The sequence below is a fragment of the Luteibacter sp. SG786 genome (genome assembly GCF_011759605.1).
In the GTDB taxonomy this organism is placed as follows: Bacteria; Pseudomonadota; Gammaproteobacteria; order Xanthomonadales; family Rhodanobacteraceae; genus Luteibacter.
Window position 1 is genome coordinate 401008 of record NZ_JAAOYX010000001.1, and the last position, 115343, is coordinate 516350.

The 115343-nt window shown below is 66.4% G+C and carries 87 protein-coding genes (2 of these 87 only partly in view); 52 read left to right on the forward strand and 35 right to left on the reverse strand.

Features of this window, described 5'->3' with window-relative positions; genetic code table 11:
• From FHS47_RS01775 to FHS47_RS01800, 6 genes are all read left to right on the forward strand, one after another.
• Nucleotides 1-375, forward strand: the end of a protein-coding gene (locus FHS47_RS01775) for a hypothetical protein (RefSeq protein WP_167022184.1). Its footprint begins 534 nt before the window's first position; 375 of the gene's 909 nt are visible here — the last part of the coding sequence; its start codon lies off the left edge, out of view; it ends in the stop codon at nucleotides 373-375.
• 96 nt (nucleotides 376-471) lie between these two features.
• Entirely contained in the window at nucleotides 472-831 is a 360-nt protein-coding gene (locus FHS47_RS01780) for a hypothetical protein (protein WP_167022186.1), read from the forward strand.
• Entirely contained in the window at nucleotides 828-1517 is a 690-nt protein-coding gene (locus FHS47_RS01785) for a C39 family peptidase (protein WP_208381730.1), read from the forward strand. The genes FHS47_RS01780 and FHS47_RS01785 overlap by 4 nt, the downstream gene beginning before the upstream one ends.
• A complete protein-coding gene (locus FHS47_RS01790; RefSeq protein WP_167022188.1) occupies nucleotides 1514-2140 on the forward strand; it encodes a hypothetical protein in 627 nt (208 codons plus the stop codon). The genes FHS47_RS01785 and FHS47_RS01790 overlap by 4 nt, the downstream gene beginning before the upstream one ends.
• 3 nt (nucleotides 2141-2143) lie before the next feature.
• On the forward strand, nucleotides 2144-3535 hold the full coding sequence (locus tag FHS47_RS01795) for a hypothetical protein (protein ID WP_208381731.1): 1392 nt from the start codon (nucleotides 2144-2146) through the stop codon (nucleotides 3533-3535).
• A 142-nt stretch (nucleotides 3536-3677) separates the two neighbouring features.
• Nucleotides 3678-4532, forward strand: a complete 855-nt coding sequence (locus tag FHS47_RS01800; protein ID WP_167022190.1) for a porin family protein — start codon at nucleotides 3678-3680, stop codon at nucleotides 4530-4532.
• An 86-nt stretch (nucleotides 4533-4618) separates the two neighbouring features.
• On the opposite strand, the gene FHS47_RS01805 is transcribed toward FHS47_RS01800, so the two are convergent.
• Nucleotides 4619-5317: a TerC family protein gene (locus FHS47_RS01805; RefSeq protein WP_167022192.1), complete on the reverse strand. Its 699-nt coding sequence runs from the start codon at nucleotides 5315-5317 to the stop codon at nucleotides 4619-4621.
• A 284-nt stretch (nucleotides 5318-5601) separates the two neighbouring features.
• Between FHS47_RS01805 and FHS47_RS01810 the strand changes: the two genes are divergently transcribed.
• The 6 genes from FHS47_RS01810 to FHS47_RS01835 all read left to right on the forward strand — a co-directional run bounded on the left by FHS47_RS01810 (nucleotide 5602) and on the right by FHS47_RS01835 (nucleotide 16516).
• The gene (locus FHS47_RS01810; RefSeq protein ID WP_167022193.1) at nucleotides 5602-7053 is read left to right on the forward strand and encodes a bifunctional 2-methylcitrate dehydratase/aconitate hydratase; all 1452 of its coding nucleotides are present in this window, start codon (nucleotides 5602-5604) and stop codon (nucleotides 7051-7053) included.
• 196 nt (nucleotides 7054-7249) lie between these two features.
• Nucleotides 7250-8347, forward strand: coding sequence for an OmpA family protein (locus FHS47_RS01815; RefSeq protein WP_167022194.1), 1098 nt, complete (start codon nucleotides 7250-7252; stop codon nucleotides 8345-8347).
• An 877-nt stretch (nucleotides 8348-9224) separates the two neighbouring features.
• Nucleotides 9225-9668 (forward strand): DUF3574 domain-containing protein, encoded by a 444-nt coding sequence (locus FHS47_RS01820; RefSeq protein WP_167022195.1) that lies wholly within the window; start codon nucleotides 9225-9227, stop codon nucleotides 9666-9668.
• Complete coding sequence (locus tag FHS47_RS01825; protein ID WP_167022196.1) at nucleotides 9668-11272, forward strand: hypothetical protein; 1605 nt, start codon at nucleotides 9668-9670, stop codon at nucleotides 11270-11272. The genes FHS47_RS01820 and FHS47_RS01825 overlap by 1 nt, the downstream gene beginning before the upstream one ends.
• A 55-nt stretch (nucleotides 11273-11327) precedes the next feature.
• Nucleotides 11328-11978, forward strand: a complete 651-nt coding sequence (locus FHS47_RS01830) for a rhomboid family intramembrane serine protease (RefSeq protein ID WP_167022197.1) — start codon at nucleotides 11328-11330, stop codon at nucleotides 11976-11978.
• Nucleotides 11979-12169: 191 nt separating this feature from the next.
• A complete protein-coding gene (locus tag FHS47_RS01835) occupies nucleotides 12170-16516 on the forward strand; it encodes a DUF6543 domain-containing protein (protein ID WP_167022198.1) in 4347 nt (1448 codons plus the stop codon).
• Nucleotides 16517-16530: 14 nt separating this feature from the next.
• Here FHS47_RS01835 and rapA read toward each other — a convergent pair whose 3' ends face one another.
• From rapA to FHS47_RS01855, 4 genes are all read right to left on the reverse strand, one after another.
• Nucleotides 16531-19362, reverse strand: a complete 2832-nt coding sequence (gene rapA / locus FHS47_RS01840) for an RNA polymerase-associated protein RapA (protein WP_167022199.1) — start codon at nucleotides 19360-19362, stop codon at nucleotides 16531-16533.
• A 64-nt stretch (nucleotides 19363-19426) separates the two neighbouring features.
• A complete protein-coding gene (locus FHS47_RS01845) occupies nucleotides 19427-20107 on the reverse strand; it encodes a Fe2+-dependent dioxygenase (RefSeq protein WP_167022200.1) in 681 nt (226 codons plus the stop codon).
• A gap of 19 nt (nucleotides 20108-20126) precedes the next feature.
• Entirely contained in the window at nucleotides 20127-22445 is a 2319-nt protein-coding gene (locus FHS47_RS01850; protein ID WP_167022201.1) for a catecholate siderophore receptor Fiu, read from the reverse strand.
• A 550-nt stretch (nucleotides 22446-22995) separates the two neighbouring features.
• Nucleotides 22996-25137: a M13 family metallopeptidase gene (locus tag FHS47_RS01855; RefSeq protein ID WP_167022202.1), complete on the reverse strand. Its 2142-nt coding sequence runs from the start codon at nucleotides 25135-25137 to the stop codon at nucleotides 22996-22998.
• A 235-nt stretch (nucleotides 25138-25372) separates the two neighbouring features.
• On the opposite strand from FHS47_RS01855, the gene FHS47_RS01860 reads away from it, so the two are divergent.
• Both FHS47_RS01860 and FHS47_RS01865 read left to right on the forward strand, forming a co-directional pair.
• A complete protein-coding gene (locus tag FHS47_RS01860; protein ID WP_167022203.1) occupies nucleotides 25373-27073 on the forward strand; it encodes an alkaline phosphatase family protein in 1701 nt (566 codons plus the stop codon).
• Nucleotides 27066-28685, forward strand: coding sequence for a multicopper oxidase domain-containing protein (locus FHS47_RS01865; RefSeq protein WP_208381732.1), 1620 nt, complete (start codon nucleotides 27066-27068; stop codon nucleotides 28683-28685). Before FHS47_RS01860 ends, FHS47_RS01865 begins: the two co-directional genes overlap by 8 nt.
• On the opposite strand, the gene FHS47_RS01870 is transcribed toward FHS47_RS01865, so the two are convergent.
• Nucleotides 28682-30493 (reverse strand): M14 family metallopeptidase, encoded by a 1812-nt coding sequence (locus FHS47_RS01870; protein ID WP_167022204.1) that lies wholly within the window; start codon nucleotides 30491-30493, stop codon nucleotides 28682-28684. The genes FHS47_RS01865 and FHS47_RS01870 overlap by 4 nt on opposite strands.
• Before the next feature lie 165 nt (nucleotides 30494-30658).
• Between FHS47_RS01870 and FHS47_RS01875 the strand changes: the two genes are divergently transcribed.
• The 4 genes from FHS47_RS01875 to FHS47_RS01890 all read left to right on the forward strand — a co-directional run bounded on the left by FHS47_RS01875 (nucleotide 30659) and on the right by FHS47_RS01890 (nucleotide 37717).
• Nucleotides 30659-34975, forward strand: a complete 4317-nt coding sequence (locus FHS47_RS01875) for a DUF6543 domain-containing protein (RefSeq protein ID WP_167022205.1) — start codon at nucleotides 30659-30661, stop codon at nucleotides 34973-34975.
• Between the two features lie 88 nt (nucleotides 34976-35063).
• Nucleotides 35064-35729, forward strand: coding sequence for a response regulator (locus tag FHS47_RS01880; RefSeq protein WP_167022206.1), 666 nt, complete (start codon nucleotides 35064-35066; stop codon nucleotides 35727-35729).
• Nucleotides 35726-37114 (forward strand): ATP-binding protein, encoded by a 1389-nt coding sequence (locus FHS47_RS01885; protein ID WP_167022208.1) that lies wholly within the window; start codon nucleotides 35726-35728, stop codon nucleotides 37112-37114. The genes FHS47_RS01880 and FHS47_RS01885 overlap by 4 nt, the downstream gene beginning before the upstream one ends.
• A gap of 81 nt (nucleotides 37115-37195) precedes the next feature.
• Nucleotides 37196-37717 carry a DNA starvation/stationary phase protection protein gene (locus FHS47_RS01890; RefSeq protein WP_167022210.1) on the forward strand — a complete coding sequence of 174 codons (522 nt, stop codon included), beginning with the start codon at nucleotides 37196-37198 and terminating at the stop codon, nucleotides 37715-37717.
• A gap of 1 nt (nucleotide 37718) precedes the next feature.
• Here the strand turns inward: FHS47_RS01890 and FHS47_RS01895 are convergent, their stop codons facing one another.
• Nucleotides 37719-39599, reverse strand: a complete 1881-nt coding sequence (locus FHS47_RS01895; protein ID WP_167022212.1) for a M61 family metallopeptidase — start codon at nucleotides 39597-39599, stop codon at nucleotides 37719-37721.
• Nucleotides 39600-39742: 143 nt separating this feature from the next.
• Between FHS47_RS01895 and FHS47_RS01900 the strand changes: the two genes are divergently transcribed.
• Entirely contained in the window at nucleotides 39743-40192 is a 450-nt protein-coding gene (locus FHS47_RS01900) for a DUF4442 domain-containing protein (RefSeq protein WP_167022214.1), read from the forward strand.
• Between the two features lie 19 nt (nucleotides 40193-40211).
• Here the strand turns inward: FHS47_RS01900 and trxA are convergent, their stop codons facing one another.
• Nucleotides 40212-41087, reverse strand: coding sequence for a thioredoxin (gene trxA / locus FHS47_RS01905; protein WP_167022216.1), 876 nt, complete (start codon nucleotides 41085-41087; stop codon nucleotides 40212-40214).
• A 169-nt stretch (nucleotides 41088-41256) separates the two neighbouring features.
• Between trxA and FHS47_RS01910 the strand changes: the two genes are divergently transcribed.
• The 15 genes from FHS47_RS01910 to FHS47_RS01980 all read left to right on the forward strand — a co-directional run bounded on the left by FHS47_RS01910 (nucleotide 41257) and on the right by FHS47_RS01980 (nucleotide 66791).
• A complete protein-coding gene (locus FHS47_RS01910) occupies nucleotides 41257-41868 on the forward strand; it encodes a paraquat-inducible protein A (protein WP_167022218.1) in 612 nt (203 codons plus the stop codon).
• On the forward strand, nucleotides 41865-42485 hold the full coding sequence (locus tag FHS47_RS01915) for a paraquat-inducible protein A (RefSeq protein ID WP_167022220.1): 621 nt from the start codon (nucleotides 41865-41867) through the stop codon (nucleotides 42483-42485). Before FHS47_RS01910 ends, FHS47_RS01915 begins: the two co-directional genes overlap by 4 nt.
• Nucleotides 42482-44158 (forward strand): MlaD family protein, encoded by a 1677-nt coding sequence (locus FHS47_RS01920; RefSeq protein WP_167022222.1) that lies wholly within the window; start codon nucleotides 42482-42484, stop codon nucleotides 44156-44158. Before FHS47_RS01915 ends, FHS47_RS01920 begins: the two co-directional genes overlap by 4 nt.
• Nucleotides 44155-44754 (forward strand): PqiC family protein, encoded by a 600-nt coding sequence (locus FHS47_RS01925; protein WP_167022224.1) that lies wholly within the window; start codon nucleotides 44155-44157, stop codon nucleotides 44752-44754. The genes FHS47_RS01920 and FHS47_RS01925 overlap by 4 nt, the downstream gene beginning before the upstream one ends.
• A 220-nt stretch (nucleotides 44755-44974) precedes the next feature.
• Nucleotides 44975-47716 (forward strand): leucine--tRNA ligase, encoded by a 2742-nt coding sequence (gene leuS / locus FHS47_RS01930; protein WP_167022226.1) that lies wholly within the window; start codon nucleotides 44975-44977, stop codon nucleotides 47714-47716.
• A gap of 2 nt (nucleotides 47717-47718) precedes the next feature.
• Nucleotides 47719-48270, forward strand: a complete 552-nt coding sequence (lptE, locus tag FHS47_RS01935) for an LPS assembly lipoprotein LptE (RefSeq protein WP_167022228.1) — start codon at nucleotides 47719-47721, stop codon at nucleotides 48268-48270.
• A 28-nt stretch (nucleotides 48271-48298) separates the two neighbouring features.
• Entirely contained in the window at nucleotides 48299-49294 is a 996-nt protein-coding gene (gene holA, locus FHS47_RS01940) for a DNA polymerase III subunit delta (RefSeq protein ID WP_208381734.1), read from the forward strand.
• 5 nt (nucleotides 49295-49299) lie between these two features.
• A complete protein-coding gene (gene nadD / locus FHS47_RS01945) occupies nucleotides 49300-49941 on the forward strand; it encodes a nicotinate-nucleotide adenylyltransferase (RefSeq protein WP_167027528.1) in 642 nt (213 codons plus the stop codon).
• A gap of 123 nt (nucleotides 49942-50064) precedes the next feature.
• Nucleotides 50065-50451, forward strand: coding sequence for a ribosome silencing factor (gene rsfS, locus FHS47_RS01950; RefSeq protein WP_167022232.1), 387 nt, complete (start codon nucleotides 50065-50067; stop codon nucleotides 50449-50451).
• Nucleotides 50452-50458: 7 nt separating this feature from the next.
• Entirely contained in the window at nucleotides 50459-50929 is a 471-nt protein-coding gene (rlmH, locus tag FHS47_RS01955; RefSeq protein ID WP_167022233.1) for a 23S rRNA (pseudouridine(1915)-N(3))-methyltransferase RlmH, read from the forward strand.
• Nucleotides 50930-50950: 21 nt separating this feature from the next.
• Nucleotides 50951-51508 (forward strand): Maf family protein, encoded by a 558-nt coding sequence (locus FHS47_RS01960; RefSeq protein WP_167022234.1) that lies wholly within the window; start codon nucleotides 50951-50953, stop codon nucleotides 51506-51508.
• A 55-nt stretch (nucleotides 51509-51563) separates the two neighbouring features.
• Nucleotides 51564-53051 (forward strand): ribonuclease G, encoded by a 1488-nt coding sequence (rng, locus tag FHS47_RS01965; RefSeq protein ID WP_167027531.1) that lies wholly within the window; start codon nucleotides 51564-51566, stop codon nucleotides 53049-53051.
• 12 nt (nucleotides 53052-53063) lie between these two features.
• Nucleotides 53064-56945, forward strand: a complete 3882-nt coding sequence (locus FHS47_RS01970; protein ID WP_167022235.1) for a YhdP family protein — start codon at nucleotides 53064-53066, stop codon at nucleotides 56943-56945.
• 85 nt (nucleotides 56946-57030) lie between these two features.
• On the forward strand, nucleotides 57031-58470 hold the full coding sequence (tldD, locus tag FHS47_RS01975; RefSeq protein WP_167022236.1) for a metalloprotease TldD: 1440 nt from the start codon (nucleotides 57031-57033) through the stop codon (nucleotides 58468-58470).
• Nucleotides 58471-59858: 1388 nt separating this feature from the next.
• On the forward strand, nucleotides 59859-66791 hold the full coding sequence (locus FHS47_RS01980; RefSeq protein ID WP_167022237.1) for a beta-1,3-glucanase family protein: 6933 nt from the start codon (nucleotides 59859-59861) through the stop codon (nucleotides 66789-66791).
• A gap of 177 nt (nucleotides 66792-66968) precedes the next feature.
• Here the strand turns inward: FHS47_RS01980 and yjgA are convergent, their stop codons facing one another.
• Together yjgA and FHS47_RS01990 are read right to left on the reverse strand one after the other, a co-directional pair.
• Complete coding sequence (gene yjgA / locus FHS47_RS01985) at nucleotides 66969-67508, reverse strand: ribosome biogenesis factor YjgA (RefSeq protein ID WP_167022238.1); 540 nt, start codon at nucleotides 67506-67508, stop codon at nucleotides 66969-66971.
• Nucleotides 67505-67753 (reverse strand): DUF1653 domain-containing protein, encoded by a 249-nt coding sequence (locus tag FHS47_RS01990; RefSeq protein WP_167022240.1) that lies wholly within the window; start codon nucleotides 67751-67753, stop codon nucleotides 67505-67507. The genes yjgA and FHS47_RS01990 overlap by 4 nt, the downstream gene beginning before the upstream one ends.
• Nucleotides 67754-67875: 122 nt before the next feature.
• Between FHS47_RS01990 and pmbA the strand changes: the two genes are divergently transcribed.
• Together pmbA and FHS47_RS02000 are read left to right on the forward strand one after the other, a co-directional pair.
• Nucleotides 67876-69225 carry a metalloprotease PmbA gene (gene pmbA / locus FHS47_RS01995; RefSeq protein ID WP_167022242.1) on the forward strand — a complete coding sequence of 450 codons (1350 nt, stop codon included), beginning with the start codon at nucleotides 67876-67878 and terminating at the stop codon, nucleotides 69223-69225.
• Nucleotides 69226-69343: 118 nt separating this feature from the next.
• Nucleotides 69344-69736, forward strand: coding sequence for a DUF4870 domain-containing protein (locus tag FHS47_RS02000; RefSeq protein ID WP_167022244.1), 393 nt, complete (start codon nucleotides 69344-69346; stop codon nucleotides 69734-69736).
• 78 nt (nucleotides 69737-69814) lie between these two features.
• On the opposite strand, the gene FHS47_RS02005 is transcribed toward FHS47_RS02000, so the two are convergent.
• The 9 genes from FHS47_RS02005 to FHS47_RS02045 all read right to left on the reverse strand — a co-directional run bounded on the left by FHS47_RS02005 (nucleotide 69815) and on the right by FHS47_RS02045 (nucleotide 79352).
• On the reverse strand, nucleotides 69815-71809 hold the full coding sequence (locus FHS47_RS02005) for a DUF2235 domain-containing protein (protein ID WP_167022246.1): 1995 nt from the start codon (nucleotides 71807-71809) through the stop codon (nucleotides 69815-69817).
• A gap of 20 nt (nucleotides 71810-71829) precedes the next feature.
• Nucleotides 71830-72651 carry a hypothetical protein gene (locus tag FHS47_RS02010; RefSeq protein ID WP_167022248.1) on the reverse strand — a complete coding sequence of 274 codons (822 nt, stop codon included), beginning with the start codon at nucleotides 72649-72651 and terminating at the stop codon, nucleotides 71830-71832.
• A gap of 24 nt (nucleotides 72652-72675) precedes the next feature.
• Complete coding sequence (locus FHS47_RS02015) at nucleotides 72676-74502, reverse strand: type IV secretory system conjugative DNA transfer family protein (RefSeq protein WP_167022250.1); 1827 nt, start codon at nucleotides 74500-74502, stop codon at nucleotides 72676-72678.
• A gap of 170 nt (nucleotides 74503-74672) precedes the next feature.
• Nucleotides 74673-75575, reverse strand: coding sequence for a (2E,6E)-farnesyl diphosphate synthase (gene ispA / locus FHS47_RS02020; protein WP_167022252.1), 903 nt, complete (start codon nucleotides 75573-75575; stop codon nucleotides 74673-74675).
• Entirely contained in the window at nucleotides 75556-75816 is a 261-nt protein-coding gene (locus tag FHS47_RS02025) for an exodeoxyribonuclease VII small subunit (protein WP_167022254.1), read from the reverse strand. Before FHS47_RS02025 ends, ispA begins: the two co-directional genes overlap by 20 nt.
• 32 nt (nucleotides 75817-75848) lie before the next feature.
• Nucleotides 75849-77138: a tRNA lysidine(34) synthetase TilS gene (gene tilS / locus FHS47_RS02030; protein ID WP_167022256.1), complete on the reverse strand. Its 1290-nt coding sequence runs from the start codon at nucleotides 77136-77138 to the stop codon at nucleotides 75849-75851.
• Nucleotides 77135-77878, reverse strand: coding sequence for an NYN domain-containing protein (locus FHS47_RS02035; protein WP_167022258.1), 744 nt, complete (start codon nucleotides 77876-77878; stop codon nucleotides 77135-77137). Before FHS47_RS02035 ends, tilS begins: the two co-directional genes overlap by 4 nt.
• A gap of 127 nt (nucleotides 77879-78005) precedes the next feature.
• Complete coding sequence (locus FHS47_RS02040; protein ID WP_167022261.1) at nucleotides 78006-78389, reverse strand: VOC family protein; 384 nt, start codon at nucleotides 78387-78389, stop codon at nucleotides 78006-78008.
• A gap of 3 nt (nucleotides 78390-78392) precedes the next feature.
• Entirely contained in the window at nucleotides 78393-79352 is a 960-nt protein-coding gene (locus FHS47_RS02045) for an acetyl-CoA carboxylase carboxyltransferase subunit alpha (protein WP_167022264.1), read from the reverse strand.
• 206 nt (nucleotides 79353-79558) lie between these two features.
• Here FHS47_RS02045 and FHS47_RS02050 point away from each other — a divergent pair, with 206 nt between their 5' ends.
• From FHS47_RS02050 to FHS47_RS02090, 9 genes are all read left to right on the forward strand, one after another.
• Complete coding sequence (locus FHS47_RS02050; RefSeq protein ID WP_167022267.1) at nucleotides 79559-80560, forward strand: glucokinase; 1002 nt, start codon at nucleotides 79559-79561, stop codon at nucleotides 80558-80560.
• A gap of 8 nt (nucleotides 80561-80568) precedes the next feature.
• On the forward strand, nucleotides 80569-82902 hold the full coding sequence (locus tag FHS47_RS02055) for a family 20 glycosylhydrolase (protein WP_167022269.1): 2334 nt from the start codon (nucleotides 80569-80571) through the stop codon (nucleotides 82900-82902).
• Between the two features lie 69 nt (nucleotides 82903-82971).
• Nucleotides 82972-86148, forward strand: a complete 3177-nt coding sequence (locus FHS47_RS02060) for a TonB-dependent receptor (protein ID WP_167022272.1) — start codon at nucleotides 82972-82974, stop codon at nucleotides 86146-86148.
• An 8-nt stretch (nucleotides 86149-86156) separates the two neighbouring features.
• Nucleotides 86157-87518, forward strand: a complete 1362-nt coding sequence (locus tag FHS47_RS02065; RefSeq protein ID WP_167022275.1) for an APC family permease — start codon at nucleotides 86157-86159, stop codon at nucleotides 87516-87518.
• Nucleotides 87519-87522: 4 nt separating this feature from the next.
• Complete coding sequence (locus FHS47_RS02070; protein ID WP_167022278.1) at nucleotides 87523-90222, forward strand: sugar-binding domain-containing protein; 2700 nt, start codon at nucleotides 87523-87525, stop codon at nucleotides 90220-90222.
• A 10-nt stretch (nucleotides 90223-90232) separates the two neighbouring features.
• A complete protein-coding gene (locus tag FHS47_RS02075; RefSeq protein ID WP_167022281.1) occupies nucleotides 90233-91243 on the forward strand; it encodes a LacI family DNA-binding transcriptional regulator in 1011 nt (336 codons plus the stop codon).
• 14 nt (nucleotides 91244-91257) lie between these two features.
• Entirely contained in the window at nucleotides 91258-92079 is an 822-nt protein-coding gene (locus FHS47_RS02080; RefSeq protein WP_167022284.1) for a sulfotransferase, read from the forward strand.
• 2 nt (nucleotides 92080-92081) lie between these two features.
• Complete coding sequence (locus tag FHS47_RS02085; protein ID WP_167022286.1) at nucleotides 92082-93782, forward strand: bifunctional sulfate adenylyltransferase/adenylylsulfate kinase; 1701 nt, start codon at nucleotides 92082-92084, stop codon at nucleotides 93780-93782.
• A 232-nt stretch (nucleotides 93783-94014) separates the two neighbouring features.
• On the forward strand, nucleotides 94015-94614 hold the full coding sequence (locus tag FHS47_RS02090; protein WP_167022289.1) for a hypothetical protein: 600 nt from the start codon (nucleotides 94015-94017) through the stop codon (nucleotides 94612-94614).
• Between the two features lie 35 nt (nucleotides 94615-94649).
• Here the strand turns inward: FHS47_RS02090 and dnaE are convergent, their stop codons facing one another.
• The 8 genes from dnaE to FHS47_RS02130 form a co-directional block, all read right to left on the reverse strand.
• A complete protein-coding gene (dnaE, locus tag FHS47_RS02095; protein WP_167022292.1) occupies nucleotides 94650-98195 on the reverse strand; it encodes a DNA polymerase III subunit alpha in 3546 nt (1181 codons plus the stop codon).
• Nucleotides 98196-98272: 77 nt separating this feature from the next.
• Nucleotides 98273-98857 carry an NUDIX hydrolase gene (locus FHS47_RS02100; protein ID WP_208381737.1) on the reverse strand — a complete coding sequence of 195 codons (585 nt, stop codon included), beginning with the start codon at nucleotides 98855-98857 and terminating at the stop codon, nucleotides 98273-98275.
• A gap of 88 nt (nucleotides 98858-98945) precedes the next feature.
• Nucleotides 98946-99836 carry a 5'-3' exonuclease H3TH domain-containing protein gene (locus FHS47_RS02105; RefSeq protein WP_208381738.1) on the reverse strand — a complete coding sequence of 297 codons (891 nt, stop codon included), beginning with the start codon at nucleotides 99834-99836 and terminating at the stop codon, nucleotides 98946-98948.
• Nucleotides 99833-100399, reverse strand: coding sequence for a nitroreductase (locus FHS47_RS02110; RefSeq protein ID WP_167022298.1), 567 nt, complete (start codon nucleotides 100397-100399; stop codon nucleotides 99833-99835). Before FHS47_RS02110 ends, FHS47_RS02105 begins: the two co-directional genes overlap by 4 nt.
• Nucleotides 100400-100438: 39 nt before the next feature.
• Entirely contained in the window at nucleotides 100439-100990 is a 552-nt protein-coding gene (locus FHS47_RS02115; RefSeq protein WP_167022301.1) for a DUF3106 domain-containing protein, read from the reverse strand.
• A gap of 5 nt (nucleotides 100991-100995) precedes the next feature.
• A complete protein-coding gene (locus tag FHS47_RS02120; protein ID WP_167022304.1) occupies nucleotides 100996-101367 on the reverse strand; it encodes a DUF3619 family protein in 372 nt (123 codons plus the stop codon).
• On the reverse strand, nucleotides 101364-101987 hold the full coding sequence (locus tag FHS47_RS02125) for an RNA polymerase sigma factor (RefSeq protein ID WP_208381739.1): 624 nt from the start codon (nucleotides 101985-101987) through the stop codon (nucleotides 101364-101366). Before FHS47_RS02125 ends, FHS47_RS02120 begins: the two co-directional genes overlap by 4 nt.
• 46 nt (nucleotides 101988-102033) lie before the next feature.
• Nucleotides 102034-102522, reverse strand: a complete 489-nt coding sequence (locus FHS47_RS02130) for a hypothetical protein (protein ID WP_167022307.1) — start codon at nucleotides 102520-102522, stop codon at nucleotides 102034-102036.
• A 168-nt stretch (nucleotides 102523-102690) separates the two neighbouring features.
• Here FHS47_RS02130 and sufT point away from each other — a divergent pair, with 168 nt between their 5' ends.
• Complete coding sequence (sufT, locus tag FHS47_RS02135; RefSeq protein ID WP_167022310.1) at nucleotides 102691-103248, forward strand: putative Fe-S cluster assembly protein SufT; 558 nt, start codon at nucleotides 102691-102693, stop codon at nucleotides 103246-103248.
• An 11-nt stretch (nucleotides 103249-103259) separates the two neighbouring features.
• On the opposite strand, the gene FHS47_RS02140 is transcribed toward sufT, so the two are convergent.
• Complete coding sequence (locus FHS47_RS02140; protein ID WP_167022313.1) at nucleotides 103260-103712, reverse strand: DUF4279 domain-containing protein; 453 nt, start codon at nucleotides 103710-103712, stop codon at nucleotides 103260-103262.
• A 339-nt stretch (nucleotides 103713-104051) separates the two neighbouring features.
• Here FHS47_RS02140 and FHS47_RS02145 point away from each other — a divergent pair, with 339 nt between their 5' ends.
• Nucleotides 104052-105857, forward strand: a complete 1806-nt coding sequence (locus FHS47_RS02145; protein ID WP_167022316.1) for a M4 family metallopeptidase — start codon at nucleotides 104052-104054, stop codon at nucleotides 105855-105857.
• Nucleotides 105858-106763: 906 nt separating this feature from the next.
• A complete protein-coding gene (locus FHS47_RS02150; RefSeq protein ID WP_167022319.1) occupies nucleotides 106764-108086 on the forward strand; it encodes a S8 family peptidase in 1323 nt (440 codons plus the stop codon).
• A 63-nt stretch (nucleotides 108087-108149) separates the two neighbouring features.
• On the opposite strand, the gene FHS47_RS02155 is transcribed toward FHS47_RS02150, so the two are convergent.
• The 4 genes from FHS47_RS02155 to wrbA form a co-directional block, all read right to left on the reverse strand.
• Entirely contained in the window at nucleotides 108150-108635 is a 486-nt protein-coding gene (locus tag FHS47_RS02155; RefSeq protein ID WP_167022322.1) for an asparaginase domain-containing protein, read from the reverse strand.
• Nucleotides 108636-108672: 37 nt separating this feature from the next.
• Nucleotides 108673-110340 (reverse strand): acyl-CoA dehydrogenase family protein, encoded by a 1668-nt coding sequence (locus tag FHS47_RS02160; protein WP_167022326.1) that lies wholly within the window; start codon nucleotides 110338-110340, stop codon nucleotides 108673-108675.
• Nucleotides 110341-110465: 125 nt separating this feature from the next.
• Nucleotides 110466-110783, reverse strand: coding sequence for a DUF2069 domain-containing protein (locus tag FHS47_RS02165; protein WP_167027540.1), 318 nt, complete (start codon nucleotides 110781-110783; stop codon nucleotides 110466-110468).
• Nucleotides 110784-110788: 5 nt separating this feature from the next.
• Nucleotides 110789-111391: an NAD(P)H:quinone oxidoreductase gene (wrbA, locus tag FHS47_RS02170; protein ID WP_167022329.1), complete on the reverse strand. Its 603-nt coding sequence runs from the start codon at nucleotides 111389-111391 to the stop codon at nucleotides 110789-110791.
• An 83-nt stretch (nucleotides 111392-111474) separates the two neighbouring features.
• Between wrbA and FHS47_RS02175 the strand changes: the two genes are divergently transcribed.
• From FHS47_RS02175 to FHS47_RS02185, 3 genes are read left to right on the forward strand one after another with little or no spacing between them, the layout of a single operon-like run.
• Entirely contained in the window at nucleotides 111475-112746 is a 1272-nt protein-coding gene (locus FHS47_RS02175; RefSeq protein WP_167022332.1) for a YihY family inner membrane protein, read from the forward strand.
• Entirely contained in the window at nucleotides 112743-113210 is a 468-nt protein-coding gene (locus FHS47_RS02180; RefSeq protein ID WP_167022334.1) for a TlpA disulfide reductase family protein, read from the forward strand. The genes FHS47_RS02175 and FHS47_RS02180 overlap by 4 nt, the downstream gene beginning before the upstream one ends.
• Nucleotide 113211: 1 nt before the next feature.
• Nucleotides 113212-113484: an acylphosphatase gene (locus FHS47_RS02185; RefSeq protein ID WP_167022337.1), complete on the forward strand. Its 273-nt coding sequence runs from the start codon at nucleotides 113212-113214 to the stop codon at nucleotides 113482-113484.
• Nucleotides 113485-113590: 106 nt separating this feature from the next.
• Here the strand turns inward: FHS47_RS02185 and FHS47_RS02190 are convergent, their stop codons facing one another.
• Both FHS47_RS02190 and FHS47_RS02195 read right to left on the reverse strand, forming a co-directional pair.
• Nucleotides 113591-114040 (reverse strand): copper chaperone PCu(A)C, encoded by a 450-nt coding sequence (locus tag FHS47_RS02190; protein WP_167022340.1) that lies wholly within the window; start codon nucleotides 114038-114040, stop codon nucleotides 113591-113593.
• Complete coding sequence (locus FHS47_RS02195) at nucleotides 114037-114654, reverse strand: SCO family protein (protein ID WP_167022343.1); 618 nt, start codon at nucleotides 114652-114654, stop codon at nucleotides 114037-114039. The genes FHS47_RS02190 and FHS47_RS02195 overlap by 4 nt, the downstream gene beginning before the upstream one ends.
• Before the next feature lie 79 nt (nucleotides 114655-114733).
• On the opposite strand from FHS47_RS02195, the gene FHS47_RS02200 reads away from it, so the two are divergent.
• Complete coding sequence (locus tag FHS47_RS02200; protein WP_167022346.1) at nucleotides 114734-115114, forward strand: DUF423 domain-containing protein; 381 nt, start codon at nucleotides 114734-114736, stop codon at nucleotides 115112-115114.
• A gap of 114 nt (nucleotides 115115-115228) precedes the next feature.
• Here FHS47_RS02200 and FHS47_RS02205 read toward each other — a convergent pair whose 3' ends face one another.
• Nucleotides 115229-115343, reverse strand: partial view of an Arc family DNA binding domain-containing protein gene (locus tag FHS47_RS02205; RefSeq protein ID WP_167022349.1) — the 3' portion only. Its footprint extends 74 nt past the window's final position; 115 of the gene's 189 nt are visible here — the last part of the coding sequence; its start codon lies off the right edge, out of view — the gene reads right to left on this strand; the stop codon is at nucleotides 115229-115231.

Consider the following 115343-nt stretch of genomic DNA (forward strand, 5'->3'; position numbering starts at 1 on the left):
ACGGCCGGCACGGGCGGCGCATCGGCGAGCACGGGCGCGACCTCAACGTCAGGCGATTCCTCGCCCACCTCCACGGGCGGAAGCTCGACGGGTGGTGCGGGCGGCACCGCGACGGCGATGTCGGGCGACGGCGGTGCCGGCGCGGCCGGCGGTTCGGGCTCCGGCGGCTCCGGTACCGGCGGCAGCGGCGGTTCCGGCGGCAACGGCGGTTCCAACTCTGTGGGAACCGGCAGCTACAGCATGGCCAACAACATGGGTAGCGCGGGTTCCACGCTGGCGGGTATCGGCAGCTTCGCGGCCAACTCGGGTGCGTCGTCGCTGATCCAGCAGAGCGTCAACGTCCAGGCCAACCTGAGCGTCGGCGGCGCCCCGTAACACGCGGCAACGGTAGCGAGAAAGGGAGCCACGGGGCGCGTCCGCGCCCCGTGGCATCCGAAGGGGATCCCCAGCTCCAGGAGAACACTCATGCCGATGTTCCGACCCCACACCGCGTTAGTGGCGCTTGCCTTGCTGGCCGCCCCGTGCGTGGCCGGCGCGCAGTCGACGCCAACCGGCGAAGCACCTCCGCCATCGTTCGGTGCGCCCGCGTCGGCCGCCCGGCTGCAGGGCATGACCGGCGGTACCGACACCCATGTCACCAACAACCTCAACACGCAGGAATCGAACGGCACGGTGAGCGAGAACACCGCCAAGGGTACCTACAGCGGTGCGAACTTCGTCGGCGATTCCGCCTTCGGCAATTCGGCGGGCCTGCCCACCGTCATCCAGAACTCGGGCAACAACGTGCTCATCCAGAACAGCACCATCGTCAACCTGCGGATGAACCCGTGAAAGCACGCCTCGTCCTCGCCATCGGACTGCTTGCAACGCTTGCGAGCCCGTTCGCTGTCGCGGGCAGGGCAGAGATACAGACGAGCCCGGGTACGTCGTACCCGATGAAGATGACGAGCCTGAAAGAGGCGCGTTTCCGTAATACGGTGCGGCAGCGGTACGACTTCAGCTGCGGCTCCGCGGCCGTGGCGACATTGCTCACCTACCAGTACGGCTATCCCGTGGACGAGCAGTCGGCGTTCGACGTCATGTACACCCACGGCGATCGCGAGAAGATCGGGAAAGAAGGATTCTCGCTGCTCGACATCAAGCGTTTCCTCGCTTCGCGCGGTTTCCAGGCCGACGGCTTCGAGGTGCCGCTTGAGCGGCTGGACGCGGAAGGCATTCCGGCCATCGTGCTCATCAACGAACGGGGCTACCACCACTTCGTGGTGGTGAAAGGCTACAAGAACGGCCGCGTGCTGGTCGGCGATCCGGCCCGCGGCACGCGCGCGATGTCGAAGCGGCGCTTTGACGCCATGTGGACCAATCGCGTCGTGTTCGTCATTCACAACCGGCGCGACAGCGCCATCTTCAACAGTCCGCGGGACTGGGCGGTCGCTCCGGCGGCCCCCATCGGCGAAGGTATCGAGCGCAACGGTCTCGGTCCCCTCGTCATGCCGAAACGCGGACCGGGGGACATATGAAAACCCGAATCCTCTTCGCCGCCGCGCTGCTTGGGAGTGGACTTTGCGCCACCGCCGCCGCAGCGGAACTGCCGGCGGATCGCGCGATTTCCGACGCGCGCCTGGACCGCATCCGCGGCGGCTTCGACTTCGGCGACGACCTGCGCGCATCCTTCGCGCTGCAACGCACCGTGCTGATCAACGGCATGGAAGCGATGCGCACCACCATCAGCGTCCCGGACATCGCCAAGATAACCACGGAACAGGCGGCGGCTCTGCGCGACGCGCTGCGCACCACGGTGATCACGAACGGTGCCGGCGGCGTGGCCGATGCGGTGCCTTCGATGCCGACGGTAACGCAGGCGCCTTCGACGGGCGCGGCGCTTCTGCCGGTCGCCTCCGCCACACCGCCACCCTCCACGGCGGCGGTGACGCCTGCCCCGATGCAGGCGTTGCCGGCGGCCGTCACGGCCACGCTTCCCTCGTCGGGGTTGCCGGGCCTCGTCGTGCAGAACTCGCTCGACAACCAGGCCATCTCGGCCACCACCACGATCGACGCCTCGGTGAACACCGCGAATACGCTGCAAGGCATGCGGCTTGCCGAATCGCTCCATGACGCGGTGATCCAATTCCGGGGGAACTGAGGCATGTATCGCAATGGCAGGGTGATGCAGGCAAGGACATGCGCGGGCGCACTGGCGCTCGCCACGCTTCCGCTGTGGGTGGGCGCATGCCTCGCGCAGGAATCGCAGGTCGATCCGGCGCTGCGGGAGAAGATCGAGGCGCAGGGAAAACGCATCGACGCCATGCGCAGCCGCATGGCGGAGCAGCTCGCGGAACTGGAACAGATGAAACGCGAGTTGGCCGCGCAGGAGGTGCAGTACAACGACCTTCGCCGCGCCATCGGACTCAACGCGCTTGAAGAGGCGCGGGGCGGGTCCGCCGCGCTTGCCGACCCGCGCGCCCAGGCGAGCCCGGGGCAGGAACCGCCACCCGCACCGCCGCCGGGAGCGCCATCCGCACCGGGCTCGGCACCCGTGGTGGCCACCCAGCCCGTGGGACGCCGTCCGGAGCAGGACGAACGCCCGCCGGAAGTGGCGCCCATCTTCGACCAACCCGGCGTGCTTACGCCGCGCGGGAAGCTGATACTCGAACCGTCGTACCAGTACGGCTATTCGTCCAGCGATCGCGTGGCGCTCGTCGGCTATACCGTGATCCCCGCGATCCTCATCGGCCTCGTGGACGTGCGCCAGGTGAAGACCACGACGCAGACTGGCGCGGTGGCGTTCCGTTACGGCCTGACCAACCGCATGGAACTCGAAGTGCGCGTTCCCTACGTGGACACGCACACCGACACCATCAGCCGCGAGATATTCACGGGCACCGCCCAGGATCGCCTGTTCACCACAAGCGGCAAGGGCATTGGCGACGTCGAGGCGACGTTGCGCTACCAGCTCAACGACGGCGGCGCGGACAAGCCGTATTACATCGGTTGGTTCCGCGCCAAGTCGCGCACGGGTCGCGACCCCTTCGAAGTCACCAGCGATTGCGTCACGCGTTGCGTGGAGAATTTCACCGGCACCGGCCTGCCGTTGCGAAGCCCTACGGGGACGGGGTTCTATTCCGCGCAACTCGGCGTGACCTGGCTGTTTCCGTCCGATCCCGTGGTGTTCTTCGGCAACTTGAGTTACCTGCACAATTTCGAGCGAAAGAACGTCAGCCGCAATGTGCTCGGCGCGGGCAAGCAGTTCCTCGGCGACGTGAAGGCCGGCGACATCGCGGACATCAGCATCGGCATGGGCCTGTCACTTAACGAGAAGGCGTCCATCAGCATCGGTTACGACCAGGCCTTCGTGGGGCGCACCACGCAGAACGACCATCCGCTGCCCGGTTCCGCGCGAGCGACGCTTGGCTCGCTGCTGATCGGCGGCTCGTATCGCTTCAACGACAAGGAGACGCTGAACGTGACGCTGGGAGTCGGCATCACTCGCGACACGCCGGACACGACGATCACGGTGCGTGTTCCGATCACTCTCTAAACGACTTCACAAGTGCTTCACAGTGTGTTGCCTGAACGCGTTCAAAACACGCGAAGGTTCCCGTGCACGGAATGCACACGCAGGGATTCGTTAACCTTTCGTCCGGGGGTTACGAACAAAAAACTTGCAGGGAGTTTTCAGAATGCACACACGTCCACCTCGTCACGCCAAGGTCGCCGCGGGCCTTGCCATCGCTTCGCTCGCCGCCTTCGGCGCGGCCGCGCACGCGCAGGACAGCAACAAGAAGTCGCAGTCGCGCGCGCTGGACAACATCAGCCTCTGGGTTGGTGGCTATTACACCAATAACGACACGACGATCGGTGCGAAGACGGGCGTCCTCAACACCAGTGGTGACGTGAACCTCGAAGACGACCTCGACTTCAAGAAGAAAAAGGTCGAACCGCGTGTTCGTCTCGACTTCCTGATCGGCGAGCACCAGGGCTTCACCTTCGATTACTACCAGGTGGACCGCTCGCATTCGAAGAACCTTTCCGAACAGATCAACTTTCTCGGCCAGCCCATCGATGCCACGGCTCGCGTGAAGGGCGACCTGAAGTTCACCTTTGGCAGCGCCGCCTACAAGTGGTGGTTCGGCACCGGCGACGACGTGTTCGGCCTGGGGCTCGGTGCGGCTTACTACAAGGTCGACGCCAGCATCTTCGGTACCGCCAACGTCAATGGCGAGACCTTCAGCGAAGGCTCCAGCACCGACGCCAACGCGTGGGCCCCGAACCTGCAGCTGGGCTGGCGCCACGCCTTCAACGACGAATGGCGCATGTACGTGAACGCCAACGGCGTGAAGAAGAACGGCGGCAAGCTCAACGGCCACATCTGGGATGCTGCCGTCGGCGTGGAATGGTTCCCGTGGCAGAACGTGGGCTTCGGTGCCGAGTACGCCTACACCCGCATCAAGCTGAACCAGGACAAGCGCAACTACGACCTGAACCTCGACATGAAGGTGCACGGTCCGACGGCCTACGTCCGCTTCCGTTTCTGATCCACCCCGTTCCGGGGGATCCAGGGGCCGCCGCAAGGCGGCCTTTTTTTATCGGGCGTGGGCTGCCGTAGGAGCGCGCCGCCCTTTCAGGCCGCGGGGCGACGGGTTGCCAGCGCCTTGCGCCGCATCCGGCGCGCCCACAGCCAGCCGCCGCCGCATACGCCGATGACCAGCAGCGCGTCGAGCAGCCAGGGGGCCCACGGCCGCGCGTCGAACCAGGGGGCCACCAGTTGGTCGTGCGCGATCATCCGGGCAGCGGTCCACGCGATGGCGGCGGCGCCGATGTAGATGATGACGGGGAAGCGGTGGATCAGCTTCAGGATCAGCGTCGAGCCCCAGACCACCAGCGGCACGCTGATGGCGAGGCCGAGCACGACCAGGCCCATGTGCCCCTTGGCGGCGCCGGCGATCGCCAGAACGTTGTCCAGGCCCATGAGCGCGTCGGCTACCACAATGGTGCGGATGGCGGACCAGAAGCCGGAAGCGGCGGCCACCTCGGGATCGTGCTCGCCAGGCTTCAGCAGCTTCCACGCGATCGGCAGGAGCAGGATGCCGCCCGCCAGCATCAGTCCCGGTAGCTTGAGCAGCCAGATCACCGCGAAGGTGAGGGCGATGCGCACGGCCACGGCGCCGAAGGTTCCCCAGAACACGGCTTTCTTCTGGAGGTGTGGGGGCAGGTTGCGTGCCGCCAGCGCGATGACGATGGCGTTGTCGCCCGCGAGGACCAGGTCGAGCAGGATGATGGCGGCGAGGCCGGAGAAGAACTCGGGAGTGAGGAAATCCATGGATGGGAGACCTTGCGCGCGGGTGGACCCATGCGGCGGCGACGGGTACGCGCGCCCGTCGTCGCCACAAAAGTCTCGTTCCCGGCGCGAGCCGCCGCCACGACCGGGACGCTGTGGCGTCCGTATTGACGATCGTGGCGCGCGGGCCGGGACGGCCCGCGGAACTACTCCCCTTCGGGCGGTAGTGGCGCCATTGTCGCTGCTGGGGTGCAGCGCGGCAAGACATCCCCCCGCGGTCACCGGTTAAAATCGCCGGCTTTCCCAACCCCTCGCGAGTGAAGTCCATGAGCGCACACGACATCCGTTCCGCCACGCGTCCCGAACCGGACCAGCCGCTGGTGGACATCGCCAACTACGTGGCCGATTACACCATCGACTCGCAGGAGGCCTATGACACCGCGCGCTACATGCTGCTGGACTCGCTGGCCTGCTCGGCGCTGGCCATGAAGTTCCCGGACTGCGTGAAGCACCTCGGCCCCGTGGTTCCGGGGGCCACGCTCGCCGGCGGCTCCCGCGTGCCGTTCACCTCGCACGAGCTCGATCCGGTGCAGGCCGCCTTCGCCATTGGCACGCAGATCCGCTACCTCGACTTCAACGACACCTGGCTTGCGGCCGAGTGGGGCCATCCTTCCGACAACCTCGGCGCCATCCTCTCGGTGGCCGACTACCTTTCCCGCAAGGCGGTGAAAGAGGGCGGCAAGCCGCTGACGGTGCGCGACGTGCTCGGTTATGCCATCAAGGCCCACGAGATCCAGGGTTGCTACGCCCTCAAGAACAGCTTCAACCGCGTGGGCCAGGACCACGTGATCCTCGTCCGTCTCGCTTCCACGGCTGTCACCACGGCCATGCTGGGCGGCGACAAGGAGCAGATCACCACGGCCGTCTCGCACAGCTGGATCGACAACGGTGCGCTGCGCACCTACCGCCATGCCCCGAACACGGGCCCGCGCAAGAGCTGGGCCGCCGGTGACGCCTGCCGCCGCGCCGTCACCCACGCGATCAACGCCGTCTACCGCAACGTGGTGGGTTATCCGTCGGCCCTGTCGGCGAAGACCTGGGGCTATTACGACGTGGCCTTCAAGGGCAACGCGTTCGAGTTCGAGCGCCCCTTCGGCAGCTACGTCATGGAAAACGTGCTGTTCAAGATCAGCTTCCCGGCCGAATTCCACGCCCAGACGGCCGTGGAATGCGCCATGGCGCTGCACGCCCAGGTGGGCAACCGCCTCGACGACGTGGAAAAGGTGGTGATCGAGACCCAGGAAGCGGGTTGCCGCATCATCGACAAGACGGGCCCGCTGGCCAACTATGCCGATCGCGACCACTGCATCCAGTACATGGTTGCCGTGCCGCTGATTTTCGGGCGTCTTACCGCCGACGATTACAACGACTCGGTGGCTGCCGATCCGCGTATCGACGCGCTGCGCGACAAAATGACGGTGGTGGAGAATCCGCAATTCACCAAGGACTATTTCGATCCCGAAAAGCGCTATATCGGCAATTCGGTCCAGGTGTTTTTCAAGGACGGCTCGTCCACGGAGAAGGTGTCCATCGACTTCCCCATCGGCCACCGCAAGCGCCGCGCCGAAGGCATCCCCGTGCTGCTCAGGAAGTTCGAATCGGCGCTGCGTGCCGAGTGGTCCGCGGACCGCGTCGAGAAGGTGCTGGCCGTCACCTCGTCGCCCGAGAAACTGGATGCCATGCCCATTCACGAGTTCATGACGCTCTTCACGGCTTGATAATGGCCGTGACTCAAGTATGAACGGCGGTTTTTGGCATGTGCCCAATTGTTTGATTTTTGCTAAACTGCCGCCGCCCGTTGAAGGGGTATCAAAGCGAGGGACGGCTGAAGTCCCCGGATTCGACAAGAGTTCTACGCGCGATTTCCGTCTGGGGTGGAGCGCGGACGCGAATACCAATAATGAGGAGACACCGATGAAACGTAAGGGCTTGTTTTTGCTGATCGGCTTGGCCCTGGGCGGCGTGGGTGCCGTTCACGCGCAGGAATCCGCCGACACCGCGGGTAACGGCTATGACGGCCGCTGGTACATCGCCCCGACGGTTGGCGGTTACTACAACGACACCGACCGCAACACGAACAGCCGCCAGGTTTACTACGGCCTGGGCTTCGGCAAGTTCATCTCCAACAACGCGTCGATCGACATCTTTGCCGACCGCACCAAGCGCGACAACGATGGCGTTGGCCACTGGTCGAACAACAGCTACGGCGTTGCCGCCCGCTTCTACGCTGGTGCGTGGGACAGCTGGCGTCCGTACCTGCTCGCCGGTGTGATGGGCTCGTACCACCACAACCCGTCGGACAACGGTTGGTCCCCGGCCGCCGAGCTCGGCGTCGGCGTGTCCAAGACCATCACCGACAGCTCCGACTTCCGCGTGGAAGCCGGCTACCGCTACGACTGGGACGACAAGACCAACGATAGCGAGAACGGCTACGGCGACTGGTTCCTCGGCTTCTCGATCGTGTCGCGCTTCGGCGAGCCGCCGGCTGCTCCGGCTCCGGCCGCTGCTCCGGCCCCGGCTGCTCCGGACTGCTCCACGCTCGACACCGACGGCGACGGCGTGAACGATTGCGACGACAAGTGCCCGGCCACCCCGGCTGGCACCATCGTCGGCCCGGATGGTTGCCCGCAGAAGGTCGTCATCGACCTGCGCGGCGTCAACTTCAAGTTCGACCGCCCGAAGAAGGGCGAGACGAACATCGGCCCGACCCTGCAGGAGCCGACCAGCGAGTCGCTGGGCGTCCTCGACCAGGCTGTCGACACCCTGCAGCGTTACCCGCAGGTCAAGGTCACGGTTGCCGGTTACACGGATAGCGTCGGTAAGGACGCTTACAACCAGGGTCTGTCCGAGCGTCGCGCGAAGATCGTGTACGACTACCTGACCTCGCACGGCATCGGTGCGGATCGTCTGGAAGGCCCGATCGGCCACGGCGAGAACAACCCGATCGACACGAACGACACGGCCGAAGGCCGCGCTCGCAACCGTCGTACCGAGCTCCAGGTTCAGCAGTAATCTGCCACGAACCGCTCGCAAGATCGGTAGCAACACGAAGGAGCCCGGCGAAAGCCGGGCTCTTTTTTTGTTCTTCGCGCATTACAGGGCGAGTACAGGCTTCGAGTCGACGCCACTGGCTTCGACAGGCTCGTCGTGGGGTTCGCTTGCCCGATCTTGCCAAAGCGCTGTACAGCCGAGCGTTTCGCAGGAGACCTTGGTGCCCACCCTCGCTGCTCAGACAGGTCCTCCGCGTTCGAAAAGGAAGGCCGCGGCCGCGGCCCATGTGCTCAATCGGCCTTCGGCCGCTCACTTGTGCGGAACTCGCCTCGAGGGTGGACACCAAGTTCTCTTCCGGACGGTGAGGTAGCGTGGGGGGAGAGCCGCAGGCGTTCGATGCGGTGGCCTGCGCGAGCGATCCTTGAGATGTGACACGGTGCCCCGACAGGGGGCTGTCCGGAGTCACCCAAAGGCCTGACCAGCGCTCGCGAGGTGATGCTGCCCCGCTCGCAGCGGCTGCTGTTCGTGCCGGGCCAGCTCTCCGAACACGCCGCCTCAGTCATGGGGAGAGTCTTCGGTGTCCACCCTCGAGGCGAGTTCCGCACAAGAGAGCGGCCGAAGGCCAGATTGGTACACGGGCCGCGTAAGCGGCCCCACCTTTCCGAACGCGGAGGACCTGTCTGAGCAGCGAGGGTGGACACCGAAGGCTCTGGCCCTACCGTCCGAGCAACGGCGGCGCCAGCCGCTGGCCACATGCATTCGCCTGGCGAATGAACCGTGGCATCCGGCAGCGTCCAAGGACTTCGGTGAAGCACCGAAGTTTCTTGCTCTGCGCGGAAGTCGGGGAAGTACTGCTACCCTTCGGACGCATAGCCGTACGGACGTCCACAGGGGACCCATGAAACTTGCGCCAGCCCTTCTGCTATTGACCTCGCTCGCCTGCGCGGGCTGTGCAACGCGTCCGCCGGTGCCCGCGCTGGTGCTTGCCGGCGATGCCGCGCATCCTGCTACGGCGGCAGGATGGGTGCGCACGGAACTGTATTTCGGACTGGGCACCGCCGATGGAAAGGGCGGGGTGGACGAGGCCGGATGGCGGGCCTTCCTCGACCAGGAGGTGACGCCTCGCTTTCCGAGCGGGCTGACGGTGGTCGATGCCTATGGGCAGTGGCAGGGCAAGGGGCAATCCGCGCCGGAGCGGTTGCGCTCCAAGGTAGTGGTGCTGCTGCATCCGGATACGCCGGCCCAGCGGATGGCGATCGATGCGATTCGCGCGGCATGGAAGGCCAGGACCGGCGACCAGTCGGTGCTGCGCGTGAGCCAGCCGGCGGAGGTGTCCTTCTGATGGCCGTCGATTCCGTTCCGCGCCGCCGTTTCGGAGGCGGCGATCTCAACGGCGTGCTCGGACTCGTCGTGGACAATCTTTCGCTGCTGGCTTTCATGGCGAGCGCACTGGTGGGCATCTTCGGCATGCCCGCCGATCTGGTCTTTCGCAGGATGTTCCCCGGCACCGCGCTTGGCGTCCTGCTGGGGAACCTCGCATACACCTGGATGGCCCGCCGGCTCGCCGCGCGCACGGGACGGTCGGACGTTACCGCGATGCCGCTGGGGATCGACGCGCCGACGAGCATCGGCATGGCCTTGCTGGTGCTCGGGCCGGCCTTCGCAGCGTATCGCCACGCGGGAATGGACGACATCGCCGCCGGCGAAGCCACGTGGCACCTCGGCATGGCCTCACTGGTGGTCATGGGCTTGCTGAAGTTCGTGCTTTCCTTCTTCGGTGCCTGGGTGCAGCGGTCGGTGCCGCGCGCGGGCCTGCTCGGGTCGATTGCGGGCATCGCGCTGGTGCTGATGGGTTTCCTGCCGCTGGTGGAGATCATGCGCGTGCCTGTCGTGGGCTTTGCGGGGCTCGGCATCGTGCTGTATGGCCTGGTGGCGAAGCGGCGATTGCCCTTCGGGATTCCGGGCGTGCTCGGTGCCTTCCTCGTGGGCGTGCTGCTTTACTACGGCCTGGGCCCGATGGGCCTGTTGGGCACGGGCTACCATCCGCCCGGCACATGGCAATGGCGGCTCGGCTTTCCCTGGCCCAATCTCGGGTTCCTGCAGGGCCTGCCCGCCACGGTGCCCTACCTTCCCCTCATTCTGCCGTTCGGCCTGCTCATGGTAGTGGGCGGCATCAACGTGACCGAAAGCGCCCGCGCGGCGGGCGACGACTATTCCACGCGCGACATCCTGTTGGTGGAGGCGCTTGCGACCCTGGTAGCCGGTTTCTGCGGCGGTGTGGCCCAGACCACGCCTTACATTGGGCAGCCGGCCTACAAGGCGATGGGTGCGCGCACGGGCTACACGTTCGTGACCGGCCTCGTGATCGGCCTGGGCGGAGTGCTGGGTTATCTGTCGAATCTGGTGGAACTGCTGCCGGTGGCCGTGCTGGCGCCTATCCTCGTTTTCGTCTCAATAGGTATCACCACGCAGGCGTTCGAAGCCACGCCGCTGCGTTACGCGGGAGCGGTGGTCTTCAGCTTCTTCCCGGCGATCGCGCGGATGCTGGCAATCAAGCTGGGCGACCCGACCATCGTGGATCCGACTCGCTTCGCCGCGTTGTACGCCGACACCAGCCACGGTGTTCCGGCCATGGCCGTGATCGTGATCCTCGGTAACGGCTTCATCATCACCTCCATGGTGTGGGCCAGCTTCGTGGTCGCCATGATCGACGGGCACGTGCGCAAAGCTGCGGGCATCGTGGCGCTGGGTGCTGTGCTGACGGCGTTCGGCCTGATCCATTCGGTGGAGCCGATAGGCGCGGTGTACCTGCCGTGGACCCTGGACGCCGCCGCGCAGGCGATGGTCTTGCCGTTCGTGGCGGCGTATGGCGCGTTGGCCGTCGTCTTGCTGCTTCTGTCGCTGGGCGGCGGGGGAGCCCAGGAACGGGCGGTGGCCAAGGGTTGATTTGCACGGACCGCGCGATCACCCTTGAGAATTGCCCAGCCGGATAACCAAGACGATGCCGACGAACCTGCCGCCGGTCACCCGGAACCTGCTGATCGCCAATATTCTGGTGTTCGCGCTGCAGTACCTCTTGCGCGACCAGGACACGCTGGCGCTGACGCGCTGGTTCGCCCTTTGGCCATACGGCCACGATATCGCCGTGGACCTCGGTGGCGGCGACGTGGCGGGCATCGGATTCCGTGTCTGGCAGCTGGTGACCTACGGCTTCATGCATGGCAGCGTCATGCACATCGTGTTGAACATGTACGCCCTGTACATGTTCGGCGGCCTCATCGAACGCGTGATGGGCGCGCGTCGTTTCACCATCTACTACTTCACCTGCCTGGTCGCGGCGGCCGTGGCGCAGCTGGCTGTCGTTTATCTGTTCGAATCGGGACGCATGTATCCGACGGTGGGCGCCTCCGGCGCGGTGTTCGGTCTGCTGGGTGCGTTCGCCATGCTGTTCCCGCGCGAAAAGCTGATGCTGATCCCCATTCCGATCGGCATTCCCGCGTGGTTGTTTGTCATTCTGTACGGCACGGCCGAGCTCATCTTCGGCGTCACCGGTACGCTCGCGGGCATTGCACATTTCGCCCACCTCGGTGGCCTGGTGGCCGGGCTGTGCCTGCTATGGGCGTGGGGTGTCAGGCCGGGGCGGACCATGTAACGCCCGTGGATCCGCCCCCTCCGTTGCCGACAGGCCTTCGGGCGTATGCCTGCCGCTTCGTGGCGAATATCCGTCGGTGTCCGACGTCTCGCGAAGGCCTGCGCTGACCCGCATTTCGCCCCGCAGTGGCAGTTACATGCAGATGCGGGTCCTACAGTCGTCGACCCCTGATTCCACACAAGAGGTCGACGATGACAATGCCCCCCGCACCCGCACGCTTGCGGGTGCTGAGTACCCTGCTGGCCTCCGCGACGATGTCGTACCTGGCCGGCATGCCCGTCGCCGCGGCGCAACCGATGGGCTCATTCGGCGGCGAACGCCAACCGGTCGGCGCCGCCGGTTCTTTCGTCGCTGTTGGTAACGGCGTCGAACAGGCCGGGCCATCCGTTGCGTCGCCGGCGCGCAACGGCTGGCACGCATCCCTCACGTTCGCCACCGTGGCCGATGCCAAGGCTTTCGAGGACATGTGCGCCAGGGTTGCCGCGGTGTCGCCGCCGGATCCGCGCGAGGTGGCCCGCGCCTTCATCCGTGAACACCTGAAGATCGACGGCGACGACTACGTGGTTGCGCATTTCCGCGGCCCTGGTGGGCGCCGCCGCGGCAAGCCAGACCACACCGTTCCGCTGGTGGATGCGGTCATGGAGGCGTTCCCCGAGCAGGCCGGCTACAGCACGTTCGCCGCAGCCGCGGATACCGTTGGTGGATTGGGCGGCGGCGGACACAGCCCGAGCATCGTCGAAACCGGCGAGCACCTGATCCACGCGAGCAGCGTAAAGGGTGTGTTCGGCGACCTGTGGCATTTCCTCTGGAGCCGTACGGCCCCCGGGTACCTGTACAACACCTTTTTCGCCAAGGGCAACGTGATCGAGACGGCGAAGGAGGAATCGCGCGATGTGGACGAGGCGTTCGGCATCTTCAGGGAAGGGGGCTTCACCGCGGAGTATGAGAGCCCGCATCGCCTGTCGGATGTACTCAATCATGCCAAGGCGCCAAGCGCATTCTCCGAACTGCCGTACATCCTCCGCCTGAAAGGCGAGCTGGACACGTATTGGCGCGAGCACAGGGCGAACTGGGCCGTCGTCGCCCGTTACCAGTTCGTGCTCCGGGCACGCGCCGCGCATGCGTCCGGCTTGCTGGACGACAAGCAGTTCAAACTCGTGATGCACGGCGGCGCCCCGCATGTTCCGCTTTCCGGCCCCGTCACCCTCAACCACCTGCGCACGTCGTCGCGGGACGCGTCGGTGCAGATCCGTCGCTTTGACATCAACGGCTACACGGCGAGCAACCTTGTCCGCTTCATCGCCGACGACGGGAGCGAGGTGATGTACGTGCCCGGCTTCGATCCGTCGTTCGTGGTGGCTGGTAGCGAGCAGGCACTTCGACAGTGGGTGTATGGGCAGGCACAAGACCCGCATGCGCTGGACGCACTGCTTTCGCATTTTTCCATCCAGGACAGCCAGGACGGCGTGTTCTGGACAGGCGTCAGGCACGGTCTGGAAAAGATCGGCAAGGGTCAGTGGCAGCACGACGGGCGCGCGATCGATCACACCAATGCCGCCATCGCGGGCGATGTCTTCGACGACATGCGGGACGCGACGGAACGCCGGACCCGCACCGACGCCCTCGTGCAAACTCGCAACGCATGGGAAACATGGCGTGTCACCGTCAACCGCACGGCGGCGTTGCTGTCTCCCCTGGGGTTCGTCCGCCCCCTCGTCATTCCTGTGCAGGTGGCGCTCGCCGTCGTCGACACGGGTACGGGTATCGAACAGGGAGTGGACGGCAAAACCCTGGAAGAAAGGAAACGGGGATTCGAGCAGGCCGGCATGACACTGGTGTCGACGACGCTCACCGGGGTGGGACTTGGCGGCAAGCGCCCCGCCGAGTCCGGTGCCGATGTAGAGCCGGTGGCCGGACGCCAGCCAACGTTCAAGCCGCCGCAGCGGATCAATGGCCGGGTCGGCTATCTGGCCAGCCCCGTGCGCGCACCGAGATTTCCCGGCCTGGGCAGCCGCATCTACCTCAGCCCGGAAGGCCGTCTCGTGCGCTGGTCCGCCGCGGACTACGTCGAGCAGACATGGAAGCACTTACCTCACGGCGCCACGGAACTGTCGCCCGGTGTCTTCCGTGCCGGAGATAGGCGAATGGTGAAACTGGAAAACGGAAGGGCGGTGCAGATCGTCCCTGACGGTACCGGTTACCGCGCTCTGCTGCGCAATCGCACGTTAGGCCCGCGAGTCGCGCAGAAACGCGGTGCCGTGTGGGAGTTCGACTTCACCGACGGCAACCACATGCCCGGCAGTTACCTCTCGAACGTCGTGGCGAACGAATATTCCGCGGACCCGCGCGCACTCAACCGGGCAGCGCAGGCGCTGGACCAGTTCGGATCGTCGGAAGCGAGTGTGCGCGATGCGGATGAGCACGTGCCCGGTCCGCTGGCGCGGCTCGCGCTCGCGCATGGCATCCTCGAAACGCTTGCCGCGAGGTTGCGCGATCGCCATGCGGTCGGCTGGACACCCAGGGAAGTGGAATTGCTGCTTCCGTCCATCACGGAGCAGGTGAATCACCCCATCGCTCTCTTTGAAGGAGACGACTTCCAGTTTGGCAGGCGGCCGGACGGCACGGAATTCGATGCGCAGAGCATTCCGGACGGCACCATTCGCCTTCGCCATGCCAACGGACATTACGTCCTCTTCGGCGACCCCATGGCGGCGCCGTCGGCGTGGAATTCCATCTTCAAGCTGGTGGGCAGGGCGCTCGGCGATCTCGCTCATAGCGGCTGGGAAGAGCATTTCCGCCAGACGCTCGCCGAGAACATCGAGGCGCGGTCGACCCTGCCGGAACTCCAGATCATCCACCGCCGGTGGATCGATCCGCTGGACCTTCCCAAAGGGAGAAAACAGGCACTGAAGGCGCTGTCCAGCCTGCGCCAGGCACTCGTCGATCCGCACACCTGGGTATCTGCGGACAAGGTGGCGAAGCTTCGTGCGGCGGACCAGTCGCGGCGTTCGGAACTGTTCCTGGGTGAACGCGATCCATGGCCCGCGCTCGACGATGTGCTGGCGAGGAAGCACGACCCGCGAGTGCCGCACGAAGGGGCGGGTTCGCCATTCCTTATGCAGCTCCTCACGAGGATCGCCGAGGAACAGGATGGGCTGCTTCCGCGAGGCCTCGATCACCTGGTCGTGAAGACACCTTCGGTCCTTTCCGCGGCGGGCGCCGCAACGGCCGACCAGTGGAGCGTCGCCGGGCGCCACTACGTGCGGCTGCGTCACTTGGATGGCCGTACGCAAGTGGTCGAGACGGAAACGCCCGAGGCGGGCGACTACCTTCAGATACTGGCTCCGGGCGACGGTCCAAGCCGTGGCACGGGCCGCTATGTCGTCGATCTCAACGGCGAATGGTTTCCGGAGGAAGGCGTGCGCAACGGCCTCAATCTTATGCCCCCCGTGACCGACCTGCAGGCATTCGTGAATGTCGATGTGCGGCCGCCACCGGCGGTGGATACCGATTTCACCGTTATCGAACGCATGGTCAACAGCATTCCGCAACCGATCCTTCGTCTCGTGGGAACATCGTTGCCGGAGGCAAGCTCCACGCCACAAGGTGCAGTGGAGTTCACCATCCGCAATCCGATTACCGGTGTGCCTGTGCGTTTCCCCACGCACCTCGACCTGGCAGGCAATCCGACCCCCCGTCCGTGGCGTGCCCCGTTGCCGCCGGACGCACTGGCGATCTCGCCGCCGGATCGTCAGCTCGTGATGCCCGTGCCGGAAAGCGGCGCGCCCAGCGCCGGCGCACCCGATGCGACCGCGTACCTGGCGATGCTCAGGGACGAACGGCCGATCAGTGCCTTCGTCGAAGCCGGTTTCGGCGATCGCCACATCAAGGTGCTGGTCCAGACGAGGCGTTTGCGAGGCCTTCTGCGGGAAGACGGACATGTCGCCGTCGTCGGCGCGACGCCGGAGCACGCCTTCACCCTGGTAATGCCGGCCGACGCGGATTCGCTTGGCTTCGTATCGGCGGGCGTAGCGGGTAGCCGTGCCTTCGCGAACTTGCCGCCCGACACCTATATCGTGGACCCGATGTATGGCGTCAGCACGACGGCGCGGGACTATCCCTCCGCCATACGGGCAGTGGCCCGCGGCTGGGAGGCCGATGGCGTGTCGATGAAGCGGATCGAACGGAACGGCAGCGAGACCCGGGAATCGCCCGTGGCGTTTACCGAACGGCTCCTGGCGTCACCGATGAAGGCCAACCTCTGGAATCCAGAGGGCGATCCCATCTCGGAAACCGGATACGTCCGCTATATGCGCCGCCTTTATGAAAGGTACGGCACGCTGCGCCATGCCGGTCTCGACTGGCTGGGTAGCCGCGCCGCGAGACGCGACTACATGAGCTATTTCGCCAAGCCCTTCGACGTGATGCCGACATGGAACGCACCGCCGGCCACCGAGGCGGCTGCCAAGACCCTGCATGAACTCGCGCGCACGGCGGTGCAGGTTCTGGCGCCGCCCGGCTCGCCACCCGTGATGTAAGTTCTCGGCCCGGTTCAGCGCAAGGCGAGGAAGTCCGGGCTCACCACGAAGCGCACTGCGTCCAGGCGCAGTCGCGCTTCGGGGATGGCGGCAAGGAGCGCGTCCCTCTCGGCGGCGATCGCATCCACTTCTTCGTCGGTGATCGACGGATTGACCGAATGCAGCGCGACCAGTCGCGCGTGCTCGGCGTCCAGCTCCGTGCGTGCCGCCGCCATGGCCTCGGCCTTCAACGCGTCGCCACGCGCGGCCGCGATGTCCTGCGCACGCTCCAGCATCGGCGGCACGAGCTTGGAAAGGAACTTGCGGTAGCGAGGTACCTCGATATTGCGATCCGCCGCACGGCGGATCGCCACGTCGCTGGGCCGGAACTGTGGACGCTCGCTCAGCTTCGTGTCCACCGTGAGCATGAGCGGCGTGGCCGGCAGGAAGCGGCCGGCATCGAGCGCGCGGTCGGCGATCACTTCCAGCACAAACACGGCCTGCAACAGCGCCGTGCGCACGGGCAGGGCATCGTCCACGAGGAAAGCGGCATTGCCATCCTCGCCGGAAACGAGCAGGTCGACCGCCGCGGCGACCATCGGATGGTCGAGGCGAAGCAGGGGCAGGTCTTCGCGCGACAGTGCGACATCGCGCGAGAACGTGATCGAAACAGGGCCGTCGGCGAAACCCGGCAGGCCATCGGTGGACAGGTATTGCGGATCGAGCAACACGATGCCGGGCGCCAGTTCTTCCGCGTGCACACCGTAGGTTTCGAACAACCGCTGTACGAAGAGGTCGCGCAGCGCGTCGTCGTCTTCCGCGGCGAAGCTGCCTGCCAAGTCGCCGGCATGCGGATCGCGGCTGGCCGCCAGTTCGAGCAGGTGGTCGCGCCCGGCATGGATCAGCGCCGACAGCTCCTCGTGCGCGCCACGCGTTTCGGCAATGAGCGCGTCGAGTTCCTGGTCGCGGTCGTCGTCTTCGCGCGCGTGTGCGTCGGCAAGCGTGGAAAGCAGGCTGCCGAAACGGCGCAGCAGTTCGCGCCCGTCTGCGGGGCTGGTGCGGAACGCATCCAGGCCTTCGTCGTACCAGCGTGCCAGCACATGCTGCGCGCTCTGTCGCAGTACCGGCACGTGGACGACGATGTCGTGCTTCTGGCCGATGCGGTCGAGGCGCCCGATACGCTGTTCGAGCAGGTCGGGGTCCAGCGGCAGGTCCCACATCACCAGGCGATGGGCGAACTGGAAATTGCGCCCCTCGGAACCGATCTCCGAGCACAGCAACAGGCGTGCGCCATCGGGCTGCGCGAAGAAGGCCGCATTGCGGTCGCGCTGCACGATGCCCAGGCCCTCATGGAAGCGGGCCACGCCGACGCCGCTGCGAGTGCGCAGGGCGTCTTCGATCGCCGTCACCTTGGCTTGGCTGCGGCAGATGAGGAGGAACTTGTCGTCGGGATGCGCGTCCAGGAGGCCGATCAACGCGGTGAGACGCGGATCGTTCGCGTAGTCGAACTCGAGTGCGACGGGCGGTTGCTGGATGTCCGAACGGAATTCGGCAAGCAGCGCCTCGCGGCGTCCGGCGTCGAGGGTGGACGGATCGAGCGCCAGGATGTCCGGCGTGCGCCGCGGAAAGCCGCCGATGCCGGCGCGGCGATTGCGGAACATGGCACGTCCCGTGCCGTGCCGGTCGATGAGCGCCGCCAGCAGTTCGTCGTTGGCGTCGTCGCGCGAGAGCAGCGCGGCCAGCTCACGGTCGCCCTTGAAGCGGTCGGCCAGCATGCCGCGTTGCGCAGTGTCCAGCGGCTTGCCTGCCGCCAGTATGCTGGCGATGTCGGAGAGCGCGGTGAAACCCGCCGACTCGGCAAGATAGGTGTCCAGATCGGCGTATCGCTGCGGATCGAGCAGGCGCAGGCGTGCGAAGTGGCCCGCGCGGCCCAGCTGTTCCGGCGTGGCGGTGAGCAGGATCACGCCCGGGGTGACCGACGCCAGTTCCTCCACGAGCCGGTAGCGGGGGCTGGCGCCTTCCGGCGTCCATTCGAGGTGATGCGCCTCGTCGACCACGATCAGGTCCCAGCCGGCTTCGACGAGCTGTGCGGCGCGCTTCGGCGAGCTTTCCAGGAACGCGAAATCGGCAATGACGAGCTGCTCGTCCTCGAAGGGATTGCGGCCGTCGTTCGCCTGCTCGATGGCCTCGCAGCGTTCCTCGTCGAAGATGGAGAAGGAGAGGTTGAACCGGCGCAGCAGTTCCACGAACCACTGGTAGACCAGGGTTTCCGGCAGCAGCACGAGCACGCGGCCGGCGCGTCCTGTGGCCAGCTGCCGGGCGAGGATCATGCCGGCCTCGATGGTCTTGCCCAGGCCCACCTCGTCGGCGAGCAGCACGCGGGGCGGACGGCGCGCGGCGGCGATACCCGCCACTCGCAACTGGTGCGGCACGAGGCCGATGCGGGCGGACTCGAGCCCCCAGGCAGCGGAGCGGCGCGCGGCGGCGCGGCGGCGCAGTGCCTCGAAGCGCAGGTCGAAGCGGTCGTTAGGATCGGTGCGGCCGCCGATCAGGCGATCGTCGGCCTGCGAAAGTGCCTGTTCGTCGTCGAGCTGGCCTTCTTCCAGCTCCCGGCCTTCGCCCCGGTAGACGTACAGGCCGTCGCGTTCCTCGATGCGTTCGACAAGGAAGGCGATGCCCTTGCCCGACACGCGCTGGCCGGCGCGGAACTCCGCACGGATCAGCGGGGCGCTGTCGGCGGCATAGGGGCGAAGGACGCCGGATTTGGCAAACAGCACCTGTACGCTGCGTCCTTCCACGCGAAGAATGGTGCCGAGGCCGAGCTCGGGCTCGGCGGTGGAAATCCAGCGTTGACCGGGTTGAAACATGCTTGGGGAGCCGGGACATCAAGGGGGCGCCAATTATCCGCTCCCGGGGCCCGGTCCCGCTACCTCAGGTTTCCGCCCAGCGCCGCAGCAGGTTGTGGTAGACACCCGTCAATTGCAGGATCGAAGCCTGGTCGGCACCGCTGGCGGAGAGCGTGCGTATCGCGGTGTCCAGTTCCAGCAGCAGGCGACGGGCGCCATCGTCGCGCACCATGCTCTGTATCCAGAAGAACGAAGCGATGCGGGCGCCCCGCGTGACCGGGGTAACCCGGTGCAGGCTGGACGATGGATAGACGATGGCATCGCCCGCGGGCAGCTTCACTTCGTGTTCGCCATACGTGTCGCTGACGATGAGTTCGCCGCCGTCGTAGTCCTCCGGTTCGCTGAGAAAGAGCGTGCAGGAAATATCGCTGCGAACGTGCGTGTCGGCGTCGCCGGTGGCCATCACCGCGCCGTCGATGTGGAAGCCGTACTCGCCCCCGCCTTCGTAGCGATTGAAGCGGGGCGACAGCGTGCGCAGCGGCAGTACCGCCGCGTGGTAGAGCGGATGGCGGGCGAGGGCCGCCACGACCATCGCGCCCAACTCGCGGCGCAGCGTGGACGCCTCGGGCAGCTGCAGGTTGCGCTTCACCCGTGCGCCTTGCGGACCGACGGTCTGGCGGCCGTCGGTCCACTCGGCGCCCTCCATGGCGACACGCAACCCGGCCACCTGTTCCTTGCTCAGGACTTCCGGGATGTGCATCAGCATGGCGGTTTCCTCGGATCGATCAGAAACGGACGTTTGCGGTAAGCATGGCCGAACGCGGCGTGCCCGGAGTGTAGCGGTAGCCGCTCTTGTTGATGGCCGCGACGTAGCGCTTGTCGAACAGGTTGTACACGTTCAGCTGGATGTCCACATGCCGGTTGACCGGGTAGCTGGCCATGGCGTCGAACACCCAGTAGGCCTTCGTGTAGGCCGGCGTGCCCACGGCGCCATCGGTGCCGCGCTGCAGTTCGCCCGAGTAGCGCGCGCCGCCGCCGACGGTGAGATCGAAGGGCAGGTGATACGTGGTCCACGCCGTGAAGGCCCGCTTCGGCGTGTAGGCGAGGTCGTCGGAACCGTTGGCCGTGACGCCCGCGCCCTTTTCCACCGTGGCGTCCATCGTCGTGAAGCCGGCGCTCACGGCCCAGTTGTCGGTGAGCTTGCCGAGGGCCGAGATTTCCACACCCTGCACGCGCTTCTTGCCGATCTGGTAGTACAGCAGGTCGGTCGGATCCTGCACGAGCTCGTTGGTAACCGTGGTGCGATAGAGCGCCGCGGTGAGCAGGAGCTTTTCACCGAGGAGATCCCACTTCGTGCCGATCTCGGCGGTGCGCGCCTTCTGCGGGTCGAAGTTGGGGTTGTCGGCGCTGTTCGCCGAGGCCGACAGGGTGAGGGTGTTGCCGCCCGGCGGCTCCTGCGACTGCGCGAAGTTCACGTAGATGCTGCCGTTCGATACCGGCTTGTAGAGCACGCCCACCTTGTAATTGACGAGGTTGTCGCTCTTCTTCGCATCCACGCCGGGAACGATGCTGCCCGCGGGCAGGGGACCGCAGACCGGAGCGCCGCGACCGCCACACACCACCGTGCTGTTGAAGTCGGTCTTGTAATGGTCGAGACGTACGCCGGCGTTTACCTGCCAGTGCTCGCCGAACTTCACGGTGTCGAAGATATAGGCCGCCGCGGTGTTCGTCTTGCCTTGGCTTGCAGCACCCGTCTCGTGATAGCGCAGCCCGCCGACGTCAGAGTAGGGCCGATACAGGTTTGCCGCGGGCCAGGTGCTGCCGTTCAACGCGGCCATGCCGATCGTGCGGGCACGCTCCTGGGTGAGCTCGATACCGGTGCTGATGTCCTGCGTCACGGCGCCCGTAACGATCGAGGCCGTCAGGTTGGTCTGGTTGGTGGCGATGCGGTTGGACTGGTGCTTAAAGGTCGGAAGGCTGCGCGCGATCGTCCATGTGGAGGGATCGGTGGGATCCGGCGTCAGCAGGTTGGCCGTCGAGCCCATGAACGCGGTGAGCAGGTAGTCCTGCGCGGTGCGTCCGAAGCGGGTCGTGTTATGCAGGGCCACCTTGTCGCTGAAGTCGTGCTCCACGATCACCGTGAACATGTCCTGGGTGACATGGTCGTGGTCCTGGTTGGTGCCGTAGAAGTTGTCCGGATCGACCTTGCGTGCATCGGCGAGGAAGGCGCGCCTGTCAGGACTGCTGTAGCCCGGCAGGCCGATGGTGGGCACGCCACCGTCGGGCACGTTGTTCTGCTTGATGTGGAGGTAATCGAGGTAGACGCGCGTGGGCGTACCGAGGCCGAACGCCAGCGACGGCGCGATGCCCCAGCGGTTGGTCTCCACCTGGTCGCGGCCATAGACGCCGCTTTCCTGGCCCATCACGTTGAGGCGGAACGCCGCGTCGCTGCCCATCGACTGGTTCCAGTCGGCGGTGGCGCGACGGCGCTGGCCACTGCCCACCTGCACCGAGCCGGACATGCCGTTGCCCAGCACCGGCTGCTTGGTCACGAGGTTCACGGCACCCGTGGGCGCGGTGCGGCCGTATTCGGTGCCGTCAGGACCCTTGGTGACCTCCACCTGTTCGATATTGAACACGTCGCGGGACACCGTGCCGAGGTCGCGCGCCCCGTCCACGAAGATGCTGCCGGAGGTGTCGAATCCGCGCATGTAGATGGAGTCGCCGGTGTTCGTCGAACCGTTCTCGCCTACGTAGAACGTGCCCACGCCAGGGCTGTTGCGCAGGGCTTCGGTAAGGGTGGTGGCGCCTTGCTGCTGGATCAGTTCCTTGCCGATCACCTGGATGGTCTGCGTCGTGTCGAGCAGGGACTGGGTGAATTTCGGCGATGAGACCTTGTCCACGCGGTAATCGCTGGAGCGGTCGGCTTCCACTTTCAGGCCGGGCAGCGCCTGCGCATCGTTGACCTTGGCCTGCTGCGGCGGCACGGCGACGTCGGCGGGAACGTCGGCTGCGGCGGCACCGTGAGCGAGGGTGAGGAGAACGGCGGCACCGACGGTGCGCGCGGCGGGAGCGGCATGCTTGCGGCTCTTGATGAAAGCCATGGATGAATTCCTTGTGCTGTCTGGACGAATGAAGGAAACGGCCTTCGTTCGCGCATGCGGCTCCCGTCGCGCATCACGAGGTGACGCGCGGGCGGGCGGAGAGTTTGTGTCCCTGATGGGGCCGTGCGCGGGTACGGGACCCGTCTGGACGCATATCGTAAGGTTAATGAGAACGATTTGCAATTATACCGTGATGCGTTCTGCCCGTGGGATCCGCTTCAGCGGCGATGGATGCTTGCCGCAAGCTGGCCTCGCGCTTGGCGCTCGCGCGTGGCGTCAGACGGTGCGGTGGTGTGTAGTGCGTGGCGTGGCATTGTTTTGGCGAATCGCGACGCTCTTTGTGGGAGCCGGCTACGCCGGCGATCCCGCGGCAGCGGGCACGCTTGCCGCGAGCACCCATCGCCGCTGAAGCGGCTCCCACACAAAGCGAAGCGAACCCCACACCGACCCACCATTCGACGTCACGCCAAGCGCCCCGAGGTGCGCGAAGAGCCAAAAAAAACGCCGCACAAGTGCGGCGTTTTTCGTGGTCACTGACAGCGCAGGGCGCTTACCAGATCTTCACCTGCTTGTCGGTCGCGCGGACCATCTTCGCGTCCGGCTTGCACTGGAACGCCGAAGCGAACGCTTCCATGTTCGACGGTGCGCCGATGGCGCGCAGCGAGGCCGGGGCGTGCGGGTCGACGTTGAGATACAGCATGGCCTGCTTCTCGCGCACGCTGCCGCGCCACACGCGGGCCCAGTTGAGGAAGAAGCGCTGGTCCTGGGTGTAGCCGTCAATCTTCTCCTGCGCTTCCTGCGGGTTCTTCTTCAGGGCCTCCTGCAGCGCGTCGTAAGCCACGTTGAGGCCGCCCAGGTCGGCGATGTTCTCGCCCAGGGTGAGCTTGCCGTTCACGTGCAGGTCCGGGTGATCCTTGATCGGCGCGTATTCGTTGAACTGCGCCACCAGCTTGCCGGCGCGTTCGTCGAACTTGGCGCGGTCTTCCTTGGTCCACCAGTTCTTGTTGTTGCCGTCGCCGTCGAACTGGCTGCCCTCGTCGTCGAAACCGTGGCTGGCCTCGTGGCCGATCACGGCGCCGATGCCGCCGTAGTTGATGGCGTCGTCGCCGTTGGCGTCGAAGAACGGCGGCTGGAGGATCGCGGCCGGGAAGTTGATGGTGTTGTCGGTCGGGTTGTAATAGGCGTTCACCGTCTGCGGCGTCATGCCCCACTCGAGGCGGTCGGTCGGCTTGCCGATCTTCGCGATGTCGTAGTGGTAGTTGAACTTGCTGGCCGCCTCGACGTTGCCGAAATAGTTCTCGCCGTTGACCTCAAGGCCCGACCAGTCGCGCCACTTGTCCGGGTAGCCGATCTTCGGCAGGAAGGTGTTCCATTTCTGGATGGCCTTCTGCTTGGTCTCGTCGCTCATCCAGTCGAGCTTCTCGATACGCGCCTTGAGGGCGTTGCGCACGTTGTCGACCAGTTCGTTCGCACGCTGCTTGGCTTCCGGCTTGAACACCTTGGCCACGTACAGCTGGCCAAGGGCCTCGCCCATGGAGCTGTTCACCGTGCCGAGCACGCGCTTCCAGCGCGGCTTCTGCTGCGGCTGCCCGGCGAGCGTCTTGCCGTAGAAGTCGAACTTGTTGTCCTGGAACGCCTTGGACAGGTACGGCGAAGCACTGTCGATCGCATGGAAGCGCAGGTAGGCCTGCCAGGTGGACACCGGCGTGGACGCCAGCATCTTGTCGAATTCCTTGAAGAACTTCGGCTGCGACAGCGAGAAACCCTTGTCGACGGTCACGCCCTGGGCGGCGAAGAACTTTTCCCAGTTGAAGTGCGGCGTGACCTTGTCGGCTTCGGCCACGGACACGAAGTGGTACTGGTTTTCAGGCGAACGCAGTTCCACCGGAGCGAGGGACGCGGCGGCGAGCTGGGTTTCGAACTTCATCACTTCGTCGGCCTGCTTCTTCGCGTCGGCTTCGGGCACGCCGGCGAGGGTCAGGGTCTTGGCGATGTAGGCAAGGTAGGCCTTGCGGTTGTCGGCCTGCTTCGGATCGGTGTAGTAGTCCCTGGTCGGAAGGCCCAGGCCGTCCTGCTGCGCGTAGCCGATCTGGATCTTGGCGTTCTGGAAATCGGCACCGGAGCCGAATCCGAACACATAACCGTTGCCTTCGTTGAAGCTGGTGTCGAGGAAGTCGACGATGTCCTGCGACGTCTTGAGCGCGTCGATCTTGGCCAGTTCCGGCTTCAACGGCTCGACGCCCGCCTTCTCGATGGCGTCTTCGTTCATGCCCGAACGGTAGAGCAGGCCGATCTTCTGCTCGATAGAACCCGCCTTCGCATTCGCCGCGCCCTTGTCCATCGCATCGACGATGTCGTGCTGCGTGTTCAGGCTGTTCTCGGCGAGCTGGTCGAAGGCGCCCCAACGGGTGCGGTCCTCGGGGATCGGGTTGGCGGCCACCCACTTGGCGTTGACGAAGCCGTTGAAGTCGTTGCAGGCGTCGATGCCGGTATCGAGGTCGGCGATGTTGAACGACGGGCCGGCGTGCGCGGCGGCGGTGCTGCCGCTGGGAGCCGGGGCCGCGGTGGACGCCGGCGACGGCTGGTTGCCGCCCGGTACCGCGGTGTCGGCGTCGTTGTGCTTGCTGCACGCCGTGCCGGCCAGCGCAACGCCGAGTGCGAGCGCGAGCGGCTTCAGATACTGCTTGGTCATGGGTGTCCCTCGTTCTGGTGACTGAACGGCGCCCCCGGCGCCGCAGGGGTCCGAGCATAGCGGCTGCGGCCGCCGCGCAGGGCGGAGTGTGACGAAAGTCATGGTTGGCGACATTTCGCAATAACTCGCGAGCGATGTCCCGGCGCTGTCATATGGGGTTCGTACGCTGAAATGACCGCATGACAGGGGATGCGGCCCCGGACAAGCCATCGATCCACCACGAGGAGCATCCGTCATGCGCAAGCTACTGGCCGCGGGCATCGCCTGTGTGCTGACCTTATCCGCCGCGTCCATCGTGGGCGCGCACCAGGCCGTTCCGGACACCGCGGTCGAGGCATTCGGCCCCGGCCAGCCCGGGCATGGACATGGCGATCCGCGCACCGCCACGCCCATCAAGCACCTGGTCGTGATCTTCCAGGAAAACGTGTCGTTCGATCATTACTTCGGCACCTATCCCTATGCCGCGAACCCGAAGGGCGAGCCGGCGTTCTATGCGCGGCCCTTCACGCCGCCGGTGAACGGCCTCTCGCACCGTCTGCTTACGAAGAATCCGAACGCCGGCAACGCGGACAATGGCGACGGGGCGATCAACCCGTTCCGGCTTACCCGCGCCCAGGCCGCCACGGCAGACCAGGACCATGGCTACACGTCCGAGCAGCGGGCTTTCAACGGCGGAAAGATGGACCTTTTCCCGCTGTACACCGGCCGCGGCGAAAGCCTGCCCGGGGGCGATCCGGCCGAGGAGGGCAAGGGCCAGGTCATGGGCTACTACGACGGCAACACCGTCACCGCGCTCTGGAACTATGCGCAGAGCTTCGCCATGAGCGATAGCAGCTACGGCACCACCTTCGGTCCGTCGTCGCCGGGCGCCGTGAACCTCATTGCCGGCCAGACCGCCGGCGTCTCCGCGACCTTGAACGGCACCGGCGCCACGACCGACGACGGCCATGGCGGGCTGACGATGATTGGCGATCCGGACCCCATCGGCGACGTCTGCTCGTCGCCCACGGCCAGTCAGGTGACCATGGGCGGCCGGAATATCGGCGACCTGCTCAACGAGCGCGGCGTTACCTGGGGCTGGTTCCAGGGCGGCTTCGACCTCACCCGGACGAATCCCGACGGCAGCACGGGTTGCTCGCGGCGCACGCTGTCAAAGGTGACGAACGCTACCTCGAACGACTACAGCCCGCACCACGCGCCGTTCCAGTACTACCCGTCCACGGCCAATCCCACACATGCGCGCCCGGCATCGGTCGCGGCCATCGGGCATAGCGGGGACGCGGCAAACCACCAGTACGACATCCAGGACTTCTACGATGCCCTGGACGCGGGAAATCTTCCGGCGGTGAGCTTCCTGAAAGCACCGGCCTACCAGGACGGTCATGCGGGCTATTCCGATCCGCTCGACGAGCAGGCGTTCATCGTGCACGTGATCAACACGCTGCAGCAGAGCGACGAGTGGCGGAGCACCGCGGTGGTCATCGCGTACGACGATTCCGACGGCTGGTACGACCATCAGGAACCGCCGCACGTGAATGCATCGCGTGGCAGCACCGACGCGCTCGACGGCGACGGCGTCTGCAAGGGCCGCGGCACGCTGCCCGGCCTGGACGGCAAGACCCCGGCGCAGGGCCGCTGCGGCTTCGGTCCGCGCCTTCCGCTGCTGGTCGTGTCGCCCTGGGCCCGCGAGAACATGGTCGACCACTCGGTGACCGACCAGAGTTCCGTCACGCGCTTCATCGAGGACAACTGGCTGGACGGCATGCGTATCGGCGGCGGATCGAGCGATGCGCAGGCGGGGCGCCTGGATCGCATGTTCGATTTCTTCCTGCCGCGTCTGTTCGAACGCAAGTTGATCCTCGACGAATCGACGGGGCAACCGAAACAGGGCGGCGGATGGCCCTTCTGGCCGCTCGGGAACGCAGGGCATGGTTGATCGCCGCCGCTTCCTGGCGACGATGGGCTGGACGGCCGCGGCGGGATGGATCCCGTCGCGGCTGTTCGCGCACGACATGCATGCCATGAAGGCACCGCCCGCAGGGCAGGTGGGCAATGCGCTCTGCATGCACCCGATGGGCGACGTGTCGCACCTCCCGGGCCTCGTCGATCCCGCAAGGCTGGTGCCGTTCGTGGACAGCCTGCCGTTACCGCCGGTACTGCACGCCAGAAAGGGATACCCGCTGCACGTGCGCATGGCGGAAAGTGCGCAGAAGCTGCATCGCGATCTGCCACCGACCACGCTGTGGACCTACGGCGGACATTGTCCGGGCCCCACCATCGAGGCGCGCAGCGGCGAGCCCGTCGAGGTCGTATGGGAAAACGCGCTGCCGTCGAGGCACTTTCTTCCGGTGGACCATGCCATCTGCGGCGCCGAGACCGACAAGCCCGAGGTGCGTGCGATCGTGCACCTGCATGGTGCGAAGGTGCCCCGCAAGGACGACGGATTTCCCGAAGACTGGTATGTGCCCGGCAAGTCGCGCCGGCATCGTTATCCGAATGCGCAGGACGCCGCGACGCTCTGGTACCACGACCATGCGATGGGCATAAACCGCCTCAACATGTATGCGGGTCTGATGGGGCTCTACCTCCTTCGCGACGAACACGAGCTGTCGCTTGGTCTGCCTTCGGGAGAGCAGGAGTTGCCGCTGGTGCTGGCCGACCGCCTGCTGCGCGAGGACGGCCGTCTGTACTACCCGGACTCGGGCGATGCGAAGGCACCCTGGGTGCCGGAGGTGTTCGGCAACGTCACGCTGGTCAATGGAGCCATCCTGCCACGCGCCGACGTGCAGGCGCGGCGATACCGCCTGCGCGTGCTCAACGCGGCCAACGGCCGCTTCTACCACCTTCGCTTCCGTGATGGCCGCGTGTTGCAGGTCATCGGCTCCGACCAGGGCCTTCTCGCGGCACCGGTATCCATGACATCGCTTTTTCTCGCACCCGGCGAGCGCGCCGACGTGGTGGTCGATTTTGCGGACCTGCGTGGTGGCCATGCCGAGCTGATGAACGATGCCTTGCCACTTATGCGTTTCTCGGTGGGCGGTGGCATGGTTCGGGACGAAAGCCGCGTTCCGCAGGTGTTGCGCGACGTGCCCCGAATGACGGAAAGCAGTGCGTCGTCCACGCGCGAACTCACCCTGGACGAATACAGCGACTGCATCGCCACGCCCATGCTGATGCTGCTGAACGGAAAGCGCTGGCACGATCCGGTGACGGAAAAGGTGAAGCTGGGCAGTACGGAAACGTGGAGTCTCGTGAACCTCACGGAGGACACGCATCCCATCCACCTGCACCTCGTCCGCTTCCAGATTCTCGATCGCCGCCCTTACGACGTCGACGAGTACATGGCGAAGAAAACCCTCCGCTACGTCGGTCCTGCCCAGGAACCGCCACCGCACGAGAAGGGCTGGAAAGACGTGGTCCAGGCGTATCCCGGCATGGTCACCCGCATCATCGCCACGTTCGACGGCCACGTGGGGCGGTACGCGTGGCACTGCCACCTGGCGGAGCACGAGGCGAACGAGATGATGCGCCCCTTCGAGGTGTTCTAGGGGGCGTGCTCCTGCAACGGCAGGCTGCGCAGCGCGGCGGTGTCCAGCCTCATGACTGGATATGCCCCGACCTTCTGCACCGTGTACCAGGGGCTGCGCTCGAAGAAGAACATCAACCGTGCCCGCGCGTTCCCCGCGAAGGCGGGGTCGTCTTTCAGCCGGCGCTCGAATTCGGCCTTCAATGCTGGGTCCTTCGCCATCATCGTGCGCGCCAGGGCTTCGAGCACGCGGGGTTCGCCATATTCCTTCGCTTCGAATATCGCGTCGAGGTAACCCCAGCGCAGCAGGGAATCCGGCGCCCGGGCGTCGAGCAGGTTCAGCGCGAGCACGGCATCGACATTGTCGGTGCGCACGATCACCGTTCCCGTCGGGAGTTCCACCTCTTCCTGCGTGGGCGCGATGGCCACGTCCTTGAGCATATGGTGGCCTTCGAACGGCTTGTCGGCCCACTTCGGCTGCGTGAGTTCGTCGCGCGTGACCGTCACCCTGCTGGCGGCAGCGAGGCGTGTGTAGGGAATGCCGTGAGCATCCAGGCGATCGATCAGGAGCGTCCATTGCGGCGGGATCGCCCAGGCCGCCGGAAGAGGGGCAGAGACGTCCGGGAGAAGATCGTTCCAGCTCTGGATCTCGTAGGTCTTCTTTTTCGAGGTGTCGTAGCGCACCCAGATGTCGTTCGAAACGTCGCTATGGGTCTGCGTGAACGCATAGCCCTTCAACGTGAACGGTTTCGGGGTGGGATCCTGCTTGAATGTCACGGGCAGCGTCGCCTCCCTCGTCGCGGAGAGGGAAGCGGCCCAGGCATCCGCCTTGCGGGAGGCGTCGAGTAGCGCCGCGGGGTCGCGATTCACGACCTCGAGCACGCTCCGCACTATGTCGTAACTGGCCCGCACGCGCACTTCGTAGGACTTCAGCATATGCGTTTCGATCAGCAGGCCGGCCCGGTTCCGAATGGCGGCGTATCCGGTCGAGAAGCGCGGCCCGGAACCGAAGTTCTCGATGCCCTTGGTGATGTCGCGGCCATCGCGAAATTCCAGGTAAGGCGACGCGATGTGCCCTAGCTTCTCGAACCGCGGCATGGCTTCGCGCGCGTAGGCCCGCTCCTGCCATGCGGCGATCGATGGCGGCAGCTTGTGCGGGTCCTCGGCATACCAGGTGAGATCGGGCTGGTAGTCCGCGCCATCGGTGGTGTGGATGTCCATGAGCAGGTCGGGACGCCATGTGTTCCATAGCTTCAGCCAGGCACGGGTTTCCGGAGCTTCGGCCTTGACGTAGTCGCGGTTGAGATTGAGGTACTGCGACTGGCCGCGGAAGCCCATCGTTTCGGGGCCGTTCTGGTTGATGCGGAAGTACGGCCCCGAGTTCTCGTGACCGTCCACGCTGTACACGGGGATGTACACGAGCACGACATGGTCGAGCAGGTGCGGCAACGTTCCGGTGACGGCGATATCGCGCAAGAGCATCAACCCCGCGTCCTTGCCTTCGATTTCGCCGGGGTGGATGCCTGCCTGCACGAGGACGATCGGCTTGCCCGCCGCGCGGGCGCGTTCGGGTGTGAGGTCGCCGTCCTTCGCCGCGATCACCACCGTCATCGGGCGCCCCTCCGGCGTGCTGCCGAACGTCACCATGCGCAAGGTGCCCGGTGCGGCATCGACCAGCCGCCGAAGGAAAGCCTGTGTTTCCGCGTACGAAGGCGTGGTGCGGAAGGCCGAGGCCTCGGCTGGCGTAGTCCAGGTGTCCCTGGCGTGGATCGCCAACGGTGCCGCGGCGGCGAGGGCGAACAGGATACGTGTGGCAAGAATCCGAGGCATGGCGGGTTCCATCGGGAGAAAGACGCTGCGGATAAAACGTTCATTGTAGGCAACTGACAGAACATTCAGCCATTGCGGCAGATTCGCCGGGTTTGCGGCCGGCATCGATGCCCGGACGAAGCACCTATCGTCGAAGGCTTGATCCCCGCTCGACAGGTGCTCACGATGCCTCCCTCCCATGTGTTCGCGCACATCGCTTGTTTCGCGCTCGCGGCGGTTCTTCCCGTTGCGACGGCTGGTGCGGCTATCGCCGGTGACGACCGCACCGGCATGCATTACGCGGTCGACGACATGCATTCCGGCGAGGCATCGCCGGTAGCCGTGCAGTTTGTAACCGCCGCGGATGTGAGCGCGTTCCAGACGTTGTCCGACCTGGTGGCGGAGGCGCCGATGCCCGATGTGCGGCACCTGGCGAAAACGCTGATCGAGGCCAAGCTGCACGTCGATGGCGACGCCTATACGGTCGCGCACTTCGCCACACAGGCGCAGCGCGAGAAAGGCATGCCGGACCAGGCAATGTCGCTGACCGATGCGGTCATGCAGGCGTTCCCCGATCATTCCCGCCACAGTTTCCTCGCCGTGTCTTCCGATCTGATCGGCGGCTTGTTCGGCGGCGGCAAACAGAGCCCCGATGTGGTTGGCTTTTCCGAGCGGCTCTGGCACGCGCAGAGCGTGAAGGACTTCTTCGAGACGGTAGGGCAGTTCCTGTGGAGCCGAACCGGCCCGGGGTACGTGTACAACGCGTTCTTCGCAGAGGGCAACGTGGTGGAGACGGTCAGTGAGGACGCCCGCCGGATTGACGAAGCCTTCGGCGTGTTTCGCCTCGGCGGTTTCACCCAGGCCCACGACAGCGGCCTGCGCCTGTCGCAGATCGTTGCGATGTTCGACGCTCCCGAGCTGTTTGGGCAATTGCCGTACGTGATACAGCTCGACGAGGCTCTGGACCGTTATTGGGAGCGGGTGCGTGGCGATTGGCCCGTGCTGGCCCGCTACGAGTTCGTGCAGCAGGCACGAAATGCACGTGCAGCGGGCCGGTTGAGCGAGGCGCAATACCGGCAAGCTATGGCGGGAGGTGCGCCTGGGGTGCCATTGTCGGGCCCCATCGCACTGGCACAACTGCGTGATCGCACGCCCGGGACGGGCGTGAAAGTGCTGCGGTTCGACATCAACGGCTATACGGCCAGCGACCTGGTGCGCTTTATCGCGCCCGACGGCAGCGAGGTCATGTACGTGCCGGGCGGTGCTCCGGCGTTCGTGGTAGCCGGCAGCGAACGCGAACTTCGCCAGTGGGTGCTCGACCAGGCGAAGGAACCGGCGCGGATGGAAGCGTTGCTGGGACATTTTTCGACCTATCGCGCGCAGGACGGGGTGTTCTGGACGGGGGTGAAGCAAGGCCTCCAGAACCTCGGCAGCGGCCGTTGGCAGGCGGACACCGGCAGCATCGATCACGCGAACGAGCCCATCACGGACGACGTGTTCCAGGACATGCGCGCACAACTGGAAGCGCGCCTGCGCGAGGACGCGCACATGCAGGTGAAAACGGCCTGGGAAGGGTGGCGCACGACCATCGGGCGGTGGTCCGCCTTGATGCTGCCGCTGTCGTTCTTCCCGCCCGTGTCGTTGGAAGTGCAGATCCTGACGACGGCCACGGGGCTGGGCACCGGCATCGAACAGGGCATCGACGGCAAGACGGCGGAGGAACGCCGGGCGGGTGTGGAAGGTGCAGCGTCCGCGGTCGTCGACAACGTGCTGATCGGTGCGTCCATGGCCGGAAAGGGCGCCAAGGGCGGGGCGGATTCTTCGGGCATTGCGCATGAGGCTCCCACCTTCGTGGCGCCGCGCCGGGTGAACGGCAGGCTCGGCTACCCGTTGTCCCCCACCGTGCCGCCTGGCTGGCGGACGGACGCCGTCAACCGGCTCTACCGCCTGCGCGACGGAACCCTCGGCATCTGGTTCGCCGAGGAGACCGAACGCCACATGGTGAGGCTGCCCGCCGACGCCGCGCTGCGGAGCGACGGTGTGTTCGTGCACGGCAACGGCCGCTTCGTGCAGTTGATCCTGCGCGGCGGTCTGCGTACCGCGCGCGTGGTTCCGGACGTGGGTGGTTACCGGTTGCTTCTCGAAGACGGCAGTGAAGGCCCGCGCGTCGAACGGCAACCGTCGGGAACGTGGAAGCTGGCGTTCGACGGCGCGAATTTCATGGCGGGCAGCATGCTGGCCGAAATCGTCAGACGCGATTTCACCGCCGATGCGCGAACCCTGCACCGGGCGGCGGGCGTCCTGGAACAATTTGGCGTGAGCGAGATCGCGCTGGCGGAAGGATGGTCCGCGGAAGGCGGTGCGGCGCGCGAGCCGATGCTCATCCTCGCACTCGGTCATGGCTTCCTCGAAACCGTTTCCGCACGCTTGCGCGACCCTCGCGCTGTCGTGTGGAGCGCCCGGGAAATAGCGTTGCTCGCTCAGGCCATGTCCCGGCAGGCCGGCCGGCCTCTGGCTTTCTATCGCCAGGACGGAACGTTCCGGTTCGGCGTGTCTCCGGACGGTCTCGATTTCCAGGTCGGCAGCGTGCCCGCCGACGCACTTCACCTGCGGCGTTTCGGCAACCGCTACGCCGTGCTCGGTCAGCGCGGGCGAACGCTGGCCGAATATCCCTCGGTGTTTGCGGCGGTGGCCGAACATGGCATCGATCCCGCTGGCATGGCGGCGGCGGAGGGGCGCGAAATCCGTTTCCGCAAGGCGCTGGCTGCTGCGATCGAGGCCGGTCCGCTGCGCGCGGAACTGCGCCGCATGCATCGCCTGTGGCTGGAGCCCGTCGTGCGCACACCAAGGGAGGCTCAACTGTTCCGTCGGATCTCACGCCTGCGCCACGCACTGACCGACCCGCGGGAGGGCCTGACGGACGATCAACAACGCTGGCTGCGCGACGCCCGGAAGAATGCCCGCGCGGGCACCGCCATCGACGAACAGACGCCGGGCGAAGCCATCGCCCTCTTGCCGGAGGTCCTCGAAGCAGAGAGCGCCCTGTTGCCAGAAGGACTGGATCACCTGCTGGTCGAGGACGAGGCCGTGCTGACCGATGCGCGCGTGCGGAAGAAGGATCGCTGGGTGCGGGGCGGCAGGCACTATGTGCGGCTCCGGCACCCGGATGGCCGCTGGCAGATCGTCGAGACGGGGCCGGAACTCGCGGGCGCCCGCCGCGAGCTGCTGGCACCCGGCGACGGGGAGGCCGAACGCCGAGGCACCGGACGCCACGTGGTGGACGTCCAGGGCAGTTGGTTCCCAGAAACGAATCTGCGCGACGGATTCGCGCCGGCGGATCCGCGCGAATACGCCGCGTCCCTGTCCCTTGTCGCCGACCGGCTGCCGGGAGCGGTGGACGAGGATCTCGCGAATGTCGGGCGTCTCGTCGACAGCATGCCGCAGCCGCTGTTGCGGTTCCTTCGCACGTCGCTTGCGCGCATCGACGTGACGCCCGGTGGCAATGTCGCCTTCGTCGCGACACATCCCGGTTCGCAGCGAACGCTCGGTTTCGACACCGGCCTCGACGTGAGGGGCAGGCCGGTTCCGGTCCAGGCTCCCGGTGCGAGGCCGACGCCCGACTGGCAGGCCATTCCCTTGACCCAGGAATGGACGGCCGTGGCGGTGCCCGAGGGCGTCGAAGGCATGCGTGCCGGCCCGCCGCCCGATCCGCGCGTCTACCTCCGGTTGCACGATGCGGGAAACCCGGTCAGTTCGTTCATTGCGCACGGCGTGGAAGACCGCTACCTGAGGATACTGGCGAACACGCGGCGGCTTCGCGCCATGCTCCGTGAAGACCGGCACATCGCGGTGGTGGCGGGCACGAACGAGCATGCGGTGACGCTGGTCATGCCTCTTCGCGCGGAATCCCTGAAGCTCCTGGCGTCTGCTGGCCGGCTGAGCACCCGGCTGCCCGAGGGAACGTTCGTGATCGACGACACGTTCGGCATCCGTGCCACGGCGGCGGACTATCCGGCTCGCCTGCGCGAGGTGGCCACCCGCTGGGAAGCCGGGGGTGGGAGGATGCTGCGCATCGGCCCGGGCGGGTCGGAGGAGCGCGTGCCGCCGACGGCGTTCGCCGAACAGGTCCTGGCGACGCCGTTGCGAGTCAAACTATGGAATCCCGCGCACGATCCCATTTCCGAGCTTCGTTATGCCGAGTACATGCGCCGCCGCCATGTAAGCGGCGCACCGGTCCGGCACGCCGGACTCGACTGGCTGGAAACACGTACCGCGCGGCGCGATTTCATGACCTATTTCGCCCCGCCGTACGATGCGATGCCCGACGGGGTGGCTCCGCCCGGGACCGAGGTCGCCACGATGGATCTGCACGAGTTGGCCACGGTCGCCATCGAGGCCGGCTTCAGGCCGGCGGCGGCCACGGCGGAGGCGGTCGCGCCGCCGTCGCTGGACGGACTGCTGCTCGAACGGTCGAAGGAACCGGTCCGGTCGGCGGGGGGATGAACCTGCCGCGGAACGATCACCCCGGCATAAGCAGGCGCTAAGCTGCGCGAAAGGATAATGGCACCCACACGACCCAGGGACCGCGGCCTTGCACATCATCCTCGTTGAAGACGACGTCCAGCTCGGCGAGGCCATACGCCGGGCGCTGGAACGGCTTGCTTATACGATCAGCTGGTTCCGCAACGGCAACGAAGCGCTGCTGGCCCTGCGCGACCACGATGCCGACCTGGTCCTGCTCGATCTCGGCCTGCCCGGGAAGGATGGTCTGGACGTACTGACGGAGGCCCGGCGCCTGCGGGTGTCCACTCCGGTGATCGTGATGTCGGCGCGGGACGCCGTGGATTCGCGCATCAGCGTGCTCGACGCGGGTGCCGACGATTACCTGGTCAAGCCCTTCCACCTTGACGAACTGGCGGCACGCATCCGCTCGTTGGCGCGACGGGTGCGCGGGGTGGCGGTGAATCGCCTGGAAGCGGGCGCCTTGAGCCTCGACCTCGGCACCTTCGAGGTCACGTGGCACGGGCAGCGAGTGGACCTGACGCGTCGCGAGTTCGCCTTGCTTCAAGCGCTGATGGAGCGCGCCGGGCGCATCGTGCGGCGCGAGTCGCTGGAAACCTCGCTTTACGGCCCGGACAATGTCGTGAGCACCAGTGCGCTGGAAGTGCTGGTGCACTCGTTGCGGCGCAAGCTGAGCCACGGGGCGATCCAGACGGTGCGCGGCTTCGGATACATGCTGCCGCGTGAGCCGCAATGAAGCTCGCCAGCCTTCGATCGCGCCTCCTCGTGCTGATCGTGATGGTGCTGGCGATCGTCCTGATTCCACTCGGTTTCCTCAGTGCGAAGCACACCCTGGAGGAAGTTGACGAACTGTCCGACGCCCGCCTTGCCCAGGCGGCCCGCACGCTGGAAGTCATCGTCGGTCGCGTCGGCGTCGAGCACCTGCGCGAGCACCGCTCTGCGCGCTTGCTGGTGCCAAGCGTCTCCAACCATCCGCACGAGCTGACAGTGCAGGGGCGTACCTTCGAATCGGAGGTGGGCTTTCAGGTGTTCGACAGCGACGGCAGTCTCTTGCTCGCAACGGAAAATCTGGCAGGGGTGCCGCACACGCACGCGGTGGACGGCGCCTTCGAGGACGTGCACAAGGGTAAGTACCGGTGGCGCGTGTTCACGCTCGTGAAGGAAGACGAGAACATCACGATCCGCGCCGGCGAGCGCTACGACAGCCGCAACGAGATCACGCGCGCGCTGTGGATCGAACATACCCTGCCGCTGCTTTTGGGCCTGCCGCTGATGGCCTTCCTCGTGGGGTGGGCGATACGCCGGGGCCTCATGCCGCTGGACCAGCTGGCCGGGGCGCTTGCGCGGCGCAAGCCGGGGAGCCGGGCGCCCGTGCACCTTTCCGACGAGCCGGTGGAACTGCGGCCCGTGCTGGGCGCGCTGAACGACCAGATCGAGCGCCTGGAGGAAGCGCTCGATCGCGAACGCCGGTTCAGCGCCGACGTTGCGCATGAGCTGCGTACGCCGCTGGCCTCCACGATGATCAATCTCGAGAACGCCATGGCTTCGGCCCAGCCGGACGAGGCGCAGACCGCGCTGGAGGCCGCGCGCGAATGCCTCGTGTCGCTGGCGCGCCGAACCGAGCAGTTGCTGTCGCTGGCACGCCTGGAAGCAGGAGCCGCCGCGGGGCCGCGTGGCACGGTGGATCTGGCGGCGCTCGCCCTCGACGTGGTGGAGGAGTTGTCCCCGCTGATCGAGGCGGGCGGCGTCGAACTGGGCGTGAACCTGCCCGACAGCCTGGCCGTGCAAGGCTACACGGCGGCCTTGCGCTCGCTCCTGCGCAACCTGCTCGACAACGCCTTTCGTCACGTTCCCCACGGCGGTCACGTCGATCTCTCCATTCGGCGAGAGGGGGACCACGCGCTCATCGAGGTCGTCGACGACGGCCCCGGCATCCCGCCCGAACGCCGCGAGGCCATGTTCACCCGATTCCAGCGAGGCCTGGACACGCAGGGGAGCGGCTATGGCCTCGGCCTTTCGATCGTGCAACGCGCGGTCGAACTGCATGGCGCGAGCATCCGGCTGCTGGACGGGGAACGCGGCCCGGGGCTGCGGGTGGTGGTGACCCTTCCGCTCGCGTGATGGGCGAGCGTGTTTCGTCCAATCCCCTGTCACACGGGTGGCGCATCCTCGGGGGCTCAAACACCCAAGGAGCGCAGCGCAATGAAGAATCCCCAAGCCACGAAGAACCTGCGCAAGGCCGCGCTGAAGACGCCGACGGGCCTCGGCGCGGATGCCACCCGCGATATCTCCGGTGCCCTGACCGTGCTTCTCGCGGACACCTTCGCGCTATACCTGAAGACGAAGAACTTCCACTGGCACATGTCCGGCCCGCGCTTCCGCGACTTGCACCTGTTGCTCGACGAGCAGGCGACGGAACTCTTCGCCATCACCGACGACATCGCGGAGCGGGCCCGCAAGGTCGGCGGCACCACGCTTCGTTCGCTCGGCCACGCCGCGCGTTCACAGCGCCTGTCCGACAACGATGCCGATTTCGTCACGCCGCAGGACATGCTTGCCGAGCTGCGCGACGACAACGAGCGCTTCGTCGGCTTCCTGCGTGAAGTACACGGTGTCTGCGACGAGTATGGCGACGTCGCGACGGCCAGCCTGGTCGAAAACTGGATCGACCAGGCCGAACGCCGCGTGTGGTTCCTGTTCGAGAGCGCGCGCGAGAATCCCTGAATTACTTCCTCGGCGTGGCGATGGCGCCGATCAGGTCCTTGCCGTCGCCACGCACGAGGTGCGGATACTTCAGGCCGCCGTGGTAATCCACCTTCACGGTCGCGTATTCCTCGATGTCCTTGATGAGGAACTCGATCGGCGTGCTGCTCGATTTCGCTGCCGTCACTGCATCCTTTAGGACCTGCGCGGAGTAATCCTTGCCGTTCACGGCGACGATGGTCACGCCTGGCACGAGGCCCGCCTTCGCGGCAACGCCGTCCCATTGCGAATCGGTGACTTCACCCTTGTCCGATACCTGGATGCCGAGCGAATAGGCGAAATTGACCGTCTTGCGAATCTTCTCGGCGGTCTTTGCGAAGGGGGTGGGGGTGTCGTCGTACACCAGCTTCCAGCCGCCGCCTTCGATACCGTGCTCGGGCAGCGTGTCGCCGGTGTAATCGAGCCGCTGGCGCAGGAACGCTGCCCAGTCATAGGGCTGTATGCCGTTCAGCGTGGAAATCACGTCCTCGAAGGTATAGGTCTTCGGCGTGTAGCTGCCGTTGTCCATGCCGTAGAAGGCGCGCGCGAATTCGTCGAGCGTATGCTTGCCGCCGGAAAGGTCGCGGATCTTCGTGTCGACGTCGAGCCAGAGCAGCTGGCCCTCGGGGTAGTAATCCGAACTGCGGCGCAGGTTCGTCCAGCCGCGACCGCGGCCCGCCGACAACGGGATGCCGTCCGCGGTGTCCTGGAGCGAACGCCATGAGCGCCCGGTGCGCGCCGACATGTCGGCGGCGATGCCGGCCAGCGAATCGCGCCATTGCGCCGTGGTCCAGATGCCGGAGCGCGCGGTAAGCACGCCGGCCCAGTAGTCCGTGAGGCCTTCGTACACCCACAACAGGTCGTCCTGCATGGGTTCGGTGAAGGTGGGCGTCCACAGATCGGCGGGGCGGCGGAACTTGCCGTTCCACGAGTGGATGTACTCGTGCGGTAGGAGGGTGCCCGCGGCGAGGTTCACGTCCGGATCGGTGAAGAAGTTCGCGTAGAGACGGTCGTCGCTGGACTGGTGGTGCTCCAGTCCGAAGTGCCCCGTATGGTCGGACACCACCAGCAGGAAATCGTAGTGCCCGTAATGGTGGGCACCGAACAGCTTGTTGGCCTGAACCACGAGCGAGCGCTGTTTGGCGATCTGCTCGTCGGTGGCCTTCACGCCCGCGGCCGTGTCGCCCGTGATGTCGAGGTGCACCGCCGTGTCCTGGCCCGGTGCGAGGTCGATGCGGTTGAAATACTTGCCCGTCATCAACGGCGAATCGACCAGGTTCTCGAAGCTCACCGGCTTGAAGCGCACCTCGTTCCCCGACTGCGAGGCGGTTTCGAGGGCGGAGGCGTACTTCCAGCCGGCCGGCAGCGTGACGCTCGGTTCGATCGTGATGCGGCTGGTGTAGTGGCCCGCGGGATAGAAGGCCACTTCATTGAACGACAGGGGCACGTAGTTCGGCGTGGCCGGCGCAAGGTACTCGAAGGCGAGATCGAGTTTGTCCACGCCGTCGGGAACGTCCACGTGGAAGGCATACATCTCTTTCAGGTCGCGGCGCCAGGGAATGCGTTTGCCGTTCGCGGTGACGACGAAGCCGGCCACGTTGGCCAGCGGCCCCGAGGGCGCGTGCACGCCGGGAATCCACTTGGGGTAGTAGAGGATCGCGTGCCCCGCGCTGACCGGAATGGTTTCGCGCACGTGGTAGAGGTGTTTCGACGCATCCGACAAGTCCACGTGCAGCGCGAGGGTGCCAGGGTAGGGCTGGTCGGCGGCGACCGGGAGCTCGGCGGCCGCAGCGTGGACGGTGGAAAAGGCCATCGCGGAAGCGACGGCGGCGGCGAGGGTGGCGCGGCGAAGCGGACGGCGCATGGCTTGGTTCCCTGACGATGGTCGACCCTGGATAGTCGGTGCCGGTTGGCGGCGGGAACCTGTGCCATAGGTCATGCACCGATAAGTTGCGTTTGAAACGGGGTACTTCCACCCCTGTCCGGCGCGTCGCTAGCATGGCGGCCATGAAAGCTCGCACGATGCGCCGCATCCTCAACGCCTGGCCGCCCTTCCTGTTCACCGGGATTCGCGTGGTCGCGCTCGACGACTATCGCTATGCGAAGGTCCGGCTGAAGCTCACCTGGTACAACCGGAACTACGTACGCACGCACTTCGGTGGCAGCCTTTTCGCCATGACCGATCCGTTCTGGATGATCATGACGCTGAAGAGCCTGGGCAACGAATACATCGTGTGGGACCAGGCCGGCGAGATCCGCTTCGTGGCGCCGGGCAGGGAAGACGTATACGCGGAATTCCGCATCGAGGAATCCGTGCTCGACGAATTGCGCTCGGCTACCGCCAACGGCGAGAAGTGCCTGCGCTGGTTCGACACCGACATTCGCACCGCTTCCGGCGAACTCGTTGCGACGGTTCGCAAGCAGCTTTACGTGCGCCGCAAGAAGCCGAAGGCATAACTCGCTTCGGCCGGAGTTGTCAGAACAGCAGCGATGCCATCTTGCGGCGGTACGTGCCGACGAGCTGCGCGTCGTCGATCGTGGCGAAGGCGGCGAGCAGGCGCTTCTTCGCTTGCCCGTCCTGCCAGTCGCGCTGGCGCTTCAGGATGTCGATGAACTGATCCAGGCCGGCGGCGGCCTCGCCCTCGATGAGCAGGCGCACGCCGAGCAGATCCCGCGCCTCCCAGTCGGCGTCGTCGGCCTGCACGCGCGAGCGCAACTCTTCCAGCGACGGCGCACCGGCGAGGGCACGCGCCAGCTCGAGCTGGCTGCGCAGCCGGACGGCCCGGGCATCCGTGGCGAGGTTGGCGGGCAGGGCGTCGAGTTCTGCCTGGGCGGGTTCGACCTGACCGGCGCGCATGAGTGCAAGGGCGAGGTCCAACTTCAGTTCGGCGCGATCGGGTTCGGCGGCGATCGCCTGCTGGAGACGGTTGATGGCTTCCTCCGGCGTTTCCGCCGGCTTGTCCCCGGCGCTGGCCGCGGGCTCTCCGCCCTCCGCGGGCTGGATGCCGTGGCGGGTGAGGAACTCGCGGATCTGTCCCTCGGGAAGCGCCCCCGCGAAACCGTCGACGACCTGGCCGCCGCTGATGAGGACGACCGTGGGAATGCTGCGCACGCCGAACATGGCCGCCAGCTGCTGTTCCGCATCGACGTCGATCTTCGCCAGGCGGAACGCGCCCTTGTACTCGCCGGCAAGCTTTTCCAGGATGGGGCCGAGCGACTTGCAGGGGCCGCACCATTCGGCCCAGAGGTCGACCAGGATCGGGGTCTGGAGGGAGGCCTCGATGACGTCCTTCTCGAACGCCTCCGTGGTCGCGTCGAAGACGTGTTCGCTACGGGTCTGGGCGCCGGTCACTGCATGCTCCTGGGGCAAAGTTCTATGCCCCGAAGGTCGGGGAAGGCGGGCAGGATATCAAGCCCCGGCCGCCTGGCTGGCGGGCATGCGCCCCGTCCGTCATGCGCCGTTTACGCCGATTTGCGATCATAGGGAACGGCCCATTGCGGCCTTCGACCGCTTGGACGGCATGCAAAGAGCCCGGAACCTCATCGTCTGCGAACACTGCGACTCCGTCTATCGGAGGCGCAGCCTCGCCCGCGGCGAGGTGGCCGATTGCGTGGTCTGCGGCGCCGTGCTCGAGCGACACCAGTGGCTCGGGGTGGACGCCCAGTTCGCCCTGATCTTCGCCGCCCTCATCGTCTTCGTCATCGCCAACGTGTCGCCCATCGTCACCCTCGGCCTGTCGGGGATGAAGGCGGCCACCACGCTGTGGGGTGCCGTGATCGCCATGTGGAACGACGGGGCGCAGATCGTCGCCTTCCTCAGCGCCATGACCCTGTTCTTCTTTCCGCTGGGCCAGATCCTCATCTTCGGCTGGGTGCTCTGGTTTGCCCGCAAGGGCATTCGTGCACCGGGCTTCCCGCTTGCCATGTCCGCCCTCGTCAGGGTGAAGCCCTGGAGCATGATCGAGGTGTTCATGCTCGGCACGCTCGTGGCGGTGGTGAAGGCGCACACGTATTTCGACGTGGTGCCCGGCGCGGGCATATGGGCCTTCGGATTCCTGACCTTGCTGATCACGGTGTTCTCCAGCCTCGACCCCAGGGAACTGTGGGACCTGACCGTGGAAACGAAGGCATGAGCACGCCGCCGCGCGCCATCGACCTGGGCATGATGGCCTGTCACGTGTGCCGGCAGGTCACGGCGTACACCGAAGACCGCCATGCGCATTGCCCGCGCTGCGGAAACACCTTGCACGCCCGCAAGCACGCCAGCGTGTCGCGCGCCTGGGCGCTGCTGGTCGCCGCCGCGATCTTCTACATCCCGGCCAACGTGTTTCCCATCATGCGCACGCAGAGCATCTCGTCGAAGGACGACAACACGATCTTGAGCGGCATCATGGAACTCTGGCGGGCCGGCTCACCGGGACTGGCCGTCATCGTCTTCACGGCAAGCATCATCGTGCCCGTGCTGAAGTTCCTCATCATGGGCTTCCTGCTGGTGACGGTGCAGCGGTCGAGCGGCATGGTCGCGCGGCAAAGGGCCCGGCTTTACCGCTTCGTGGAGCTGGTGGGGTACTGGTCGATGCTCGACGTGTTCGTCGTGGCGATCCTTTCCGCGCTGGTCCACTTCAAGATATTGAGCCGCGTCGAGCCGTTGCCCGGCGTGGTCTATTTCGGCATCGTCGTGGTGCTCACGATGCTGTCGGCCATGAGTTTCGATCCCAGGCTGATCTGGGACAACAGGAAATCGCAATGAGCGACACCAACGTAGGAAGCACGCCACCCGACGACGACCTGCCGCAGCCGGTCGTGCGCAAGTCGAAACTGGGGTTCTCCCTGATCTGGGTGGTGCCGATCGTGGCGGCCCTGGTGGGTATCTCGCTCCTGGTCAGCCACTTCATGTCGGCAGGCCCCCAGATCACGGTGTCCTTCCTGACCGCGGAAGGCATCGAGGCGGGCAAGACCCAGGTGAAATACAAGAACGTGGTGATCGGCAAGGTCACCACGATGCGCCTGTCCAGGGACCGCACCCATATCTCGGTGATGATCGACCTGGACAAGGATGCTCGCGCCTTCGCCACGAAGGGCACACGCTATTGGGTGGTGCGGCCGCGCATCGGTGCCAGCGGCGTTTCCGGCATCGACACGCTGCTTTCCGGCGCGTTCATCGGTGCCGACGCCGGCGACTCCGACCAGGAGCAGAACGACTTCACCGGCCTGGAAACCCCGCCGGCCGTTACCCACGGCGCTCCGGGCAGGCGCTTCGTGCTCCATGCCGGCGACCTCGGCTCGCTGGATATCGGTTCGCCGGTGTACTACCGCCGCATCCAGGTCGGCCGCATCGTGTCCTATGAATTGGACAAGGACGGGAAGGGCGTTTCCCTGCAACTCTTCATCGACGGTCCGAACGACCGCTTCGTATCGAAGGACTCTCGCTTCTGGAACGCCAGTGGCGTGGACGTGTCGCTCGGTGCCGACGGCCTGAAGATGAACACCCAATCGCTCGCCACGGTCATCGCCGGCGGCGTGGCGTTCCAGGATCCGCCGGGGCCGCACGAGACCGAGGTGGCGCCGGAGATGTCCGAATACACCTTGTTCAACGATCAGGCGACCGCGCTCGCGCCACCCGACGGCAAGCCGCGCTACATCCGCATGCGCTTCGAGCATTCGCTGCGCGGGCTGGCCGTGGACGCGCCCGTCGAATTCCTGGGTGTGAAGGTGGGCCGGGTCGTATCGGTCAACCTCGACTACGACCCCGAGACGCACTCCTTCCCCGTCGTGGTGGGCGCGCTGGTCTATCCGCAGCGCCTCGGGCAGGCGCAGGAGAAACTGGCCAAGGCGGTCGGCGGCGACGACGACACGCTGTTCCCGCGCATCATGGCCGGGCTCGTCGCGCACGGTCTTCGCGCGCAGGCCCGCAGCGGCAACCTGCTCACCGGGCAGCTCTATATCGCGCTCGACTTCGATCCTAAGGCGAAAAAGGTGTCGTTCGACCCGAATGCGAAGCCGGTGGAGATCCCCACGACGCCGGGCGACTTCGACCATCTGCAGGAGCAGATTTCCAGCATCGTGGACAAGGTGGAGAAGATCCCCTTCGATTCGATCGGCCGCAACCTGGACGGCAGCCTGAAGGAGCTGCACGGCACGCTGAAACAGGTGAACGGCGATCTCCTGCCCGAGGCGAAGAAGACCCTGCAAGGCGTGAACCGCACGGTGGGTACGGCCAACGACGCGCTCTCCGAGAACTCGCCCTTGCAGCAGAACATCGCCAACACGCTGGAAGAACTGCAGCGCACGGTCCGCTCCGTGCGCGCGTTCACCGACTACCTCGGCCGGCATCCGGAAGCGCTGCTACGCGGCCGGGGCGCGGACGCGCCGCCGAAGATCGCCACTCCGTCCACCAAGCAGGGCAAGGAAGAACAGCCATGATCCATTCCCTCCGCCTCGCCGGTGTCGTACTCCTCGTGGCCGGTCTGGGTGCCTGTGCCTCGGCGCCCACGCACTTCCACACGCTGGTGCCGCCCTCGACACCCCTGCCGGCGGCGACCGCGCCTTTCGCCATCGACGTGCTGCCCGTGGCCGTGCCGCCGCAGGTCGATCAGCCGGCCCTGGTGTTGCGCCAGGGCGCCACCGGCATCGCCGTGCTGGACGGAGAGCGCTGGGCCTCCCCGTTGGGCGACGAAATCCGTGGCGCGCTCTCGGCCGACCTTGCCGCCCGCCTGGGTACCCACGACGTGCATGGCCTGCCGCGCGGCAAGGAAGCGAAGGTCGTGCGCGTGCAACTCGACGTGCGCCGCTTCGATTCGGAAGTGGGTGGGAACGCCACGCTGGAAGCCTCCTGGTCCGTGCGTGGCGCGGACGGCGTGTCGGCGAATTGCGCCTCGCGCGTCACGGAGCCGGCGGGATCGAGCTACGACAGCCTCGTGGAGGCCCACCAGCGCGCGCTGGGCAAGGTAGCCGACCAGGTGGCGGCGGCAGTGCGGCCGGTGGCCGCCGGCCAGCCCGCGACCTGCGCCGCGATCTAGGTGTGCTCTCTGTGGGAGCCGGCTTCGCCGGCGATCCCGCGGCAGCGGGCAGGCTCGGCGCAAGCACTCATCGCCGCTGAAGCGGCTCCCACATAACGCTTGTATGGCCCCACTGCAGCCCTCAAGGCTTGGCCTTCCCGCCCCCGTGGGATAGTCTCCCGCGACTGACCGCCGCGTTTTCCGCGCGGCCACCCGAGCATCCCCACCGGTACCGAACACCATGCAGGACACCCACGATCAGGGCACGCGCGAGCAGGGCGGTTACGCCCCGGACGTCGTCGAGGCCGCCGCCCAGCGCTTCTGGAATGAAACGCGCGCCTTCGAAGTGAGCGAAGACGCAGGCAAGCCGAAGTACTACTGCCTCTCGATGCTTCCGTATCCCTCGGGTGCCCTGCACATGGGCCATGTGCGGAACTACACCATCGGCGACGTGATCAGCCGCTTCCAGCGCCAGCAGGGCCGCAACGTCCTGCAGCCCATGGGTTGGGACGCCTTCGGCCTGCCTGCCGAGAACGCCGCGATCAAGAACCGCACGGCGCCCGCCAAGTGGACGTACAAGAACATCGAACACATGCGCGAGCAGTTGAAGCGCATGGGCTTCGCGTACGACTGGACCCGCGAGGTCACCACCTGCAAGCCCGAGTACTACCGCTGGGAACAGCTGATGTTCACGCGGTTGATGAAGAAGGGCCTGGTGTACCGCAAGAACAGCGTCGTGAACTGGGACCCGGTCGACCAGACCGTGCTGGCGAACGAACAGGTGATCGACGGGCGCGGCTGGCGCTCGGGCGCGCTGGTGGAAAAGCGCGAGATCCCGCAGTGGTTCCTCAAGATCACCGCGTACGCGCAGGAACTGCTCGACGGCCTGGACACGCTGTCCGGCTGGCCGGATGCGGTGAAGACCATGCAGCGCAACTGGCTTGGCCGTTCCGAGGGCCTGGAGATTTCCTTCGACGTGGACGGTTGGAGCGAACCGCTCACCGTATTCACGACGCGTCCCGACACCTTGATGGGTGCGTCCTATCTGGCCGTGGCCGCCGAGCATCCGATCGCCGCGCGTGCCGCCGAAGGCAACCAGGGCCTTGCCGAGTTCATCGAAAGCTGCAAGGCCGGCGGCGTGTCCGAAGCCGAACTGGAGACGCAGGAAAAGCGTGGCTATTACACGGGCGTGGACGCCACCCACCCGATCACGGGCCAGAAGCTGCCCATCTGGGTCGCGAACTTCGTGCTCATGGGCTACGGCACGGGCGCCGTGATGGCCGTGCCGGCCCACGACCAGCGTGACTGGGAATTCGCGCAGAAGTATTCGCTGCCGATCAGGATGGTGGTCGTCGACCGCGGCGTCGTCGACGCCGTGGCCGAACTGAAGCGCGACCTGGCCGCGCAGGGTACCGATACCGTCCAGAACGCCCTCGATGGTGGCGCTTCCGACGCGTACCAGTCGTCCGCCGCGGTGGAAACCGTGAAGGCGTTCGAGAACCGCATCCAGACGATCGAGGCCTATACGGAGTACGGCACGCTCATCCATTCGGGCGAGTTCGACGGGCTGGAATTCAAGGAAGCGTTCGAGGCCATCGCGGCGAAACTGGCAGCGCTCGGCCGCGGCGAACGCAGGGTGAACTGGCGCATTCGCGACTGGGGCGTGAGCCGTCAGCGCTATTGGGGCTGCCCGATTCCGGCGATCTACTGCCCCACGTGCGACGTGGTGCCGGTGCCGGAAGACCAACTGCCCGTGGTGTTGCCCGAGGACGTCGAGTTCTCCGGCGTGCAGTCGCCGATCAAGGCGGACCCGGAATGGCGCAAGACCACCTGCCCGAACTGCGGTGGCCCGGCGGAACGCGAAACCGACACCTTCGACACCTTCATGGAGTCCAGTTGGTACTACGCGCGCTACACGAGCCCGGGTGCGAACGCGATGGTGGACGAGCGCGCGAACTACTGGGCGCCGGTCGACCAGTACATCGGCGGCATCGAGCACGCGATCCTGCACCTGCTGTATTTCCGCTTCTACCACAAGCTCATGCGTGACGAGGGCATGGTGCACGGCGACGAGCCGGCCACGAACCTGTTGTGCCAGGGCATGGTGATCGCCGAAACCTACTTCCGGAAGGAAGCCGACGGGTCTGCCACCTGGTTCAACCCCGCCGACGTGGACGTGCAGCGCGACGAGCGCGCGCGCATCGTGGGCGCCGTGCTGCGCGCGGACGGCAAGCCCGTGGAAATCGGCGGCGTGGAAAAGATGTCCAAGTCGAAGAACAACGGCGTGGACCCCCAGTCGATGGTCGAGAAGTACGGCGCCGATACCGTGCGCCTGTTCTCGATGTTCGCCGCCCCGCCGGACCAGTCCCTGGAATGGAACGAAGCGGGCGTGGAAGGCATGGCGCGCTTCCTTCGCCGGTTGTGGCGCGATGTGTCCGCACATGCCGAATCCGTCGCCGCGGCCGGTGTCCCCGGTGACGAACGCGCCCGTAAGGCGCTGCGCCGCCAGTTGCACGAGACGATACAGAAGGTCGGCGACGACATTGGCCGCCGCCAGTCCTTCAACACGGCGATCGCGGCCCTCATGGAGCTGCTGAACGCGCTGGGCAAGTTCGACGACGCCAGCGCCGAGGGCGCTGCGCTGCGCCAGGAAGCGTTCACCGCCATGGTGCAGCTCATCAACCCCTTCACTCCGCACGTGGCGCACGCGCTGTGGCAGGTGCTGGGCCATGGGGAAACCCTGGTCGAGGACGCCGGCTGGCCCCAGGTGGACCCGGCGGCCCTGGTTCGCGACTCCCTGACCTACGCGGTGCAGGTGAACGGCAAGCTTCGCGCTACCATCGAGGTGCCGGCATCGGCCTCGAAGGACGAGGCGGAAGCCATGGCGCGGGCCGAGCCGAACGTGGCCCGTCTGCTCGAAGGCCAGACCGTGCGCAAGGTGATCGTCGTGCCCGGCAAGATCGTCAACATCGTCGCAGGATAACCATGAGCCCGAACCTCCTCCGTTCGTTCAGCATCGCCGCGCTCCTGTCGGCTGCGGCCCTGCTCGCCGGCTGCGGCTTCCACCTCCGGCAGACCGCCTCGTTGCCGCCGGGCATGAAGAAGATTCACCTCACGGTGTCCGGTGGCGGCAAGCTCGACCGCGATCTACGGCGCGCGCTGGAGAACTCCGACGCTACCGTCGTCGACGAACCGGCACCGGATGCGGCGGAGCTGACGATCACCTCGAATAACTTCCGTACCGATTCGCTCACCGTGAGCGGCACGGCACGCGTCACCGAATACGCGGTGCGCTACCACGTCGACTTCAACGTCAAGGCAGCCGACGGTACGGTCATCGTTCCTTCGCAGGGCGTCGATATGTCACGCGAGTTCAGCTACGACGCGACCAATACCATCGGCACCGCCAGCCAGACCGAGGAACTGCAGCGCAGCCTCATCGGCGACATGGTCCAGGCGATCCTGTTCCGCCTGCAGGCGGTCGCGGACCACCCCGCCGTGGCGGCACCCCCGCAGGCGCCGGCGCCTTCCCGCTGAGCAGGCCACGCTCGTGCCCTTGAATGCCATGCAGTGGCAGAAGCACCTCGCGGGCGACCGCATGGCGCCGGTGTACCTGCTGGCGGGCGAGGAGTTGCTGGTGCTCGAGGCCGCGGACGCCGTCCGTGCGATGGCGCGGCGGCTGGGCTACAGCGAGCGCGACGTGCTCGAAGCGGACAGCCGGTTCGACTGGGACGACCTCGCGCGCGCCTCGGCGGGCCTGTCGCTGTTCGCCACGCAGCGCCTGCTCGACCTGCGCCTGGCCGGCGGCCGCGCAGGAAAGGACGGCGGCGCGGCGATCACGGCCTTCGCGAGCGACCCGCCACCGGACACCACGCTGCTGATCACCGCCACCGAGTGGAGCAGCAAGCATGAGGCTGCCTGGACGAAGACCGTCGACCAGCATGGCGTGCAAGTGGTGTTCAATGCGCCGCGGCCGCACGAATGGACACAGTGGATCGGAGCGCGCCTCGCGTCGCGCGGGCTGAAGGCCACACCCGATGCGGTCGCCATGCTCGCCGAGCGGGTGGAGGGCAACCTGCTCGCCGCGGCTCAGGAGGTCGACAAGCTCGTCGTGCTCGCCGGCGACCGCCCGCTCGATGCCGCCACACTGGAAAGCCTGGTCGCCGACAGCGCCCGCTTCGATGCCTTCAAGCTCACCGATGCCGCGTTCGCGGGGGAGGGCGGCCGCGCGCTCCGCATTCTTGCCGGCCTTCGTGCGGAGGGCGATGAGCTCATCGCGCTCATGGGCTGGCTGGTGAACCAGTTGCAGCTCGCCATGCGCCTCGCGAACGCGCGGGATTTCGGCGCCCAGGCCAAGGCCGAACGGTTGTGGCCGGCCCGGGAGCAGCTTTTCCGCAAAGCCCTGCGCCGCGCCCCGCGCGAACACTGGATGGCCTGCCTGGCCCGCGCCGCGCGTATCGACCGCATGGCCAAGGGGCGCGAGCAGGGCGATCCGTGGCTGGAGGCGGAGCGCCTCGTCGCGGCGATCGCCGAGCCCCGGGCCGCGGCCGCCTTCGCATGACCGCCATGCGACCGCTCGCGATCCTCGGCGGCACCTTCGATCCCGTTCATCACGGGCACCTGCGCGCCGCCTGGGAGGCGGCCGAGGCCTTGGACGCCGAGGTGCGCCTCGTGCCGGCGCGAACGCCGCCGCACCGACCGCCCCCCGTGGCCGATGCGGCCGGGCGCGTGGCCCTGCTGCGCGCGGCACTGGCCGGCCAGGACCGTTTGACCCTCGACACCCGCGAACTGGACCGCGACGGGCCGTCCTATACCGTGGACACGTTGGCGTCGCTGCGCGCCGACATCGGCCCCGACCGGCCCCTGGTGCTGCTGGTTGGGGCCGATGCCTTCGCCGGCCTGGCCTCCTGGCATCTGTGGCAGGACCTCTTCACGTTCGCGCACGTGGGCGTGCTGACCCGGCCCGGCGGCGGCAGCCACGAGCCGACGGGCCCGCTGGCGGACTTCGTTGCTGGGCGCGGCGCGGAGCGGGTGCACGGCCCGGCCGGCGCGGTGGTGCCCATCGCCATCACTCCGCTGGATATCGCTGCCACGGCGATCCGGGAATCCTTCGCGGCGGGCGGCGAGCCACGCTTCCTGCTGCCGACGGCATGTTTCGAGGACGAGGCGCTGCTGGCGCCCTACCGGGCCCTCGGCCAGCCGTCGTAGCTTGCGACGAGCGGGCATACCCTGTTCGTCCACATTACCTGCCGGGGCATTTGACGCGGCCGGAACGCTCGGGCGTTATACTGCGCCCAACCCCGGCATCCCGCCGTACGAGGTTCCCGCATCTTGAGTTCGACCGCATCCCGCAAGGCCAAATCCGCCGCCAGCAACGAGCACCTCCGCCAGCGCGTGGTCGCCGCCCTCGAAGACCTCAAGGCCAAGGACGTTCGAGAAATCGATGTCCGCGGCAAAACCTCCATCGCAGACATCCTGTTCATCGCGTCGGGCACTTCCGCCCGTCACGTGAAGTCCATCGCCGACGAAGTCATCAAGTTCGCCAAGGAAGCGGGCGTGATGCCACTCGGCGTCGAAGGCCAGACCGAAGCCGAATGGGTGCTGGTCGACCTGGGCGACATCATCGTGCACGTGATGATGCCGCGCATCCGCGAGTTCTACGGCCTGGAACGCCTGTGGACCGTGGGCGACGACGGCGTCGAAGCCGCGAACGACTGAGCCCGCCGTGCGGGCTCGCCTCATCGCCGTCGGCGAACGCATGCCGAGCTGGGTGGCCGAGGGCTTCGCCGAGTACCGCAAGCGGCTGTCGCACGAACTTCCCCTCGAACTGGTCGAGATCAAACCCGGCGCGCGTGGCAAGGGCCGCGACGACGCCCGGGCGATCCTGGACGAAGGCGCCGCCATCCTCGCCGCCTTGCCGCGCGATATCCACGTCGTGGCGCTGGACGGGCGCGGAAAGCCCTGGAGCAGCGAAGACCTGGGCCAGCAGCTTCAGCAATGGCGCATGGGCGGACGCGACCTCGCCTTCCTTATCGGCGGCCCGGACGGCCATGCGCCTGACGTACTGGCCCGCGCCGACCAGCGCTGGTCCCTGGGCCCGCTGACGTTGCCGCACATGCTGGTGCGGCTGGTGCTCGCGGAGCAGCTCTACCGCGCCACGACCCTCGTAGCCGGACATCCCTACCATCGCGCCTGACGAAGACCCCAAGGAACCGCCGTGCTGTACCTGGCCTCGCAATCGCCGCGCCGCCGCGACCTTCTCGACCAGTTGGGCGAGCCGCATCGCACGCTCCACGTGGACGTTGAGGAATTGCGCGGGACAGGCGAATCGCCCGACGACTATGTGGCGCGCGTAGCGCTGGACAAGGCGCGCGCCGGGTTCGCGCTGGTGACGGGGGAACCGGACGCCCGGGTGCTGGGCGCCGACACCGAGGTGGTGCTCGGCGACGAGGTGTTCGGCAAGCCGCGTGATGCGGCCGACGCCTCCGCCATGCTGCGCCGGCTCGCGGGGCGCGAGCATCGGGTGATTTCGGCCGTGTGGCTGGTGCAGGCAGGCGGCGAACGCCGCGCGCTGTCCGTTTCCACCGTGCGCTTCGCCCCGCTCTCGGACGCGGACATCGCCGCCTACGTGGGCACGGGCGAATGCATGGGCAAGGCGGGTGCCTATGCCATCCAGGGCCGCGCCGCCGCCTTCATCGAACATCTCTCCGGCAGTTATTCAGGTGTCATGGGCCTGCCGCTCCACGAAACCTCCCGCCTGCTGCGCGGTCAGTGACAGGCCCTCGCAGGGCGGGCTATAAAGCATGACGACCGAAGGAAAAGGCAGCGCGGTGAGTGAGGAAATCCTGATCAATGTCACGCCGCGTGAGACGCGTGTGGCCATCGTCGAAAACGGCATGCTCCAGGAAGTGCACGTGGAGCGCGCCCAGAAGCGCGGCTACGTGGGCAACGTCTACAAGGGGCGTGTGCAGCGTGTCATGCCGGGCATGCAGGCCGTCTTCGTCGAGATCGGTCTGGAGCGGGCCGCGTTCCTGCATGCGTCCGATATCGTGCGTCCGCCGCTGCCGCCCACCGATGCGCCGGCCGAGGGCAAGGGCAACGGGCATGGCCCGGTGCCGCCCATCTCCGAGCTGGTGCACGAGGGCCAGGAAATCGTGGTGCAGGTGGTGAAGGATCCCATCGGCAGCAAGGGAGCCCGCCTGTCCACGCACCTGTCGATCCCTTCGCGCTACCTCGTCCTGCTGCCACATTCGCGCACGTTGGGCGTGTCGGTTCGCATCGAAGACGAAGCCGAGCGGCAACGCCTGAAGGACATCATCCTTCCGCTGATCGGCGAGAACCATCTCGGCTACATCGTGCGCACGAACGCGGAAGGCCAGTCCGAGGAATCCCTGGCCTTCGACGTGACCTACCTCGGCAAGGTATGGCGCGTGGTCCAGGAGAACATCCAGAAGGCGAAGGTGGGCGAACGCGTCTACGAGGAACTGTCGCTCCCGCTGCGTTCATTGCGCGATTCGCTCAACGACGGCATCGAGAAGGTGCGCGTGGATTCGCGCGAAACCTACGAGAAAACCGTGAAGTTCGTGCACAAGTTCATGCCGGTGCTCTCCGACCGCATCGAGCATTACGCCGGAGAGCGGCCGATCTTCGACCTCTACGGCGTGGAAGACGAGATCCAGCGCGCGTTGCGGAAGGAAGTGCCGCTGAAGTCGGGCGGCTACCTCATCGTCGATCAGACCGAGGCGATGACCACCATCGATGTGAACACCGGTGGCTACCTCGGCAGCCGCAACCTCGAGGAAACCGTATACCGCACGAACCTCGAAGCCGCGCAATCGGCGGCGCGCCAGCTTCGCCTGCGCAACCTCGGCGGCATCGTCATCATCGATTTCATCGACATGACCGACGACGAGCACAAACGACAGGTGCTGCGCATGCTGGAGAAAGGCCTGGCAAAAGACCACGCGAAGACCACCGTCTATCCCATGTCGGCGCTCGGCCTCGTTGAAATGACGCGCAAGCGCACCACGGAAAGCCTGGAGCGACAGCTCTGCGAACCGTGCCCCGCGTGCAGCGGCAGGGGTACGCTGAAGACGGCCGAAACCGTCATCTACGAGATATTCCGCGAGATCACCCGCGCGGTGCGTCAGTTCAACGCGCAGAAGCTGTTGGTGATGGCCAGCCCGAAGGTGGTCGGCCGCATCCTGGAGGAAGAATCGGCAGCCGTCGCCGAACTCGAGGAATTCATCGCCAAGAGCATCCGCTTCCAGGCGGAAGAACATTATTCGCAGGAACAGTTCGATGTCGTCCTGCTGTAAGAAGCCCTGCCTGTGAGTGCGATCTGGCGCCATCGCGCACGACGCCTGCGGTTCGTCTTGCTGGGGTTGGTCGGAAGCGTACTGATCGCGCTGGCGATCCTGATGGCGCTCGGCCAATTGTTGCTTCCCCTGGCGGCGCGTTATCCGGAGCGCGTGGCGGCCATGCTCAGCGAGCAGTTGCACCGGCCCGTGCGCTTCGCGTCCCTGGAAGGTTTCTGGCGGCCGTCGGGCCCGCTCTTCGTGATGCGCGACGTGACCGTCGCGCCGGAAGGCGGTGGCGAACCGCTCCGTTTGCCCCAGGCCGCGGTGAAACTCGATTTCGGCGCCTTCGTGCTTCCGTCGCGACACCTGATCAACCTGCGCCTCCAGGACCTGCGCCTCGGCCTGCGCCGCGCCGCCGACGGACGCTGGAGCATCGACGGCCTCGGCGCCGGCGGCGGCACGCAGAAGGTGTCGCTGGGGAATCTCTCGGCCGACCTGTGGCTGTCCAACCTGCGCCTCGACATCGCCGACGAAACCACGAACCGCAACTACGGACTCGTCGCCGACCGCCTGCAGATCAGCCTGCGCGGCCAAGCCATCCGCTTCGGCGGCACGTTGCGGCGCGAACACACGGCAGGCTTGCTCACCGCATCCGGCACGTTCGCCGAGGACGGTTCCAGCGGGCGCATCTACGTGAAGGGTGCCGACGTCGATTTCGCCGGCCTGACCAGCGACTTCGCCGTCAACGGCTACGCCCTCGCAGGTGGCAAGGGCAGCTTCGAGACCTGGCTGGACTGGCGCGATGCGCGCGTCGTGCGCGCCACCTGGCGTGTCGATCTCGACAACCTCGCCGTGCGCGGTCCGGCGCGTACGGTGCGTACCGCCGGCCTGCACGGCATCGTCGACCTGCACCGCACCGAAGGCGGCCAGCGGATCGACTGGGCGGGAAGCGACGGCAGCGACCTCGCGCTGGTGCTCCGGGAGAACGCCGGCCGTACCGACGGCATCCTTGTTGGAAGAAAGCTCGAGCTTGCGCCCTTGCTTCCCTGGGCCGGCATATTTCCCCAGGTGACGCCGGCGCTGGCGCGCTGGTTTGGCGAGGGGCGTCCGCGTGGCCGTTTCGATCAGGCACGGGTGGAGTGGAACTCCGAATCCGGCATGTCATTCGCGCACGCGTCGTTCTCCGGTCTCGGCATCGATGCCAGTGGCAGCCTGCCCGGCGTGTCCGCGTTGAGCGGCGAACTGTTCGGCGACGGCGAAGCACTTGCGCTCAGCCTTCCGGCGCAGGCGACCACGATCGACGCGACCGGCATATTCCGCAAGCCCTTCCAGATGTCCTCGCTGGGCGGCGAGATCGCCGCGTATCGCGACGACGACGGCTGGCACGTGGGCGTGGATCCTCTGGATTTCCGCGGTGAGGGCTATGGCGGCCAGGCCCGCGGGGAGCTGCTGCTGCCCAGCGCGGACACCGGCCCCTTCATGGACATGTACGTGGCGCTGGGCGAAGGCGAGGTTCCCGCGGCGAAGCTGTTCTGGCCGATTCACTCGATGTCCGAAGGCGCGCAGAACTGGCTCAACAACGGCCTCGTAGCCGGTCGCATCGCCGGTGGCGCCGCGGTGCTGCGTGGCAACCTGCGCGAGTTTCCCTTCAAGAATCAGGAAGGCCGCTTCGAGGCCCGCGCCGTCATCGAAGACACGGTGCTCAACTACGGCACGGGCTGGCCCCGCGCCGAAGGTATCTCGGCGGTAGCGAACTTCATCGGCAACGGTATGTACGTGGAAGCGTCCGCCGGCCATTCCCTCGGCAACGCGGTGAGTGCCGCTTCTGCCGCCATTCCCGATTTCGGCGACGGCATTCTCGACCTGAAGGTGAGCGGCGCCGGTACGGGCAGCAGCTATCTCGACTTCATCAAGAACAGCCCCGTCGCCAGCCGCAGCCGCGAGACCCTCGACAAGATGAAGCTCGGCGGTACCGGCGAGTTCGGCTTCAACCTGCTCATGCCGCTGAAGAGCGCCAAGGACTTCACCCTGCAGGGCAAGGCCACCATCAAGGACGCCGACCTCGTTGCGGACGAGTGGAAACTTCGCCTGGACAAGATCACCGGCCCCATGACGTTCGACGGCACCGGTTTCAGCGCGAAAGGGCTGCGAACCTCGTTCCACGGCCAGCCGGCGCAGCTCGACCTGGCGATCGCCGGCGCCACCGGCGACCCGGCGAAGATCCTTGACGCCTCGCTCGGCGGTGCGTTCACCGTGGGCGAGATGGTCGGCGATTTCGAAAACCTGAAATGGTTGTCCGATGTGGCGAAGGGGCGCGGCAATTTCCGCATCGGTTTCGACCTGCGCAAGACGGGCGAGGGCGATGCCACGGCGCAGACGCTTCGGGTGGAATCCGACCTCACCGGCGTCGAACTGACCATGCCTACCCCGGTGAAAAAGCCCGCGAACGTGGCGACGCCGCTTTCCGTGAGCGTCGGTTTGCCCGTGGACGGCGCGAGGCTCGACCTCGCCCTGGGCGACGTGGTGCGAGGCAGGTTGCGCCTGCCGACGAACACCACGCCGATCGCAGCCGCTTTCAACCTGGGCACTGCCGTGCCGACGACGCTGCCTGCGCAGGGTTACTTGATCGGCGGCCACGCGGCGAAGCTGGATGCGTCGGGTTGGGTGCAGTACGTGGTCGGTCTTTCTACCGGGGAGGCCGGACCCGGTCTCTCGGCGCTGGACGTGACGGCCGACGACACCGAGGTGTTCGGCCAGCACTTCGCCAACATGCATATCGTCGCGAAGCCCGGCCCGCGCGAACTGTCGCTGCGCATGGACAGCGAGGCCATGGCCGGCCAGATGACGGTACCGAACGACGAACTCCGCCGGCGCGGCATCACCGCACGCATGGACCGGTTGTGGTGGCCCGCGGCGGACGATGCCTCCGCTGCCGCGAAGAAGGGCAAGGCAGCGGCCGGTGCGGCGGCCACTACCGCGGCGACAGTCGCGAAGGCCGAAGAGGCGAAAGAGGCCGCGGCCGCCGCGAAGAAGCCGATCGATACGAACGAAGCCGGCGTGGCGCCTTCCAGCCTGCCTCCGATGCATCTGCAGGTGACCGACATGCGCCTGGGCAAGGCGCGCCTGGGCGAGGCCCGTCTCGAAACCTGGCCCACCGACGAGGGCATGCACATCGACCAATTGCGCGCGCAGTCGAAGAACGTGCAGATCACAGGGTCCGGCGACTGGAACGGCGACGAGAAGCACAGCCGCACCCACCTGGCGATGGATTTCGCGTCGGAGGACGTGGCCCGCATGTTCGACGCCCTGGGCTTCGCGGGCATCCTGCAGGGCGGCCGTACCTCCGCACGGCTCGACGCCACGTGGCCCGGCGGCCCGTCGGCATTGGCGCTCGCCAACATGGACGGCACGCTCTCCGTGGATCTGGCCAATGGCCGCATCCTCGAGGTGCAGCCCGGCGTTGGCCGCCTGTTCGGCCTGGTGTCCGTTACCGAACTGCCACGCCGCCTGGCCTTGGATTTCGGCGACGTGCTGGGCAAGGGCTTCGGCTTCGATTCGATCACGGGCGATTTCCGCTTCGCCGATGGCAACGCCACCACGCAGAACCTCAAGATTCGCGCGCCCGCGGCAGAGATCACCATCACGGGAAGGGCGGGCCTGAAGGCGCGCGATTACGACCAGGAAGTGTTGATCGTGCCGCACGTGGGGAACAGCCTTCCCGTGGTAGGGGCCCTTGCGGGAGGGCCGGTCGGCGCCGCCGCGGGCCTGGCGGTGCAGGGCATTCTCGGCAAGGGCCTGAACCAGGCCGCCCGCAAGCGGTACCACGTGACGGGCAGCTGGGACAAACCGGTATTCACCCCGATCGACAAGGGGCAGCCGTCGACCGGTTCGGCCGTGCCCCCCGCCAAGTGAAAGGGGCGTTCCCCTATGAAGGGTTTAAGCTAGCGTGTCCCGGCCCCAAATCAGGGGCCACACCGTCCCCCCAACCGGCAGACTCATGGATTCCTTGATTTCCCTCGCCGAACGTCGCCTCCTTACGCCTGGCGGCCTCAGTGCCTCCGACCTGGATCGCGTGTTTTCCCAACTGATGGGACCCTCGATCGACGCGGCCGACCTCTACTTCCAGCATTCGCGCAGCGAATCCTGGGTACTGGAGGAGGGCATCGTGAAGGACGGAAGCCACTCGATCGAACAGGGCGTCGGCGTGCGGGCCATTTCCGGAGAGAAAACAGGTTTCTCCTATTCCGACGAAATCGTGCTGCCGCAATTGCTTGAGGCCTCGCGTGCCGCGCGCGCCATCGCGCAGGGCGGCGCGGGTGCCGGCAAGCCGCTGTCGCTGGCGACGGGGCGCGGGCTGTACCCGGCCATCGATCCCGTGGAGAGTCTGCCGAACGAGGACAAGATCGCGCTGCTGCGCGAGGTGGACGCCTATGCCCGTTCGCGCGATCCGCGCGTGACGCAGGTGGTGGTGAGCCTTGCCGCGACCATGGACACGATCCTCGTCGCCGGTTCCGACGGCACGCTCGCTGCCGACGTGCGCCCGCTCGTGCGCCTGAACGTGCAGGTGATCGCCGAGCAGAACGGCCGCCGCGAACAGGGCCATGCCGGCGGCGGTGGCCGTTACGGCTATCGCGAACTCATCGAAAACGGCCGCGCGCACGCGTTCGCGGCGGAAGCCGTGCGCCAGGCGCTGGTGAACCTGGACGCGGTGGATGCGCCCGCCGGCAGCATGAGTGTGGTGCTAGGCCCGGGCTGGCCGGGCATCCTCCTGCACGAGGCGATTGGCCACGGTCTCGAAGGCGACTTCAACCGCAAGGGCAGCTCGGCGTTCGCGGGTCGCATCGGCCAACGCGTGGCTGCCGAGGGCGTCACGGTTGTCGACGACGGCACCCTGCCGGGCCGCCGCGGCTCCTTGAGCATCGACGACGAAGGCACGCCGACGGAGTGCACCACACTGATCGAGAACGGCATCCTCAAGGGCTACATGCAGGACAAGCTCAACGCGCGCCTCATGGGCGTGAAGTCCACCGGCAACGGCCGCCGCGAGTCGTTTGCGCAGTTGCCGATGCCGCGCATGACGAACACTTACATGCTGGCGGGCGATCGCGAGCCCGAAGAGATCCTGCGCTCGGTGAAGCGTGGCCTTTACGCCGTAAACTTCGGCGGCGGCCAGGTCGACATCACGAACGGCAAATTCGTGTTCTCGGCAAGCGAGGCCTATCTCATCGAGGACGGCAAGATCACCCGCCCCGTGAAGGGCGCCACGCTCGTGGGCTCCGGCCCCGACGTGCTCACGCGCGTGTCCATGATCGGCAACGACCTCGCTCTCGACGAAGGCGTGGGCGTCTGCGGCAAGGACGGGCAGAGCGTGCCGGTGGGCGTGGGCCAGCCCACGCTGCGCGTCGACGGCATGACGGTGGGCGGTACCGCCGCGTAATCTCCGCGAGCGCCGCGTAGGTAAAAAGGATAACCCGCTTACGCGGGTTCATGCTCTGAGCGGCTTCGCCGCCGCATTGGTGTTGCGCATTCGCTTCGTAGGGTGGGCTCGCCTGTTCGGCCTCGCATCGGCGCCTGTGCCGTTTTCTGGAAGCCGGCATCGGACGGTGCGGCGGGGTGTGGTGTTTGGTGTGTGGCTTGCGTTGTTGTGTTGGTCTGTGGCGACCTTCCACGTTTGAGTCGCTGGGTGCCTGCCTTCGCAGGCACGACGGTTGGGCAGGCACGACGGTTGGGAAGGGTGAGGTATCGGGATTCGCGGGGTTGCTGTAGGAGCCGCCATGGCGGCGAGGAAACCTGGCCTCGGTTCCCAAGAAATACAATTGCCCAATGCTCTGTGTGGGAGCCGGCTATGCCGGCGATCCCGCGGCAGCGGGCACTCTCGCGAGCACCCATCGCCGCTGAAGCGGCTCCCACACAAAGCGAAGCGGTTCCCACCAGAGCGCGATGCGACGGCATCGCAGCGTCCCCACCTATCGTCGTGCCTGCGAAAGCAGGCACCCAGCGCCTTGGTCGACAAGATGCGGGAGCAACCATCGGCTCCTGCTCCGGCTCTCCCACCAACACCCCGCACCGTCCGCTGCCAGTACCCGTTCCCCTCGCCGCGATGTCTGGAGTCGAGGGCGTGCGGGCGGAGAAGGCCCGAAGGGGGCCGGCCTGGACGGCCGGCCGTCTTCGCCGAGGCAGGGATGCCGAGTCGAAGACCCCCGCCCGCACGCCCGGGTCCGCCGCGGCGAAGCCATAAGACACGAGCCGCGTAGCGGCTCTCCTTTCGCAAGGAACGACGTAAGCCTTCGCGGCGAGGGGAACGGGTACTGGCTCTCAAGCCACGGCACAGGCGCCGAGCGCGAGGCCGAACAGGCGAGCCCACCCTACGAAGCGAACCCACACCCAGATGCAGCAGGCCGAACGATTGCGATCAAGTGAGCAGAGGCGAAATTCTTGACGCGTGACGTGCTGCGCACACGGAGCCCCCTTCTGTGAGTCCTCGAAACCCGCTCGCTTGCGCGTCTTGACCAAACCTATCCACGCGCCGCCGTGGCACAACAAAACGGAAGCACATCACGGAACGCGAAAGTGCATCGTCATTTTCGGGCGTATCCCTCTATTTAGTATTGTGAGTGTCATCCCGCAAGTGGATGATCCACCGCGACGGCGTATGGACGGCTGAACCCGGTAAGCCTGCAGGGGCTCGCACAGACCGGCACCTGGGCGGAGCGTCCACTCATCGCGAAACGTCCTAGAGCCGGCGCCATGTGCGCCGGCCGTGCGTTCGTGCGCGTTGCGACATCGTCGTCTCCCAACGTGGCCCAAACAGGGGGACCGGATTCAATGAAGCGACATTCCGCAACACGGCGGAACGCGCCAGGGTTGCGCAGGCTATCCAGCCTGCTGGCCCTCGCGTTCCTCGGCGTGACCGCCACGGCGCAGGCCGTGACGCTCGCGCCTTCGGACCGCCAGGACATCAACCTCGGCGCGCAGCCGTGGAAATACACGAAGCAGGCCATCGTCAATCCGAACGACCCGGTGGTCTATGCGTCGGTGCCGAACGGAGACGACGGCGCCGCCGTCAATTTCGACGACAGCAAGTGGCTGACCGTCGGGTTGCCACACGCGGCGAATGACTTCACTACCTTCATCAACCAGGAATCCGGCGGCGGCCAGGGCAGCCTGGACGGCGAAATCAGCTGGTATCGCACGAAGCTTGCCGATTCCGCGTCGTATCGCGGCAAGAAGGTGATGGTGGAGTTCGAAGGTGCGCACACGGGCGACCGCGTGTACGTCAACGGCCGCTTCATTCCCGGCACGGGCGTGCTCAACCAGCCCGGCCAGCCCAACGCGCAGGCCACGCACGTCATCGGCTTCCTGCCGCATATCGTGGACCTCACGCCTTACCTGAAATTCGACGGCACGGACGTGCTGGCGGTGAAGGTGAGCCGCAGCGGCGGCGGATTCTTCGAAGATCCCGGTTTCTCCGGTTCCTTCCGCTTCGGCCAGGCGGAAGCCGGCATCTTCCGTCCGGTAAAGCTGCACGTAACGAACCTCGTGCACATCCCGGAGAACGTCTACGCCGGTCAGAACACCTGGGGCACCTACGTGGGTACACAGGCGATCAGCGCCGACCACACGCAGGCCACCGTCCGTGTGCAGACCAATGTGGTCAACGAGACGGACGCGCCGCAGACGGTGACGCTGACCACGCAGATCGTGGACGCCGACGGCAACCTCGTCGCCAGCGACCAGCGGCAGGGAACGCTCGCGCCGCACGTGATTCCCTCCGACCAGACGCCCGTGTTCGACGAGACGCTGACGGTCAACCATCCCACGCTCTGGTATCCGAACAACAGCCTGGACGGCAAGCCGTACCTCTACAGGGTGCTGCACACCGTCAGCATCGACGGCACGGTGGTAGACGCCAAGCAGAGCACGCTGGGTATCCGCACGATCACCTGGGACAAGGACTTCCCGTACATCAACGGCAAGAAGCAGTACATGTGGGGCGGTTCGGGCCGTTACGACTATCCCGGCCTCGGCTCGTCCGTGCCCGAGGAACAGCAGTGGCGCGACCTCAAGCAGATGGCGGCGGCCGGCGGCAACCTGTGGCGCCCGGGCCATTCGCCGTCCAGCCCCGAATTCGTCGAGGCGGCCGACGCACTCGGCGTGTTCATCGTGCAGCCCAGCGGTGACGGCGAGAACGGCTTCGCGAATGCCTGCACGACCGGCGACCAGGCATGCAAGGACATGTGGACGATCAAGCGCGAGGTCCATCGCGACATCGTGATCCGGGATCGCAGCCATCCGTCCATCCTGGCGTGGGAACACGACAACGGCGCGATGAACACCGCCTTCGCGCAGGAACTGCGCGCCATGGCACGCAGCTGGGACGACATTGCTCCCCGCGCGGCAGCCGACCGCACGCCCAATGCCGCCAACGGCGACATCCTGAGCTGCTCGAAGGCCGGTTGCGAGACCTACCTGCACTCCACCGAGTACCCGAACAAGCCCGCCTGGGGCGCGGAGTACTGGGGCCCGGGCACGCTGCGCCATTCGTACGACTACGAACTGGCCTTTGCGCTCAATTACCTCGTGCCGTACTCGCAGGCGCGCAAGGTCGGCACGTTCGGCATGGCGCAGTGGTACTTCGCCGATACGCCGGGCGAGACCATCGAGCTGGTGGAAGGCCTGGAAGACGCCACGCACTGGGTCTACCAGCGCAATCCGGACGGGAGCATCGCCACGCGGGCCGACGGCACGCCGATCAAGGGCTTCCGCCACAATGCGCGCGGCAACAACGCGTCGATGACCGACGCGAACCGTTTCCCGCGCATGCTCTATTACATCTACGAATCGGTGTGGGTGCCATATGACCTCCGCCCGGTGGTGAAGCTGGCGCACACCTGGAATCGCTCGGGCGACATCCAGGTGAATGCCTTCAGCAACTGCCCGAAGGTTCGGCTGCTCGTCAACGGCGTGCAGCAGGGCACCGACCAGGTGCCGAACACGTGGGACACGATCGACGAGGCTTCGTACAACCTCGAAAACGGCGACACGGACCACCTCACCGGCAAGATCGTGGGCGCCGACAAGGCGCAGAAGACCACGAAGCTTCCCGGCCAGGTGCACTGGAACGTCACGTGGCAGGCGGGCCAGGCCGTGGCCCAGTGCATCGACAACCTCGGCAACGTGCGCACCGACGCCAATGGCGCGAATGTCGAAGACACGCTGACGACGGCCGGCGCCGCGCACCACATCGAGCTCGAAGTGGTGAACACGGCCGATCCGATCGTGAAGCCTGACGGTACCCGCTTCCAGATTACGGCGAACGGCTCCGATGCCGCCTTCATCGTCGCCAGGGTCGTTGACGCCAACGGCGTGGTCGTACCGGACGCCGCCCAGAAGGTCGACTTCGAAGTCGACAGCGGTGCTTCGCTGGTCAGCTTCAACGGCGGTACACAGCAGTACGTCGATTACAGCGATGGCGAAACGCCGGATCCGAACGGCGGCATTGCGGAACCGCACCACTATTACCACTCGCCCGGTTCGCACGAGCTCCAATTCGAGGGTGGCCTGCAGAAGATTGCGCTGCGCACGAAGTTCGAGACCGGCACGGTCACCGTGAGCGCGTCGGCTCCGGGATTGCTCACGGGACATACCTCGTTCACGATCTCGGCCGTCCCGCAGGCGCCCACGCCTTCCGGCCCGCCCTCGGTCATCGCCAATCCCGTCGACGACAGCGTCACGGCCGGCGACGCGGGCCACTTCTCCGTGACGGCGTCCGGCGCGCAGCCACTCAGCTTCACCTGGAAGAAGAATGGCGTGGAGATTCCGGGCGCCACCGGTGCGAGCTACACCACGCCCGCCACGAGCCTTGCCGACGACGGCGCGAAGTTCAGCGTGGTGGTGCACGGCCAGGGGCCCGACCAGGAGTCGGCACCCGCGGTGCTGCACGTGTTCGCGTTCAAGCCGGTGGCGATTTCCACCCAGCCGCAGGCGCAGAACGTCGACGAAGGGCAGACGGCGCACTTCGCGGTCGTCGCATCCGGTTCGCCGAAGGTGCAGTACAAGTGGATGAAGGATGGCGTGGCCATCCCCAATGCCACCGGCCCTGTCTACGACACGCCGGTGCTGACCCAGGCCGATAGCGGCAAGAAGTACTCGGTGTTCATCAGCAACTCGGGCAGCCAGCAGCTCTCCAGCGAGGTGCTGCTCACCGTGAACGCGGCGCGTCCGCCGGTCTTCACCGGTGCCATGGGCGACGTCCGCGCGAATCCGGGCCAGCCCGCGACGTTCGATGTGTCGACGCTGGTGGCGGGTACCTCGCCGTTCCATTACAAGTGGTCGCACAACGGGCAGCCGGTGGGCGACGACCAGCCCACCTTCACCATCTCCTCGGTACAGCAGGCGGATGTGGGAACCTACAGCGTCACGGTGACGAACATCACCGGCGATGCGCTGGGCGTCACCGCCTCCGCGAAACTGACGCTCGCTCCGCCGGGTGCGAACCTGGCCCGTCAAAAGGGCACGCTCGCCAGCGAGGTGGAGAACCCGCAGGGCACCGCCGCCTGGCAGGCCGTGGACGGCGACGAGACCACGCGCTGGGGTTCCAAGATCGGCGACGACAATGCGTTCATCACGGTCGATCTCGGTTCGTCGCGCGTCTTCAACCGCGTCGTGCTCAAGTGGGAGAATGCCCATGCCGCCGAGTACAAGATCCAGTACTCGGACAGCCCGGATTCCGGGTTCCAGGACGCGTACCACGCGGAAACCAGCAACGGCGGTACCGAAGACTTTACCTTCGATCATCCGGTGAAGGGCCGCTACGTGCGCATGCAAGGCGTGAAGCGCGCGACCGATTACGGCTATTCGCTGTACGAGTTCGAGGTGTACGACTCGGCCGGATGCTGCTCGGCGACCGATCGTTACACGACCTCCAGCGGTTCCAACCGGGTGACCGACACACTGAGTGGCCTGCAATGGGATCGCACCCAGCGCGGTTTCACCGACCAGGGCGCGCAGTTCACCCAGTCGGTGGCGATTCGCGAGTGCGCGAAGGACGGCATGCGCCTGCCCACCGTGGACGAAGCCCTGGCCATCAGCGGCCAGAACTATTCGACCGCGGCATTCCCGGGCGCATGGACGACATGGACCGAAGGCCAGGATCCGAGCGATCCGCAGTTCGCGTTCCAGGTGAATTCGCTTGGCGTGAAGAGCCGCGAAGTGGCTGAGAACAACCCGGGCCACGTACTGTGCGTGCTCGGCACCAAGGCGATCGCGCCGGCGATCACGGCCCAGCCCACCAGCCAGAAGGCCGGCGTGGGACGTTCCGCGCACTTCGCCGTGACGGCGACGGGCGTGGGTCCGCTCAGCTACGACTGGTATACCGTCGGCAAGAACGCCGATAACGCCGACGTCGAGTCGTTCCTCTCCAGCACGGCGGATGGCGCCTATGCCACGCCGGCCCTGGTGGCGGCGGACAACGGCACGCGTCTCCGTGTGAAGGTGGTGAGCGCCCAGGGGCTTTCGACGACCAGCAACGATTTCATGCTGGCGGTCGACAACTCCACGGACGGTTTCGATCCCGTGTTCGGCACGGTGCCGGTGCAGCAGCCCGGTAATGGCGACAACGGTGGCGACAATGGCAGTGGGAACCCGCCCAGCCCGGGCACGCCGGGTGACGGCAACGGCGGCGTGAACATCGCCATCGGTGCCATCGCGTCGTCGTCCGTGGATCCGGAGCGAGGCGATCTGAGCGCATCCGCGGCGATCGACGGCAACTTCGACACCCGCTGGAGTTCGAAGCCGGGCGTCGACCCTGCCGATCTCGTGGTCAATTTCGGTTCGCCGAAGACGTTCGACCACGTGATCATGCGCTGGGAGAATGCCTATTCCGCCGAGTACACGATCGACGTCTCGGACGATGGCACGCACTGGAACACGGTAAAGGGTCCGATCGCCGGCAAGGGTGGCGTGGACGCGCAGAGCTTCCCGGTTCAGACCGCACAGTACGTGCGCATGAACAGCACGAAGCGCAGCACCGGTTACGGCAACTCGATGTTCGAGTTCGAGGTGTACGCGGCGGCCGGAACGCAGCCGCAGCAGCCGGTGACCGATCAGCCACAGGAAACCCAGCCGCAGCAGCCGGACCAGACCGTGCCCGCCACGGGCAACCTGGCCCTGCATCGCACCGTGCTCGCGTCGGACAGCGAGAATCCGGTGGCCTTCAAGCCGGAGAACGTGAACGACGGCGACGCCGGTACGCGTTGGTCCTCGGGCTTCACGGACGATCAGTGGATCCAGGTGGATCTGGGCTCCGTGCAGACCATCGGCAAGGTGGTGCTGTCCTGGGAGAACGCACACGCGCTCGCCTATCGGATCGACGTGTCCATCGACGGCAAGTCCTGGAACGTCGCGTACGACAACGAGAACGGGCAGGGCGGCGTGGAAACCGTCTCGTTCCCGGCGATCTCGGCGCAGTACGTGCGGATGGCGGGCCTCAAGCGCTCCACCCCCTATGGCTATTCGCTATGGGAAATGGGCGTGTACGCTGCCGGTACGGACGACGGCACGCCGCCGCCGGAAAACCCGCAGGCCAACGATCCGTCGCAGGGCTTCAACTACGTCACGTATCCGGGTTTCATCGGCACGCAGCTGCGCAACACCACCAACGGCAAGTGGCGCGACGACCAGATCTTCGTTGCCGTCATCGGTCGCGACCCGGCGACACAGGTGTTCTCGTGGGTGAAGCCGGACGGCACGCTGACAGCCGCCTCGGAAGCGGACAACGACGGCCCTGGCCACCTGAGCAAGAATGGCCAGAACTATCCGAACTACTTCTTCACGCTGGCGCAGGCGAAGCTGCTCAAGCTGCCGAAGATGGATTCGGGCCGGATCTTCGTCTCGGTCGGCGAGCCGATGTACATCAAGATACTGAAGGCCGCCGACGGCTCGATCGGTTTCGCGGGTCCCAATCCGCTGAACGCGACCGATCCGAACATCGATGTGCACTACGACTGGTACGAGTTCACCTGGAACGACAACGCCATCTTCATCAACACGACGCAGGTCGACCAGTTCTCGATCCCGCTGTCGCTCGATGTGTATGGCGGCGACAAGACCAGGCACGAGTCGTCCGGCATCACGCAGACGCGTGCGCAGATCTTCGCCCAGTACAACCAGGAGGTTCCGGCCGAGTTCCAGCTCACCGAGGCCGATCCGATTCGCATCCTGGCGCCGGGCAAGGCCGCGTTCGATACCGGCAAGCCGCAGGAGCACTACTTCGACGATTACATCGACCAGTCGTGGGCTTACTATGAAAACCACGTGCTGGAGATGACGATCGGCAACAAGCAGTTCGAAGGCACCGTGATCGATGGCGTGCTGACCTTCACCCATACCAACTGGGCCGATACGCACGAACCGGACGAGCCGCAGGGCATGCTGTTCAAGGTAGGCAAGCCCAGCACGCAGGACGTGCTCGAAGGCAAGGGCACGCTGGCCCGGTCGAACGACCCGTGGGGTGTGGAGGGGCAGCTTGAAGCCCAGATCTGCGCGGCGTTCAATCGCCACGTGATGGAAGACACCTCGCTGTGGAAGGATCCCGGTTCGTTCTACACGCAGTCGCCGGCGAACTACTATTCGCGCTTCTGGCACCTGCACGGCGTGAACGGCAAGGCATACGGTTTCGCGTACGACGATGTATCCGACCAGAGCTCGACCTTGATCGAGACGCAGCCGGAACATCTCGAACTCGGCATCGGCTGGTAAGCCTCACGTAGCAAGGAAAACGAAGAAGGGCGGTGGAGCGATCCACCGCCCTTCTTCGTGGGCCATACACATTGCCGGACCCCTGTGGGAGCCGCTTCAGCGGCGATGGCTGCTTGCGACAGCCTTGCCCGCTGCGCGGGATCGCCGGCATAGCCGGCTCCCACAAGGGAGCGACAGCTATTCGGCGCTAGAGGACGCGTCCAGTTCCTTCAATATGCGGTAGAGCTCCCGGAACGCATGCAATGGCTTGTTCGCCTCGCGTTCCGCCTTCGCCTGGCGAACCAGCGAACGCAGGTGCTGGCGGTCGAGGTCCGGATGGCGGTCGAACAGCTCGCCCAGCGCGGTGTCGCCGCCTTCCAGCAGTTTCTCGCGCGCCGCTTCCAGGCGGTGCATGTGCGCCGCTTCCTGACGCTGCCGGTCGCGGTCCTCGCCGAGCGCGGCCCGGGCATCCACGAAGGCCTCGTCGCCGTGCCGGCGCATCTGTTTCGCGAGGAACGCCAGCTGGCGCTTGCGGGCGATGTGCGACGTGACCTTCCGCGTGCGGCCGATCTCGTCGACGATGTCCTCGGGCAGGTTGAGCTTGGGAATGCGGCTCGGCGGCAATTCCACCAGCTGGCCGGCCAGCTTCAGGATGTCGAGCGCGTTGCGGCGCTTTTCGCTGCGGCTGGGGCCGAAGTCCTCTTCGTCGTCGTGCGGGCGGTCGTCGAAAGGCTTCATGGCATGGCATCCGTGATGGACTGGAAATCGTCGGCTTCGCGTTCGAAGGCGAAGCGGGGCACGGTCTTGCCGTCGCGCTCGACCGTTTCGGCGAACATGGCGGCGGGGCGAACCCAGAGCCGGCGCTGGTCGTAGAGATCCTGGTAGATCACCAGTTCTTCCATCGTCTCGCTGTGCAGGGCGCTTCCCAGCACACGGTAGGGCATGCCCTTGAAGTGGCGGTAATAGCCGACACGGACGCTCATAAGGGTTTCCATGGCACCATGGGCGGTGCCCTTTGCTTTTTATCGGGCGACGCGGCCCCCATTAAAGGGGATCGGCCGCGTACGGCCCGATATTCTAACCGCCCAAGCCCCAGGACGCCCACGTGAGCCAAGTTGCGACCCCCGACACCAGCCACCAGGACCTCGACCGCCTCGCCGAACTGGCCGAGGAAACGATCCGGCGGGCCCGCGCCGCCGGGGCCAGTCAGGCAGAGGTCTCGGCCAGCATCGACGTGGGCCTCAACGTGAACGTGCGCCTGGGCGAGGTGGAGACGGTAGAGCGCACGCGCGACCGCGGCTTCTCCCTTACCGTGTATTTCGGCGGGCGCAAGGGATCCGCGAGCACGGCCGACCTGAATCCGGATTCGATCCAGGCCACCATCGACCAGGCCTGCGCGATCGCCAGGTTCACCGAGGAAGACCCGGCCTCCGGGCTGGCCGACGCCGACCGCATGGCCACGTCGTTTCCGGACCTCGATCTGTGGCATCCCTGGGATCTGGACGTGGACGATGCCATCGCGTTGGGGCGCGACATCGAGGACGCCGGTCGCGCGGTCGCAGGCATCACGAATTCCGACGGCGCGAGCGTGAATGCCGGCCAGAGCGTGTCCGTCTACGCCAACTCCCACGGTTTCGTGGGGCGGGAACGCGGCACGCGGCACTCCCTGTCGGTGGCGCTGATCGCCGGCGACGACGACGGCATGCAGCGCGACTACTGGTACGACAGCGTGCGCCGTGCGGGTGACTTCATGAACCCTGGCGACATCGGCCGCAAGGCGGCGGAGCGCACGCTTTCCCGCCTGGGCGCGCGTCGGCTCGGCACGCGCCAGGCGCCGGTGCTGTTCGCGCCGGAAGTGGCCCGCTCGCTGCTCGGCCACCTGCTCGGGGCCGTGAGTGGCGGTTCGCTGTATCGGCGTTCCAGCTTCCTTGTCGACCACGTCGGGAAGCAGATCCTGCCTTCCTGGTTCCGCATCGACGAGAAACCGCTGATTCCGCGGGGCCATGGCTCCTCGGTCTTCGATGCCGAAGGCGTGGCGACCCTGGACGCGCCGCTGGTCGTCGACGGCGTGCTGCAGCGCTACATCCTGGGCAGCTACTCCGCACGCAAACTCGGCCTCTCGTCCACCGGCAACGCCGGTGGCGTGCACAACCTGTTCGTGAAGACCGGCAGCGACGATTTTGCCGGCATGCTGCGCAAACTCGGCACAGGCCTGCTGGTGACTGAGGTGATGGGGCAGGGCGTGTCCATCGTCACCGGCGACTATTCGCGCGGGGCGTCGGGTTTCTGGGTGGAGAACGGCCAGATCGCCTACCCGGTCGAGGAAATCACCATCGCCGCCAACCTGCGCGACATGTACGCGAACCTCGTGGCGGTCGGATCGGACGTGGACCGCCGTTCGCATGTGCTCACGGGATCATGGCTGGTTGAGAAAATGACCATCGCCGGCGAATAAGCGGGATCGCCGGCACAGCCGGCTCCCACAGCCAGGTCTTCCCTGTGCCAAACGTCGGCTTGACACCAGCTCGGACGCACGGGACAGTTGAGCCCGACATCGTCCACGGAGTTCCACCATGAGTACGCCGTCCGACCAGATCCCGCCGTCGCCGCCGCCCTACGAGCCCACCGGCCCCGTCGCGACAAACAACGACGACAAGAACATCGCGATGCTCACCCATCTCTCGGGCATCATCTTCAGCATCATCGTCCCGCTCATCGTCTGGCTGGTGCACAAGGACCGCGCCGACAAGTCCTACCTGGTCGGCGAGGCGAAGGAAGCCCTGAACTTCCAGATCACCGTGCTCATCGGCTACGTGATCTGCTGGGTTCTCGCCTTCGTCATCATCGGTGCGTTCCTCACGCCGCTGCTGTGGCTGTTCAACCTGATCTTCTGCATCATCGCGGCGGTTCGCGTCAGCTCGGACGGCAGCTATCGTTATCCGTTCACGCTGCGCCTGATTTCCTGAGCCAACCGGTTCCGGCGCCGTACGCAGAGGCCCGCTTCGGCGGGCCTCTTTCTTTATCTCCGCCCGTCCGGCAGGCGCTCAGAGCGAGCGCCCCATGCTCACCTGTGCCTGCTGCGTCCGTACCTCCTCCATGATCTGCGCCTGCCGCTGGTCGTGCTGCTGAATCTGCTCGATGGCCTGTTCGGGGTGAGGCGGCTCGCTATCCAGATCGATCTTCGCCGGCGTGGTCCGGACTCCCGTTCCCACGAATTCGATGGTCGACTTCTCCTCGTCCAGGCGGACTTCCGAGAGATTGTCGGCAGTGATCCGGTTTGCATGGCAGGCCACGGTGAATTGCATCAGGCGCTCTTCGGACGCCTGTGGCACGCAGCGTTCCAGTTCCTTATAGAGCCGGTGATCGGGGTTCTCCGGATGGCGGGGGTCGTGTGGGCCGAGAATCGCTGTCGTGGGAAGGTGTCCCGGTAGGGCGCGGGCTGACGGAGAGTCGAGGGACGCCTCCTGCGCCACGTCGTGCGCACGCGCCTGGTGTTGCTCGAAGTCATGCATGGCGGTCGACCATTGGTCGGCGCTGCGTGCCATGGTCGTATGCATCGATGCGACCACCGGCACCTCGCTGCGTTTCTCCCCTCCACCGAAGGACGCTTCGATGGCCGCGAGCGTTTCGGCTTTCTCGCTCAGTTCGACGCGGTCGATACGGCGAAGGCCGTCCGCGCGAGCGGCGACAACGAGGGCGGCGCTGAGGTTGTCGCTGCGCTGGTCGGGCGTCCGGTTGACCTGCCGGTCGAGGTCGTACACATGCGCCTGTGCGTCTAGATACATGCGGTGGTCGGGGTGGCTCGGGTCGTCGAGCCGGATGACGGGCACCACGGCCGGTGGTGGCGCCGGCGGTGTCGGTGCGGGAAGGGGCATCGCCGGCGCTTCGACGGTTCGCGTCACCTCGGCGGTATTCGACAGTTGGGGCGGCGCCTCGGGGGTCTGCGGGGTGACGCGCTGCCAGTCGAACCGGTTTGCCAGAGTGGGATCCACCGGCTCGGCATCGCGGCAGATATCGACGATCTTGCAGTTTGCCAACTCGTCGCGAAGGTTGCGCTGGCCGTCCTTGTCCATGCGTAACCCGAAGGCGGCGGTGACGCCGCCCGCCTGGAAGATGGTGAACTGCGCCGGATCGTCCGGTACCTTGCGATGCGTGAACAGCGGCCGGTCGGTCAGCGCGTTGAGGTAATCGGCCATGCCGTTGAAGGCCATCGCTTCGAGCCCCGTGTCGTCATTGCCGCCGCCGACGTTGGAATGACCGCCGGGGAGGGTGGCACTTAAGAAGCGGCCGTCGTCGGACCAGTCCGGATCGAGGATGGTCTGGTGCGGAAAGAGTTCGCGCTGCTCGTCGCGGGCGATCTGCGAGAAGCCCGACAGCACGGACTTCGGCAGGCGTGCATCGTAGTTCTTTGGAAGATTGGTGCCGACCGGATCGAACAGCCCGACGGCCTGGGCCACTTCGCCCGGCGGGACGAGCGTGGTCGGCGATTTCACGGTGAGGTTGCCGTGGGCGTCACGCCCGAACTTCAAACCTTCCGGATGGACAATGCCGAACTGATCGATGAGACGCGCCAACCCAGGTACCAGGACGGCGCCCCGGCTGTAGCCGACTCCGACGACGCGAATCTGCGCCTCCGGGTCCTGATCCTTCCATTGCTCCGCCGCCCTGGCGAGGTCCCGATAGACTTTCCGAATCTTGTCGTCCCAGGTGTAAGGGATGGCGCCGTCGATGGCGCGGGCGAGCGGATTCTTCTGCGTGCCGATGCCTTCGGCATAGCTAACGTCGATTCGATTGGTTGGCTTGAACGCCATTTTCTCCGCTTGCTTCTTCAACTCACCGACGTTCGTCAATACTTGATCGTGGTAGGCACTTTGCCCGGTGCCGTCGAACAGGGCGATGAACAGATATTCGTGCGGCCGGTCTCGATGTTGCAGCACCGGCACAGTCTGTTTCGCCTGCTGTTCGCGCATCCGATCGTACGCGTCCAGATCGCGCGCGCTGGCGGGGCGAGTCGTGCCGCCGGTAAGAAGTTGTCCCATGGGGTCACGCTCCGTGTGTTTCAGTACTTGTAGGTCTTGGCGAGGATCAGTTCATCGCGTGAATTGCTATAGGGATTGCCCGGGATCTGGAAATGCTTCGTCGGGATATAGGTGCGCATGTAGACCCGAATCGTCCGGTCGTTGATTTCCAGTAGGATCTGTGGGTCGACAGTGAGTTCGCCATCGGGAAGGTCGAGTACCTCTTCCCTGGGGACATTGTGCCTGGCAATTTCGTCGCGAAAGATGGCGCCAATATCGATATGAGCTTGATGCTCGGTGCCGTCCATGGAACGCCAGGTCACTTCCGCCGGTTCGGGGAAATTGGCGATACCGACGTGTCCGCCAAGCATGTGATCGAGATACTTCGGACCGTACTCGGAAGACGGAGCCATTGGTTCGTCGAAGCCTGCCCACGCACCGGCATACCAGACTTTACACGTCTGCGTGCTGTAACAGGCCACCCTGAAGGAATGGTCCTTGAACTTCAACGGCCATTTGGGCGGTAGAAGGTTGAGTTCGGCACGCACCGCAGGATCGATATGGCGCTCTTCTCGTAGCGTCGGCGCAGACGACGCACAAGCGGTGACGCTGGAAGAGCCTACGGCGACCAGCGCCGCCATGACAAATTCGCGAGGTTTCATGTCTTCCCGTTCCTTCTCGGGTTTCTGTTGAGATGCAGGGCGTGGCGGTGGTCCCAACTCGCGCCGCACCTGCTCGTTGATGATCGCCACGTCGTGCAATAGCTGCATGTCGTGCAGCGGGTCGCTTATCGCGGGCTTGTGGACAGGGATGAGCGATGAAGGGCGCGCGCCTTCCTCGCCAAAATCGTCTTCCGTTGGCATGGTTTCTCCATTGAGTGGATCGGATCAGCAAGTCGCGAGTGAGCGCGGGCGTCTCTTCAGCTTCGCGATGCATCCTGACGCTGCGATTGCCACCTTGACTTCGGTTTGCGCCAGATGGGTAGCCCTCGCTGCGCATGGCACCTCCACCGCCGGCAGACCGGCCAATGCCTTGAACCTCTTGTCCTTGAAGAACCAGTTCTTCCGCGCGCGGATCGGCTTGCAACCCTCGTAGAAGACCAGTTCCTCGTCGGCGGGCAGTTCCTTGATTTCCTGCGGCAGCAGCAGTGCGCGACGTTCCTCGACATGGCTGGTAGAGATCTGCCGACCACTACCGCCGTGGCTGGTGCTGCGTTGCTTCTTCCGTACGGTGCGGTAGCCAAGCATCTCGCTGTAGGCGTTCGCATCGGTCTGTTCGCGCGGCGCGAACACGATCTGCGCACCGTGGTTGGTGATGAAGTTCTGTGCGTCGTTCTCCCCGTACGTGCCGCTCAGCTGGGCGCGGCTCTGCACGATGCACAGGTCGCGCACGCCGTAGCTGGCCGCGATGGAGATGCGCTTGGCCCAGACGTCCACCCGGCCCATCGCCGTGAACTCGTCCATGAGCATCAGCATCTGGTACTTCAGATCGGGCTCTTCACCCAGTTGCTTGTCCAGGTTGTTGCCGATCACCGTGCTGAAGAAGATGTTCAGCAGCTTGCTGCTTTCGTCCAGCTTGTTCGTGGGGATGTTCACGTAAAGCGTGGTGGGTGCCTTGCGCAGGCTGCGGATGTCGAAGTCCGTGGCATTGGTCGCCGCCGCGAGGATCGGGCTGAGAAACTGCTGCAGGGGCGCCTGCATCGCGGCGATCACCGAGGAGAAGGTTTCCTCCGCAAGGCCGGCGAGGTTGGCGAATACCGTGCGGGTCTGGGGGCTGAGGTGACGCGATGTGCTGTCCCTCAGAAGGTTGTTCAACATGTCCCGGCCCGTTTCGCCGTCGCTGCCGCTGGAGAAGCGCAGGATGCGCTCGAAGCTGGGGAAGTCGTCCAGGATGTTCACCAGGGATGGATGAGCGCCGGCGCCGCCCAGGTGCTTGCCATCCCAGGCCTCGAACATGCACGAGGCGAAAGCGGTGAAGGCCGCCCGGGCTTGCGTGATCCAGAAGGGATCGGTCCCGGGCTGGTCCGGATAGAGGATGGCCGCGATGGTCTGCAATTCGCCGATCCGCTTTGCCGGGGCCATGCCGGCCAGCAAGGTCATGGGATTGAAGCGATGCGTATGGCCGTGCTCGTCGTACGGCGCCCAGACCAGGACATCCTGGCCCATGGCCCTGCGTTGTCCGCTGGTGGCCTTGTGCAGCTCGCCCTTCAGATCGAGCACAACGATCGAATGTTGGTAAGTCAGCAGCACCGGGATCGCGAGGCTGGTGGTTTTGCCGGAACGGGTGGGGCTGATGGTGATGACGTGCTGGGCGCCGCCGAGCCAGAGGTACCGGCCTTTGTATTTGCCGATCAGGATGCTCTCCGGTTTGCGCTTCAGAAGCCCTGCTTTCCGCACGTCGGCCAGTGTGGCGAAGCGAGCGTCACCATGTGTCGGTTCCGCGCTGGACCTGTGTTTGATCAATTTGGCCCATGCCGCGAAGCAGGCAAGGAAAGGCGGCACGCTACCCGCGGCGATCCCGAGTTTGATGCGCCATGCGTAGGGCGCTACGCGCGGCTGGTCGAGCGCGCGGTAATACCGCCATGCGTTGTCCCAGCGAAGGGCCTGATCGTCGAGTCCGAGGAACAGGTTGATGGCATAGGCCGAGCCGTATGCCGCAGCGGCGGTGGCGGCGAGCGGAGCAATGACGGCGGCGATCGCCTTCCATGAGCGCATGAGCAGGTTCCTTGCGTTGTACGCAGGGGATGCTCAAATAAGTGGGACGTCGTGGCAATAATCGGTTGCTGACATACGCTGTAGGCCGCGCTATGCCTGGCTTTCGTCGATCGCCTGCGACCAGTGCGGTTCGTCCGGCGCTTCAGATGTTTCGAAAGCTGCGCCTTTCCTCAGTGCCCGCGTCGCGCGGAATACCGCGCCAGTTCGGCGAGCCACTCGCCTCGTTCGCCGAGCGGCCCGATGGCATCCAGGGCTTCGTCGACCAGCGTGGCCAGACGTTCGCGCGATGCATCCAGACCGAGGATGGAAGGAAAGGTGGGTTTGTCGGCGGCGGCATCCTTGCCGGCGGTCTTGCCGATCACCGCGGATTCGCCCTCGACATCGAGGATGTCGTCGCGAACCTGGAACGCGAGGCCCACGGCATGTGCGTAGCGGTCGAGTCGATCGAGCATCGTTTCGTCACGGCAGCCCGCGGCCAGCGCGCCAAGACGGACGGACGCGCGAATGAGCGCGCCTGTCTTGTAGGCGTGCATGCGCTCCAGTTCGTCCAGCGAAAGTTTCCGGCCGACACCGGCGAGGTCGAAGGCCTGGCCGCCGGCCATGCCTTCGGCGCCGCAGGCAGCGCCCAACGCGCGCAGCATGGCGATGCGCTGGCGCGGATCGTCGTCGCCGGGCGCGCTGGCCAGGATCTCGAAGGCGAGCGCCTGCAGCGCGTCGCCGGCGAGGATCGCCATGGCTTCGCCGAACACGATGTGGCAGGTGGGCCTGCCACGACGCAGCGCATCGTCGTCCATCGCGGGCAGATCGTCGTGCACCAGCGAGTAGGCATGGATGATTTCCACGGCACATGCGGGCGCATCGAGGATGGGCCCGTCGCAGCCGAGCGCGTGGCCGGCGGCGTAGACGAACAGCGGGCGCAGGCGTTTGCCGCCACCCAGCACGGCGTAACGCATGGCGCGGTGCAGGTCCGCGGGCGGCAGCTGTTCGCCGGGGAGGACACGCGCAAGCGCGTCGTCCGCCCGGCCGACCAGCGCCTTGAGCGGCGCCGGCAGGTCAGTCGATGCGGGAGTCAAAGGGTTCGGCGGTATCGGGGGCTTCGGGGTCGAGCAGCAGGCGCACGCGTAATTCCGCTTGCTCCAGTGCCGTTTGGCAATGCCGGTAGAGGCCGATGCCGCGTTCGAACGATTTCAAGGACTCGTCGAGACTGAGATCCCCGCCTTCCATCCGCGTGACCAGTTGTTCGAGTTCGTCCAGCGAATGCTCGAATTCGGCGATCGACGACGCGGGCGCGGGGGTGTCTGGGGCTTTCGGCATGGCCGCAAAACTAGCTCAGGCGGGCGTTTCAATCAATCGTCAAGGTGCCACACCGGTGCGCCGCCGACGGCATCGAACAGGATTTTTCCTTCCTCGCTCAGCCATTTGTCGGCCACGGCGACGAGGCGGCCGCCGGCTTCGACGAGGGGGATGCGCGGGCGTTCCCAGGGCGGCACCGCAGCTTGCTGGAACAGGTCGCGCAGTTCCCGGGTGTGACGGTCGCCATGCGGACGCAGGGCTTCGCCGCCCTGGCGGTAGCGCACGGTCACGGGGGCTTGCAGGCGCCCGCCGGAGAGGGCGAGCGTGCCACCGCCGGGAAGCGCCAGCGGCTCCCCCGACCATGGCGCCGACCAGCCTTCGTCGAAGCCGCCGCGTCGCCGCATGGCCCACATGCGACCCCGCCACACGCGGACCTCGGTGTCCGCCCATCCGACGAGCGGCAGGCGTTCCGCCGCGGCCTCGCGGACCTGGCGCTCGAGCGCTTCACGCTGTGCGGTGGTCGGGGCGGACAGGCCCGCGGCATGCAGCCAGTGGTCGAGGAGCGGGGAGCGCCATGCAGGCGGCAGCGCCAGCCAGCCGGTGGCATCCAGTGTGCCGCGGTCGTCGCCAAGCCGGTCGAGGGCGCCCAGCCAACCGTCGCGCAGGGTTTCCGCGGCCTCGCCGCAGAGCCGGGCGCTGTGCGCGATGCTGGTGGCCGCCTGCGGCCACTGTTCCAGGAGCGCAGGCAGTATCGTTCCACGCAGATAAGCGCGCGCGATGCGCGGGTCGTCGTTGGAGGGATCGTGCACCGTGTCGAGAGCGAAACCGGCGACATGGTCGAGCAGCGCAGTGCGAGGCAGTTCGAGCAGGGGGCGCCACAACAGGCCCGCGCCGAACGGGCGGCAGGGACGCATGCCGGCAAGCCCTTCGGGGCCGGCACCACGCAGCAGTTTCAGCAGAACGGTTTCCACCTGATCGTCGCGATGATGCGCGAGGACCAGTCGCTCCCCGGGTTTCAACGCAGCGGCGAAGGCCGCGAGGCGGGCGCGACGTGCCGCGGCCTCGACACCTTCGCCGCGGGTGAGATCGACCGTGACGCGAATCGCTTCGAAAGGCACGTCCAGCGATTCGCAGAAGCGACGGCAATGCAGCGCCCAGACGCCGCTCTCGGCGTGCAGGCCGTGATCCACGTGCAGGGCACGCAGCGCGGGACGCGGCGTGCGCATGGCGAGGGCGTGCAGGAGTGCCGTGGAATCGGGGCCGCCGCTGTAGGCAACAAGCAGCGAAGTCTCGCCGACCTCTTCCAGCGCACGGCCGAGGTGTGCGGAAAGATCCGGCGTCATTTGTTCCGCGGCTTGTTGCGCACGTACGGGTGCTTTGCATTGCCGATCTGGCGCTCCTCGATATCGAAGAGACCGATGGCGTTGACGAGCCCGCTGAACTTCGAATACCCATAATCGCGGGCATCGAAATCGGGCGAGCGCTTGTTGACGATGCTGCCCACGGCTCCGAGCGACGCCCAGCCGTTTTCGTCGGACGCGGCATCGACAGCGTTGCGCAGAAGGTTCGTGAGCTTCGTGTCGCTGCGCAATTCGTTCGGAGACTTCTTCGCCTTCGGCTCTGCAGGTTCGCTTTCGACGGTGCCGACCAGGCGGTCGGTGTAGATGAACTTGTCGCAGGCCGAAACGAAAGGCAGCGGCGTCTTGCGTTCGCCGAAGCCGTAAACGATGAGGCCCGCTTCGCGGATGCGCGAGGCGAGCCGGGTGAAGTCGCTGTCGCTGGACACGATGCAGAAGCCGTCGAACCGGTTGGCGTAAAGCAGATCCATCGCGTCGATGATCATCGCCGAGTCGGTGGCGTTCTTGCCGCTGGTATAGGCGAACTGTTGGATCGGCTGGATGGAGTGGTCGAGTAACGCCGTTTTCCAGCCCCCGAGATTGGGGCCGGTCCAGTCGCCGTAGATCCGCTTCACGTGCGCGGTGCCGTACTTCGCGACTTCCGCGAGAAGACCGTCGACGATGGCGGGCCGGGCGTTGTCGGCATCGATCAGCACGGCGAGCTTGGCGGTGTTGTCGTTGGCCATCGTGGAACTCCGGAGGCGGCGGATGTCCGATGGTACGCGCTTCGCCTCGGGTTGTACGAAGCCGATGTTATGGTGAGGGTTTGCAGGTAGAGCGAGGCGCTGGGTTCCTGCCTGCGCAGGAACGACGTCAGGGAGTGTTGAAATTCAGCTCGATCGCGATGCCGGCGGGGTCCCTCGTGAACAACTGGGTCTCGCCTGAGCCGGGCACGTGTTCGACCTGGTAGGGGACGCCGTGGGCGTCGAGCCGCGCCATGGTGTCTTTGAGGTCGGTGGCGGCGAAGGCGAAGTGATCCAGCCAGCCCGTGCGCGCGGGTGTGTCGTCGTCCATCGACGGATCGATGGTGAGGTGCATCACGTCGAGGGGGCCGGCATAGAGCCAATAGCCGCGCGAGCGGAACGGTGGGCGCCGGCCCTCCACGAGGCCCAGGATACCCGCATGGAAATGGCGCACGCGCTCGATCATGGCCTCCGACGCGCGTACGTTGACATGCGCAAGACCCGTGATCGGCATGGTTCAGCCCTCGCTGAAGGCGCCGTAGCCGCGCAGGCGGTGATAGCGCTTCTCGAGCAGTTCGTCGATCGGCAACGCCTGGAGTTCGTCCAACTGGTTCAGCAGCACGGCCTTGAGGCGGACGGCCATGGACTGCGGATTGCGGTGCGCGCCGCCCAGTGGTTCGCGCACGATCTTGTCGATCAGGCCGTTTTCCAGCAGGCGCGGCGCGGTGAGGCCCATGACCTCGGCGGCGTCCTTCGCCTTGTCGGCGCTCTTCCAGAGGATGGAGGCACAGCCTTCGGGCGTGATCACAGAGTAGGTGGAGTACTGGAGCATCAGCGTGCGGTCGCCCACGCCGATGGCCAGCGCACCGCCGGAGCCGCCTTCGCCGGTGACCGTGCACACGATGGGCACGCGCAGTTCGGCCATTTCGAGCAGGTTGCGCGCGATGGCCTCCGACTGGCCGCGTTCCTCGGCGTTGATGCCCGGCCATGCGCCGGCGGTGTCGATGAAGGTGAACACCGGAATGCCGAAACGCTCGGCCATCTTGAACAGGCGCAGCGCCTTGCGATAACCCTCAGGACGGGGCATGCCGAAGTTGCGCTTGACCTTGGACTTGGTGTCGCGGCCCTTCTGGTGGCCGACCACCATGACCGAACGGCCATTGATGCGCGCGAGGCCGCCCACGATGGCCTGGTCGTCCGCGAACATGCGGTCGCCCTTCAGTTCGTGGAATTCCTCGCACATGCCCTGGATGTAATCCAGCGTGTAAGGACGGGCGGGATGGCGGGACACCTGGCTGATCTGCCAGGGCGTGAGATTGCGGAAGATCTCGGCGGTCTTGACCTTCAGCTTCTCGCGCAGCCGGCCCACTTCCTCGTCGATGTTGAACGCCTGCCCGCTGCTGGCATGGCGCAGTTCTTCGATCTTGGCTTCCAGTTCGGCGATGGGTTGTTCGAAATCGAGGAAGTTGGGATTCATGAAGTCGCGTGATCCGGGCAAGACCGCTGATTATACCGAGTGGCGGGCCGGTGGGTGTGCGTGGGGGTATGGACGCCGTGGGGCGCCTGCTGCGCCATGTCTTGACACCGGTGTCAGTCCCGTTACACCCTGATGACCAATCCGGTGCGGGGGCACCTGGACGGGGTGGTTCACCCATGGGTCCAAAGGGGTGGGGGAAATCGGGGATGCACTTTCTCGCGGGCGATATCGGCGGCACGAACGGCCACGTCGCGCTCATGCGCACCGCTGCCGACGGGCGCCCGGGCGGCGTGGAGACGCTCGCGTATCGCGTGTACCCCTGCGCCGCGTTTCCTTCGCTCGCCGCGTTGCTGCAGGCATTCGTCGCAGCCGAGGTCCGCATCCCGGTTTCCCACTGCGTGCTGGCATGCGCCGGCCAGCCGATGGGCGACGAGGTGGTGAACGACAACCTTGCCTGGCCCGTCCGTTCCGACGTCTTGCGCGCCGCGCTAGGCCTGGAAGAGGTCGCGCTGCTCAATGATTTCGAAGCCCTGGCCTATGCCATTGAGGGGCCGCTGGCCGCCAGCGGCAGGCATTTGTGCGGCCCGCTCGTCCGTGGCCAGGGGCCGTCGCTGGTGGTCGGTCCGGGCACGGGACTGGGCGCGGCCTTGCATGTGCCCGGGTCGCCCCGCGCAGCAGTCTTCGCGACGGAAGCCGGCCAGATGGATTTCGCGCCCCACTCGCTGCGCGAGCGCGAGGTGCTGGCATGGCTGGCGCCGGACGGCGGTTACGTACCGGTCGAGCGCATCGTGTCGGGGCCGGGCCTGCTGACGGTCTACGAGGCGCTGTGCGCACTCGACGGCAAGGCGCCCGCGCTGGCGACACCCCGGGCCGTCACGGCCGCGGCCACGGCGCAGGCCGATTCGCACGCGGTTGAGGCGGTGGAGCTGTTCTGCGCGGCCCTCGGTGGTTTCACGGGCAACCTCGCCATGACGACCATGCCCACCGGCGGCATTTTCCTGGCCGGCGGTTTTCTGTCCTCCATGTTCGACCTGCTCGCGCGCAGCGCTTTCGAAGAGCGCTTCCTGCATGGTCGCAGCGTGCGGGCCTTGTTGGCCCAGGTGCCGGTATGGGTCACCGAGCACGGTTGCCATGGCGTGCAGGGCGCCGCCCGCTGGTACGTGCACCACCGGGCGCCCTCCGAAGCCATGGAGGGCGCGCACGCATGAAGCCGGGTATGTCCGCGAGACGCCACCGCCGCTTCGCTTTGGCGTGCGCGGCCATGGGCACGGTCCTGCTCACGGCGGGCGCTTCGGCCGGGTCCGCACCGGTCTGGTCGCTGCTGCCCATGCCCGCCGTGGTGAAGCCAGCCGGCGCCGGGATGGTCGACATCCGCGCCGGCGCAGGCGTCGCCGTGCGCGGAACCTCCGACGCCGCCACGGCGGCCGTCGTGGACAACTTCGTGCGGCGCGTTGCCAGCGTGCGCGGCCTCGGGTTGCGCAGGGTCGCGAAGGGCGAGCCGGCAGCGGTGACATTCGACGTTCGTCCGGACGCCGCGGTCGTGGGCGAGGAAGGCTATGCGATCGCCGTGGACGGGCAGGGCATCGTCGTCACGGCGCGCACGGCGCGCGGTGCGTTCTACGGAAGCGTGACGGCATGGCAGCTGCTGACGCAGCCGGGTTGGACGCGTGGCGCCGTGGCGCATGTTCCCTACGGCACGATCGAGGACCATCCTCGCTTCGCGTGGCGCGCCCTGCTGCTCGATTCCAGCCGGCACTACCAGAGCGCCGACGAGATCAAACGGCTGATCGACTGGATGTCGCTCGACAAGCTCAACGTGCTGGTTTGGCACATCACCGACGACCAGGGCTGGCGCCTGCCGGTGCCGGCATACCCGGAGCTGTCGACGAAAGGCGCGTGCCGCGCCGCCGTGGGCAACGACAGCGAGGTGTCGGGAGCCCGGTCGAAGCCCTATTGCAAGGTTTACACGGCCGCGGAAATCGGCGACATCGTGCGCTATGCCGCCGAGCGCTACGTCGAGATCGTGCCGGAGATCGATCTTCCGGGGCACTCCCAGGCCGCCATCGCCGCCTATCCATGGCTGGGCGTGACGGGGAGGCGCCCACCCGTATGGACCGATTGGGGCGTTAGCCCCTGGCTGCTCAATCCGAACGCGAAGACCCTGCGCTTCGTCGACGACGTCATGGACGAGGCGATGCGCCTGTTTCCCTCGCGCCACATCTCCATCGGTGGCGACGAGGCGGACAAGCAACAGTGGAACGCCTCGCCCGAAATCAACGCGCAGATGAAGGCGCTGAAGCTGGCCGACATGGACGAGTTGCAGGGCTGGTTCATGCAGCAGGTCGCCTCGTACCTCGTCGAGCACGGTCGTACGCCGGTGGGTTGGGACGACGAAGTGGCCGCCGGCGGCGCGCTCCCGAAGAGCCAGGTGGTGATGTCGTGGCATGGCGATCACGACGAGCGCGTGGCGCTTGCCGCGCTGCGCCAGGGCCACGACGTGGTCATGACACCGCAGGAATCCCTTTACTTCGACCATTTGCAATCCGGGAATCCGGACGAATGGGCCGGACCGCCGCCGGAAGTCACGCTGCGCCAGGCCTATGACACGCGGGTGGTGCCCCCAGGGGCCATTGCGGAGGAGGCGAAACATATCGTCGGCGTACAGGCGGGCCTCTGGTCCGAGCAGATGCTGACGTTCGCTCATATGCAGCACGCCGCGTTCCCGCGCATCGCCGCGCTGGCGGAGCTGGGCTGGTCGTCGCCGGACACCCACGACTGGAACGGTTTCCTGGCGCGCCTTCCCGCCGACATCGGACGTTACCGCGCCTTGGGCATCGCCGCCGCGGACAGCGCGTTCGCACCGACGTTCGAGGTGTCGCAGGAGCCTGGCGGGGCCTTCCGCGCCGCGCTCGCGAACCAGGTGCGTGCCGGCGATATCCGTTACACCACCGACGGCACCGAGCCTGGCGCGACGTCCACGGTATATACGCAGCCGCTCACGCTGCCGGCAGGCAGCATCGTGCGTGCCGCCACCTTCGCGCCGGACGGTGGTGCATTGTCCGCGGTGCGCTCCATGGCGCTGGACGAAGCCACATTGTGGAGCCGCGACGGCGCCACGCTGGAAACCTGCTCGGGCGAGCCGCCCTCGCGTCTGCAGGGCGCCGCCCCGGCGCATGGCCCGAGCCCCGTATACGCCGTCGAGATTGGCAACGCGTGCTGGATGTGGCCCGCGGCAACCATGCAAGGCGCCCAACGCGTGGTCGTCGCAGCCGAAAAGCTGCCATGGCGTTACGGCGACGAAGCCCGTGGCGCGGTGGTGCGCGCCAGCGATGGTGTGGATGACGCCGTCGAGATCCATGCCAACCGTTGCGACGGTCCAAGGGTCGCAACGCTGCCGCTCGGTCACGCCTCGTCGGCGGCCGGGCCGGTGCGGCGGCAGGCAAGGCTCGCCACACCTGTCGCCGCGGATGTGCGCGCGCTGTGTGTTTTCGCAACGGGCGACCCGCGCCAGGGGCAGTGGGCGATCGGAAAACTTTCGTTCTTGAAGTAAGGCGGTGCGCCTCATGGGCGGCCGGGCAGTACGCGTTCCCGACAGGCAACAGTCACGAGGTCACGGCTCATGTCCACAGCACTTCGCAAGCATCCCTTGTCGTTCGCCATCGCGGTAACCCTGCTGGCCGTCGCTGCGACGCCGGCGGGCGCGCAGGATGCGCCATCCGCCCAGCCGGTTGCCACGCAAGCCACGCCACCCCCACCCGTCGCGAAGAAGGGAAGCGGCAAGAACGGGCAGGGCGATGCCGCGCAAGGCGCCGTCGACCTGTCCGGCGTCACGGTCACCGGTGTTCGCGCTTCGCAGATGAAGGCGATCGACGTGAAGCGCGACGCCGACAAGATCCAGGACAGCATCACCGCCGAAAACATCGGTGCACTGCCCGATACGACGATCACCGACTCGCTCCAGCGCATCACCGGCGTGCAGATCAATCGCGACGCGGGCGTGGGCACCTCGGTGGACGTTCGCGGCCTGCCGCAGGTGGGCACGATGCTCAACGGCGAGGTGTTCATCACCGCCGACCAGATCGACTCGCAACAGCCAGACTTCAGCATGTTGCCGTCGACGCTTTTCCATGGCGCGGACGTGGTGAAATCGGCGACCGCCAGCGAAACCGATTCGGGCATCAGCGGCGCGATCGACCTGCATACCTACCGCCCGTGGGACCTGCCTTCCGGTTTCACATACAGCTACTCCGCCAACGGCGAGCGTGGCTCCACCACGAAGCACACGGGGCCCGAGGCCAATGGCCTCTTTGCCTATAACGACGGCCGCTGGGGCTTCCTGGTGTCGGGCGACTACTCCGATACCCGGCGCATGAACTCCAGCGAGGGCCTGGACCAGTACGGCGCGGTGCTCAACGGCGAGAACGCCACGAGCGCCGGCGGCTACAACGGCTTCCTCACGCCGTGGAACGGTGCGCCCATTCCGTCGCAGATCGTGCAGAACGCCGATGGCAGCGTGGACGTGAACGGCGACGGCAAGTCGAACGGCGTGTTCCTGGGTAGCCAGAACTTCGGCATCAACCAGATCATTACCCAGCGCCAGCGGAAGTCCGGCAATGCGTCCTTCCAGTTCGATATCGGCAACGGCTTCACCCTCACGAGCGATTACTTCTACTCGCAGCAGCACCAGTTCGACCGGAACGTCGGTGTCCAGTTCAACTCCACCAACTGGCAGGGCGCCACATACGTGCCGCTGCAGTCGCGCGACACCGGCCGCCCGGCGCTCGGTTCGTACGGCACGCCCGAGCCGGGCTGGGAAGGGTCGAACATCTACACCACGCAGGTCTACAAGAAATGGCCGGGCGATGTGGAGTCGTATTCGTCGATGATCCGCAAGTTCTCCGTGGCGAAGAACCTGAACCTGCAACTCGACTACGACGATGGCGGCCCCTTCACCGGCTCGCTTCGCGGTATCCACGACACGGCCTCGCAATCGTTGCAGGAAACCGACGTCAACATTTCCGATTCGGACGGCGCCCTCTGGCCCAACGTGCTGAAGGACGGCGTGCCCGACGACGCGGTGCCGCCCGGGACGATGGTGTATCCCGAGGAGCTGGGCGGCAACCGCGTGTTCAATCCCACCGGCATTCCGCAGAACACGATTCCCATCGTGGCCGACTTCCGCGGGCGGTACCTCAAGATCAGCACCCCCGCCGAGCTGGCGGCGGCGTTTGCCAATCCCGCCGCCTGGACCATGAAGACGCTCGAGTCGTCCGGCAATTACGACCGCAAGGTGGCCCTCAATGCCTTGCGGTTCGACGGCAAATTCGACTTCAACGATGGATTCAAGCTCGAGTTCGGCGTGCGCAACAGCATCCGCAATGCGGGCAACAAGGGCTGGACGTTCGAGACGCCGGTCTACGCCGGTATGGGGGCGAGCGACCCGAACGGGTGCCTCGTGCGCTACGTCGGCGCCGACGTGGTGCTGAACAGCGGTTCTTGCACGGCCGGCAACGACCTGGGCTACTTCCGCGCCGGACCGTTGTCGGCCATCTCCATGCCGAACACCGCCGGCCCCTTGGCGAACAACTTCAAGGCTTATCACAACCTGCTGGGCTCCGGCATCGACTTCTGGGCGATCGACCCCGACGCCATGAAGAATCCGGAGGCGTACTGGAAATCGCTGTATCCCGACACCGTGCGCGTGGCCGAACCCGGTACCACCTGGGGCGTGCGGCTCAAGGAGCTCTCGAGTTACCTGCAGGGCGACTTCAACGGCACGATCGGCGACATGCCGTACAGCGGCAACGTGGGCGTGCGCCTCATCCGCAGCAACCTCGACGTGACGCAGCACCTCAGCGGCGACCCGGGCGCCTACGGCGACGAGCCGGCGGACGTGGGCACGGATATCACGAAGCGCTCGTACCAGGACGTGTTGCCCTCGGCCAACTTCGCCCTGGACGTGACCGACAGCCTGAAATTCCGGCTGGCGTATTCGAAGAACATGATGCCGCTGGACCTCAGCACCTGGGGCGGCGGCCTGCAGTTGAACTACTCGTTGGCCGAGACGCCCGATGGCCCCGTGTTCCGCGTGGCCAACGGCACGTCCTCCGGCAACCCGAAACTCGATCCCTGGCGCTCGACCAACTTCGGCGCCTCGGCGGAGTGGTACATCAACCCCACCAGCATGATCAGCCTCGCGCTGTTCCGCATCAACGTGGACAGCTTCATCAAGAACGGCAGCGTCACCAATTGCACGTTGCCCGACGAGGACGGCGTGGTGCGCAACCACTGCATCGTGATCACCGAGCCCGTGCAGGGCACGGGCAATAGCATCAAGGGTGCCGAGTTCGACTATCGCCAGGGCTTCACCTTCCTGCCGGGCTTCCTCTCGAAGACCGGCATGGAACTCAATGCCACGTACGCGCCCAGCAACTCCGGCGAGAAGGACCTCGCCGGCAAGAAGATTCCGTTCCAGGACAATTCGACGAAATCGGGCAACGTCATCCTGTGGTACCAGGACGACCGCTTCCAGGCACGCGTGGCGTACAACTATCGCTCGCGGCGCGCGGTATCCGACAGCGTCGGCGGCATCACCGGCCTGGAACTGTACGAGGCGCCGCAGGAATACATCGACGCATCCATCTCGTACAAGTTCGCCAAACAGTTGGAGGTGTTCCTGAACGGCACGAACCTCACCAACGAGTACCAGCACTATTACCTCACCTGGAAGGACCAGCCCGCGCACTCGACATTCTCCGAGCGCATGTTCATGTTCGGCATCCGTGGCCAGTGGTAGGGGAGCCCATGAGCGAGCGTCACTTCCACCGGTCGATCGGTGTCTTCTCGGGCACTGCCATCAACATGACGCAGATGTGCGGGATCGGTCCTTTCATCACCATCCCGCTGATGGTGGCGGCCATGGGCGGCCCCCAGGCCATCGTCGGATGGATCGTGGGTGCGCTGCTCGCCATGGCCGATGGACTGGTGTGGGCGGAACTGGGTGCGGCCATGCCCGGTTCCGGCGGCACGTATGTGTACCTTCGCAGGGCATTCCAGAATCGCACAGGCAAGCTCATGCCGTTCCTCTTCATCTGGACGATGCTCCTCGCCATACCGTTGCTGATGTCCACGGGCATCATCGGCATGGTGGAGTACTTGCAGTTCTTTTTCCCGGACATGGGCTGGTGGACGGCACGCCTCGTCGGGGTGGCGGCGACGGCGCTCGTGACGTGGCTGCTCTACCGCCGGATCGAATCGGTGCGTGTCATCACCATCGCCTTGTGGGTGATCATGCTCGTATCGATCGTTGGCGTGGCGGCCGCCGGGTTCTCGCACTTCGACGCCAGGCTGGCGTTCGACTTTCCGCCCGGTGCGTTCGGCTCCCATTTCTTCGTCGGGCTCGGGGCCGGCCTCATCATCGGCGTGTACGACTACCTGGGCTACAATACCACGGCGTACATCGGCGACGAGCTGCGCGACCCCGGCCGCACCATGCCGCGCACCATCATCATCTCGATCGCCGCAATGATGGTGGTCTACCTCCTCCTCAACATCAGCGTGCTGGGTGTGGCGCCGTGGCGGGAGATCGCCGCCTCCAAATCCGTTGCGTCGCTGGTGGTGGAGCGCAGCTGGGGCCACGCGGCCGCCGAAGTGATGACCGCCCTCATCATCGTCACGGCGTTGGCCTCGGTGTTCACCGGCCTGCTCGGGGGCTCGCGCGTGCCATTCGAAGCGGCGCGCGACAAGGTCTTCCTGTCGACGTTCGGCCGGCTCCATGCGAAGCACGGGTTTCCGCACGTTGCGTTGCTGACCATGGGCACGGTCACGGCCATCGGAACCTTTTTCGACCTGACCGAAGTCATCAACATGCTGCTGACGGCGACCATCCTGGTGCAGTCCATCGCACAGATCGTCGCCCTCGTCGTCCTGCGCCGCCGTGAACCGCAACTTCATAGGCCCTACAGGCAATGGCTCTATCCGGTGCCTTGCATCGTCGCCCTCGTGGGCTGGGTGTACGTCTACCTGTCGGCATCGCCTTTGTCGCTGTTGCTTTCGGGCGCGTGGATCGTCGCCGGCCTGGTCGTTTTCGCACTCTGGGCACGCGTGAACGACGCGTGGCCTTTCGCACCGATCGAGATCCAGCGCCCGGCCGCCGGGGAGCATTGACGCCATGCAGAGAATCATCGTTGCCGTAGCCATCGTGGCGGGCCTGGTCGCCGCTCCGGCGGCGGTGGCAGGCACCACCTACACCGATACGCGTGTCGCCGCGGAAGCGGGCACCGTCAATTCCATCGGCCGCTGGCAGATCCAGGACACCGCGAAAGCACAGCAGGACGGCGCGGCGATCTCCATGAGCGGCTTTGTCACAAAGGATTGGTACCCCGTCACCGGCCGTGCCACCGTGATGGCCGGACTCCTGGAGAACGAGGTCTTCAAGTTCGACGTGTTCCATGGCGACAACCTTCGCGCCGTGCAGGTGCCCGACGCCAGCGGCAACCTGTTCGTGACGCCATGGTGGTACCGCGCGGGCTTCGTACTGCCGAAGGCTGCCGGGACACGACGCACCTTGCTGCGCACCCACGGGATCATCGCCGCCGCCGACGCGTGGGTGAACGGACAGAAGGTTGCCGATCGTGCGGATCTCGCGGGGGCCTATCCCGAGCACGACATCGATATCACACGATGGGTGCATGCCGGTGCGAATGCCGTGGCCTTGAAGGTCTACCCGGGCGACCCGCGCATGAGCCTGTCCATCGGCTGGGTCGACTGGAACCCCACGCCGCCGGACAACAACATGGGCCCCTGGCGTGGCGTGGACATCGTCCAGACCGGACCCGTGGCGTTGAGTGCGCCGCACGTCGCTCCGACCTTGTCGGCGGACCTCGCGCAGGCGACCCTGGCCGTGACTGTCACGGCGACGAATCTGGACATGGTGGCCCATGACGTCACGGTCGCGGGTATCGTTGCCGACATGCCGGTGCGGCAGGCGGTCCGCCTCGCCCCCGGGGAAGTGAAGGTCGTGCCGCTCGCCTCGGGCTCCGCACCGGCCGTGACGCTGGACCATCCCAAGGTGTGGTGGCCCATCGGCATGGGCGAGCACCCCCTGTACCGGATGGCCGTAACGGCGACGGTCGATGGCGCGCCGTCGGATCGGGCGACGACGAGCTTCGGCGTGCGTCGTGTCGAGTCCACGCTCACCCGCCAGGGCTATCGCCAGTTCATCGTCAACGGCCAGCCCTTGCTGATCCGTGGCGGTGGCTGGGCGCCCGACATGTTCCTGCGCGACGATCCCGCGCGCATGGAAGCGGAATTCCGTTATGTGGTGAACCTCGGCATCAATACCATCCGCAGTGAAGGCAAGCTGGAAAACGACCGCTTCTACGACCTTGCCGACCGCAACGGCATCCTCGTGCTGCCCGGCTGGGAATGCTGCGACAAATGGGAAGCCGCGGCGAAGACGGGCGGCGAGCCATGGACCGATGCCGATATGCGCACGGCGCAGGCCTCGATGGCCAGCGAGGCCCGCCTGCTGCGCAACCATCCCTCCGTGATCGGCTTCTTCATCGGCAGCGACCACGCGCCACCGCCCGCGCTTGCGAAGATGTACACGGATACGCTTCACGCCGAAGGCTGGTCGTTGCCCATCATCTCGGCGGCCGTGGACGAAAAGACGGCGGAAGCCGGCCCCTCCGGCATGAAGATGGCCGGCCCCTACGACTGGATTCCGCCGTCGTACTGGTACGCGGACAAGCTCGGTGCGGCGTTCGGCTTCGATTCGGAAGTCAGCGCGGGGGCCGTGATTCCGCGCCTCGAGGATGTGCAGCGCATGCTGTCGGCACAGGAACAGGAAGCCTTGTGGAAGTACCCGGAGGCCCGGCAATACCACGCCTCGGCCGACTGGTCGACGTTCGCGGTGCTCACGCCGTTCGATACGGCGCTGGCAAAACGCTACGGCGCACCTACGGGCCTCGCCGATTACGTGGCGAAGGCCCAACTGGACAACTACGACGGCGTGCGCGCGCAGTTCGAAGCCTTCAATGCGCGCATGGGCGCCGAGAATCCCGCCACCGGCGTCATCTACTGGATGCTCAACAACGCATGGCCGTCGCTGCACTGGCACCTGTACGACTACTACCTGAACCCGGCCGGTGCGTACTACGGCGCCAAGAAGGCGAACGAGCCGGTGCACATCCAGTATTCGTACGATTCGCGTTCCATCGTGGCGGTGAATCACACGCGGGAAGAACGCCACGGGTTGCAAGCATCGGTCAAGGTTCGCAACCTTGACGGGGGAGTGCGCTACGAAAAGCAGGTGCAGCACATCGACCTGGCGGGCAACCGCGCACAAGCGGTGCTCGGCCTGCCGTCGATCGCGGGATTGTCTCCGGTGTATTTCGTCGAGCTGGAGCTGGTCGGGGCCGATGGGAAAACCGTGAGCCGGAATGTCTACTGGCTGTCCACGCGCGAGGACAAGCTCGACTGGCCGAAGTCGAACTGGTACCTCACGCCGGTAACCCAGTACGGCGATTTCACTGCCCTGGCGTCGTTGCCGAAGGCAACCCGCGAGGTTCATGCCTCGACCGTGCGCGAGGGCGACGAGGAAGTCACCACGGTGAGGCTTTCCATTCCCGCATCGTCACCGGCGGTCGCCATGCAGGAGCACCTGGCGATACGCCGCGGCGCAAAGGGCGAGCTTGCGCTGCCCGTGACGTGGTCTGACAATGACCTCACGCTCTGGCCCGGCGAATCGGTGCTGCTCACGGCGCGCTATCCGGCGCAGGGCACGGCCGGGACGGTGGTCGAGGTGTCCGGTTGGAACACCCCCGCGGAGCAGATCGTCGCGAAAGTCACCCAGGGAACGAAGCATTGAAGAGGCCTTCATGTCGCGCGTGACCATCAACGATGTGGCCCGTGCGTCGGATACGTCGAAGAAGACCGTCTCACGCGTGCTCAACCAGGAACCGGGCGTGCGCAAGGAAGTGCGCGAACGCGTGCTGGCCGCCGTCGCCGAACTGAACTACCGGCCGCTCACCTCCGCGCGAAGCCTGGCCACCAATCGCTCCTTCATGATCGGGCTGCTCTACGACAACCTGTCGCCCAGCTACGTCATGGAAGTGCAGGCCGGCGTGCAGGAAGCCTGCGAGGCGCAGCAGTACAGCATGATGGTGCAGCCCCTTGACTCCAAGGCGCGGGATTTCATGGAACGCGTCGAGGGCATCCTTTGGCGGCACCGCCCCGACGGCCTGATCCTCACCCCGCCCATCACGGACCATCCGGCGCTGCTCGCGCATCTGCGTGACACCGGATTGCCGTTCGCCTCCATCGCGCCGCGCAAGTCCAAGGGTATCGCCGGCGTCATCCTGCAGGAGCGCGAGGCCGCGGCGGCGATGGTCGATCACCTCGTCGCGCTGGGCCACCGCCACATCGCGCACATCATCGGCGACCCGAAGCATGGCGCGGGCGTGTGGCGCCTGGCGGGCTACCGCGATGGCCTGAAGCGGGCCGGTCTCGAAGAACGCGCCGAGTACATGGTCCAGGGCCAGTTCTCGTTCGAATCGGGAGTGAAGGCCGCGCGCCAGCTGCTGCGCCTGAAGGAACGGCCCACGGCCATTTTCGCCGCCGACGACGACATGGCCGTCGGCGCCATATGGGCGGCTGCCGAAGCAGGCGTCTCGGTGCCCGCCGAGATATCCATCTGCGGTTTCGACGACACCACGATCGCCACGCAGGTGTGGCCCTTGCTCACCACCGTTCACCAGCCGGTACGCGACATGGGCAGGCGGGCCACGGAGGAACTCCTGCTCGGCCTGCTTGGCAAGGGCGAGCCCCGCATGGTCGAAGTCGACTACCAAATGCGCCTGCGTGCATCCACGGCGCCCGCACCCCGTTAGGGAGGAAGCACCGCATGTCCGATCGCCGGTTCCATTTCATCTCCGGCCTGCCGCGCGCGGGCACCACGCTGCTTGCCGCCATCCTTAACCAGAATCCGCGCTTCCGCGCTGGCATGACCAGCCCGGTGGCCGACATCATGGGCGTCGTGGTGGCCGAGGCCAGCAGCAAGAACGACTTCGCCTTCGACGTCACGGACGAGCAGCGGGTGGCCGTGCTGCGCGGCCTGGTGGAGAACTTCTATTCCGTCGATACCCGCGCCGAGGCGGTATTCGACATGAGCCGTCTGTGGTGCAGCCGCATGGGCCTGCTCGCCACGCTGTTCCCGGGGGTGAAAGTCATCGCCTGCGTTCGCCAGCTGGCGTGGGTGCTCGACAGCATGGAGCGGCTGGTCCTCAAGCAGCCCGTGAGCGTCAGCAAGGTGTTTCGCTTCGACACCAACACCACGGTGTACTCGCGGGTCGAGGCGCTGACCGATCCCCGCGGCATGGTCGGTTTCGCATACCAGGCCACGAAGGAAGCGTTCTACGGCGAACAGGCCCGCGATCACCTGTTGCTGCTGACCTACGAGAGCCTGGTGCGCGATCCCGAAGCGGCCATGCGCGCGGTATACCGTTTCCTGGGCGAGCCCTGGTTCGAGCACGACTTCAACGACATTGCGTACAGCGCCGACGAATTCGATGCGCGCGTGGGCATGCCGGGACTGCACGTCGTCCGCGCAAAGGTCGAGGCCGTCGAACGCGCGCCCGTCCTGCCACGCGAGGTTTTCGGCCGTTTCGCCAACGAGGCCTTCTGGGCCGATCCGAAGAACAATGTGAACCAGGTGCCCATCGTCTGACCATGATCGAGCCGCATGGTGGTGTGCTGAAAGATCTGTACCTGCCCGATGCAGAGGCCCTCGACGCGAGGCGCGCATCCGGTGCGCTGCCGGGCATCGTGCTCGGTCACCGGCACCTTTGCGATCTGGAGCTGCTCCTCGATGGCGCGTTCTCGCCGCTCGAAGGGTTCATGGGGGAGGCGGATTACGCGGCCGTCGTGGAGGGGCTCCGCTTGTCCGACGGCACCCTCTGGCCGATGCCGATCGTGCTCGATGTTTCCGAGGACACCGCGGCATCGCTGGCAACAGGGGACGATGTCGTGCTGCGGGACATCCAGGGCACCGCGTATGCGGTGCTGAGCGTGTCCGACATCTTTCGCCCGGAGACGGCTCACGAAGCCCTCCGCATCTACGGTACGCAAGACCCTCTTCATCCCGGCGTCGCCGATCTGCTGCGCCGGGGCAGGGTCTGCCTTGGCGGTCGCGTGCGTGGCGTGCAGCGGCCCGCCCACTACGATTTCGCCGACTTGCGTGCGTCCCCGCGCGAGATGCGAGCGTGGCTCGCCGATCGGGGCTGGGAGCGCGTCGTGGCCTTCCAGACACGCAATCCGCTGCACCGTGCGCACGTGGAACTCACACGGCGAGCCATGGAGGCGGTGGGTGGAAACCTTCTGCTGCACCCCGCCGTCGGACGTACACGGGACGGCGATGTCGACACGTACACACGCGTTCGCTGCTACCGCGCATTGTTGGCGCATTACCCACCGGATACGGTGAAGCTGTCGGTGCTGCCGCTGGCCATGCGCATGGCCGGCCCGCGCGAAGCGCTCTGGCACGCCATCATCAGGAAGAACTACGGCGCGAATTTCTTCATCGTCGGGCGCGATCATGCCGGGCCTGGAGCGGACGCGTCCGGTCGGCCGTACTACGAGCCGCTGGCCGCGCAGGCCCTGGTCCAGGCGCATGCCGACGAACTGGGCATGGCGGTCGTCTCCTTTGCGTCCATGGTCTATTCGCCGGGCCGACGGGCGTATGTCTCCAGCGAGGAACTGCACATCGGCGAGGCCGTGCGCGACCTTTCGGGCACCGAGCTGCGCAAGCGTCTTCGCGATGGCAGCCCCATCCCGGAGTGGTTCACCTATCCCGAGGTGGAAGCGATCCTCCGGCAGCGCTTCCCGCGCCCGCAGAACCGGGGGTGCGCCATCTTCTTCACTGGCCTTTCCGGCGCGGGCAAGTCGACCATCGCCCGGGCGCTGATGGCCGCCATCCTCGAAAAGACGGGGCGGCAGGTCAGCATGCTCGACGGTGACGAGGTGCGTAAAACCTTGTCGGCGGGCCTGGGATTTTCGCGCGCGGACCGCTCCGCGAACATCCAGAGGATCGCCTACGTCGCATCGGAAATCGTTCGCCATGGCGGCATCGCCATCTGCGCGCCGATCGCCCCCTACGCCGACGACCGGGCAGCCGCACGCGCGCTGGTGGAAGCGCACGGCGATTTCATCGAAGTGCATGTCAGCACCGCGCTCGACGTCTGCGAAGCGCGCGATACCAAGGGGCTGTACGCGCAGGCGCGTTCCGGCGCGCTCAAGCACTTCACGGGTATCAGCGATCCTTATGAAGTGCCCGAGGCGCCCGAACTTCGCCTGGACGGCGCGGAGCAGGTGCCGGCATCTCTCGCGGCGCGGATCGTCGCTGTGCTTCGGGAGCGTCAACTGCTCGCTTAGCGAGGCGGCGGTTCGCCGTCTGGCAGGCGACAGCGTGCAGAGGTCCGGGAGACGCGAACGATCCCTGGCCTAGGCTCGTCGGTGTCGCCGTGCGGGTCAATGCCGTCAAGGCATGTCGGATGTCGTCCCGTCCCATGTGGGGCGCGCCCTGGGCGCGGCCGGACTAGGGTGTAATCCCTTCGCGGAATCGGACTCCGCCTATGTCCATGACCCACAATCGCCAAGGAGCACCATGAATACTCGTTACCCATCCAGCCTCGCGATGCGCGCGGCTGCGGTCTGCGCTTGCCTTTTCGCCGGCCAGGCGCTGGGCGGCAATATGCCGTCGCCATCCCATCTGCCCGCATGCCACTCCTACATCGATGCGGATACCACCTGCCGTCTTCCCGTGAAGAACGGCGACTTCGCCAGTCTGGCCGGCTGGGAAGCCCTTGGACATGCCGCTCTCGGCGGCGAAGGTGGCAAGGCCTACGCTTCGCTCTCGCGCGGAGCCTCGATCCAGCAGCCCGTATACGCCATGTTCTACAAATGGGACGGTGCCGCGTATGCGCTGCGTTTCCGTGTGCGCGCCGAATCGTCCGACGCGGAAGTGGACGCGTCGCTCTACATGAGCGACAGCGTAGGCCGTAACACCACGTACATCGGCAGCGTGAAGACGGTTGCGACCACGGGTGCATGGCGCGTCGTCGAACTGGTGGCCAACGGAGTGCAGGTTCCGGCCCCGGCGCACGTGCTCGTAAGCATCTCGCACGGCGGCGGCGATTCCGCGGTCCAGGTAACCGACGTCACGCTGGTCGAGTCGTCGCAGGCGGAAGCGGTGAACCTGCGCTGATGCCATGCCGCTGCCCTTGCCCGGGCGGCGGCAACTCAATCGGAGGGACGGACGATACGCAGTTCCGTGCCCAGCACGCCGGGCAGGGTACGCAAGGTGCGCACGAGGTCGGGCAGGGCACGCACCCGCCAGGCGTCGCCCAGTTCGAGGCTGGCCTGACCGACGTCGTTGCGATACCCGGCCAGCAGAAGCGGCGTGCGGCCGCCGCGATATCCCATCAGCGTCTGGCGCAGATGCTGCGGGAAGTCCGAACCCACACCGTTGAGCTTCACCGTGAGCAGCCGGCCGAAGTGTTCCATGGCATCCGACAACGAATACGCCTTGCGTGCGCGCAGCTGGTAACCGCCGGCGAAGTCGTCGATGCGCAGCCCGCCTTCCACCACGATGAGGTTGCCCCGCGTGAGCAGCGGCGCCGCATCGGTGAACACCTCACGGAAGAAACTGGTTTCCAACAGGCCCGTGGCGTCCTCGATCTGCACGAAGGCATCGCTGTCGCCGCGCTTGCGCATGCCCACGACCATGCCGGCCACGGTCCAGGGCGTTTCCGGGCCGCGACGGAAGCGGCTCGCGTTGTCGTCGTCGTCGCCGCGACGCGGCTTGGGCGGCTGGTAACGCTGCGGAATCTCGCCGATGGGGCAGCTGGACAGCTGCGCCAGTTCCGCCTTCCACGGGTCGGTGGGATGGCCCGACAGGTAATGGCCCAGCGTGTCGTGCTCGCCTTGCAGCAGTTGCTCCAGCGGCCATTCCGGCACCGAGCCCGAAAGCTCGATGATGCTGGGCGCCTCGGCGGCGCCGAAGGCGTTGCCGAAGATGTCCACCTGGCCGGACGCGCGGTTTTTCGCTTCCTGGTCGGCGGCCCGCATCGCTTCGGGAATGTGCATGAGCAGCGTGGCGCGATTCTCGCCGAGCGCGTCCAGCGCGCCCGACTGCACCAGCGCTTCCATGGTGCGCTTGTTGAGCTTGTTCGAACCGACGCGCTGGCAGAAATCGACCAGCCCGCGGTAGGGCCCGCGCGCGTTGCGCTCCGCCACGATCTCTTCGCAGATGCCCTGGCCCACGCCCTTGATGGCGCCGAGACCGTAGCGCACCACCTTCGGCTCCACGGCCTCGAACATCCAGGCGGACGCATTCACGTCGGGCGGCAGCACCTTGATGCCGATGGCGCGCGTCTCGTCGAGGAAGGTGACTACCTTCTCCGTGTTGTCCATGTCCGACGAGATCGTCGCGGCCATGAATTCCGCCGGGTAATGCGCCTTCAGCCAGGCGGTCTGGTAGGAAACCAGCGCGTAGGCCGCCGCATGCGACTTGTTGAAACCGTATCCCGCGAACTTTTCCATGAGGTCGAAGATCGCGTCGGCCTTGTCGCCGTCGATACCGTCCTTGGCCGCGCCCTCGCGGAAGGTGGCACGGTGCTTGATCATCTCCTCGGGCTTCTTCTTGCCCATGGCACGGCGCAGCAGGTCGGCGCCGCCGAGCGTGTAGCCGCCGACGATCTGCGCCATCTGCATCACCTGCTCCTGGTAGACCATGATGCCGTAGGTCTCTTTCAGGATGGGCTCGACGCGCGGATCGGGATATTCCACCGCTTCCTTGCCGTGTTTGCGCGCGCAGAAGCTGGGGATGAGGTCCATCGGGCCGGGACGGTACAGGGCGACGAGGGCGATGATGTCCTCGAAGCGGTCCGCCTGTGCTTCCTTCAGCATGCCCTGCATGCCGCGGGATTCGAGCTGGAAGACGGCCACGGTCTGCGCTTTCTTCAGCAGCTCGTAGACCTTGGGATCGTCCAGCGGCAGCGATTCGATCACCAGCGGTTCGATGCCTTCGCGTTCGCGCCGCTTGTTGATCGCCTTCACCGCCCAATCGATGATGGTGAGCGTACGCAGTCCGAGGAAGTCGAACTTCACGAGGCCCACGGCCTCGACGTCGTCCTTGTCGTATTGGGTAACCACGCCTTCGCCGCTGGGTTCGCAGTACAGCGGCGCGAAATCGGTCAGCGGGGTGGGTGCGATGACGACGCCGCCGGCGTGCTTGCCTGCGTTGCGGGTGAGGCCTTCCAGACTCAGCGCGAGGTCGATGAGCGTGCGCGGCTCTTCCTCGGTTTCGTAGATGTCGCAGAAATCCTTGACGATGCGATCCGGCTCTTTCTTCGCCTTCTCGGAGCGGCCGAGTGCATCGGACAGCGTGAGGTCCAGCGGGCGGTTCGGAATCAGCTTCGCGATGCGGTCGACCTGGCCGTAACCCATGCCGAGCACGCGTCCGGAGTCGCGCAGCACGGCCTTCGCAGCCATGGAACCGTAGGTGATGATCTGGCTGACGTGGTCGCGGCCGTACTTGCGCGCCACGTAGTCGATCACCTCGTCGCGGCGGTCCATGCAGAAGTCGATGTCGAAGTCGGGCATCGACACGCGTTCCGGATTCAGGAATCGCTCGAACAGCAGCTCGAACTGGAGCGGATCCAGGTCGGTGATCTTGAGTACCCAGGCCACCAGCGAGCCTGCGCCCGAACCGCGCCCGGGGCCCACAGGAATGCCGTTCTGCTTACCCCAGTTGATGAAGTCGGCCACGATGAGGAAGTAGCCGGGGAAGCCCATGCGGATGATGACGTCGACCTCGCGGTCGAGCCTCGCCTGGTAATCCTCCAGGGTCTTGCCCGGCGCCAGCGGATTCGTCGCAAGGCGTTCCTCCAGGCCCTTCTGTGCCTGTTCCCGGATGTAGGTATCGAGCGTGTGGCCCTCGGGAACCGGGAAGTTCGGCAGGTAGTAGGTGCCGAACGAAAGTTCGAGGTTGCAGCGGCGTGCCAGTTCGACCGTGTTCTCCAGCGCCTCGGGAATGTCGGCGAACAACGCTTCCATTTCCGCGGGCGACTTGAAGTACTGCTCTTCGCTGTAGTCGCGCGGACGCTTGGGGTCCGCGAGCACGCGGCCCTGGTTGATGCAGGTGCGCGCCTCGTGGGCCTCGAAACCTTCCCGCTCGAGGAAGCGGACGTCGTTGCTGGCGATGACCGGGAGTGTGTACTCGCCGGCCAGCGCCATTGCGGCACGCACCCAGTGTTCCTCGTTCTCGCGGCCGGTGCGGGTAAGCTCGAGGTATAGGCGGTCGGGGAACAGGCGGCGCAAGCCTTCCAGCCGCTGGCCTGCGGCGGGCAGTCCGGCGCCGAGCGCCACACGGGCTATCTCGCTTTCGCGCCCGGCGATGGCGATGAGGCCTCGCACGCTTTCCGGGTGCATCCAGGCAGCCTCGACCAGCGCCCGGCCGGTGCCCTGGCCTTCGCGCCACGCGCGCGAGACCAGGCGCGAGAGGTTCAGGTAGCCATCGCGATCCTGGCAGAGCAGGGTAAGACGCCACGGGCGCGGATCGTCCGGGCTGGACACCCAGATGTCGCATCCCGCGATGGGCTTGACGCCGGCCGCCGTGCACTGCTTGTAGAACTTCACCAGGCCGAACAGGTTGTTCTCGTCGGTCAATGCGACGGCGGGCATGCCCATGCGCGCGCAGGCGGCGACCAGCTGCTTGATGCGGATGGTCGAGTCGACCAGCGAATACTCGCTGTGCAGGTGGAGGTGGGCGAAACGGACGGACATGGACGGCGCCTGATCAGGCCATCGGGAAGGCTAACCGGGGGCGGGTAAAGGGGCAAGAATTGACTTTCGCCGAAGCCTCAACGCATGTGCGCGTCCGGATGGTCGATGAACCACAAGCCGGCGAACAGCTTGGCGTCGATCGAGAAACCCTCCTTGGCGCGCTCGAACAGCCAGCGGCCCGCTTCGGCGCGCGGCACTTCGTGCACGACGATGTTCTCGGTCTCGTCGCCGCCGCCCTTGCCGACCTTCACGAGATCCCAGGCGCGTGCGAAGGCGATCATCTCGGTGCTCATGCCCGCGGAGGAGGGCCCCTCGTGCACGAATTCGATACGGCCGCAGGCGTAGCCGGTTTCTTCCTCCAGTTCGCGGCGCGCGGCAAGCAATACGTCCTCGTCCTCCGAACCGGCGATGTCGCCCACCAGGCCGGCCGGCATCTCGATGGTGTTGGCGAGGACGGAAACGCGGTATTGCTCCACGAAAACGACCTTGTCCTCGGGCGTGACCGCCAGGATGATCACCGCGCCGCGCGGATTGTTGCGTACGGCATATTCCCAGCGCCCGCGCTTCTTCAACGTCAGCCATTTGCCGGTGTACAGCGTTTCCTCCGGTGCGGAAGCGTCGTCGGGAATGGGCGAGGCATGCGGCAGCGGGCTGTTCTTCATGGGCGGCTCCTTGGCGGGACGACGAAGTATCCGGTCAAGGGTATCGCGCCTGTGTGACGTTGCGCGCTCCCGCATACAACCAGGGCGGTCAGATCAGCGCCTTGAGCCGCGTGCGCGTCAACGGGCCGAAGCGGATGCGTTCGCAGAGTTCGTCGATGGAGGCGGCGTCGCCGGCGCGCCGGGTCAGTGCATCCGCGGTTTCGGCCACGGCGATGTCCAGGGCGATGCGGGTGAGGCGGCGGCACAGTAGGGCCTGCTCCGCGTGCTCGCGCAGACGGGCGGCGCAGGCGGCCGCGCCGCGGATGCGCAGGTACGGCACTTCGTCCACGCGCTCGAGGATGTTGTCCAGGCTGCCGAAGTGCGCGAGCAGGGCCGCGGCCGTCTTGGCACCGATGCCCGGTACGCCGGGGATGTTGTCCACGGCATCGCCGCACAGGGCCAGATAATCGGCCACTTGATGCGGATGCACGCCCATCCGCTCGAAGACGCCGGCGGCGCCCCAGCGCACGTTTTTCGCGAAGTCCCATTGCTCGTCGGATTCGCCGAGCAATTGGCCGAAGTCCTTGTCCGCGGAAACGATCACGCCTCGGAAACCGTGCGAGCGCAAGCCCCACAGCGCGCTGCCGATGAGGTCGTCGGCCTCGTACTGGTGGTCGTTGAGCACGGTGAGCCCCAGCGCCGCCGCGATCTCCCGGCACAGTGCGAACTGCCGCACCAGCTGCGGGGGCGGCAACTCGCGATTGGCCTTGTAGGCGGGATAGATCGTGTTGCGGAACGAGGTGGTGAGCGACGCGTCGAACGCCACCGCGATGTGCTCGGCGCGGCTGCGCTCCAGCAATTCGCAGAGGAAGCGGGTGAAGCCGTGCACGGCATTGACCGGCTCGCCCTCGTGGTCATGGAACTCGTCGGGCATGGAATGCCAGGCGCGAAACACGTACAGGCTGCCGTCCACGAGGTGGACGAGGGAGTCGCCGCTCACGGATGCCACACGCTGGCGACGTCGTCGTACGAAGGGCGATCGCGCTCGGGCGCTTCCATCGCGGGGGTGCCGATATGGATGAAGCCGACGATGTGCTCGCGCTTCTTCATGCCCAGCAGCTTCGCCACGTCGCGATCGTAGGCTGCCCAGCCCGTGAGCCACTGCGCGCCGTAGCCGAGTGCCTGCGCGCCCAGCAGCAGGTTGTAGGCGACGCAGCCGGCCGTGAGGGTCTGTTCCATCTCCGGAACCTTGCTCTCGTCGTCGATTTTCGCCGACACCACGAGCACCAGCGGTGCATGCTCGTAGCGGTGCCGTTCCTTCTCCCGCTTCGCTTCGGAAAGATCGGGGTTCGCCTCTTCGGCAATCTTCGCGAGCTTGCGGCCGAAGGCGAGTTTCGCCTCGCCACGCAGGATGCGGATGCGGAAGGGAACGAGCTTGCCGTGGTCGGGCACGCGCAGCGCGGCCTCGATCAGGCGGCGCAGGGTGGCGTCGTCGGGAGCAGGCTCGCCGAGCTGGCGCGAAGGCACGGAGCGGCGGGCATCGAGGAAGGCGAGATCGGTCATTGGCGCAGTTTACCGGACCCCGTCAGGCCTTGCGGGAGCCTACGGATGGTCGGGCGGCCGGCGATCGTCGGGCGGCGGCGGCAGCGCGTCGTTCGGGCCCAGGTGGTCGACCGCGTCGCGGCGCTGTTCGGGCGACTGGCTCTGCCACCGGTCCATGAGCGCCTGCCGTTGGGCGGGGGGAAGGTTGCGGAAACGCTCGAAGGCGTCGTGCAGCCTGGCCCGCTGTTCCGGCGAGAGGTCCTGGAACTTCTGCCGGTTGCGGCGCGCCTCGGCGCGTTCCTCCGGCGTCATGTGCTGCCAGCGCTCGATGCGTTCGCGGATCTCGGCGCGGCGCTCGGGCGGCAGCCCGCGCCACCGCTGCGCCTTGTCGAGCATCTTCGACTGTCGCTGCGGCGGGAACGTGTCCCAGTCGTGTGCGAGCGGCGCGAGGATGTCCTTTTCGTCGGCCGACAGTGCGCTCCACGGCCGCGGGGCGGGCATGGGCGGCGGTTCGGCCTGACCCGGCGGCGGTGCCGGGCGATCCTGCGCCATGGCGGCATGCGGAGCCGCGAGCGCGAGCAACAGGGCGAGGACGAGCGGGACGCGGCGCATGGGCATCACTTTCGGGACGAGGGGCGGGTGTCGTTGTAGGCCAGCCAGCTGTAGAACTGGAGGTCCTTGTAGAGAGCGGGGTCGGCGCTGTCGGCGTCGGGCGGCAAGTCGTTGGGCTCGCTGTCGCCCGGCTGGGCGACCACCGCAGGCGATGGCGGACCGCCAACCGGCTGCCACACCATGAGCGTGGCGAGGGCGAGCACGGCAAACGCCCCGGCGGGCAGCAGCAGGCGCCGCGCGGCCGAAGGGTGCGGCCGGGCCAGCGCCGTGCGCCGCGCCGCGCGCAGGCGTCCCGCGATGACCGGGTCGATGTCCCGGCTGGCGCGCAGGTAGAGGTTCCTGGCGCGGCGTTCGAGTTCCTGATCGTGCTGGCTCATCGCCATGCCTCCAGTTGACCGCGCAGCGCATGCATCGCGCGCGAAAGGTGAGTCTTCACACTGCCGTCCGAGCAGCCCATGGCCACCGCCGTCTCGGCGACGTCCAGGCCTTCCATGATGCGCAGCACGAAGGCTTCGCGCTGCCGTCGCGGCAGGTTGCGCAGGGCCGCGACGATGTCCGCGTAAGCCTGCGAATCCTGCAATCTTGCGGACGGGTCGGGACTTTCGTCGGCGGGCTCCCACTGGGGTAGCTCGTCGCCGTCGTCGTCCTTGCCGCCGCCCAGCCAGCCCACCACGATCGAGCGCACCTTGCGGCGCCGCTGCAGGTCGACGATACGCCGGCGCAGGATCCCCCAGAACAGCGGGGTCCATTCACCGGACGGCTTGTCGCTGTAGTGGTGCACGAGCCTCAGCATGGCGTCCTGCACCGCGTCCAGCGCGTCCTCGCGGTTGCCGAGGTGGATCTCGGCCATGCGCCAGGCCCGCCGTTCGATGGCAGCCAGGAACGCGTCCATGGTCGCGGGTACCTCGCGCAGGTCCTCGAGCGATGCGCTGTCGAGCGCGAGCGAGGCGTTCACGCCCTTCTCCGCATCGTCGGTTTCGGCATCCTCGTGCTCCATACGGCCTGGTTCACTCCGGTAAACGCGGTCGGCGACCGCCGGTTGACTACCCGTTCGAGGCAATATCTTCCGGGTGCCTGGATTTATGGGCCCGCAACGGCCACGCCACCATGGCCGCGAGGGCGGCGCCGGCAAAGGCCAGCAGGATGTCGCCCGGGCCCTGGGCGAGGCGCGCCAGCGCCACGAGCATGGCCGGGCCGGCATCGCTCATGGCCCGGGCGAGCCCGATGCCCATCATGCCGGCGATGGTGGCCGCAGCGACGAGGCAGGCGGTATAGGCAGCCGCCAGCAGCGTGGCGCCCGCGGCCAGCACGGCGCCCGCGACACCGCGGAAGCCCAGCCAGCGCCTCGTCACGATGCCCAGTATCCAACCGGCCGGCAGCACCAGCGCGGGCAGCGCGCGGCCGAACATCATCGACGGAAGCATCCACACTGCGCCCACGGCAAAGCCGAACATCGCGGCACAGACGATGCCGAAGAGGAATCCGGCGAGCGTGGAGCGCCCGGCCTGGGAAGGGTGGTTCGGATCGGGCATCGGGTCGTGGCGACGGGCAAAGCGGGCATGATAGCGGCCATGGCCGCTTTGCGCTCTTGAGGGTGCCGGCCGCCGCCCCGACCTAAGCCGGTGGATGCTTACCCCCGGGCGCCGGCGGGAGCATAATCGACGACTTTGCGGCCGCCTGGCGGCCTTCACAGGACAGCAATGAGCGGTTTCAGCCTCAGCAGCGAGCCCTTCACCCTCGAGCGCGACTGCCAGGCGGTCATGGTTCCGCAGGGCGAGACGGTGACGCTTCCGGCCGGACAGATCGGCTACATCACGCAGGCCCTTGGCGGCAGCTTCACCGTGTACGTGGAAGGCAACCTGTTCCGCATCGCGGGCAACGACGCCGACGCGCTGGGCAAGGAACCGCCGAAGCCCATCGAACTGCCGGACGATGCCTCCGACGAGGATGTCGAAAAGCTGGTGTGGCAGCAGCTGCGCACCTGTTTCGATCCCGAGATTCCCATCAACGTGGTGGAACTGGGCCTCGTCTACGACGTGAGCCTGGAAACCGGCGACGAGGGTGGTCGCAAGGTCTACGTGAAGATGACCCTTACCGCACCGGGCTGCGGCATGGGCGACATCCTTGTCGACGACGTGCGAACCAAGCTCGAAATCATTCCCACGGTGATGGAAGCGGACGTCGACCTCGTGTTCGACCCGCCGTGGAACCATTCGATGATGTCCGACGCGGCGAAGCTCGAAACCGGAATGCTCTGAAAGGCGTCGCCTCAGCGTTCGGGCGGTTCGGACGGAACGATGCCGACCTCGAGCGACGCGCCATAAGCCGCCAGGGCCTTGATGCTGGCCGGCGAAAACAGGCAGGCCGGTACCTCCTGACCATACATGCGCACATGCAGGCCCACGTGCGCGTCGAGTTCGAGCGACTGAATCGCCGCCACGATGTCGTCACGCCCGGGCGCGAGCACGGCCAGCAATTCCGTCAGCGGGCCGTCGAGCATGTACGTGCGTTGCCAGGGCAACTCCACGCACCAGCCGTTGGTGCGGCGTTGCAGGTCTGACGACGCGATGCTCTCGCCCTTCTGCCAGGTCGTTGCGCCGGGGAGTTCGATCTCCGTCAGCAGCCGTTCCAGCGGGTGCCGCTCCGACGTCAGCCGGAATGCGGCCCGCACGGATGGGGTGAGCCGCCTGAGGTCGCCGTCGATATCGGAGGTGACGCTCATCCGTTTTCCTCTCTCAGGGTTCGTTGGTGGTTGCGTCTCTAGCATCGCGTTTTTTTGCGCCAGTGTCCCTAGGGAAAGTGTCCCTAGGGAAATCCCTAGGTAGTCGACCGCGAATTCTTGCGCTAGGTTGACCGTGATCTTCGGCAGGGAGAACGAAGGTCGGTTCCGCGGGTGAAGGTCCAGGCCGGTTTCCGAGGGAGCAGGAGGAGGGGACGGCAGGCGACCACACGGAGCCGCAGTGCAACGGGCATCGCGCCACGGCGCGAATTCATATCGTTCGGAATGTGGTCCCCACGGCCGCAATGGCTTCGTGCGGCCCATTCCAGGAGGAGGAACGTAATGGCAAACCAAGTTCGCTTGAAACTCCTGGCCGCCTCGCTGGCCATCGTGGCCGCGTCGACAGCAGGAGCGGCCACTCAGCAGGCCTTGCGCGCGCAAAACCTCGGTTCGACCCCTGTCTCACAACTGGCCGTTCGCCTCGGCCTGTCGTCCGACAATGGCTTCGTCGCGCAGTCCGCGGCTCCTACGGTGCGCGGCACGACCACGGTGCGCATGCAGCAGACCTTCAAGGGTGTGCCGGTTTTCGGCCACAGCATCGCGGTGGAGCAGGACGCGCAGGGGAATGCGCTGGTCGCCAATGGCGTCGTGTCGTCCGAGTTGCAGGTGGATCTCGCCTCCGTCACGCCGCGCTTCGACAAGAGCCAGGCGGTGGCGCTGCTGGTCAAGCAGTCGAGTTCGTTTGTCAGCGGTCTGGCGAAGCCGGAGAACGGCAAGGCCGACCTCTTCGTCTACCCGCAGGAGGGCGGTCCCGCCCGCCTCGTTTACCTGACCTCGTTCTTCTCCGGCGGCGATCATCCGACCCGTCCCACGGCGATCATCGATGCCAATACCGGGCAGATCCTCGAACAGTGGGACGGCCTGACCTACGCGAATGCCACCGGTCCCGGCGGCAACCAGAAGACCGGCCAGTACACCTGGGGCGCGAACGGCTTGCCGTACCTCAACGTGACGCAGTCCGGCAGCACCTGCACCATGCAGAACACCTACGTGCGCACCTACAACATGAACCACGCCACGTCGGGTAGCGGCACGCTGTGGTCGTTCACCTGTCCGAACTCCAGCGGCGATGCCATCAACGGCGCCTACGGTCCCATCAACGACGCGCATCACTTCGGCGGCGTGGTGCACGACATGTACCAGGCGTACCTCAATGTGCCGCCGTTGAACAACAACCAGGTTCTCCTGATGAAGGTGCACTACGGCAACAACTACGAAAACGCCTTCTGGGACGGCACGTCCATGACGTTCGGCGACGGTGCCAGCACGTTCTATCCGCTGGTGTCCCTGGACGTGACTTCGCACGAGATCAGCCACGGTTTCACGGAACAGAACTCGAACCTCACCTATAGCGGCCAGTCCGGCGGCATGAACGAGGCGTTCTCGGACATGGCGGGCGAAACCGCCGAGTTCTACGACCGGAACGGCAGCAACGACTGGCTTGTGGGCGCCGAGATATTCAAGGGCAACGGCGCGCTCCGTTACATGTGCAACCCGACCCAGGACGGCGCGTCCATCGACAACGCCGCCAACTACTACAACGGGCTCGACGTGCACTATTCGTCCGGCGTGTACAACAAGGCGTTCTGCCTGCTCGCCCAGAAGACCGGCTGGGATACGTCGAAGGCATTCAAGGCCTTTGCCCGTGCGAACCAGCTGTACTGGACGGCCGGCTCAACGTTCAACAGTGGCTCCTGCGGTGTCGCGACGGCAGCGAACGACCTCGGCTACAGCTCGGCCGATGTGGTGTCCGCGTTCAGCAGCGTGGGTGTCAGCTGCTCGGGCGGTGGCGGTGGCACGGTTCTGCTGAACAAGACCGGCTTGTCGGGTGCGTCGGGCTCGGTGGTCAACTACTCGGTCTCCGCGGCGGCTGGCACGCTGACGGTCACCATGAGTGGCGGAACCGGCGATGCGGACCTGTACGTGCGTCGCGGTTCGGTGCCGACCACCACGGCCTATACCTGCCGTCCGTACCTCAATGGCAACAATGAAACCTGCACCATCTCGGTATCGTCGGCAGCCACGTACTACATCCAGATTCGTGGCTACTCGGCCTATTCGAATGTGGCGCTGAAAGCCGTGCAGTAACGGCGCAAGCGTCGATCCACGAGAAGGCCCGGGCGGCAACGCCCGGGCTTTTTTTTGGGTTTTCGCGTTTATCGGGGCAACACAGGCTTCGAGTCGACGCCTCTGGTTTCGACAGACTTGTTGTGGCGTTCGCTTGCCCGGTATCGCCAAAGCGCTATGCAACTGAGCGTTTCGCTTGGGCCCTTGGTGTCCACCCTCGCTGCTCAGACAGGTCCTCCGCGTTCGAAAAGGAAGGCCGCTGCCGCGGCCCATGTTCTTATCGGCCTTCGGCCGCTCGCTTGTGCGGAACTCGCCTCGAGGGTGGACACCAAGGACCCTCCCGGGCGGCGCGGGCGTGATGGGAGAGCGGCAGGCCTTCGATGCGGAGGCTTGCGCGAGCAATGCTGCAGGTGAACGATGCCAGGACACAGGACGGTCCGGGGTCACGAAAGGCCTGACCGGCGCTAACCGGACCGAGGTGATGCGATGCTGTCGCACGAGCAGCGGCTGCCGGTGTGTACGGTGATGCTCTCCCGACATGCCACCTCACGTATCGGAAGAGTCTTCGGTGTCCACCCTCGAGGCGAGTTCCGCACAAGTGAGCGGCCGAAGGCCGGATAGATAAACGGGCCGCGCAAGCGGCCCCACCTTTACGAACGCGGAGGACCTGTCTGAGCAGCGAGGGTGGGCACCGAAGGCTCTGGCCCTACCGTCCGAGCAACGGCGGCGCCAGCCGCTGGCCACATGCATTCGCCTTGGCGAATGAACCGCTGCACTAACATCCGGGCAACGTCCCGGATTCCGCGAAGACCTCTTTTCAATAGCGGGAAACCCACGCGACACCACGGGCGTGGCCGCGTAGCCGCATCGCCAACCGGAATCTAGGTTTGTCGGACCCGCGTATTCCGCGACTCCGAAGGACCTCCCATGCGCTTCGTTCCCCCTATGGCGATTGCCCTGCTGACGACATCGACGCTGGCGGGCGCCTCACCCGCGCAGTACATCGTGCACTTTCCCGCCGAAACACATGCGCGCGTTGCACGCAGCGCTCCTGACGCGTCTTCCCGCGCGCTTGCGCGCACCGGCGGGCTGCGTCCTATCCGAACCCTTGCCTCCGGCGGCGAGGTCTTCGAACTCCGCGTCGAGGAAGCCGCGGCGCTCGCCCGCCAGCCGGGCGTCACCGTAGAGGAGGATCTCCTCCTTGCGCCGCACACGATCGTCGATTCGCTCTGGAAGCGGCAGTGGTACATGCACGACGCCAAGGTGGGCGTGGACGCGCAGGTGGCATGGAAATACACGCGTGGCGCAGGTGCGGTGGTAGCCATGCTCGATACCGGCATCACGCCGCATCCGGAATTCGACGGGCAACTGCTGCCGGGCTACGACTTCGTCAGCAACGTGGACACGGCGCGCGACGGCGACGGGCGCGATGCGGACCCTACCGATCCCGGCAACTGGAGCGAGTCCGGCGATTGCGGATTTGCGGAAGCCAAGCGCTCCACATGGCACGGCACGCATATGGCCGGTCTCGTGGTGGCCCGGGCAGGCAACCGCGCTGGCATCGTGGGACTGGCGCCGGAGGCCAAACTGATTCCCGTCCGCGTGCTGGGTCGGTGCGGCGGACGCGCCTCCGACTTGGCCGACGCCATCGTCTGGGCCAGTGGCGGCCACGTGCCCGGAGTGCCCCATGTGGGCCGCCGCGCCGACGTGATCAACGTGAGCATGGGAACGAGTGGTCCGTGCGTGTCGTCACTGCGACACGCCATCGAAGATGCACGCGCCCGTGGCTCGGTGGTGGTCACGTCCGCAGGTAACGACCAGAAAAACGTCAATACGAACACGCCGGCGAACTGCCCGGGGGTGATTTCGGTGGCCGCGCTGGGCAGGGATGGCGGTATGGCGTGGTATTCGAACTTCGGGCAACAGGTCACGCTGTCCGCGCCCGGCGGCAACCTGCGCGCCGTCGGCATGGACAACATCCTTTCCACTTGGGACACGGGCAAACGTGGTCACGAACGCTCGGTGTTCGGCTACCGGGGCGGTACGTCCGCGGCCGCGCCGCTGGTTTCCGCGCTGGTGGCGCTCATGCGTTCGGCCGATCCTGAAATCGGCGTGGACGAGGTGAGGGCTCAACTCGTCGACAACGCGCGTCCCATTCCCGGCCGCTGTCCGAAGGGCTGCGGCACCGGGCTGATGGATGCGGGGGCAACGGTCGACGCGGTGGTCGAAGATCGTGCGCGCCGCCACTGAGCGCGGCGCCGGCTGTAGTGGATCCGGCGCCGTGTCTTACGCGTCGTCCGGCCGAGTGTCGACTCAGATGGCCTCGAACCGGTTCGCGTCGCGATTCTTTCGCACCGTGGCCGGATCCCACACGCGGCCGTTCATGGCGATGTAAACGCCGTCGTCGAGCGTCTGCACGGCGCCCACGGCGCAACCGATGTTGAAAACGGCATCCGATCCCTGGAACCGGGCCGGATTGAGCGCACCGGTAAGCACGATGACCTTGCCCGGAATGCCGGCGAGGACGCGGGCCGTTTCCACCATCGTGTCGGTGCCGTGCGTGACCAGCACATGCCGGTGCGGCTGTGCCTCGATCGTGCTGCGGATGAGGGCGCGATCCTCGTCGGTCACGTGCAGGCTGTCCTTGCGCAGGATGGGAATCACGTCGAAACGAAACGCGACGCCCAACTGCTGGAGGATGTCGCCGATCTGCGGCGAGCCGATCTGGTAGTCCGACTTGTCGTCGAAGTACACCTTGTCGATCGTGCCGCCGGTGGTCACGATGGTGAGTTGCTGCATGGTCGGGCCTGGAAGCGGGTGGAGCGGGGGCGCCATTCTACATGGCGGGCGATGCGACGCCGGCCGCCCCGGTGCCGGCCAGGAGCATGTCGTCCTCGTTGGCTGGCAAGTCCAGGCGGTCCAGACCGCGGGCGAGGAAACGCCGGCTGGCCGCTGCAGGGCGAAGATCGCCCGTTGCCGCGCCCCAACGCGCCGAGCGCAAAAGCAGGGCAGCGGCCATGGTCCTGGCCAGGGTGAAGGCGATACCCCGCGCCGAAGCCTCCAGCGACGCCCGATCGGCGGCGACCTCGCCCATGAGCCCTTCCGCTGCGTCCAGCGCCGCGACCACGGCGTGCCGCTCCGGTGTTCCGTCGTCGGGAACCAGTTCGTCCACGGCCTGGCGGAGCGGCGTCAGGCCGGTCGACAGCGCTCTCAGCATGTCGAGCGAAAGCACGTTGGTGGTGCCCTCCCAGATCGCATAGACCTGCGCATCGCGCAGCAACTGGGGGAGGCCCGTGTCTTCGATATAGCCCGCACCGCCGAAGCATTCCAGCGCTTCCGACACGACACGAATGGACACCTTCGCCGTCCACAGCTTGGCCAGGGGCGTGAGCAGGCGGAGCAGTGCGGCTTCGTGGGTCGCGTGCTCGCCGTGCTCGACGCGGCCGAGCAGTTCCGCGACGTGGAAGGTGAGCGAGAATGCGCCCTCGTACTCGGCCTGCATGTCGGCGAGTGTGCGCGCGTGCAATGGCTGGTCGATCAGCCGGGCCCCGAAAGCGCTGCGGCGCGTGGCGTAATCGCGGGCCAGCGCGATGGCTCGGGCCATGCTTGCCACTGCGCAGACCGCGTTCCAGGTGCGCGTGACGTTCAGCATCGGCGCGATCTGGCGTACGCCGTGATCGAGCGGGCCGACCGGCGTGGCGGGAAGGCCGTCGAGATGGATCTCCGCCGTCGGCAATTCGTGCGTACCGAGCTTCTTCTTGAGGCGGTCGATGGTAATGCCGCGCCACGCGCCGGCGTCGTCCTTCGTTTCCACGTAGAACAGCGCAAGCGCTGCCGTACCCGTGCCGGCGCCCTCCGGGCGCGCGAGGGCAAGCGCCGCTTCGCCCACTACGGCCGAGCTGAACCACTTGCGGCCGTACAGGCGCCACTGGCCCTCGGCGTCCTGGCGAGCCACCGTTTCCGTGCGGCCGACGTCGGAACCGCCGGGCGTTTCCGTCATCCACTGGCCGGACAGCCAGAAGGTGGCCGGATCGCGGCTGAGGAAGTGCGGCAAGGCACGCTCGATGAGGGCGCGGTTGCCGGACGCATGGAGCGCGGTGGCCGCACCGTCGGTCATGGCCAACGGACAGCAGTAGAACTCGCTGGCGATGTGATAAAGATAAACGCGCGCGAATTCCTCCACCCGGGCCCACGGCGAACCCGCGTGCCCGGCGGCGAGCACGGCATGCCGCGTCGTGATGCCAGGCCCTTCTTCCCATGCAGGTGTGAGCGCGATGCGGTCCACTCGGGAACCCCACGCGTCCCACTGCGTCAGCACAGGCTCGGTGCGCGGTGTGCGGCAGCGGCGGTCCCACGCCATGAGCGCGTAGTCCGCAAGGGCTTCCAGGTCCGGGCGCATCGCCTCCAGTCTTGCCGACGGCAGCGTATGCGCCAGCCAGGCGTTCAGCACGCGGTCGTCGCGATACGGGTGCGCGAGCCTGGGCGCGCTCTGTACGAAACTCATCGTGGCGTCCCCACCGTTGCAATCGATGGTTCTAGCCTGCACCGCGGGCATGCTTTCGTCGATACGCTGCGCAGCATGGTGGGGTGCCGCGCCACTACGCGCGGGTGCGCGTTCCGCGGGTATCGTCAGCGCCTGCGCCGCACGCCGGCGCCCAGGCTGCCGATCAACAGCAGGGTGAGGGCGATCTCGATGAAGGCCAGCCAACGATCGCCCGTGGAACTCCACGCTTCCGATACGCCGTGGCAGAAATAGAACAGCGCGAGGATCCCCACCCACAGCAGGGCGCGGGCCACGTTGGGCAGCGACAGGAGCGGCAGGAGCAGCGGCGGAACGGTGAGCGCGAAGGCGACCCATGTCGGTATGGATACCGGCGGATATACGGTGTACCAGAGCACCTGCACCAGCAGCAGGCCAGTCCAGGCAAACAGGCCCGTGCGCTGCATGGCGCTCACGCGGGCGTGCCCAGCCGGCGGGCCACGTCGGCCAGCCGCTTGCCCAGGGCACGCGCGAGTTCGCGCTCGTGTTCGCTGATGGCGTTGTCGCCCCGCGGGCCTGCCACGTGGCTGGCGCCGTAGGGGGTGCCGCCCGTGACCGTGCTGCTGAGCGCGGGCTCGGTGTACGGAATGCCGAGGATCAGCATGCCGTGATGGAGCAGGGGCACCGCCATCGACAGCAGCGTGGCTTCCTGGCCGCCGTGCATCGTGCTGGTGGAGGTGAACAGGGCGGCCGGCTTGCCCGCCAGTGCCCCGGAGGCCCACTCGGCCCCCGTGGTGTCCAGGAAATACTTGAGCGGGGCAGCCATGTTTCCGAAGCGGGTGGGGCTGCCCATGGCCAGCGCCACGCACTCGCCGAGGTCGGCACGCGTCACGTAGGGCGCGCCTTCCTCCGGCTCCGGCGGCATGGCCGTCTCGGTGACGGGGGCCACCGGAGGCACCTGGCGCAATCGCGCGCGCATGCCGGGAACTTCCTCCACGCCGCGTGCGACGAACCGGGCAAGCTGGGCGGTGTGCCCATAGCGGCTGTAGTAGAGTACAAGGACGTCGTGGGACATGGATGGGTGCCTTTGCGAAGGCCCTTAGTCTCGCAGAACTGCCACGCGTTCCCAATCGTTCGGGACGTAAGATGAGGATGGACATGCCGCTGCGCATCGATCGCGACCGCGCGCTGAGCTTCATGCGCTTCACCTGGCTGCGCTTCGTCGACGACAAGTGCTTCGAGACGGCCGGTGCCCTTTCCTATACCACCCTGGTGTCGCTGGTGCCGCTCACCGTGGCGGTGTTCGCGGTTCTCTCCGCGTTCCCCGTGTTCGCGGAATGGCGAGGATCTTTGGCCAATTACGCGTTCCAGAATTTCGTGCCCGCCACGGGCATGAAGATCCAGGAATACATGCTGGCCTTCGCCGACAAGGCCAGCCAGCTCACCGGTATTTCCATCCTCGTGATGCTGTTCAGCGCCGTGTCGATGATGATCAGCATCGAGGACCGCCTCAATCGCATCTGGCGTGTGCGCAAGCCCCGTGGATGGACGTCGCGGCTGCTCCTGTATTGGGCCGCACTGACGCTGGGCCCCATCCTCGTCGTGGGCGGGCTGGCGCTGTCCTCGTACATCGCGGCGTTCCCCTTGTTGCACCAGGCCGCCGATCAGATCGCCACGCAAAGCCGCCTGATCAACTTCCTTCCTTTCGGCATCACCTTCATCACGCTGGTGCTCATGTACACGATGGTGCCGAACCGACGGGTGTCGTGGCGGCACGCGGCGGTGGGTGCGTTACTCGGGGCCATCCTCTTCGAGTTTGCGCGCGGGGGCTTCGCGGCGTTCATCCGCAACTCGCCTAACTACGAGGAAATCTATGGCGCCCTCGCGGCCATCCCGATCTTCCTGCTCTGGATCTATCTGTCTTGGATCATCGTGATCCTGGGCGCGTCCATCTCGGCATCCATCTCGGCGTTCGAGTACACGGTGCCGCACGAGGCCCTGCCGGACGGCGCGGAGTTCATCGGACTGCTGGTGGTGCTCCAGCACTTCGTCGGTGCCCAGCGCACGGGTGAAAGCGTGGACCCGGCCATGATCCGGCTACGCGAGCCCTACCTGCCGTCGAGCGCCATCGCATGTTATTTCGACGACCTGCAGCGCGCCGACATGATCCAGCGCTGCGAGTCGGGGGGCTGGATGCTCAGCCGCAGTCTCGACGCCACCGAATTGCTGCGGGTGTACCGTTGCACGCAGTACCGGCTTCCGCTGGCCCCGCGATCGGAGGTGCAGCGGCTCGGTATCAACCTGCCCCCGGAGCTCCTGGGTTTGTTGGACAATCTGGCCGAAGCGCTCGACGCCACGCTCGGCGCGCGCCTAGACAAGCTGTTCCCGCCCCCGCCGGTTCCCGTCCCCACCGAGGATACCCCCGCATGATCCGCCGCTTTCTCGCCGCCGCCGCACTGGCCATGGCCCTACCCATTGCTGCTGCCCCGGCCGCGAATCCCGAACTCAAGGTCACCACGCTGGACGGCAAGCCGTTCGATCTCGCCGCACAGCGCGGCAAGTGGGTGGTGGTCAATTACTGGGCGACGTGGTGCGTGCCCTGCATCAAGGAAATGCCCGACATCTCCGCGTTCGTGAAAAGTCGCAAGGATGTCGCGGCCATCGGCCTCGCCTTCGAGGACACCGAGAAGAAGGACATCGAGGCTTTCTTGCGCAAGCACCCGGTGGATTACCCCATCGCGCAAGTGGACGTCACGGAGCCGCCGAAGGATTTCGATCCGCCGAAGGGTCTGCCCACCACCTACCTGATCGCGCCGGATGGGCATGTCGCCCATCGCTTCGTGGGCCCGGTCGACGCCGCCAAGCTCAACGCGGCCATCGCCAAGGGGTCATGACATGAAAGCCGCGCGTTTCATCGTGAGGGGTAGGGTGCAGGGCGTCTTCTTCCGCGCGTCGGCGCGCGAGCATGCCACGGCGCTGCGGCTTGACGGACACGCGCGGAACCTGGGTGACGGCAGCGTCGAGGTCGTAGTTCAAGGCGACGCGGCCGCCATCGACAGGATGGAAACCTGGTTGCACGACGGCCCGCCATCGGCCGAAGTCACCGAGCTGTATCGCGAAGATCTGGGTGTGCACGACGTGCTGCCCGGCTTCCGAGTCGTGGGTTAGAACGTTGTAGGAGCCGCCATGGCGGCGAGCGAAACGTGCCGCACCATCGCAGGATTTCCTCGCCGCTATAGCGGCTCCTACACAGAAGCCCGGCGGCGCAGAGCTCTTAGTCCGTTGGCCCCGATGCGTTCGCCGGGCGGGCCAGGAGGGTTGCCGGAACCTTCTCGCCGTCCGAGAGCGTGAAGGTCACAGTGATCTTTTCACCGGGTTTCACCGCTTGCTTCGGCTGCATCAGCATCACGTGATAGCCGCCCGGCGCGAAGGCGAGGGTGCCCTTCGCCGGGAGCGGCACGCTGTCGACCATCTCCATGCGGCCCATGCCGCCATCCGTGCTGCTGCGATGGATCATCGCGTTGCCGTACTGCGGGCTGTCGGCACCCACGATGGACAATGCGCGATCGGAGCGGTTCTCGAACGTGAGGTATCCGCCGGCGGGCAGGTTGCCCGGCAGCACGCGCACCCACCCGTTCTTCGCCTCGACGGCCGGCTTGTCGGCCGCGTGCGCGGCGCCGCCGGCGGAGAGGATCAGCGCAAGGGCGAGGGAGCGGACCATCATGAGCGTGTCTCCAGCGAAGTGAGCAGATGCAGGTCGTGGACGATATCGTCCTGGGATGCCGACGGTGTGGCGAGCAGGCGGGCCTTGCCGTTGGCATCGAAGAAGTAGATCGCGGAGCTGTGGCTGACTTCGTAATTGCCGTCGCCGCGGTCGGGTTCGCGCGTGAAGGCGGAACGGTAGCGCTTGGCCAGGGCTTCCACGGCGGCCTGCGAGCCGACCAGGCCCACCGCGCGCTTGTCGAACGCGTTGACGTAGGCATGCATCACTGCCGGCGTGTCGCGAGCCGGATCGACGCTGACGAAGAGGATGCGCACGTTGTCGGCCGCGGGACCGAGACGGTCGAGTATCACGTGCAACTGCGTAAGCGTCAGGGGGCAGACGTCCGGACAGTGCGTGTAGCCGAAATACATGACCGCGACCTTGCCTTTGTAGTCGGCTCCGGTCACCGGCTTGGCATTGTCGTCGGTCAGTTTGAAGTCGAGATCCGGCAGATGGCCCGATACATCGTTCAGCCGCCACTCGGGCTGCGCTTCGCGCTGGCAGGCGGCGAGCGAGGCCACGGCAGCGGCGGCCAGCAGGACCATGAGGGCCCGACGGAAGATGGATGGCGTCATGCGAGTCTCCGCGAGATATCCTGCGCAGGATACGCCACCCTGCCTGCCCGAAGGCGCGCACACAGAGGAATACCAGCGCATGCGACAACCTGTCAGCACGGCCACCGCCATCGTCGTCGGTCTCGCGGGCGCGTCGGCGGTCGCTCTGGGCGCATTCGGCGCGCACGCGCTGCGCGGCAGCCTGGACGCGGCGGCCATGGCCACGTGGCATACCGGCGTCGAATACCATTTCTGGCATGCGCTGGCCTTGCTGGTGGCGGCGGTGGGCTTGCGCGAAGGGCGGGCACGAAACGTCGCGATCTTCGCGTTCGCTGCCGGCATCGTTCTTTTCTCGGGAAGCCTCTACGCGCTGGCGCTCGGGGCGCCGCGCATGGTGGGCGTGATCACCCCGGTGGGCGGCGTGGCGTTCATCGCAGGCTGGCTGGCGGTCATTTCAGCACTCCGCCCTCGCCATAGGTAGGAGCGCGCCTTGCGCGCGACAGCTTTTCGCGTTTACCTCCGAGCTGGCGCGCCAGCTCGGAGGTTCGGCTTCAAAAGCCGTCGCGCGCAGGGCGCGCTCCCACAACAGCGATGCTCACTCGTCCGGGTCTTCCACCGGATCGGCCTTGCGTGCCTTCAGGCGCCCGGCGCGGCGCAGTGCGTCGCGCAACACGTATTCGATCTGCGCGTTGAGCGAGCGCAGTTCGTCC

Excerpts from the sequence above, each read along its gene's own strand:
- dnaE (WP_167022292.1), bottom strand. The coding sequence starts at position 98,195 with ATGTCCGTCCGTTTCGCCCACCTCCACCTGCACAGCGAGTATTCGCTG.
- FHS47_RS02160 (WP_167022326.1), bottom strand. The coding sequence starts at position 110,340 with ATGAGTTTCGTACAGAGCGCGCCCAGGCTCGCGCACCCGTATCGCGAC.
- FHS47_RS02025 (WP_167022254.1), bottom strand. The coding sequence starts at position 75,816 with ATGCCGAAAGCCCCAGACACCCCCGCGCCCGCGTCGTCGATCGCCGAA.
- FHS47_RS01780 (WP_167022186.1), top strand. The coding sequence starts at position 472 with ATGTTCCGACCCCACACCGCGTTAGTGGCGCTTGCCTTGCTGGCCGCC.
- FHS47_RS02090 (WP_167022289.1), top strand. The coding sequence starts at position 94,015 with ATGAATACTCGTTACCCATCCAGCCTCGCGATGCGCGCGGCTGCGGTC.
- FHS47_RS01895 (WP_167022212.1), bottom strand. The coding sequence starts at position 39,599 with ATGCGCCGTCCGCTTCGCCGCGCCACCCTCGCCGCCGCCGTCGCTTCC.
- holA (WP_208381734.1), top strand. The coding sequence starts at position 48,299 with ATGCAGTGGCAGAAGCACCTCGCGGGCGACCGCATGGCGCCGGTGTAC.
- FHS47_RS01855 (WP_167022202.1), bottom strand. The coding sequence starts at position 25,137 with ATGACCAAGCAGTATCTGAAGCCGCTCGCGCTCGCACTCGGCGTTGCG.
- FHS47_RS01830 (WP_167022197.1), top strand. The coding sequence starts at position 11,328 with ATGCCGACGAACCTGCCGCCGGTCACCCGGAACCTGCTGATCGCCAAT.
- FHS47_RS01890 (WP_167022210.1), top strand. The coding sequence starts at position 37,196 with ATGAAGAATCCCCAAGCCACGAAGAACCTGCGCAAGGCCGCGCTGAAG.
- FHS47_RS02060 (WP_167022272.1), top strand. The coding sequence starts at position 82,972 with ATGTCCACAGCACTTCGCAAGCATCCCTTGTCGTTCGCCATCGCGGTA.
- FHS47_RS02140 (WP_167022313.1), bottom strand. The coding sequence starts at position 103,712 with ATGAGCGTCACCTCCGATATCGACGGCGACCTCAGGCGGCTCACCCCA.
- FHS47_RS02040 (WP_167022261.1), bottom strand. The coding sequence starts at position 78,389 with ATGCCGATCACGGGTCTTGCGCATGTCAACGTACGCGCGTCGGAGGCC.
- FHS47_RS01810 (WP_167022193.1), top strand. The coding sequence starts at position 5,602 with ATGAGCGCACACGACATCCGTTCCGCCACGCGTCCCGAACCGGACCAG.
- FHS47_RS01865 (WP_208381732.1), top strand. The coding sequence starts at position 27,066 with ATGGTTGATCGCCGCCGCTTCCTGGCGACGATGGGCTGGACGGCCGCG.
- leuS (WP_167022226.1), top strand. The coding sequence starts at position 44,975 with ATGCAGGACACCCACGATCAGGGCACGCGCGAGCAGGGCGGTTACGCC.
- FHS47_RS01875 (WP_167022205.1), top strand. The coding sequence starts at position 30,659 with ATGCCTCCCTCCCATGTGTTCGCGCACATCGCTTGTTTCGCGCTCGCG.
- FHS47_RS02165 (WP_167027540.1), bottom strand. The coding sequence starts at position 110,783 with ATGCAGCGCACGGGCCTGTTTGCCTGGACTGGCCTGCTGCTGGTGCAG.
- FHS47_RS02080 (WP_167022284.1), top strand. The coding sequence starts at position 91,258 with ATGTCCGATCGCCGGTTCCATTTCATCTCCGGCCTGCCGCGCGCGGGC.
- FHS47_RS02190 (WP_167022340.1), bottom strand. The coding sequence starts at position 114,040 with ATGATGGTCCGCTCCCTCGCCCTTGCGCTGATCCTCTCCGCCGGCGGC.
- FHS47_RS01825 (WP_167022196.1), top strand. The coding sequence starts at position 9,668 with ATGGCCGTCGATTCCGTTCCGCGCCGCCGTTTCGGAGGCGGCGATCTC.
- FHS47_RS02005 (WP_167022246.1), bottom strand. The coding sequence starts at position 71,809 with ATGGGACAACTTCTTACCGGCGGCACGACTCGCCCCGCCAGCGCGCGC.
- FHS47_RS02085 (WP_167022286.1), top strand. The coding sequence starts at position 92,082 with ATGATCGAGCCGCATGGTGGTGTGCTGAAAGATCTGTACCTGCCCGAT.
- FHS47_RS02110 (WP_167022298.1), bottom strand. The coding sequence starts at position 100,399 with ATGACCGATCTCGCCTTCCTCGATGCCCGCCGCTCCGTGCCTTCGCGC.
- FHS47_RS01980 (WP_167022237.1), top strand. The coding sequence starts at position 59,859 with ATGAAGCGACATTCCGCAACACGGCGGAACGCGCCAGGGTTGCGCAGG.
- FHS47_RS01870 (WP_167022204.1), bottom strand. The coding sequence starts at position 30,493 with ATGCCTCGGATTCTTGCCACACGTATCCTGTTCGCCCTCGCCGCCGCG.
- lptE (WP_167022228.1), top strand. The coding sequence starts at position 47,719 with ATGAGCCCGAACCTCCTCCGTTCGTTCAGCATCGCCGCGCTCCTGTCG.
- FHS47_RS01845 (WP_167022200.1), bottom strand. The coding sequence starts at position 20,107 with ATGCTGATGCACATCCCGGAAGTCCTGAGCAAGGAACAGGTGGCCGGG.
- FHS47_RS01795 (WP_208381731.1), top strand. The coding sequence starts at position 2,144 with ATGTATCGCAATGGCAGGGTGATGCAGGCAAGGACATGCGCGGGCGCA.
- FHS47_RS02035 (WP_167022258.1), bottom strand. The coding sequence starts at position 77,878 with ATGGCCAACGACAACACCGCCAAGCTCGCCGTGCTGATCGATGCCGAC.
- FHS47_RS02195 (WP_167022343.1), bottom strand. The coding sequence starts at position 114,654 with ATGACGCCATCCATCTTCCGTCGGGCCCTCATGGTCCTGCTGGCCGCC.
- tilS (WP_167022256.1), bottom strand. The coding sequence starts at position 77,138 with ATGACGCCGGATCTTTCCGCACACCTCGGCCGTGCGCTGGAAGAGGTC.
- tldD (WP_167022236.1), top strand. The coding sequence starts at position 57,031 with ATGGATTCCTTGATTTCCCTCGCCGAACGTCGCCTCCTTACGCCTGGC.
- wrbA (WP_167022329.1), bottom strand. The coding sequence starts at position 111,391 with ATGTCCCACGACGTCCTTGTACTCTACTACAGCCGCTATGGGCACACC.
- FHS47_RS01805 (WP_167022192.1), bottom strand. The coding sequence starts at position 5,317 with ATGGATTTCCTCACTCCCGAGTTCTTCTCCGGCCTCGCCGCCATCATC.
- FHS47_RS01815 (WP_167022194.1), top strand. The coding sequence starts at position 7,250 with ATGAAACGTAAGGGCTTGTTTTTGCTGATCGGCTTGGCCCTGGGCGGC.
- FHS47_RS01910 (WP_167022218.1), top strand. The coding sequence starts at position 41,257 with ATGCAAAGAGCCCGGAACCTCATCGTCTGCGAACACTGCGACTCCGTC.
- FHS47_RS02130 (WP_167022307.1), bottom strand. The coding sequence starts at position 102,522 with ATGCCCGATCCGAACCACCCTTCCCAGGCCGGGCGCTCCACGCTCGCC.
- FHS47_RS02050 (WP_167022267.1), top strand. The coding sequence starts at position 79,559 with ATGCACTTTCTCGCGGGCGATATCGGCGGCACGAACGGCCACGTCGCG.
- rapA (WP_167022199.1), bottom strand. The coding sequence starts at position 19,362 with ATGTTTCAACCCGGTCAACGCTGGATTTCCACCGCCGAGCCCGAGCTC.
- FHS47_RS02115 (WP_167022301.1), bottom strand. The coding sequence starts at position 100,990 with ATGCGCCGCGTCCCGCTCGTCCTCGCCCTGTTGCTCGCGCTCGCGGCT.
- FHS47_RS02015 (WP_167022250.1), bottom strand. The coding sequence starts at position 74,502 with ATGCGCTCATGGAAGGCGATCGCCGCCGTCATTGCTCCGCTCGCCGCC.
- FHS47_RS01925 (WP_167022224.1), top strand. The coding sequence starts at position 44,155 with ATGATCCATTCCCTCCGCCTCGCCGGTGTCGTACTCCTCGTGGCCGGT.
- FHS47_RS01800 (WP_167022190.1), top strand. The coding sequence starts at position 3,678 with ATGCACACACGTCCACCTCGTCACGCCAAGGTCGCCGCGGGCCTTGCC.
- FHS47_RS02150 (WP_167022319.1), top strand. The coding sequence starts at position 106,764 with ATGCGCTTCGTTCCCCCTATGGCGATTGCCCTGCTGACGACATCGACG.
- FHS47_RS02185 (WP_167022337.1), top strand. The coding sequence starts at position 113,212 with ATGAAAGCCGCGCGTTTCATCGTGAGGGGTAGGGTGCAGGGCGTCTTC.
- FHS47_RS02070 (WP_167022278.1), top strand. The coding sequence starts at position 87,523 with ATGCAGAGAATCATCGTTGCCGTAGCCATCGTGGCGGGCCTGGTCGCC.
- FHS47_RS01900 (WP_167022214.1), top strand. The coding sequence starts at position 39,743 with ATGAAAGCTCGCACGATGCGCCGCATCCTCAACGCCTGGCCGCCCTTC.
- nadD (WP_167027528.1), top strand. The coding sequence starts at position 49,300 with ATGCGACCGCTCGCGATCCTCGGCGGCACCTTCGATCCCGTTCATCAC.
- FHS47_RS02010 (WP_167022248.1), bottom strand. The coding sequence starts at position 72,651 with ATGCCAACGGAAGACGATTTTGGCGAGGAAGGCGCGCGCCCTTCATCG.
- FHS47_RS01885 (WP_167022208.1), top strand. The coding sequence starts at position 35,726 with ATGAAGCTCGCCAGCCTTCGATCGCGCCTCCTCGTGCTGATCGTGATG.
- sufT (WP_167022310.1), top strand. The coding sequence starts at position 102,691 with ATGAGCGGTTTCAGCCTCAGCAGCGAGCCCTTCACCCTCGAGCGCGAC.
- FHS47_RS02125 (WP_208381739.1), bottom strand. The coding sequence starts at position 101,987 with ATGGAGCACGAGGATGCCGAAACCGACGATGCGGAGAAGGGCGTGAAC.
- FHS47_RS02200 (WP_167022346.1), top strand. The coding sequence starts at position 114,734 with ATGCGACAACCTGTCAGCACGGCCACCGCCATCGTCGTCGGTCTCGCG.
- FHS47_RS01850 (WP_167022201.1), bottom strand. The coding sequence starts at position 22,445 with ATGGCTTTCATCAAGAGCCGCAAGCATGCCGCTCCCGCCGCGCGCACC.
- FHS47_RS02145 (WP_167022316.1), top strand. The coding sequence starts at position 104,052 with ATGGCAAACCAAGTTCGCTTGAAACTCCTGGCCGCCTCGCTGGCCATC.
- FHS47_RS01915 (WP_167022220.1), top strand. The coding sequence starts at position 41,865 with ATGAGCACGCCGCCGCGCGCCATCGACCTGGGCATGATGGCCTGTCAC.
- FHS47_RS02100 (WP_208381737.1), bottom strand. The coding sequence starts at position 98,857 with ATGAAGAACAGCCCGCTGCCGCATGCCTCGCCCATTCCCGACGACGCT.
- FHS47_RS02045 (WP_167022264.1), bottom strand. The coding sequence starts at position 79,352 with ATGAATCCCAACTTCCTCGATTTCGAACAACCCATCGCCGAACTGGAA.
- FHS47_RS02175 (WP_167022332.1), top strand. The coding sequence starts at position 111,475 with ATGCCGCTGCGCATCGATCGCGACCGCGCGCTGAGCTTCATGCGCTTC.
- FHS47_RS02120 (WP_167022304.1), bottom strand. The coding sequence starts at position 101,367 with ATGAGCCAGCACGATCAGGAACTCGAACGCCGCGCCAGGAACCTCTAC.
- FHS47_RS02055 (WP_167022269.1), top strand. The coding sequence starts at position 80,569 with ATGTCCGCGAGACGCCACCGCCGCTTCGCTTTGGCGTGCGCGGCCATG.
- FHS47_RS01820 (WP_167022195.1), top strand. The coding sequence starts at position 9,225 with ATGAAACTTGCGCCAGCCCTTCTGCTATTGACCTCGCTCGCCTGCGCG.
- FHS47_RS01790 (WP_167022188.1), top strand. The coding sequence starts at position 1,514 with ATGAAAACCCGAATCCTCTTCGCCGCCGCGCTGCTTGGGAGTGGACTT.
- FHS47_RS02000 (WP_167022244.1), top strand. The coding sequence starts at position 69,344 with ATGAGTACGCCGTCCGACCAGATCCCGCCGTCGCCGCCGCCCTACGAG.
- FHS47_RS02180 (WP_167022334.1), top strand. The coding sequence starts at position 112,743 with ATGATCCGCCGCTTTCTCGCCGCCGCCGCACTGGCCATGGCCCTACCC.
- FHS47_RS01990 (WP_167022240.1), bottom strand. The coding sequence starts at position 67,753 with ATGAGCGTCCGTGTCGGCTATTACCGCCACTTCAAGGGCATGCCCTAC.
- FHS47_RS02065 (WP_167022275.1), top strand. The coding sequence starts at position 86,157 with ATGAGCGAGCGTCACTTCCACCGGTCGATCGGTGTCTTCTCGGGCACT.
- yjgA (WP_167022238.1), bottom strand. The coding sequence starts at position 67,508 with ATGAAGCCTTTCGACGACCGCCCGCACGACGACGAAGAGGACTTCGGC.
- FHS47_RS01920 (WP_167022222.1), top strand. The coding sequence starts at position 42,482 with ATGAGCGACACCAACGTAGGAAGCACGCCACCCGACGACGACCTGCCG.
- FHS47_RS02155 (WP_167022322.1), bottom strand. The coding sequence starts at position 108,635 with ATGCAGCAACTCACCATCGTGACCACCGGCGGCACGATCGACAAGGTG.
- FHS47_RS01835 (WP_167022198.1), top strand. The coding sequence starts at position 12,170 with ATGACAATGCCCCCCGCACCCGCACGCTTGCGGGTGCTGAGTACCCTG.
- FHS47_RS02075 (WP_167022281.1), top strand. The coding sequence starts at position 90,233 with ATGTCGCGCGTGACCATCAACGATGTGGCCCGTGCGTCGGATACGTCG.
- FHS47_RS01860 (WP_167022203.1), top strand. The coding sequence starts at position 25,373 with ATGCGCAAGCTACTGGCCGCGGGCATCGCCTGTGTGCTGACCTTATCC.